The organism is Microbacterium sp. X-17 (assembly GCF_039615055.1).
This window is the reverse complement of record NZ_JBDHNI010000002.1, coordinates 553292-664741: the sequence shown is the minus strand read 5'-3', so window position 1 is coordinate 664741 and position 111450 is coordinate 553292. Positions and strand designations below refer to the sequence as shown.

The window sequence follows — 111450 nt, the reverse complement described above, 5'->3', positions numbered from 1 at the left end:
TCCGGAGGATCGGAAGGCGCTGGGACTCATTCCGGCCATGTCGGCCATGGACAACATCGCGCTGAGCAACTTCCGCCGCGCTGCCTGGTGGGGCTTCCTCTCCGAGAAGTCCGTCGAGCGCGCGACCGCCGAGACGGCGAAGGAGTTCGGGCTGCAGGCCGATCGCCTGCACCATGCCGCGCGACAGCTGTCGGGCGGGAATCAGCAGAAGCTCCTCCTGGCGCGGTGGAAGCACCGCACGCCGCGGGTGCTCCTCGCCGATGAGCCGACGCGCGGCATCGACGTGGGCGCGAAGGCCGAGATCCTCCATTCGCTGGAGGAGATGGCCGACGAGGGGCTGGGCCTCGTGATGGTCTCCTCGGAGCTGGAGGAGGTGGCGCTGGTGGCCGACCGCGTCTTCGTCCTCGCCGAAGGGCTTCCGGCCGGCATCCTCGACCGCTCCGAACAGACCATCACGACGTCCGACATCCTGCACCTGGCCTTCCGCTCTCGGGTCGCAGCCTGAGTCACCCACACCCCGAATCGACGTGGAGCACCTCACATCATGAGTAACAAGACCGAACTCGGCGGGCCCGCGGACACCGTCGCCCCCCTCACCGTCCCGCCCTTGCCCGCGCTGCCCGAGGAGCGGCGCTCGCAGAACCTGTTCGTCCGCTACGGCCTGAGATTCGGGATGATCTGGGTCCTGGTCGTCTTCGCGGTCGTCGCCAGCATCCTCTACACGGGGTTCCTGTCGCCGGAGAACGTCAACAACATGGTCGCGCAGGTGGCTCCCGTCGGGATCATCGCGCTCGGCATGACGTTCGTCATCATCGGCGGAGGTTTCGACCTGTCGGTCGCGGCGATCTTCGCCGCGGCATCCGTGGCCTACGCCAGCCTCTCGAACGTCATGGACCTCGTCCCCGCGTTCATCCTCACGGTGATCCTCGGCGTCGCGTGCGGGGTGCTGAACGGCATCGTCATCACCGTCATCAAGGTCAACCCCTTCATCGCGACCCTCTCCACGGCGTCCCTGTTCTCCGGGGCCACCTACGTGTACTCGCAGAATCTGCCGGTCATCTCCAACAACCCCTCGTTCGGGGGTCTCGGCGGCGACAAATGGGGCGGGATCTGGATCAGCGTGTGGGTGCTCGTCGGCCTCGGGCTGATCGCCGGCGCCGTCTTGTCCCGCACCACGTACGGTCGTTCGGTCTACTCGGTGGGCGGCAACTCGGAGGCCGCGCGGCTCACGGGGATGCGCGTGAAACTGGTCACGATCAGCACGTACATGCTCACGGGAGGCTGCGCGGCCGTCGCCGGGATGATCACGGCCTCGCAGATCGGCGTCGGACAGCCGACACTGGGAGCGAACATCACGCTCGACAGCATCGCGATCGTCATCATCGGCGGCACCTCGCTGCTCGGCGGTGAGGGCGCGATCTGGCGAACCGCGGTCGGACTCGGGATCTGGGCGATGATCAACAACCTGTTCTCCTCGCTCGCGATCAGCACGGGAGCCCGCCTGCTGATGGTCGGCGCCATCGTGCTCGTCGCGGTCGCGCTGGACTCCCTCTCGCGACGGACCAGGGTCTGAGAAAGGAAACGATCACGTGGCCGATTACTCCATCTGGGCGCTCGAGTTCGCGGTGCTGCCGAGCTACCCGGACTCCGCGCTCGTCTACGGCAAGGCCGACGGCGCTCGGGTGCTGCCGTTCTACTACTTCGTCGTCCAGAGCGAGGATCGACTGATCCTCATCGACTCCGGCTTCTCGGACAACGCGTTCTGCACGGACGCCTGCGCGTCCTACGGCGTCGAGAAGTTCATCCCCCCGGCCGAGGCGATGTCGCGCATCGGACTCGATCCCCACGACGTGGACACGATCATCATCAGCCACCATCACTGGGACCACGTGAGCGGGGTGCCCTACTTCCCTCGCGCGGAGGTGTGGATCCAGCGCCGCGACATCGAGAACTGGACGGAGAAGTGGCACGTGTCCGACCGTCTCGGCTGGCTCAAGGGCGGGCTCGATCCGGACACCGGCGACGACCTCGCGCGCGTCGACGCCGAGGGGCGCCTCCGTCCCGTGGACGGGCACGCGCCCGTGGCGCCCGACATCGACGTCCGGCCGGCGTACGACACGCACACGGCCGGCTCGCAGTACGTCGTCCTGCAGGCGAGCGACGGGCCCTGGATCTTCCCGGGGGACGTCGCCTACGTGTACGAGAACATCGGCGGGACCGACGGCAGTCAGCCGATGATCCCCATCGGGCTCGGGCAGGGCAACCAGGAGTGCTGCGTCCGTCTGACCGACGAGATGCTCACCGCGGCGGGCGACGACGTCGGCCGCGTGCTGTGCTCGCACGAGGTCCGCATCTGGGACCGATTCCCCTCGATCGTCGCCGACGACGGGCTCCACATCGCCGAGATCGCCCTGGCTCCGGGGGTCCCGAGCCGCATCGGAAGCAGGTAGAGATGTCCATGCTCGAAGGGAAGGTCGCCTTCATCACGGGTGGCGCGCGCGGCCAGGGACGGGCGCACGCGATCACGTGCGCCCGGGAAGGTGCCGCCGTCGCGATCTTCGACGTACCGGACCCGCTCGACAGCGTCCCGTACGGCATCGGCACGGCGGCGGAGCTCGAGGAGACGGTCCGGCTCGTGGAGGAGGAGGGCGGGCGGATCCTCGCGTTCCGCGGCGACGTCCGATCCCAGGCCGACCTCGACTCCGCCGTGGCCGCGACCGTCGACGCGTTCGGCCGGATCGACATCCTCATCGCCAACGCCGGCATCTGGTACACCGAGAACTTCTGGGAGCTCAGCGAGAGCCAGTGGCAGGAGACGATCGACACCAACCTCGGCGGTGTGTGGCGGTCCGCGAAGGCCGTCGCCCCGACGATGATGGCGCAGCAGTCGGGATCGATGGTGCTCGTGGCGTCGATCAACGGACACGAGAGCGGGCCGACCTACGCGCACTACGCCGCGTCCAAGCACGGAGTGGTGGGCCTCATGAAGTCCCTCGCGGTCGAGCTGGCGCCGCACGGGGTCCGGTGCAACGCGCTCTGTCCGGGCCCGACCCGCACGCCGATGACCGACCATCAGGCGGCCTGGGATCTGTTCGCGGGACACCCGGGCGGCACCGAGGCGGACATGCTGGACGCCGGATACAACTTCCTCGCGCTCAAGGGCGTCAACTGGCTCCGGCCGCAGGCGCAGGCGGATGCCGCGTTGTTCCTGAACTCCGATCTCGCGGCGTCCGTCACCGGCATCAGCCTGCCGGTCGACGCGGGCCACCTCGTCCTGCCGGGCAACAACCCGGCGCCGGTGCGCGGCTCATGATCGTCCTGACGTGCACGTGCGTCCCCCACCCCGGGCGGTTCGAGGAGGCGCGGGATGCCGCGCTCGACGTCACCGCGGCATCCCGCGCCCATGCGGGGCTCATCGGCTACTTCTGGAACCTCGACGACGCGGCACGCGAGCTGCGCCTCGTGGAGGTGCACGAGGACGAGGCGAGCGTGCAGAACCACATCGCCCTCACGGACCTGAGTCGCCTGGCCGCGGCCGGCAGCTTCCGGGACATCCAGGTCTTCGGCGACCCGCCATCCGCGGAGCTCCGGGCGACGCTGGAGGGCTTCGGCGACGTGCGCATCTACCCGGCGGTGGGATCGTGATGTCCGAGACGCGGCTCGGACGCATCGTCCTGGTCGGCACCGATCGCCGGGGTCGCTCGGCCGTCCTGGCCGACGGCGTCTCCGGGGTCTCGATCACGCGGCCGTCGGGCGCTGTCGTGCACGAGATCTGGCGTCAGCAGAGCCTTCCGGTCGTGGCAGCGTCCGTCGCGTCGGATCTCGAAGATGCCGGAGAGATGGCGCCGCTGCCGCCGCGCGAGGGCGTGAGCGTGCGCCTCTTCACGCTTCCGCCCGAGGTCGCACCGTCCGTCCCGGTGCTGAACCGGAGCGCCGCGATGCACGTCGCAACGGTCGTGTCCGGCCGGGCGCTTCTCGTGCTCGAGGCGTCGGAGGTCCTGCTCGAGGCGGGGGACAGCTTCGTGATCCCCGGTTCGCTGCACGCCTGGCGGAACCCGTTCGACGAGACCGCCGTGATGGTCTCGACCGTCCTCGCGCTCAGCTCCCCGCCGGCCACTGGACGGTGACGGGCTCCAGGAACTCGCGGACCCCGGCGTCGCCGTTCTCGCGACCGATGCCGCTCTGCTTCCATCCGCCGAGCGGCGCGTCCCCGCGCACCGGCCCGCCGCCGTTGATCGTGACGTGGCCGGCGTTCAGCCGGGCGGCCAGCGCCAGGGCCTCGTCGCGGTCCCCGAACACGCTCGCGTGCAGGCCGAAGACGGAGTCGTTCGCCACCGCCACGGCCTCGTCGACCGTGTCGTACGTCTGGACGGTGGCGACCGGGCCGAACACCTCTTCCTGATTGATGCGGGCGCTGTTCGGCAGGCCGCCGAGGAGGGTGGGCGCGACCCACCAGCCGGGTCGGTCCGTCGGGATCGCGGCCTGCGCCAGGACCCGAGCGCCGTCTGCCAGGGCGCCGTCGATGTATCCGATCACGCGCTGGCGGTGCTCCGCGCTGATGACCGGGCCGACCATGGTCTCGGGATCCTTTGGGTCTCCGACTGTGACGTCGGCGAAGACGGCGCTGCTGGCCTCGAGGAACTCGTCGTACTGCGACCGGTGCACCAGGATGCGGGTGGGCGCGGCGCACCCCTGGCCCGTGTTGCGCATGTAGCGGAGGTGGACGTTCGCGGCGCAGGCTGCGACGTCGGCCGACGGCAGCAGGATGTTGGCGGACTTGCCGCCGAGTTCGAGCACGACGCCGCGAACCCCGTCCGCGGCCGCCTTCATCACGGCGGTTCCGCCCGGGACCGAGCCGGTGAACGACACTCGCGCGACTTCGGGTGCGGCGAGGAGCAGTTGCGCGACGTCGATCCCGCCGGCGAGGACGCTCACCGCGCGCTGCGGGAATCCCGCCTCGAGCGCATAGTCCGCGAAGTCCAGGATGCTCAGCGGCGCCTGGGGCGAGGGCAGGAGGACGGTGGGGCAGCCGGCGGCGAGCGCTGCGCCCGCCTTCGCGGCGGCGAACATCAGCGGCACGTTGTAGGCGGTGATCCCGGCGACGACGCCCGCGCCGCGGTAGATCACCTTCGCCTCGCTGGGCGGGGGCCCCGGATGCACGCCCAGGTGCTCGGTCCGATCGAGGAGCGCGGCCTCGGCGAAGCCGCGGAGGAGCTCGACGGGGATCGCGATCTGGTTGACCCGCGAGGTGGTCACCGCGGATCCGACCTCCGCGACCACCGTCTCGAGGATGTGGTCCGCGCGATCCTCGATCAGGTCGGCGAGGGCGTAGAGCGCGCGGGAGCGTTCCTCCGGGGAGCCGAGCTCCCCGGAGACGAACGCCTCGTGCGCGGAGCGGACCGCTCGGCCGACCTGTTCGGCGGTGGCGGTGGGCACGCGGGCGATGATCTGCTCGGTGGCGGGGTCGAAGACGTCGATCGGGGGGCCGCCACCGAGCTCCTCACGGCCGTCGATCTGCAGGCCCACCCGGTGTCCACCAACGGTCCGCGATGCGTGCGTCACGCCTCACCCCTTCCGCTTGCCTGAGGCGAGTATTCGTTGAACTCTGCATATTGTCAAGTCCTTGCCAGTTCGGCTCTTGATCATCTGGGAGGGCGACGCTACCGTAGGGGAGGCGCCGACCGGCAAGGGAGCCGGCGGCGGGAGCGGAGGAGCGATGCTCAGGCTCGACGGCAAGGTCGCCTTCGTCACCGGCGCGGGCGGCGGAATCGGCTCGGCGATCTGCCGGCGGTTCCTCGAGGAGGGTGCGCGCGTGGCCGCGGTCGACCTGAACGTCGAGGCCATGGAACAGGCGCTGCGCGACGCCGAGCCGGGTCAGGCGCTCCCGATCGCCGCGGACGCGGGCGACAGCGAGCAGGTCCGGGACGCCATCGCCCGGGCGGCCTGGGAGTTCGGCCTCGTCAACGTCCTGTGCAACGTGGCGGGCGGATCCAGCGCAGCCGACGGGCCCGTGACGGAGGCTCCCGAGGAGGAGTTCTGGCGGGTGATCCGCCTCGATCTGTTCGGTCCGTTCGTGTCCTGCCGGCACGGCATTCCGCGGCTGATCGAGGCCGGCGGCGGTTCGGTCATCAACATGACCTCGATGACGGCGCTCGTCGGCACGACCGGTCGCGACTGCTACACGGCGGCGAAGGGCGGTGTGGCGGCCATCACGCGGTCGATGGCGGTCGAGTTCGCCGGCCAGAAGGTCCGGGTGAACGCCATCGCTCCCGGCATGACTCTCACGCCCCGTGTCGCCGCGCGGCGCGACCAGCCGGAGATCCAGGAGATCCTCGCCCGCCATCTCCTCGGTGCGGCGGATCCGATCGACATCGCGGAGATGGCCGTCTACCTGGCCTCCGACGAGTCGCGGGTCGTCACCGGCCAGGTGATGCGCGTCGACAGCGGCGTGACGATCCACTGAGCCGGCCCGGCCGCCCACGTCACGTTCTTGCGCACGGATACGCGGTCGTCGACGATCGAGTCGTCTGGGCGGTGGCAACTGTTCGTGTGCTCGAGTTGCACCGTGTTCTTGAGCGACTGCTCCATGACGAAGGTCAGGCGGGCCCGAGGAGGTAGTCCGCGATCGCGCGGGCGAGCTCGGTCAGGAAGACCTCGTCGGAGAGGGGCCGGCTCGATTCGAAGTCGGAGCCGTGGGTGATGCGCCGGATCGTCATCGAGTAGATCATCCGGAACGCGAAGTCGGACGCCGTCTCGGGGTCCGGGTGGCGGAAGTCGTCGCGGCAGAGGAGCAGGGCGGTCTCGAAGTGCTCGGCGACCCCCTGCGAGCTGATGCGGCCGCGGGCGAAGATCTCCGGGTCCTCGGCGCCGCGGCGCATGAAGGCGCGGAGGATGCTCGCATTCGCGAGCATCTGCGCCGCGGTCTTCGTGACGATCTCCTCGACGTGCGCACGGGCGCCGCCCGGGGGGACCGAGGTGGGCGCGAGCCACACCTCCTCCTGATCCATCCGCGCGGTCTCCTGCGCATGGATGGCGAGCAGCAGCGCCTCCCGGCTGGGGGCGCGGAGGTAGATCGAGCCGACGGAAACCCCGGCGCGCTTGCTCACGGCCTGGACGGTGAACCCCTGGATGCCCTCTTCCTCGAGGATGTCGCGACCGGCCTGCAGGACCCGCGCGTATGCCTCCCGGCTGCGCTTCTGGCGCGGCTGGCGGATCTCGGTGTCGATCTCGGACATTTGACTCATCGTACGGGCGAGCCCTCGAATCGCTGACGGATTGGTGCTTGACAGCGCAGGAGGGGCCGCTCCACAATCTAAACACGAATCCAGGTTCGTGTTCTAGTTCAATGAGGAACGAGGAAACAGTGACCCCTCCCGTCGCTCCCGCGGTCGCCGCCGATGCGTTCGGTCTCGGGACGTTCGCGGCCTCCGGTCGGACGTTCGTCGGGCTGCTCCGCGACGACCTCGTGTTCGACACCCGCCCCGTCCTCGGGCCGGATGCCACGATCCGCAGCCTCCTCGCCGACTGGGACGCCGCGATCGACGCGCTCGCCGAGGCGTCGCCGTCCCTCACCGACGGCGTCGCACCGGACGCGCTGGAGGTGCTGCCTCCCGTGCAGCCCGTGGGCCAGATCCTCTGCGCGGGTGCGAACTACCGCGTCCACGTCGAGCAGATCGTGCAGAGCACCCTCCGCAACGCGGGCGACCCGCGCAGCGACGAGGAGCTGCGCGCCTACGCTCTGCAGGCCGTCGAGCGGCAGGCGCAGTCGGATCCGTTCATGTTCATCGGGCTCCCGTCCGCGGTGTCCGGGGCCCACGACGACGTCGTCCTCTGGACGCCCGGCGATCAGCACGACTGGGAGCTGGAGCTCGGGGTCGTCCTCAAGGCGGACGCGCATCGGATCTCGCCGGACGAGGCCTTCGACCACATCGCGGGCTACGTCATGAGCAACGACATCACGGTGCGCGACGTCATGGCGCGCACGAACGTGCCGCTCACGGACTTCGTCACGTCGAAGAACCGGCCGACCTACTTCCCGACGGGCCCGGTCATCCTCCCCGCCCGTTTCGTCCCCGACTACCGACGGCTCAAGATCACGCTGAAGGTCAACGGCACCACGATGCAGGACGAGATGGTCGCGGACATCATCCACGGCGTCGAGGCCTGCGTCAGCTACGCCGCCCAGTCCACCCGTCTCTCGGCCGGCGACATGATCCTGACCGGATCTCCGGCGGGCAACGCCGGCAAGCACGGCAATCGCTGGCTCCGGCCGGGGGACGTCATGGAGGCGAGCATCACGGGCCTGGGCACCCAGGTCACGCGCTGCGTCGCGCCGCCCCAGTAAGACTCCGGAACATCGCCGAAGGAGGCATCAGAGAAATGTCAGAGATCCTGCTCTCGCAGCTCGCGCACGTCGAGCTGTTCAGCCCGAAGCCCGAAGAGACCGTCGCGTGGATGAAGGACATCTTCGGTCTCGAGGAGACCACGCGCGAGGGCCAGTCCGTCTACCTCCGGGGCTGGGCGGAGTGGCTGCATTCGAGCCTCATCGTCACGGAGGCGAAGGAGTCCGGCGTCGGCCGCATCGGCTGGCGGACGTACGGCCCGGAGGACCCGGAGACGATCGCCCGGCGGCTGCAGGACACCGAGGAGCACGTCGGCTGGGTCGACGACTGGACCGGCCACGGCCGCACCTACCAGTACCGCTCGGCGTTCGGCCGCCATCTCCACGAGGTGTTCTGGGACGTCGACCTGTACGAGGCGCCCGAGGACAAGAAGGATCACGCGGTCCCCAACCGTCCGCAGAAGATCCCCACCACGGCCGGGGCGGCCGTGCGCTACCTCGACCACGTCACGATGCCGAGCGCGAACATGCGGGGCGACATCGACTTCTACAAGCGGCTCGGCGCGCGCCACACGGCCGCGACCGAGGTCGAGCCGGGATTCTCGGTCTTCTCCACGCTGACCTGCAACGGCATCCGCTCGACCCACGACCTCGCGCTCGTCCCGGACTTCAGCGGCGCGACCGGACGCGCCCACCACATCGCGTTCCGCGTCGACCAGCGCGTCGACGTCGAGCGGGTGGCGGAGATCGCCGTCTCGCACGGCACGCCGATCGAGCTCGGTCCCGGCGTGCACGGCATCGACGAGATCACGTACCTCTATCTCCGCGAGCCCGGCGGATTCCGGATGGAGGTCAACGCCGGCGGATGGGTCAACACCATGCCCGACTGGGAGACGAAGACCTACCAGGCGGCCGACGGCAACCCCGGCCAGTCCCTCTATCGCAACGTGACGATCCCCGAGTCGTTCTACGAGGCCTGGCCGCTGCCGCCGAAGGAAGCCGCCGAGAAGGAGCAGGAGGCGGTCGCCTCCGAGCAGCTCGCCGACTTCTTCCAGCAGAAGCCCGCACGGCTCTAGCCGATCCATCCACCATCACGATCAGGAGAAGACGTGGCGACAGCAGATGCGCCCGTGGACGACGCGCTCCGCGACGTCGCGGTGACCGCCCTGCGGGAGGCGGGCCTGCTCGACGGTGCGCCCGTCCTCGAACCGCTCGCCGGCGGCGTCTCCAACGACGTCGTCGTGGTGCGCGCGGGCGCGACCGCGTTCGTGGTGAAGCGGGCTCTCACGCGCCTGCGGGTCGCGGAGGTGTGGGAGGCGTCGGCCGAGCGTTCGTACACCGAGGCCGCCGCGCTGCGGTGGGCGCACGGCGTCGCGCCGGATGCCGTCCCCCGGGTCGTCGCGGTCGACCGTCGGCACGGCGTCCTCGTCCTCGAGCTCGCCCCCGCCGGCTACGGCGACTGGAAGCGGCAGTTGCTGGCCGGCGATGTGCGGCCGGAGGTCGGCGCCCGGCTGGGTGCCGTCCTCGCCGCGTGGCACGTCGCCTCGGCATCCGATCCCGGTGTCCTCGCGGAGTTCGGCGACCAGGAGGCGTTCCGCCAGCTGCGGCTGGATCCCTTCTACGCGGTCGCCGCGGAGCGCAATCCTGCGGCTGCCCCGGCGATCGCGGCGCTCGTCGATCGGATGACCGGCACGCGCACCTGCCTCGTGCACGGGGACTTCTCCCCCAAGAACGTCCTCGTCGAGCCCGTCGTCGACGGCGGGCTCTGGGTCATCGACTGGGAGGTCGCGCACGCGGGGGATCCGGTCTTCGACGTAGCGTTCCTCCTCCACCACCTGCTCGGCAAGATCGTCGCGCGGCCGGAGCATCGGGACGAGCTGAAGGCCACGGCGGAGCGCTTCGTCCGGACCTACGCCGACCGGACGCGGGAGACCCTGGGCGTCCTCCCCGGGCGGTATCTGCTCGCGCACACCGCGGCGCTCCTGCTGGCACGGGTCGACGGCCGGTCGCCGGTCGACTACTTCACGGCCGACCAGCGCGACTCCGCTCGCGCGCTGGCGCTCGACATGCTGCGCGAAACCCCCGACGGAGTCGACGAACTCTGGAGGATGACGAGTGTCTGACCCGATCGCGTCGATCACGGCCTTCGAGGCGCTGGACTCGCGCGGCCGTCCCACCGTGGGGTGCACGGTCGTGACGCGCGCGGGGGCGCGCGGCCGGGCGATCGTGCCGTCCGGCGCCTCGACCGGGTCGCACGAGGCGCGAGAGCTGCGCGACGGCGGCGAGCGCTACGGCGGGTACGGCGTGCGGCGGGCGGTGGCCAACGTGGAGGGTGAGCTGTTCGACGCGGTGCGCGGAATCGACGTGACGGATCAGGGCGCCGTCGACCGCGCCCTCCGACAGGCCGACGGCACGCCGGACGGCGGCCGGCTCGGCGCCAACGCGATCCTCGCGATCTCCGTCGCGGCCGCCGAGGCGGCCGCGACGACCCGCGGCCTGCCTCTCTATGCGGCCGTCGGCGACGGGCCGCGGACGCTCCCGATGCCGATGATCAACGTCATCTCCGGCGGCGCGCACGCCGCGCGGTCGCTCGACGTGCAGGACTTCCTCGTGGTCCCGGTCGGGGCCTCGACGTTCGCGGAGGCGATCGAGACGGTCTCCCGCGTCCGCGCGGCGACCGGCGAGGTGCTGCGCGACGGCGGCGCGACCTGGGCGCTCGTCGCCGACGAGGGCGGGTACGGTCCGCTGCTGTCCTCGAACCGCGCGGCGCTGGAGGTCCTGATGACCGCGTGCGAGCGCGCCCGCCTCCTCCCCGGCGACGACATCGCGATCGCGATCGACGTTGCGGCGACGCAGTTCCACTCGCCCGCGGAGGATGCCTATCTCTGGGACGCCGAGGACCGGCGCTTCCGCTCCGACGAGCTCGTCGACGAGCTCGTCGCCTGGGCGGCGGACTTCCCGATCGTGTCGATCGAAGATGCGCTCGCGGAGGACGACTGGGACGGCTGGCGGATGGCGACCGAGCGCCTCGGCGGCATCCAGCTGCTCGGCGACGACCTCTTCGTCACGTCGCCCGATCGGCTCCGCCGCGGGATCGCGGAGGGGGTGGCGAACGCCGTGCTGGTGAAGCCCAACCAGATCGGCACGCTGAGCGAGGCCCGGGAGGTGGTCGGGATCGCGCACGCCGCGGGCTACGCGACGGTGCTCTCCGCGCGCTCCGGGGAGACCGAGGACCACTGGCTCGCCGACCTCGCGATCGGCTGGAACACGGGGCAGCTGAAGATCGGATCCACGATGCGCTCCGAGCGCACCGCGAAGTGGAACCGCGTCCTCGAGATCGAGCGCGAGCTCGGCGGCGAGATCGCGCTCGCCCGGCCCGCCTTCGCGGGAGGATCCTGACATGGCGACCATCGTGATCACCGACATCGCCTGGCCGAGCCCCGCGATCGAGACCGGCCTGGCGCGCGGCGCCGGCCACGACATCCTGCTCGCCGAGTCCGACGAGCACCTTCTGTCTCTCGCGCCGCGGGCGGATGCCTTTCTCACGTGCTTCCGCCGGGTCCCGGCCGAGGTGCTCGACGCCGCGGACCGGTGCCTCACCGTCGCGCGGTACGGGGTCGGGGTCGACAACATCGACGTCGCGCGTGCGACCGACCTCGGCATCCTCGTGAGCAACGTGCCCGAGTTCTGCACCGAGGAGGTCGCCGACCACACGCTCGCGCTCGCCCTCGCAGCGCTCCGCAACCTGCTGCCGGCGACCGATGCGACGCGGGCCGGCGGATGGACGCCCGACGCCCCGTTCCCCACGCGACGGCTGCGGGGTCTCGTGTTCGGCGTGCTCGGCTTCGGCGCGACCGGGCGGGCGGTGGCGGAGCGGGCCGCCGCGTTCGGGTTCGAGGTCGTCGTGGAGTCGCGCGCGCTCGCGGCCGATCCCGGCGCCGCGCCCGCGTCGGTCGCCCGCGTCGTGGATCGCGACGAGCTGCTGCGCCTCGCGGACGTCGTGTCGCTCCACGTCCCCCTCAACGCCGACACGCGCCACCTCGTCGGGGCTCGCGAGCTCGGGATGATGAAGGACGGCGCGCTCCTGATCAACGTGGCGCGCGGCGGTCTCGTCGACACCGAGGCCCTCCGCCCCGAGCTCGAGGGCGGCCGGCTCCGCGCCGCGCTCGACGTCACCGAGCCCGAGCCGCTGCCGTCCGACCACTGGCTCCGGTCCGCTCCGGCGGCGATCGTCACGCCCCACGTCGCGTTCGCCTCGGACGGATCGCTCGTCGAGCTCGCCACGAAGGCGACGTCCAACGCGCTCGCGGTCCTCGCCGGGCGACGTCCCCCGACCATCGTGAATCCCGAGGTGCTCGCCTCGGATCTCCTCCGCGCCATCCCGCAGTAGTTCCATCGCTCCGCACTCGACGAAGAGAGCAGGTCACCATGAACACCACACCCACCGAGCCGGTCGCGGTCATCGGGGCCGGTCCCGCCGGCATCGCGACCGCCCTCGCGATGTACGCCGTCGGCATCCCCGTGAGGCTCTACGAGCGCTACCGGGAGCCCCGTGCCGCCGGCAACATCGTGAACCTCTGGCCGCCGGCCCTGCACGCGCTCGAGCAGATCGGCGTCGACGTCGACGACATCGGCGCGTTCTGCGAGTCCGAGTTCCGCAACGCGCACGACAAGGTGCGCGCACACGTGCTGTTCCCGCCGTCGGTCATCGAGAAGTACGGCAACGGGGGCTTCATCGGCCTCACCCGGCCCGACCTCTACGAGCGCATGGTCGACGCCCTCCCGCCCGGTGTCCTCGTCGGGCACAAGGAGGTCGTCGGGCTCGAGGACCAGGGCGATCGGGTCGTCGTCCGCTTCAAGGACGAGACGTCGGTCACGACGCCGCTCGTCGTGGGGGCCGACGGGATCAACTCCGTCGTCCGGGACCTCGTGTGGGGGCTCCCGCCCGTCCGCGAGCACAACCTGCACGTGATCGGCGGCTACACGTTCGACCTGCCCGCCGCCGTCAGCCCGCGCGAGGCGATCATCCGGCACTCCCGCACGGTGCAGGCCAGCCACACCGGGATCCGCAGCAAGGGGCGCGACGGCTCCGAATGGTGGGTGCTCGAGGCGTGGGACGCGAACAAGCCGGCCCCGACCGACCTGAAGTCGCACGCTCTGTCGCTTGCGAAGGAGTTCCCGCCGGAGATGGCGGAGCTGATCGCCAACACGTCCGAGGACCACATCTTCCGCTGGCCGATCCGGGATCGCGGACCCGTACCGACGGTCTGGAGCAAGGGCCGCGTCACGTTCGCCGGCGACGCCGTGCACGCGACCAGCCCGTACGCCGCCTACGGCGCGGGGATGTCGATCGTCGACGGCTACTTCCTCGGGCAGACCCTCAACGGGGTCGACCTCGGCGACCTGACCGCCCTCGGGAAGGCGCTCGCGCACTACGAGGAGCTCCGGGTGGAGCACACCGCCGGTCAGGTGAAGCTCGCGTACATGCTCGGACGCAACTTCCACCACATCCCGGCGCCGATGCGGCCCCTGCGCGACGCGTTCTTCGACCACAGCAAGTTCATGCAGAAGACGGTCGGGGACTCGAACCCGGCCGAGATCAGCGCGCAGCTGGACATCATGGGGCCGAACCTGCACACGCCCGCACCGTCCGCTTCCGCGGCCCGCTAGGTCCCGTCGGGGGCCGTTCCCGCCCGGATCACGCGGGCGGGAACGGCGGTTCGACCTGGAAGACGTTCGTCATCAGCGCCACTTTGACGTACTGCGCGCCCACGAACGCGGCCTCGACGGCCCCGCGCGGACCCAGCTCGTCGTGAAGGCGCCCCCACAGCTCGTCGCTCACGATCCCCCGAGCGCTCAGCGCGTCCGCGAGCTCCCGTAGCGCACCCTCGACGCCGGCCGGCGCCGCCGTCTCGCCGCGCACCGCCGCCAGATCCGACGGCGAGAGGCCCACGGCGTCGGCGAAGAGCTCGACGTGCACCTGCCACTCCGCGACCGCGCCGTAGAGGTGCAGGACGCGGAGGATGAGCAGCTCCCGGAGGCGCGGCGGCAGCTCGGTGGCGTGCAGGGCCCGGGCGGTCGCACTGCGCAGATCGGCCAGCGCCGCCGGGGAGTGCGCGACGATGCCGAAGAGCTCCATCGGGCGACCGTCCGGGAGCCGGTACGCGTCGAGCGCGGGGTCGTCGATCGGCTCGATCCGTCTGCGCGGTGCCGCGGGCATGCTGGCTCCTTCGTCTGCGATGGGGTAATCTACCACCCAGACGGTAGATTACTCGGACGGCAGAGAGGTCGGTTCGTGGACCAGAACGAGATCGCCCAGGCGCTCCTCGACCGCTACGTCGACGACGCGGATCGGCTCGTCGACCGGGGGGTGGCGTCGCCGCACGACATCGATGTCGCGATGCGGCTCGGCGCCGGGTATCCGGCCGGCCCCTTCGAGGCGCGCGGCGCCCCGTCCTCGGCGGTGCCGACAGCACGCAGCGCGGAGTCGCCGTGGCGGGCGGTCACCGTGGTGGGCACGGGGCACATGGCCTCGGGCATCGCCGACGCGGTGGCCCGCTCCGGCAGCGCCGTGACGATTGTCGGTCGCACCGCGGCATCCCTCGACCGCTCGCGCGCCGCGATCGACGCGAACCTCGACCGCTCGGTCCGCCGCGGCCGCCTCGCAGCTTCCGATGCCGCCGCGATCCTCGGCCGCGTCGCGTTCGTGTCGGGCGTCGGGAGTCTCCCTGCGGACTCCGACGTGATCATCGAGGCCGTCGCCGAGGACCTCCCCGTCAAGCAGGACGTGCTCGCGCAGGTCGACCGGCACGCTCGCCCGGGCGCCGTGCTCGCGACGAATACCAGCTCGTATCGGGTCGCGGACGTGATGCAGGGCGTCTCGGCCTCGCGACAGACGCTCGCTCTGCACTTCTTCAACCCGGCGACCGTGATGAAGCTGGTCGAGGTCGTTCCGGGGCCCGGCGGCGAAGACGTTCTGGACCCCGCCGCCGCGTGGGTGGACACGCTCGGCAAGTCGCCCGTGCGGAGCGCCGACACGCGCGGCTTCATCGTCAACCGGCTGCTGATCCCGTACCTCAACGACGCCGCCCGGCTGCACGAGGACGGCGTTCCGATCGAGGACGTGGATGCCGCCATGACGACCGTGGCGGGACTCCCGATGGGGCCGTTCGCGCTGCTCGACCTCATCGGGCTCGACGTGACCGTCGCCGCCCTGAGCTCGATGGCCGAGGCGGAACCGGACGAGGAGCGGCTCGTCCCTGCGGGGATCCTCGTCGACCTCGTCGCCGAAGGGCGTCTCGGCCGCAAGAGCGGCACCGGCTTCTACACCCAGGAGGATCTCCGTGCGCGATGACCTGCGCGACCGCGACCGGCTCTTCATCGGGGGCCGCTGGACCCCGCCGCTCGGCGCGGCGCCCGCGATCGAGGTGACGGATGCCTCGACCGGCGAGCGGCTCGGCCGGGTCCCGGCGGGTGACGCCGGCGACGTGGATCGGGCGGTCGCGGCCGCCGCTGCGGCCGCCGACGACTGGCGGCACACCGATCCTGCCGAGCGCGCATCCGCGCTGGAGGCGGTCCGCGACCAGCTCGCGGCCCGGCTCGACGAGATCGCCGAGCTGATCAGCCTGGAGGTCGGCACCCCGGCGAACATCTCGAAGAAGGTGCAGGTCGGGTTGCCGCTGGCGACGCTGCAGGGCTTCGCGGATGCCGCCCGTTCGTTCGCGTGGGAACGCACGGTCGGCTCCTCCGCCGTCGTGCGCGAGGGCGCCGGCGTCGTCGCGGCGATCACGCCCTGGAACTACCCCCTGCACCAGCTCGTCGGGAAGGTCGGCGGCGCGCTCGCGGCGGGCAGCACGGTCGTCGCGAAGCCGGCGAGCGAGGCCCCGCTCGCCGCGTTCGCCCTGGCGGACGCGATCGAGGCCGCCGGGCTCCCGGCGGGCGTGTTCAACCTCGTCAGCGGCGGCGGCGCCGCGGTGGGGGAGCCTCTGGCGGGCGACCCGCGCGTGGACGTCGTCTCCTTCACCGGCTCGACCGCGGTGGGCGCGCGCATCGCAGCGGTCGCGGCGGCGAACGTCACCCGCACGAGCCTCGAGCTCGGCGGCAAGTCCGCGAGCGTCGTGCTCGACGACGCCGACCTGGAGCGCGCGATCCGATCCAGCGTCGGCAACGCGTTCCTGAACTCCGGACAGACGTGCTCCGCGTGGACGCGGCTCGTCGTGCCACGCGCGCTCCAGGAGCGCGTGATCGAGATCGCCGTCGCGGCGGTCGAGCGGCTCCGGCTCGGTCATCCGCTCGACGAGGCGACACGTCTCGGGCCGCTCGTGTCCGCGGCGCAGCAGCGCTCGGTCCGCGCCCACATCGACCGGGGCCAGGGGATCGCCCGGCTCGTCACCGGCGGTTCGGCGCAGCCCGCCGGACTGGATGCCGGGTTCTACGTCGCGCCGACGATCTTCGCCGACGTCGACAACTCCTCGCCGCTCGGTCAGGAGGAGATCTTCGGGCCGGTCCTGTCGATCATCCCGGCCGACTCGGAGGAGCAGGCGATCGCGATCGCGAACGACAGCCCCTACGGTCTCGCGGGCGGCGTGTGGAGCGCGGACCCGGAGCGCGCGGTCGCCGTCGCGCGACGCATCCGGACCGGTCAGGTCGACATCAACGGCGCGGCCTTCAACCCGGTCGCCCCGTTCGGCGGCGTCAAGCTGTCCGGGTACGGGCGCGAGTTCGGCGAGTTCGGCATCGAGGAGTTCACGGTGACGAAGGCGATCCAGCGATGAGCGCCACTCACCTCGGCGTGATCAGCCGGTACTACGACGGCTGCTCGACCGGCGACGTCGCGCTCATGGGGGAGACGCTGCACCCCGACGTCGTCCACTACTTCCTCGCCCCCAACGTCGGCTCGGCACCGGTCGGCGGAGCCGAGCACCTCGCCCGGTACTGGCGCAAGGTCGCGGGCATGATCCAGGCCACCTGGGTCGTCGACCACATCCTCGACGGGGCCGACGAAGCCGTCATCGAGTGGACGATGTCCTGGATGCCGGCGGGGGCGGACGAGCCCGTCGCGACGCGCGGCGCCGAGTGGTTCGTCTTCCGCGACGGCCTCATCTCGGAGATCCGCTCCTATTACCAGCAGCGTCCGGAGACGACGGAGCTGGAGGGCTTCCCGTACGCGGAGCGCGGCTACTCCACCGCGGGGCGCCTCGCCAGCGCCATCCACCGGCCGGTCTCGAGCGAGGAGGCGCGATGAGCGTCGAGCTGGACGTCGTCGATCGGACGGCCACCATCACGATCAACCGCCCCGAGCGGATGAACGCCCTCGACGAGCCGACGCGAGTGTCCCTCGCGGAGCTCATCCGGTCGTGCGGGAGCGACCCGGAGGTCGGCGCCGTCGTGATCACGGGCGCGGGCCGTGCGTTCTGCGCGGGCCAGGATCTGGCCGCGATCCACGAGCTCGACGACGCGCACGACACGGTCGCGCGGACGTACAACCCGATCGCGGAGGCGATCGCCACCGCATCCGTTCCGGTCATCGCGGCCGTCAACGGCGCCGCGGTCGGTGCGGGGATGGGCATCGCCCTCGCGTGCGACGTCGTCCTCATGTCGGAGAGCGCGTCGCTCGCGTGCGTGTTCGGCACGGTGGGGCTGGTCCCCGACACCGGGACGTCCTGGCAGCTCGTGCGGAGCGTCGGATACCTGCGGGCGTTCGAGCTGGCTGCGAGCGGACGGCGCGTCGGCGCGGACGAGGCGCTCGCGCTGGGGCTCGCGTCGGAGCTCGTCGCGCCGGAGGCGCTCCTGCCCCGGGCGCGCGAGCTCGCCGCCGACCTCGCGCGCGGACCCCGGCTCGCGCAGCAGCTGACCAAGCGACTGCTCCGTCAGGCGCAGGTCTCCTCCCTCGCGGAGACCCTGGCGGAGGAGGCCGTCAGCCAGGGCGCCGCCGCCCTCGACGGGGAGCACCTGCGACGGCGGGCCGCTTTCCTCGCCCGCTGATATCGTGACTGCACATCAGGGGAGAGAACTCGTGAGCACCGCACGCGGACGACGGCCGGTCACGTCACGGATGTCGGGCGACGCGCGCCGCGTGCAGATCCGCGAGGTCGCCGCCGGCCTCTTCGGTCGCGCCGGGTACCGCGACACGTCCATGGACCGGATCGCGGACGAGGTCGGCATCAAGAAGGCGTCGCTGTACTACTACTTCCCCAGCAAGGACCGTCTGCTCATCGAGATGCACGACGAGATGATCGAGCTGATCATCTCGTCGCACGAGGCGCGGATGGCCGCGGGGAACGCCAGCCCGTCCGAGCTGATCGTGGGCATGATGACCGACATCGTCTCCCTCCAGGAGACGCACCCGGGGTCGCTGCGGGTCTTCTTCGAGCACTTCAACGAGATCCCCGAGCCCGAGCGCACCCGCGTGCTGGAGCGCCGGGGCGTGTATGAGGGGTACCTGCGCGAGCAGCTCCAGCGCGGCATCGACGCGGGCGAGTTCAAGCCCCTCGACGTCCGGCTGGCGGTCTTCGCGATCCTCGGCATGGCGAACTGGTCGTACCAGTGGTTCCGGCCGGGTGGCCGGGCCACGGCCGAGCAGGTCGCCCGGGAGTTCTGGACGATGCTGAGCGCCGGGATCGCGGCTACTTGACCGCGATGGGGTTCACCGGGGAGCCCACCGCTCCCGTGAACGGCAGGGGCTGAGCCGCGAGCAGGAACTCGTAGACGCCGTCCGCGGCGCAGTCGGCGGCGAGCCGGTCGAGATCCCACATCTCCCCGAGCAGCATCCCCACGTGCGGCAGGAGCACCTGGTGGAGGGGCTGCATCGCGTTCGGGAACTCGTTCGGTCGCACCTCGACGCCCCACGTGTCGGTCGCGACGGCCGCGATCTCGCGGGCGTGCAGCCACTCCGCCGTCGTGAACGAGAGCCCGGGCGCGGGGCCGCCGGCGTACGTCCCCCAGCCCGTGCCGCGGCGCACGCGGGTGAGCTGGCCGGTGCGCACGAGGAGGATGTCGCCGCGCCCGACCTCGGACGCCATGCCCTGAGCGGTGATCGTCGCGTCGAGGTCCGCCGGAGTGATGGCGTAGCCGTCCGGCAGCTCCCCGTCCGCGAGGGCCCGGCCGACATCCAGCAGCACGCCGCGGCTGACCAACGGCTCCGCCACGTTCTCGATGCCCGTCGCGAGATCACCCTCGCTCGTGACCGTGCGCGCCGCGACGCGATTGTTCCAGCCGATGCCGTGGTCGAACACGTGCCCCAGCCCGTCCCACTGGGTCGAGCACTGCAGCGGCATGAAGACGCAGTCGTCGGCCACCGAGAGCCCGTGCGGCAGCCCCATCGACTCGGCGGTGTCCATGCCCGTGCTCGTCATGGTGTGGACGGGGTTGATCCGCCGCTTCCAGCCGTTCTGCGGGCCGTCATTGTCGAACGGGAGCGACAGCGAGAAGGTCTCGCCGCGCCGCACGAGGGCGGCGGCGGCGATCCGCTTCGCCTCGTCGATGAAGTTGACGGTGCCGCGCGCGTCGTCGGGCCCCCAGCGGTCCCAGTTGCGGACGCGGGCGGATACCGCCGCGATAGCCGCCTCGGCGTCTTCTCCGTACCGGGCCACGGCCGGCGTCGCGGTATCGGTCATCGGATCCCCCTCGCCGCGAGGCGCTCGGTCAGCCGGGATCCGAAGAGGCCGTGCGCGCTCCCGGACGTGACAGCGGCGCGGACGGCGTCGTCGCTGAGCGCCGCCTCGATCCGGTCGATCGGATCGTCGACCCCCATGTCGAACGGATAGTCGGTGCCGATCGTGACGTGGTCCTCGCCCACGCTGTCGACGAGGAACCGGAGCGCCGGCGCCGTGTAGACGAGCGCGTCGAACCACATCCGCCGCAGGTACCAGCTGGGGGGATGCGCGCAGGTCCGTGCGTCCTCGCGTCGATGCCACGCGTGGTCGGCGCGGCCGCTGTAGCTGGGCAGCCAGCCGCCGGCGTGGGCGGCCCAGATCCGCAGGCCGGGGAACCGGTCCAGCACGCCGCCGAAGATCAGACGCGACAGGGCGAGCGAGGTCTCGGTCGGGTTCCCGACGTGGTTGAACATGTACCCGACGTCCAGGCGTGCGGCGAGGCTGCATCCCCAGGGGTGGATCAGCACCGGGACGTCGAGGGCGACCGCCGTCTCCCAGAACTCGGAGAGCGAGGGGTCGTCCAGCTCGACGCCGGGGGCGGCGGTCGTGGAGATCTGCACCCCGACCGCTCCCGCGTCCACGACGGCCGCGCGCAGCTGCTGCACCGCGAGATCCGGGAGGTGGAGCGACACCGTGGCGACGGGGGCGAGGCGATCCGGGGCCTGGTGGCAGAAGTCCACCACGGCCGCGTTCACCTCGCCGATGTAGCGGTCGGCCAGGGGGCGCTCCATCCACGGGCGCGCGATCGGCGTGGCGCTCACGGCCTGCACGTCGACCCGCGCGGCATCCATGGCCGCGAGCCGGTCGGGCAGGGCGGTCAAGCGCCGGCCGAGCGTCGCGAACTGCTCGCGGTTGTAGGCCGCGGAGGCGGGACCCAGCGCCTGGGCGTCGGCCGTGAGCTGGGCGGCGAAGCCGGCCTCGCCCGTGAGGAGCCGATCGGCGTCGGGGGTCCCGACGTGCGCGTGGACATCGATCGTCGTCACCACCGAGACCTCCCTTGGTTTCTCTCGGCGGCCACGTTATCGTTCACTGAGGGGGTTTATCAACCGTCCGTTAGGTAGATTGTGAGGTGAGGTCCCGGTGCGACTCGCAACGATGCGGAACGGCACGCGCGATGGAGCCCTGCACGTGGTCACGCGCGACGGCGCGCGGGCCGCGAGCGCCGAAGGGGTGGCGCCCACCCTGCTCGCCGCGCTCGAGGAGTGGGAGCGGGTGCGGCCCGACCTCGAAGGACTGGCCGCCGACCTCGAGGCGGGACGTCTGGCCGGCGTGCCGTTCGACGAGGCGCGCGCTCTCGCGCCGCTGCCGCGCACCTGGCAGTGGCTCGACGCCTCCGCCTTCCTCAACCATGGCGCACTCCTCTCCCGCTCGCTCGGGATAGACCCGATCCTCTCCCCGGTGCCGCTGATGTATCAGGGGATGTCGCACGAGTTCCTCCCGCCGCACGAGGCCGCGACCCTCTGGAACCCTCGCGGCGACCTCGACTTCGAGGGCGAGTTCGCGGTGATCCTCCGGGACACGCCGGCGGGAATCGACCCCGAGGCCGCCCGCGAGCACATCGCGCTCGTGACGTTCGTGAACGACTGGTCGCAGCGCGCCATCGTGGTCGAGGAGATGGGTCGCCGGTTCGGCTTCATCGAGGGGAAGCCCGCGACCGCGATGGCCCCGATCGCCGCGACCCCGGACGAGCTGGGTGATGCGTGGCAGGACGGCCGGATCACCGCGAGCCTGACGGTCGGGCTGAACGGAGAGCGGTTCGGCGCGGTGCCGGCCGGGGAGATGGACTACGACTTCGGCGAGCTGATCGCCTACGCCGCGCGGACGCGCAACCTGGCGGCCGGGACGGTGATCGGAAGCGGCACGGTCTCGAGCACGCGCTACGCCGAGACCGGCTCCGCGTGCATCGCGGAGCGGCGGGGCATCGAGATCATCCAGACCGGCACGGCGTCGACCCCGTACCTCCGCGACGGCGACCGCGTGACCATGCGCGTGGAGATCGACGGCGACGTCGTCTTCGGGCGCCTCGACCAGGCGGTCGTCGCGCGATGATCGACAAGACCGTTCCCGACGTCGCGGCCGCGGTCGCCGGCATCCCGGATTCCGCGACCATCATGATCGGCGGATTCGGCCGGGCCGGGGAGCCCGTCGACCTGATCGACGCGCTCATCGCGCAGGGCGCCCGGGATCTGACGATCGTCAACAACAACGCGGGCAGCGGCGACTCCGGGCTGGCGGCGCTCCTTGCGCACGGTCGCGTGCGCAAGATGATCTGCTCCTTTCCACGGCAACGTGACTCGTGGGTGTTCGACGGGCTGTACCGCGACGGGAAGGTCGAGCTCGAGCTCGTTCCGCAGGGCAATCTCGCCGAGCGCATCCGCGCGGCCGGCGCCGGGATCGGCGGCTTCTTCACGCCGACGGGCGTCGGGACCGAGCTGGCGGCGGGCAAGGAGCAGCGGGTCATCGACGGCCGCACGTACGTCCTGGAGTATCCGATCCACGCGGACGTCGCCCTCGTGAGCGGGCTGCGCGCCGACCGGTGGGGGAATGTCGTCTACCGCAAGACCTCGCGCAACTTCGGGCCCATCATGGCCGCCGCCGCGACCACCACGGTCGTGCAGGTCGACGAGATCGTGCCGGTGGGCGACCTGGATCCGGAGACGGTCGTGACCCCCGGCATCTACGTGGACCGGGTCGTCGCGGTCGGGGATCGCGCGTGGCTCACGGACGGGGACTTCGTCGGCGGGGTCGACGTCGAGGGCCGGCGTCGCGACGAGGTCACTCCGTAGCCAGCGGCCAGCCGGTATAGCCCTCCGCGAGGAAGGCGCGTCCGGCGTCGGACTCCACGACGGTGCGCAGCTCGCCGAGTTGACGCCGTCGGTCGAAGTCGGAGGCGTCCGGCGCGACGTGGAGCATGCTCGTCATCCACCACGAGAAGTGCTGCGCCTTCCAGATGCGCCGGCGCACGGCATCCGCCCATCCGTCGAGCAGCGTTTCGTCGGCGCGGTGGAGCAGGCCGTCGAGGGCGCGCGCGAGGAGGACGACGTCGGCCACGGCGAGGTTCATGCCCTTCGCGCCGGTGGGCGGGACGGTGTGCGCCGCGTCGCCCACGATCGCGACGCGTCCGCGACGGAGCTCGTGCACGACGAAGGATCGGAAGCGGAGGACGTCGCGGCGGAGGATCGGACCCTCGGCGAGCGTCGTGCCCGGGACGCGCCGCTGCAGCGTGTCCCAGATCTCGCGCTCGCTCGGGGCATCCGGGTCGGTCTCCGGCGCGCACTGGAAGTACATCCGCTGCACGGAGGGGGACCGCTGGCTGACGAGCGCGAACCCGTCCGGCGAGTTCGAATAGATGAGCTCGTCGGTGCTGGGCGGCGCCTCGCAGAGGATGCCGAACCACGCGAACGGGTACTCGCGGAAGGAGCCGGCGTGCGCGCCGGTCACGGCGGTGCGCACGGTGGAGTGCGACCCGTCGGCGCCGACCACGAAGTCGGCGTCGATCTCGAGCACGTCGCCGGTCGCGTCGGTCGCGAGGACACGCGGCGCATCCGAGTCGGCGTCCTCGACCGCGCGGACCTCGACCCCGAAGCGCAGGTCCTGTCCCGCAGCGAGACGCGCGGCGATCAGGTCCGCGAGGACCTCGTGCTGCGGGTACAGCCAGACGCTCCGGCCGACCAGGCCGCGGAAGTCGATGCGATGCCCGGTGCCGTCGAACCGCAGCTCGATGCCGTCGTGGCGGGAGCCCACGGTGTGGACGCGCGACCCCGGCAGGGTGGCCAGGAGCTCGACGGTCCCCTGCTCCAGGATGCCGGCGCGGATGGTCGTCTCGATCTCCTCCCGCGAGCGCCGGTCGAGAACGACCGACGCGATCCCGGAGGCGGCCAGGAGGTGCGACAGGACGAGTCCGGCGGGGCCGGCTCCGACGATCGCGACGCGCGTGCGGATGCGGGTGGTCACGGAGTCTCCTTCGACGGGGTGCGTCACATCGTGCGCGCCGCGGGGAGGGTCCGCCGTCCGGGTTCCCGTTCAACGGGATGGCGCGTCAGCTCCGGTAGCCGATCGCACGCTCGATGTCGCGGGCCGCGCGGTAGAGCTCCTCGAGGGCGAAATCGGTCTGGGCGTCGCGCGGGAGCACGACCGAGAGCGCGGCGACCGTGCGGCCCGTCTCGTCGTGCACGGGCACCGCGAGCCCCGTGGAGACCTCTTCGATGTACCCCGGGGCGATGGCATGGCCGAGCGCGCGCACCTCGGCGAGCTTGCGCCGGACCGCCGCGGGATCGACCGGGGTCATCCGGGTGAGCGCGCGCAGCGGTGCGCCGAGCACGCGATCCTGCAGCTCGGAGCCCGAGAACGCGAGGAGCACCAGCCCGGACGACGAGGCGTGCAGGGGCAGGCGGCCCGCCACGCGGGTGACGTTCGATCCGGCGTGGGCACCGCTCAGGCGCTCCAGGAACAGCGCCTCGTCCTGCTCCAGGATGGCGAGCTGGGTGTGCTCGCGTACCCGCGCCTGCACGCGCTCCATGTACGGCAGCGCCGCCTGCCGCAGGCGCAGGGCGTGCGAGGAGCGGGTGGCCAGCTCCCACAGCCGCATGCCGATCCGGATGCGCCGGTCGTCGTCGCGTTCCAGCAGTCCCGCGTCGACGAGCTGGCTCACGATGCGATGCGTGCTCGACGTCGGCAGACCGCTCCGCCGCCCGATCTCGGCGGCCGTCTGCGCGGTGCGCGTCGGGGTGAAGGTCTCGAGCACGCGCACGAGACGGTCGGTCGCGGAATCACCGGAGGAGGAGTTCGCCACAGGAGGAGGATCGCACGAATCGCCCGCATTCCCATTGATCGGGATCCGGCCGGTGGGCACCGCGTCGGCGGCGTGACGATGGGATCAGTTCTCAGCCCGCGTCGAAGGAGACCCATGGTGGACACGATCCTGGCGTCGCAGGACGAGATCACCGCCGAGATCGTCGCGATCCACGCGGAGGCGGAGCGGCGCCTCGGAGCCGGAGAGCCCGTGCCGCCCACCCTGTACGACTTCCCGCCGTACCGTTCCAGCATCCTCCGGCACCCGACGAAGAACCCGAAGCTCGCCGACCCCGAGACGATCGAGCTCTGGTCGCCGGCGTTCGGGCAGCGGGACGTCGCGCCCCTCGAGTCCGACCTCACGCTGCAGCACGCCGGCGAGCCGCAGGGGCAGCGCATCACCGTGTCCGGCCGGCTCCTCGACACGTGGGGGCGGCCGCTGCCCCGCCAGCTGATAGAGATCTGGCAGGCGAACGCCGCGGGCCGCTACATCCACCAGCGCGACCAGCACCCCGCGCCCCTCGACCCGAACTTCACCGGCGCGGGCCGGGCGATCACCGACGACGGCGGCGGCTATCGGTTCACGACGATCAAGCCCGGTGCCTACCCGTGGAAGAACCACGCGAACGCGTGGCGCCCCGCGCACATCCACTTCTCGGTCTTCGGCCCCTCGTTCACGCAGCGGCTCGTCACGCAGATGTACTTCCCGGACGATGTCCTCTTCCCGCTCGACCCGATCTACAACACGATCCGCCGCCAGAAGGATCGTGACCGCCTGATCAGCCGCTACGACCACGACCTGACGGCTCCTGAGTTCTCGATGGGGTACCGCTTCGACATCGTCGTCGACGGGCCGGATGCCACGTGGTTCGAGCCGGCGGAGGACGCGCGATGACCGTCCCCGCGCGGACGCTCGCGCCCACCCCCGGCCAGACGGTCGGGCCGTTCTTCGCGTTCGGGGTGGAGTACCCGAGGATGCGCGAGATCGCCTTCCCGCACGCGCCCGGGGCGATCCTGCTCGCCGGGACCGTGTACGACGGCGCGGGCGATCCGATCCCCGACGCGCTGCTGGAGATCTGGCAGCGGGACGCCGACGGCGCGGTGCCGCGCGACCGCGGCTCGTTCCCGCGCGACGACCACGCCTTCGCGGGCTTCGGCCGCAGCTGCACCGACGGCGACGGCCGCTACTCCTTCTGGACCCGCAACCCCGGTCGCGCGGACCGCGGAGCGCCCTTCATCGCGCTCGTCGTGTTCGCGCGCGGTCTGCCCGACAAGCTCCACACCCGCATCTACCTCCCCGACGACATCGAGGCGCTCGCCGCCGACCCGTTCCTCGCCTCCCTCCCGTCGGAGGAGCGCGAGAGCCTGATCGCCGCCCGCACTCCGGACGGCGGTCTCCGATTCGACGTCCGGCTCCAGGGCGAGAGGGAGACGGTGTTCCTTGCGTTCTGACCGTGACGAGGGCCTGCTGACACCGGTGGGCGTCGGATTCGACGAGCCGGTCGCGGATGCTGCCGTGCTCGACGCCCTCGTGACCGCCGAGGTCGCGCTCACCCGGTCGTGGGCGGCGGCGGGCGCGGCGAGCGCCGCGACGGCGGATGCCGTCTCGGCGGTGCTCGGCTGGCGCGGGGACGCGGGCTTCTGCACCGGCCACGGCATCGAGCTCGCGGCCCTGGCCGCGCACGCCGTCGCCGACGGGAACCCCGTCGTCCCGCTCGTACCGCGGCTGCGGGCGGCCGTCCCGCCCGAGCACCGTGTGTGGGTGCACCGCGGGGCCACGAGCCAGGACATCCTCGACACGGCGCTCGTGCTGGTCGCCCGGGACGCCGGCGCTCGGCTCGTCGCCGCACTGCAGGAGGCCGAGGCCGCGCTCGCCGACCTGGCGCGGGTCGGTCGCGGCACCGTTGCGGCGGCCCGCACCCTGGGGCAGCACGCCGTTCCGACGACGGTCGGGCTCCGGGCGGCGACGTGGGTCGCCGGCCTCCGACGCGCGCGGGGGCGCCTCGACACCGCGCTCGCGGCCCTGCCCGCCCAGCTCGGCGGCGCGGCGGGCACCCTCGCGTCGTTCGTCGCGATCGCGGATGCCGCTACCGCGGCCGGGCTCCCGCGGCGATACGCCGCCGAGCTCGGGCTCGTGGCACCGGAAGCGCCGTGGCACACGAACCGCTGGCCGATCACCGAGCTCGGCGATGCGCTCGTGCAGGCCGTCGACGCGTGCGGCGTCGTCGCGACCGATGTCGCGACCCTGAGCCGCACCGAGATCGGCGAGCTCGCCGAGGGCGCGCCCGGCGGATCGTCGGCGATGCCGCAGAAGCAGAACCCCGTGGCATCGGTGCTCGTCCGCTCCGCCGCGATCCGCGCACCGCATCTCGGGGCGACGCTGCACGCCGCGGCGGCGCTCGCGGGAGACGAGCGGCCCGATGGCGCGTGGCATGCCGAGTGGCCCGCGCTGCGGGAGCTGCTGCGGCTCGCGCTCGGCGCGACCGGGACGCTCGCGCGCCTCGCGTCCGGGCTCCGCGTCGACGAGGCCGCCGTTGCGCGGAACCTCGCGGCGACCCGGGGGCTGATCGTCGCCGAGCGGCTCGCGATCGAGCTGACCCCGCTTGTCGGCGCGGACGCCGTCGCCGCGCTCCTCGCCCGCGCCGCCGCGGGCGAGTCGCTGCCGGCCGTGCTCGCGGCCGCCGACGGACTCGAGGGCGTCGACGTCGGGGCCCTCCTCGACCCCGCGGGCTACACCGGCCTCGCCGGCGACCTCGTCGACCGGCTCCTCGCGGAGGACGACGCGTGACCGCGCCGGCGCTCGCCCTCACCCCGCCGCTCGGGCCGGCCGGCGCGCCGCTCCTCGTGCTCGGCCCCTCGCTCGGCACCTCGACGATCCTCTGGGAGCGGACCCTGCCCGCTCTCCGGTCGCGGTTCCGCGTCGCGGCCTGGGACCTCCCGGGCCACGGCGCCTCGCCCGGGGCATCCGCTCCCTTCTCCGCCGCGGACCTCGCCGACGCGGTCGCCGCGTCGATCCGAGCGCTCGGAGAGGAGCGCACCCTCTACGCCGGCGTCTCGCTCGGCGGCGCCACCGGCCTCGAGCTCGCGCTGCGGCATCCCGACCTCGTGGCGGCGCTCGTGGTCCTCGCCTCGGGCGCGCGGATCGGCGAACCGTCGGCCTGGCGCGAGCGCGCCGACCTCGTGCGCCGCCAGTCGACGTCCGTGCTCGTCACGCCCTCGGCCGAGCGCTGGTTCGCGCCAGGGTCGATCGCGCGCCTGCCCGATCTCTCCGGGCGCCTCCTCCACGCCCTGCGGGACGCCGACGCCGAGAGCTACGCGCGCTGCTGCGAGGCGCTCGCGGCCTACGACGTGCGCGACCGGCTGGGCGGGATCGAGATCCCCGTCCTCGCCCTCTGGGGAGAGCACGACGGCGTCGCGCCCGAGCCGCGGGCGCGGGAGGTCGCCGTCGGCGTGCGCGACGGCCGCGCCGCGATGATCGCGGGCGTCGCGCACCTGCCCCCGGCCGAGGACGCCCCGGCGACCGCCGCGGCCCTCGCCGGCTTCTTCGACACCGTCTCATCCAGGAGCGCAGCATGACCGCATCCCCTCCTTCCGGCGCCGAGCCCGGACTCAGCGACGGCGAACGCCACGCCCAGGGCATGGTCGTCCGTCGTGAGGTGCTCTCCGACGCCCACGTCGACCGCGCGATCGCGAATACGACGGAGCTCACCGCCGACTTCCAGGACTTCATCACGCGCGTCGCGTGGGGCGACATCTGGTCGCGCCCCGGTCTCGACCGCCGCGGGCGCTCGATCGCCGTGCTCACGGCCCTCATGGCGCTCGGCCACCACGAGGAGCTCGCGATGCACTTCCGCGCCGCCCTGCGCAACGGCCTCACGGTCGGGGAGATCCGCGAGGTCATCCTGCAGGCCGGGCTCTACTGCGGCGTGCCCGCGGCGAACACCGCGTTCCGCATCGCGGCCGAGGTGTTCGAGCAATGAGCGCGCCCACCCGCCTCTCCCGCGACGACGTCGCCGCCCGGATCGCGGCCGACATCCCCGAGGGCGCGGTCGTCAACCTCGGGATCGGCGCACCGACCCTCGTGGCGAACTACCTTCCCCGCGACCTCGAGATCATCCTGCACACCGAGAACGGACTGCTCGGGATGGGGGCCGCCCCGGAGCCCGACCGGATCGACCCCGACCTCATCAACGCGGGGAAGCAGCCGGTCACCGCCCTTCCCGGTGCCGCCTACTTCCATCACGCCGACTCGTTCGCGATGATGCGCGGCGGACACCTCGACGTGTGCGTGCTGGGCGCGTTCCAGGTGTCGCAGACCGGCGACCTCGCGAACTGGTCGACCGGAGCGCCCGGCGCGATCCCCGCGGTCGGCGGGGCGATGGACCTCGCGATCGGCGCGAAGTCCGTCTACGTGATGACGGACCTCCTCACCAAGACCGGGGAGTCGAAGCTCGTCGAGACCTGCACGTATCCGCTCACCGGGGTCGGCTGCGTCACCCGCGTCTACACGGACCATGCCGTGTTCGACGTGACGCCGGACGGGTTCGCGGTCCGCGAGGCGTTCGGGGACAACACGCCGGCATCCCTCTCCGCCCTCATCGGCCTCACGCTCGGGGACGCGACCGGGACGGATGCCTGACGTTGCCGGCCGCGTACGTCTACGACGCCGTCCGCACCCCGTTCGGTCGCGCGGGGGGCGCCCTGTCCGGCGTCCGCTCCGACGACCTGGCGGCGCTCGTCATGCGGGCGACCGTGGAGCGTGCCGGTCTCGACCCGGCCCGGATCGACGACGTCGTCTTCGGCGACGCGAACCAGGCGGGGGAGGACAACCGCAACGTCGCGCGGTTCGGCGCGCTGCTGGCCGGGTTCCCGACCACGGTGACGGGGGTCACGGTGAACCGGCTGTGCGCGTCGGGCGTAGAGGCGGTGGTGCAGGGGTCGCGGGCGATCGAGTGCGGCGATGCCGCGCTCGTGCTCGCCGGGGGTGTCGAGTCGATGAGCCGCGCTCCGTACGTCGTGGAGAAGACCGCCCGGCCCTTCCCCGCGGTGGGCAACCCGACGATGTGGAACACGGCGATCGGCTGGCGGATGGTGAACCGCTCTCTTCCCACCCGCTGGACGATCTCGAACGGCGAGGCCGCCGAGAAGGTCGCGCGCGCACGGGGGATCTCGCGCGTGGAGCAGGATGCGTTCGCCGTGCGCTCTCACCGGCTCGCGGCGGAGGCGTGGGCCTCGGGAGTCTTCGACGCGGAGACGGTCGCGGTGCCCGGGGTGGAGCTCGTCCGGGACGAGGGCATCCGGGCGGACACCTCCGTCGAGGTGCTCGCCGGTCTGGCGCCGCTGTTCGCCGCGGACGGATCCGGCACCGTCACCGCGGGGAACTCCTCGGCGATCAACGACGGCGCCTCGGCGGTGCTGCTCGGCGCGGAGGGGGCGCTCGATGCGGAACCCCTCGCGGCGATCACGGGCCGGGGGGCTTTCGGCGTCGATCCCGACGATTTCCCGATCGCCCCGATCGAGGCGGCCAACCGGGCGCTCGCGCGCGCCGGTTGCACGTGGGCCGACGTCGACGTCGTCGAGCTCAACGAGGCGTTCGCGTCGCAGTCGCTCGCCTGCATCGCGGGCTGGCCCGAGCTCGATCCCGACCGCGTGAACGTCCACGGCGGCGCACTCGCCGTCGGGCATCCGCTCGGTGCGTCCGGCGGACGCATCGTCGGCCACGCCGCCCACGAGCTGCGGCGGCGCGGGCGCGGCATCGCCGTGGCCGCCATCTGCATCGGCGTGGGACAGGGGCTCGCGGTCGTCCTCGAGCGTTAGCTACGCGTCGAGGTCCTTGAGCACGTCGATGGCGCCCATCGCGCAGGGCCATCCGGCGTAGAACGCGAGATGCGTGATCGTCTCCGCGATCTCCTCCCGGGTCAGGCCGTGCGCGAGCCCGCGCCGCATGTGCGACTTCAGCTGCGGGAGGCGGTTCATCGCGATGAGGGATGCCACGGTGATGAGGCTGCGGTCGCGCTTGGACAGCTCCGGCCTCTCCCAGACCTGGCCGTAGAGCACGTCGTCCGTGATCTCCACGAGCTTCGGCGCCAGGTCGCCGATCCGCTGCTGCGCGGGGGACAGGGGTTCCGTCATGATGAGCTCCTCTTCGGTCGTCTGTTCGGTGCGGTCATCGGACGCCGGCGTCGAATCGCCAGTGAGCGGGCTCGACCCCGGCGACGGGCGCGTGGAAGCTCAGGACGGAATCGCCCATGAGGCTCCCGACGAAGACGGTGTGCAGGTCCGGGCCGCCGAAGGCGAGCGACGACATGTTCCGCAGCGTGGAGCCGTGCTCCTCGTAGATCACGCTCCGGAGCACGCCGGTGGTGCGCTGCAACGCGCAGAGCCGCTCCATCTGCTCGGGATCGGACTGCTCGATCAGCAGGTGCTGGGCGCCGTCCGGTGTGACGTGCCAGAGCCGATTCGAGATGATCGCGGTCACCCAGGCGCCGCCCTCGCGGTCCAGCGTGAAGCCGTCGAGCATGTTGGATGCGTCGAACTCGGTGATCGTGACCGGGCTCCCGAGGCTGCCGTCCGGCGCGATCGGATAGCGCAGCAGCCGCCCCGCCGTCGTCTCGTTCGTGTAGAGGTATCGCCCGGCGGCGTCGATCCGCACCTCGTTGGGGTAGTTGATGTCGTCGGCGACGATCCGCGCGCCGTGTCGGTCGACCAGCACGATGTATCCGTCGTGCTGTCCCCGCGGGTAGCTCGCGAGGGTCGTGCGGTCCTGCTGCGTGAGGCAGGAGATCCAGATCCGCTCGTAGGGGTCGAGCAGCACGAAGTTGGCGCACCGCAGCTCCCGCCCGTCGACCTCCTGGAGGAACGGCTCGGCCTGGCCGTCCCGGCGGAGGCGGAAGACGCCGCCGCCGCAGAGCGGCGCGACGAGGAACGAGCCGTCCGGCATGAGCGCGAACCCGTTGGCCGCCAGGGAGGGGCACTCCAGGGTGGCGGCCGAGTAGAGGGTGGTCGAGCCGTCGGCCGAGATCCGGGTCACCCCGCCCCGCTCGTCGCTGACGTACAGCTCGCCCGCCGCCGTCGTGAGGACGCACTCGGGGCGGTGCAGATCGGCACCGTGGTGACCGAACCGGGACTCGTCGAGCGAGAACGCCGCCATCGCGTCGAGCGCGCTGCGCGGGATGACCACGTCTGATCCCTTCTCGTCCGCGCGGCTATCGGGCGCCGTCGTCGTCGCCGGCCTTGTAGACCTCGAAGGTCAGGCGCGGCATCGTCGCGAAGTCGGTCTCCGGGGTCCATCCGTCGAGCAGCGCGACGTTGCGGGCCACCTCCTCCGGCCAGCGCATGCCGACGATGCCCGCGGAGATCCGGGAGTCCGAGAGGACGAACTTGAGGGCGACCTCGTAGAGGTCGTTCGCGGACTGCCAGCCGGGGGCGAGGAAGCTCGCCTCGCGCTGCAGGATCCCGGATGTCATCGTCCGCATCGTGACGACGCCGACGTTCTTCTCGGCGGCCTGGATGAGGAAGTGCCGGGCCGCCGCCTGGTAGATGAAGTTGTAGGCGATCTGGTAGACCTCGATCTCCTCGTGATCGAGGAACGGGATCACCGTCCAGGGCTCCTCGGTCGTGATGCCGATGTGGCCGATCACGCCCCGGCTCTTGAGCTCGACGAGGGCCTGCAGCGGCCCGCCCGTGAGGATGTGGTCGACCTCGGCGGCGGTGTACATCCGGCCGTGGATCTGAAGGATGTCGATGTGATCGGTCTGCAGGCGTTCCAGGCTCTTGCCGACGCTGTCGAGGACCCCCGCGTAGTCGAGCTCGTACCAGACCTTGCTGGCGAGGACCGCGTCGTTCCGCCGCGTCCGCATCACCTCGCCGACGAGGGTCTCGCTGTAGCCTTCGCCGTACGCGGGCGCGGTGTCGATGTAGTTGATCCCGCTGTCCAGCGCCGCGTTCAGGGTGTCGTAGACGACCTGCCGACCGGCGTCCTCCTTCGGGTTCCAGCCGGTCGAGCGTTCGACGTAGGTGAAGGCCGCGCCCCCGATCGCGATCGGGGAGACCTGGAGGCCGGTGCGGCCCAGTTCGCGCTTCTGCATGTCAGTGCCTTTCGGTCGGGCGGACGGTCGAGAGGGGAGCGGTGAGGTCGAAGCAGTCGGGCGCGATCTCGGTGAAGAGCTCCGTCACCCGCGGATCGTGTCCGGCGATGAGCGTGGCCCCGGATGCCTCGAGCTCGCGGAGGACGTCGAAGGCGCGGTAGCTGTCGCCCAGGCCGTCGAAGAGGCGGAACGGCCAGTCGTGGGTCAGCTCGTCGTAGTAGTGGATCGCGTCCGAGGCGAGGACGATCGTGCCGGTCGACGCCACGACCTGGACGATCGCCTGACCGGGCGTGTGGCCGCCGACGCGGATCGCGGTGATGCCGGGGGCGACCTCCTCTCGTCGGTCGAGGAGGCGCACCCGGCCGTCCGCGCGCAGCCGCTCCATGATTCCGCGCTCCTCGGGGAGCACGACCGACTCCATGAGGGGCTTGTGCCCGATCGGGCCGGTCCAGAACTCGTACTCGTCGCGCATGACGCTGACGGTCGCGCGGGGGAAGGCGCCGATGTTCCCGATGTGGTCGTAGTGCATGTGCGAGACGACGACGTGGTCGACGTCCTCCGGGGAGACGCCGACCCGTGCGAGCAGCTCCTCGGGACTCGTCGTCTGCGTCCGGTGCTTCAGGGCGCCGCGCTCGCGGTCGAACCCGCAGTCGACGAGCACCGTGCGCTCCGCGTTGCGCACGAGCCAGAAGTAGTAGTCCATCCGCTGCGGGGCGTCCGGCACCTCGTAGAGGTCGTAGCGGAAGTACTCCGCGCTGCGCTGGGACTCACGGGTCCCGTACCTGAGGGCGAAGACCTCGTAGGCCGCACCGGCGATCTCGGACATCAGTTGATCACCAGCAGTCGTTCCTCGGTCATCTCCCGCACGGCGAACCTCGGACCCTCGCGGCCGATGCCGCTGTCCTTCACGCCGCCGTACGGCATCTGGTCCGAGCGCCAGCGCGAGGTGCCGTTCACGATCACGCCGCCGGTGCGAAGACTCCGGAACGCCGTCTTCGCGAGCTCGAGCGAGTCGGTGAAGATCCCGCACTGCAGGCCGTACGGGCTCTCGCTGATCGACCGGAACAGGGGCGCGGGGTCGTCGTAGGCCTGCACGGTCACGACGGGTCCGAAGATCTCGTCCTTCACGGCATCCATGTCCGACCCGACGTCGACGAGCAGCGTCGCATCGAGCTGCGCGCGTTCGCGGTGGCCGCCGCGGAGGAGCGTCGCGCCCGCGGTGACGGCTCGGCCGACCGTGCCGGCCACCCGCGTGGCCGCCGTCTCGTCGATCAGCGTGCCGACCTCCGTCGTCGGGTCCAGCGGATCCCCGAACCGGATCAGATCGATCTCGGCCTCGAGGGCGGCGAGGAAGTCCCGGTAGACGGAGCGCTGCACGTACACGTTCTGCACGGAGACGCAGCTCTGACCGGCCAGGAGGTAGCCGTTGCGCGCGCACGCCTTCGCCGCCGCGCCGAGATCCGCATCCGAGTGGACGAAGGTCGGCCCCACTCCGCCGAGCTCGAGCGCCGCACGCTTCATGCCCATGCTGCGCTGGATGGCCTTCCCCACGGGGATGGAGCCGGTAAAGCTCACGAAGTCCACGCGGGGATCGGCCACGAGCCCCGCCGACACGGTGTCGCCGAAGAGCGAGCAGATCGCACCGTCCGGCACTCCGGCCGCCACGATCGCTTCGACGAACAGGTGCGCGCTGAGCGACGCCTTCGGTGAGGGCTTGATCACGACCGCGTTCCCGGCCGCGAACGCGGGGCCCACCTTGTGCGCGGCGAGGTTCACCGGCCCGTTGAACGGGGTGATCGCCGCGACGACGCCGACCGGGAAGCGCATGACGAGAGCGATCTTCCCGGCGCCGATCGGGGACGCGTCCATCGGAACGTGCTCGCCCTGGATCCGGACGGCCTCCTCCGCGCACAGAAGGAGCGTGTCGGCCGCCCGCGCGACCTCGGTCCGGCAGTCGCTCACCGCCTTGCCCGTCTCGCGTGCCATCACGCGTCCGATCCGGGCCACGCGTTGATGGACCTCCTCGGCGGCCCGTCGCAGGATCGCGGCGCGCTCGTATCCCGGCAGGGCCGCCATCTCCCGGGCGCCCTGCCGCGCCGCATCGAGGGCGTCGTCGCCGTCGCTCGCCGTCGAGACGGGAACCCAGCCCACGACGTCGCCGCGGTACGGATCCCGGATCTCGACCGTCTCCCCGGGAGCACGCCACTGTCCGGCGATCCGCGACGCCGCGGCGAACGGTGCGTCCGCTTCGCCCGCCGAGGGGAGGATGCTGCTCGGTGTCGTCACCTCAGTCGCGTCCCGCCTTGACCAGGTGGGCGGCGGCGACATCCGGCGTCGTCAGGCACGCCTCGTGGCTCCCCGGCATCGAGACGAACCGGTAGATCCCGAGCCGCTCGGAGAACTGCGGATGCCATCCGCCCGCGCTCGCGGGGTAGACCATGTCCTCCTGGCAGTGGAGGAACGACTTTCCGACCGCGAGATCCGAGGGGTCCCTCGTGAGGGAGACCTTGTCGAACATCGTGTTGAACGGCTGGGTGACGAGCTGCGCGTGGAACCGCTTCGCGGTCTCCTCGTCGGCGTCGTTGATGAGCGCCTCGCGGAAGACCGGGTACAGCATGGGCACGCCGCCGTCCTCCTCGCGGAGCATCGTGAACATCTCCCCGAACACGGCCGGGGTGATGTCGACGAGGCTCTCCCCGTCGTGCGGCACGTAGGCGCTCCAGTAGACGAGCCGCCGGATCGGCCCCGCCGGCAGCCGGTCCGCGGCCGCGGTGATGACCATGCCTCCCCACGAATGGCCGACGAGGACCGCGTCCTCGATCGAGTTCTCGGCGAAGTAGTCCAGCAGCGAGCCGATCGCCTCCTCCAGGGTCGTCTGCTTCGAATCCCCGACGCCGTTGCCCAGGAGCGTCGGCGTGTGAACGGTGTGGCCCATCGCGCGCAGGTGGGCGGCCACCCCCTCGTACAGCTCGCCGTGGTGCCATGCGCCGTGAACGATCACGAAGGTGCTCATCGCCTACCCGACCTCTCCCGTTCGTCGTTGAACGGATCGCCAGTGTCCGCATATACGTTTGAGCGGACGTAGTTCGGGAAACATATCCCCGGGCGCGAAGTGAGGTCAAGGGCTTGGAAAGGCCTCCGAGGTGGGTCATATAATATACTCAGCCGCCGGACGGTGAGGTCCGGTCGAACGACGGGAGAAGCCATCGTGGTCGACGCAATCGCTCGTGGAGTGACCGCCGCAGGTCAGCCGTTCATCGACATGGTCATCCCCCGACGCGAGCCCGGCCCGCGGGACGTCGAGATCGCGATCACCCACTGCGGGCTGTGCCACTCCGACATCGATCGGGCGCGGGAGCTCTGGGGGTCGACGAGGTTCCCGATCGTGCCGGGCCACGAGATCATCGGGACCGTCGTGGCGACCGGATCCGACGTGTCGACGCACGCGGTCGGCGACCGGGTCGCGGTCGGCTGCATGGTCGACTCCTGCGGGGAGTGCATCCGCTGCGTCGAGGGACTCGAGCAGTACTGCCTGCGCGGGAACGTCCAGACCTACAACTGGATCGGTCGTGACGGTCAGGTCACCCAGGGCGGCTACAGCGATCGCGTCGTCGTCGACGAGCACTTCGTGCTGCGCGTGCCGGCATCGTTGTCGTCCGCGGGTGCGGCCCCGCTGCTGTGCGCCGGGGTCACGATGTACTCGCCGCTGCGCCACTGGAACGTCGGCCCGACGACCCGGCTCGGGATCATCGGCCTCGGCGGGCTCGGTCACGTCGGCGTCCAGATCGGCGCGGCCCTCGGGGCCGAGGTGACCGTGCTGGACCTCGATGAGAGCAAACGCGAGGACGCGATCCGGCTCGGCGCCACCGACTTCCGCGTGGCGACGGATCCGGACGCGTTCACGGACCTGGCCGAGTCCCTGGACCTCATCGTCTCGACGGTGCCGGCCAATCTCGACTACGGCGCCTACCTCTCGCTGCTGACCCTCGACGGCACGTTCGTCAACGTGGGCGTGCCGTCGCGGCCCATCGAGGTCGCGGCCTTCGCGCTCATCTCGCACCGGCGCTCGATCGCCGGCACCCGCACGGGGAGCATCCGCGAGACGCAGGAGGTCTTGGACTTCTGCGCGGACCACGGGATCGAGGCCGAGGTCGAGCTGGTCGACGCCACGGCGATCGACGAGAGCTTCGACCGGATGCTCGCGGGCGACGTGCGATACCGCTTCGTCCTGGAGACCGACACCCTGACCGCGCCGCACGGCGGCGCCCGAGCCTGAAGGCGAGTCCATGGCCCACGAGTTCACCCCCGCCGGTCCCGTGGACACCACGCTGGTCCGGGCCGATCTCCACTTCCCGGAGGGTGCCCGCATCGGCCCCGACGGCGCGCTGTATGTCTCGGACGTGTACGCGTACCGCGTCCTCCGGATCGACCTCGCCACGGGGCAGGAGACGACGGTCGCCGAGGTGCCCGGACAGCCCTGCGGACTCGGATGGCTGCCGGACGGGCGCCTCCTCATCGTCTCGATGCGGGATCGCATGCTCCTGCGGCTCGAGCCGGACGGCCGGCTGGTCGTGCACGCCGACCTCGGCGCGGTGACCGCGGGCGCGATCAACGACCTGTTCGTCGATGCGGCCGGGCGTGCCTGGGTCAGCGACTTCGGCTTCGACTACTACGGCCTCATCGAGGCGGATCCCGACGTCGATCCGCTCTTCGGCGAGAACGCGAACCCGCCGTCGGCGCACCTCACGCTCGTGGAGCCGGACGGGACCGTCCGCTCCGCGGCCGGGAATCTCCGCTTCCCGAACGGCGTCGTCGTGCTCGACGCGGGCGTCGTGCTCGTCGCCGAGACGCTGGGCGCACGTCTCACGGCGTTCGACATCGCCCCCGATGGCACCCTGAGCGGACGGCGGGTGTGGGCGGATCTCTCCGACGCGGGGCCAGGCGGAAGCCCCGTCGCACCGGACGGCCTCAGCATCGGCCCCGTCGGCGCGGTCTGGGTGGCGGATCCGGGCAACGGCGGAGCCGTCCTCGTCGCCGAGGGCGGGGCGGTGCGTCGCCGCGTGCAGGCGAGCCAGTCCTGCTTCTCGGTCGCGCAGCTGCCGGACGGCCGCGTGCTCTGCTGCACGGCCGCCACGTCGAAGTCCGACCTCGCCACGGCCCACGCGTGGGGTCGTCTGGAGCTCGGCGCCGCCGACTGAGCGCGCCGGCCGGCGTCAGATCGCGCCGGCCGTGCGGAGGCTCTCGATCTCCGCGTCGTCGAAGCCGAGCTCGTCGCGGAGGATCGCCGCGGTGTCCGCGCCGAGGCGCGGTGCCCGCGTGGGCTCCACCGTCGGCGAGTCCGAGAGGAAGAGCGGGTTGCCGAGCGTGATCCAGTCGCCGGCGTCGTCGTGCATGCGCCGCAGCACTCCGCGCGCCGCGATGTGCTCGTCCTCGAGCACCTCGGAGAGGGTCAGCACGGGCGCGGCGGGGATGCCGGTGCCCTTCAGCGCCTCCAGGACCTGCTCCTTCGTGAGCGTGCTCGTCCAGCGCTCGACGACGCGATCCACGTCCTCGGCGGCGTCGCACCGCCCGTCCATCGTCGCGAAGCGGGGGTCGTCGGCGGCGGGGTCATCCATGATGCGGCGCAGGCGATCCCAGTGCGCCTGCGTCGGGCACAGGACCGTCACCCAGCCGTCCGAGCTCCGGTAGGCGTTGTACGGCACGACCGCCAGTCCGCCGTGGCGGTTGCCGGTGCGCTCGGGCATCGCGCCGCCGCTGTTGATGAGACCGGCGATGTTGGAGGAGAGCGAGGGGAGGATCGCGTCCTGGAGCGCGACTTCCACGTGCTGACCGTGCCCCGTCTGCTCGCGCTGGTACAGGGCCGCGACGATCCCGCCGAACAGGTGGGCCCCGCCGATGAAGTCCACGATCGAGGGACCCGTCCGCGTCGGCGGACCGTCCTCGTAGCCGGTCGTGCTCATCACGGCCGTGCGGGCCTGCACGGTGAGGTCCATCGCCGGCTGCCCGGCATAGGGGCCGAACGAGCCGAAGCCGGTGCCGGACGCCATGATCAGGCGCGGGTTGATCTCGCGCAGGGCCTCGTAGCCGATGCCGAACCGGTCCATCGCGCCGGGCGAGAGGTTCTGGACGACGACGTCCGCCTGCGCCGCGAGGCGCCGGAACACCTCCTGGCCGCCGGGGCTCGACAGATCCAGCTTCATCGCGCGCTTGCCGGAGTTGATCATCGCGAACTGCAGCGAGGATCCGTCCGGTTCCGCGCCCGACAGTCGGCGGTACGGATCGCCCGCGGGGGACTCGATCTTGATGACGTCCGCGCCGAGACGCGCCAGCAGCATCGAGCAGTACGGCGCGAAGTAGAACTGCCCTACGCAGACGACCTTGACTCCGGCGAGAGCAGTCATTGCACCTCCGACCATATATGCGATCACTTGATCGCAAATATGACCGTACGGCCTCAGTTTTGGGCTGTCAACCCCGCGACCATCGCGGCGACGACCGCGGTGACGTCCGGCGCGTCGGCCAGGCCTCGGACGGCCGACAGCAGCCGGTCCGCCGCTCCCTCCGGCATCGGCTGCGCCGCGTAGGCGACGCAGTCGGCGGCCTTCAGCGCGATCTGCTGCTCGGACATGGGGCGCCGCGGGTGGCCGGTGGCGTAGTCCACGCGGGAGGCCACGACCGTGCCGTCGGCGTAGGTGATCTCCACTCGGGCGGGCGTCACGTAGCGGCGCCATTCGCGATCGATCTCGTCGTCGACGTAGGGGTGGACGCGCGCGGCGAGCTCCAGGATGTCGGGGCGTTCGATCCCGTCCGTCGTGAAGAGGTCGAGGGTCAGGGCGCCGTCGATGAGGGCCGCCGCCACGGTGAACGGGATGCTGAACTGCGCCTCCACGATCGTCCGAGGCGTGCGTCGGACCTCCTCCGGCGTGCAGACCATCTGGTAGCCCGGGGCCGTCACGCCGACGCGGATGCCCGTGATCTCCTCGACCGGCCGCGTCGCCGCGGCGCGGAGCTCCAGGGCCGCGTCGATCGCGGAGTGGGTGTCGCGGCAGCACGGGTACGGCTTGTAGCTCAGGTTCTCGAGCTCCCACGTGGTCCCGAGTCCCTCGGTGACCTTCGCGCGGTCCACGCGGTCGTGGAGGTACACGCGGAACAGCCCGTCCTCGCCGTCGAAGACGCGCTGCGCCCCGCGCACGCCGCGCGCGGCGAGCTGTACGGCGACGACCGCCGCCTGCGCCGCCAGCGAGGGCTGCACGCGCTTCATGAGCGACGCGTCGCGGGTCACCTGGTGGTTGCCCGCGGCCGAGCTGTAGACGATCCCGAGCGCGTTGAGCATCTGGTCCGGATCGAGCCCCAGGATCCGGCCGGCGGCCGCCGTCGCGCCGAAGTAGCCGAGCAGGGACGAGTAGATGTAGCCGCTCTCGACGATGTCCACCTCGATCGCGACCCCGAGGCGGCAGAGGGTCTCGAGTCCCGCGGCCACGCCGGCGAGCACGTCGGCTCCGGTCGCGGCGGGGTTCAGCTCGGCCGCGGCGAGGGCCGCCGGGACGACGCTGACGCCGGCGTGCAGGATGGCGGAGTCGTGCGTGTCGTCGTAGTCGCGCGCGTGCGCCATCGTGCCGTTCACCCACGCGACGTGGTGGGCGGGGTAGCGCTCCCCGGACACGAACACGGTCGCCTGCGGGCTGCCCGCCCACTCGCGCACGAGGCCCGCGATGTCGTCGACCGCGAGGGCGGACGAGCCCGCGAGCGCGCACGTCAGCGTGTCTTCGATGTTGTGCTCGACGGCGCGGAGGGCGCTGGTGGGGAGGTCGGACAGCGTGAGGCGGGACGCGAAGTCCGCCACCGTCTGGGCTGTCTCGACGCGGGTCAGGCTGACACGATCGACCATGATCTCGTTCCTCGCTTCGGGATGGTCCGTGCCGGGGGACGACGGACGCGAACGAATAGAGAATATATCCAGGCGCTTCGCCGCGACAGAGGGGCCGCCGCACGCGGTGCCTAGAGCGGCTCGCGCGATTCGCCGCCACGACGCGTTCGCCAGGACTCGACCCGGCGCAGCAGGAGTGCGCTCAGCTCGTCCACCCGGGGGAGCACGTCCCGCGAGGCGCCGACGAGCGTCACGGCGGCGACCGCGCGGCCGACGTGGTCGTGCACGAGCGTGGCGATGCCGGTGCGCCCGCTGACGTCGTTCGTGTTGATCGCGATCCCGCTCGCGCGGATCTCGGGGATCGTGCGCAGCAGCGCCTGGACGTGCGGGCGATCCGACTCCGGCCGCTGCCGCACGAACGTCTCGAGGTCGGACGGCGGCAGCGCGGAGAGCAGCGCCTTCCCGCCGGCCGTCGTCAGCAGCGCGCGGCGGATGTTCGTCCGCGCCTCGAAGCTCGCCATGAGGTCGCTGCCGGCCTCGGCGATGTAGATCAGGTGATCGCCGGCGCGGACGCCGACAAACGCCGTCAGTCCGGTCTCGGCGTAGAGCTCGCCCAGGTCTGCCGCCGTGACGACGCCGGCGCGCACGTGCCCGCTCGCGATCGCGAGGCTGTAGAACGCGGGGCCGAGGTAGAGCCGGTGATCCTCCTCGATCAGCCAGTCCGCCGCGAGCAGGCCCCGGATGAATCCGTAGACGGAGCTTTTCGGTGCTCCGACCGCGCGGGTGATCTCGGCGTGCGTCGATCCCGGCCGGTAGACGACCTGCTCGAGGATGTGCGTGACCCGCGTGATCGTCTGGTGTGCGCCGCGCGGAGTACCGTCGGTCGCCGCTTCCTGCTGCTCGTCGATGATGTCTCCCCCGCGTCGGTCGTTCCGAGCTGTCGTATATCATGCCAGTTCCGCAGGGTTGGGCAGACGAGGAGGTCTGGCATGAGGCTCGAGTTGAGCGATGGCACCACGATCGCGTACGACGATTCCGGGACGGGGGATCGGGCGGTCCTGCTCGCCCACGGGCTGGGCTGCGATCGCTCGACGATGGCGGCCCAGGTGGCCGCGCTCGAGCCGGATTTCCGGGTCATCAACGTCGACCTGCGCGGTCACGGCGAGAGCGACAAGCCGGTGCAGGGCTACCACCCGGACGTCTTCGCCCACGACCTCGCGGAAGTCTCGCGGCTGCTCGATCTCGACAAGCCGGTGCTCGTCGGGCACAGCCTCGGGGGCGTGTCGGGGCTGCGGCTCACCCACCTCTACCCGGGCCTGCTGTCCGGACTGGTCGCGATGGACTCCGCGTGGGCGGTGAGCGACGCGGTCGCCGAGTTCGCCCGCCCGATGCTCGCCGGCTACGAGGCGATGCCCGAGGACGAATACCTCGACGAGCTGCGCGTCTTCCTCCGTTCGGCGTTCTTCCTGCCGAGCGACGAGGGCGGGACGCGCGAGAAGATCGTCGCGAGCATGAGCTCCGCGCCGCGGTACATGTTCCTGTCCTGCTGGTACGAGACGGTCGTGAACACCGACACGGTGGGGCCGTTGCGCGAGCTCGACATCCCCACGCTCTTCATCGCGGCGCAGACCCCGAACGCCGACCTCGACGTGGTGCGGAGGGAGTCGTCGGTCGTGATCGCGCAGACCGTCGGGAGCGGGCATTTCATCCAGCACTACTGCGCCGATCAGACGACGCCGATGGTGAAGCGATTCCTTCAGCTGAACGGGCTCGCGTAGGCGGCCGAGGGCCGGAAGGCCTCTCGGACTCTTGACAGTCCGAAACCCTCACCCTAGAGTCGTGTCTGGAAATCAGATCACTCAGTCGTATATGCGATCAGACAGCGTTGTCGATCCCCGCTCGTCTCCTCGTCCGCCGCTCCTCGTGAGAAGCCGGCGCCGGGGGTGACGACACCGGGTCCCGCGGCAGCCGTCGAGATCGACGACGCAGAGAAGCGAGGGCGAAACGGTGGGTGCTTTCAACGGCAAAGTCGCGCTGGTGACGGGCGCGGCGCGTGGCCAGGGGCGCAGTCATGCCGTGCGGCTGGCCGCCGAGGGCGCCGACGTCGTGCTCCTGGACATCTGCGAGCAGATCGCGTCGGTCCCCTACCCGATGTCGACGCGCGCGGACCTGGACGAGACGGTGGCCCTCGTCACCGCCGCCGGCCGCGAGCCGCTCGCGATCGTCGCCGACACGCGTGACGCGTCGGCGGTCGCGGATGCGATCGCCCAGACGCTCGAGCGCTTCGGCAGGCTCGACATCGTGATCGCCAACGCCGGGATCTGCCCGCTCTCCACGAACGATCACCCGGACGCCTGGGGCGACGTGATCGACGTCAACCTCAGCGGGACCCAGAACACGCTCAAGGCCGTGATCCCCGCGATCCAGTCCGGCGGTCGTGGCGGCTCCGTCACGATCATCGGATCGGGCCTCAGCCTCGCCGCCGGCGGCACGGTGTCGGAGGGGGCGCTCGGATACATCGCCTCCAAGCACGGGCTCATGGGTCTGATGCGGGCCTACGCGAACCAGTACGCGGGGGAGAGCATCCGCGTGAACGCGATCCTCCCGAGCGGCGTCGCCACCCCGATGGTCCTCACGCCGAGCCTGGAGGCCTACCACGAGTCCCTCACGGTCCCCGGCGCCCATCGCAACGCGATGCCCGTCGACCTCATGAGCCCGGAGGACATCTCCGACGCGGTCGAGTGGCTCTCCTCCGACCGCGCCCGATGGGTGACCGGAGCCGCGATCGCGGTCGACGCCGGGTGGTTGAACTCATGAGCGCCACGGGAGCCAACGCGGTCGTCATCACGGACCTGGTCAAGACCTACGGGGCGATCCGGGCGCTGAAGGGCGTCTCGCTCGCCCTTCCCGAGGGCGAGATCCACGCCCTCGTCGGCGAGAACGGCGCCGGCAAGTCGACCGCACTCGGTGTGCTGGCCGGCCGGACGGCGCCGACGAGCGGGCGCGTCGAGGTCTTCGGCGAAGAGCCGCGGTACGGGGACCCGCGCGCGGCCCGCCGCGCCGGCGTCGTCGCGATCTACCAGGAGCTGACGATCGTGCCGGCCCTGACCGCCCCCGCGAACGTCTACCTCCCGGGCCCGCTGAGCCGCGGCGGCTTCCTGCGCGAGTCGGAGATGCGTCGGCGCTACGTCGCGCTCTGCAAGCGGGTCGGGGTCGCGCCCGTTGCCCCGGGCGTCCTCGCGCGGGACCTCTCGGTCGCCGAGCAGCAGATCCTCGAGATTCTGCGGGCGGTCGTGAGCGATGCCCGCGTCATCCTCTTCGACGAGCCGACCGCGTCGCTCGCCGAGGCGGAGCGCTCGGCCCTCTTCACGCTGATGCGCACGCTGCGCACGCAGGGCGTGACGATGGTGCTCGTCAGCCACAACCTCGACGAGGTGCTGAACATCGCGGACACGGTGACCGTATTCCGCGACGGCCGGCTCGCCGCCAACGGCCGCCGCGCGGAGTTCACGAAGGAGTCGCTCGTCACGGCGATGCTGGGCGACCACGGGCTCGAAGAGGTCTCCGAGCGGCTGCTGGGTGCGGATGCCGAGGCTGGCGCCATCCCGCGGCGGGTCTCGCACGCGGACCGTCAGGGTCCGCCGCTGCTTGCGGTCTCAGACGTGACGGTCCCCGGTGCGATCACCGGGGTATCGCTCGAGGTCTACCCGGGCGAGGTCGTGGGCATCGGCGGCCTCGTCGGCTCGGGCCGGACGACGCTGCTGCGCGCCCTGGCCGGGATGGTCCCGAAGGCCAAGGGCCGGATGTGGATCGACGGCAAGGAGGTCCCTTGGCCGCGCAGCGTCCGGCGGGCGCTCCGCTATGGCATCGCGCTCGTGCCCGAGGATCGGAAGACCCAGGGCCTGGTCATGACCATGAGCGTGATGGACAACATCGCGCTGAGCGGCTACCGCTCCACGACCCGCGCCGGATTCGTGACGCCCTCCTCGCTGGAGCGGGCCACGCGCGAGGTCGCGGCGGCGTTCGGGATCTCCCCGACGCGGCTCCGGCACCGCGCCTCGACGCTCTCGGGTGGCAACCAGCAGAAGGTGCTGCTCGCCCGGTGGAAGCACGTGACACCGCGGGTGCTGCTCGCGGACGAGCCGACGCGCGGCATCGACGTCGGCGCGAAGGCGGAGATCCTCACCTCGCTCGAGGCGATGGCGGCGAAGTCGCTCGGCCTCGTCGTCGTCTCCTCGGAGCTGGAGGAGGTCATCGCGGTCTCGGACCGCATCACCGTGCTCTCCGAGGGGCTTCCGATGGGCACCCTCGACAACGCCGACGGATCGGTGACCGCGGAGGGCATCCTGAACCTCGCCTTCCGGGTCTACGAGGAAGGTGCCGAGGCAGCACAACCCGAATACGCAGGAAAGGAAGCGGGACAGTGACCGACACGATCACCCAGGAGGTCGTCGAATCCCGGGGGCTGGCCGGCCGACTCAAAGGCGGCGGCTCGTGGGGCGGCTTCTTCATGCGTAACGGGATGGTGTGGATCCTCATCCTCCTCGTCATCCTCGCCAGCACGCTCTACAGCGGGTTCTTCTCCTTCAACAACATCACGAACCTGATCATGCAGGTCGCCCCGACGGGCATCGTCGCGGTCGGGATGACGTACGCGATCATCTCCGGCCAGTTCGACCTCTCGGCGTCCGCCGTGTTCGCCGGCGCCTCCGTCGTCTACGCGACGCTGTCGAACTCGATGCCGCTGCCGCTCGCCTTCCTCATCACGCTCGTGGTGGGCGTTCTCGCGGGCGTCGTGAACGGCCTGGTGGTCACCAAGCTCAAGGTGAACACGTTCATCGCGACCCTCGCGACGGCGTCCCTGTTCGCGGGCCTCACCTATCTCTATTCGGCGGCACGTCCGATCGTCAGCACGGCCCCGGACTTCCGGGCCCTCGGCGGCGGCAAGACCTTCGGTGTCTGGAACTCGATCTGGGTGCTGGTCATCCTCGTCATCATCCTGGGCGTGGTCCTGGCGCGGACGCCCTACGGCCGCTCGGTCTACGCCGTCGGCGGCAACCTGGAGGCGGCCCGCCTCGCGGGCATGCGCGTCGACCTCGTCCGCATCAGCACGTTCTGCATGACCGGTGGCGCCGCGGCCGTGGCCGGCATGATCGTCGCCTCGCAGACCGGCGTCGGTCAGGCGAACATCGGGGCCACCGTCACACTCGACGCGATCGCGATCGTCATCATCGGCGGCACATCGCTGCTCGGCGGCGAGGGCGCGATGTGGCGGACCGTGATCGGCATCCTCATCTGGGGCACGATCAGCAACGTCTTCGCCTCGCTCGCGCTCGACACCTCGACGCAGCTCCTCATCCAGGGAGCGATCCTCCTGATCGCGGTCGCGGTCGACTCGCTCGCCCGCTCCCGACGGGCCTGACCGACACCCACCAGCACGCGTTCGACACGAGCACACAGACACACGGAACCGGAGAGCAGCAGATGAAGCGCGAGAGCATCATGATCGGCAACGAATGGGTGCCGTCGACGAACGCCGAGACCATCGGGGTGGTCAACCCCGCGACGGAGGAGGAGATCGCGCGCATCCCCGCGGGCGGCTCCGCGGACGTCGATCGTGCGGTCGACGCGGCGCGCGCCGCGTTCGACGGGTGGTCCCAGACGTCCGTCGAGGAGCGCGCGACCCTTCTCCTCCGCCTCGCCGACATCCTCGAGGAGCGCAGCGACGAGCTGACGCGCACGATGGTGGGCGAGATCGGCGAACCGATCACTCTCGCGGCGATCCACCAGACCGCGGCCCCCATCGCACACCTCCGGAATACGGTCGCCGCTCTGCGCGAGGTCGAGTTCGACCAGCGCATCGACGACACGCTCGTGCACCGCGCGCCGGCCGGTGTCGTGGGCGCGATCACGCCGTGGAACGTCCCGCTGCTCATGATCGCCATGAAGGTCGGGGCGGCCACCGCGGCCGGCTGCACGGTCGTGCTCAAGGGCACCGAGATCGCGCCGCTGAGCTCCTTCCTCTTCGCCGAGGCGGCGATCGAGGCGGGCTTCCCGGCGGGCGTCATCAACCTCGTCTCCGGCACCGGTCCGGTGGTCGGCGAGGCGCTCGTCGCGCACGGCGGCATCGACGTCGTGTCGCTGACCGGGTCGGTGCGCGCCGGACGGCGGGTCATGGAAGTCGCGTCGCAGGGCATCAAGCGGGTCTCGCTGGAGCTCGGCGGCAAGTCCGCGAACGTCATCCTCGACGGCGCGGACCTGGATCTCGCCGTCACCACGGGCGTGAAGGATGCGTTCCGCAACTCGGGGCAGGTGTGCGGCGGCCTCACGCGCGTGCTCGTGCCCGCTAGCCGCCTGCGGGAGGCCGAGGACGCGGCCGTCGCCGTCGCCCAGTCGTACGTCATCGGCGATCCTTATGACGCCGGCACGACCCTGGGCCCCGTGGCGACCCACGACCAGCACGTGCGTGTGCGCTCGCTCATCCGGTCCGGGATCAACGAGGGCGCGCGCCTGCTGACGGGCGGCGACGAGGCTCCGGACGGACTCGACCGCGGGTACTACGTGCGCCCGACCGTGTTCACGGGATCCAACGACCTGACGATCGCGCAGGAGGAGATCTTCGGCCCGGTCGTGACGATCATCCCGTTCCGCGACGAGGAGGACGCCGTGCGCATCGCCAACGACTCCAAGTACGGGCTGGCGGGGGCCGTGTGGGCGGGCGACGACGACCACGCCCGGACCGTGGCGAAGCGACTCCGCACGGGCCGCGTCCGCATCAACGGATCCCCGATCAACCCGCGCGCGCCCCACGGCGGGTTCAAGCTGTCCGGCCTCGGGCGGGAGAACGGCGTGTACGGCATCGAGGAGTTCCTCGAGTACCAGTCGATCGGCTGAGCCCGCGTGAGCACCACCGCAACCCAGACGCGCGTCGTCGCCCGGGCAGTCTCGGGACCGGACGCACGGTTCGAGCCGATCGAGATCTCAGAACGAGAGAAGGAGTGCACGATGGATGATGCCGAACTGCGGGCGCGCGGACGGGCGATGCGGCGGGAGCTGCTCGGGCCCGACGCGACCGACGAGCTCGACCGGACGACGTACGACGACGACCCGATCATGCAGAAGTTCGGCGACCTCACGCAGGACTACATCTTCGGCATGCTCTGGGCGCGCCCCGGGCTGGACCTGAAGACGCGCTCGCTCATCACGGTGGCGGCGGACATCGCGACGAACCAGACCGACGCGCTCGCCCTGCACCTGCGGTTCCTCCTCCGCCACGGCTTCACCGAGGACGAGATCGTCGAGGTCATCCTGCACCTCATGGGCTATGTCGGCGTCCCGTCCGCCCGCCGGGCGATGGTCGTCGCAAGCCGGGTCTTCGCCGAGGTGCGGGCCGAGCAGCAGTCCTCGACGCCGTCCGAGGACTGACATGCAGCGGATGGGTCACGTCATCGGGATCAAGCCCGAGCGGCTCTCGGAGTACCGTGAGCTCCACCGGAACGCGTGGCCGGAGGTCCTCGACGGATTGGCGTCGGTCGGCATCCGGAACTACACCATCTACGTGTACGAGCCGGCGATGCTCCTCTTCTCCACGTGGGAGTACGCGGGGGAGAACCTCGCGGCGGACCTCGAACGGCTGCTCCTCCTGCCGCGGATGCAGGAGTGGACCGACCTCTGTGCCCCGATGCAGAACGCGCTCCCCACCCGGAGCGAAGGCGAGTGGTGGCAGCGGCTGCCGGAGATCTTCCACTCGGCCTGAAAACTCTCCCGAGCCATTGCTCAAAAGAGAAATAATATATAGTATTGAAACTGCCCATCGCGCAAAGGAGCGAGATCACATGGTGACCACTGTCGGCTACGTAGGCCTTGGCAACATGGGGGGCCGGCTGGCCCGGAGGCTACAGCGGGAGCACACCCTCACCGTGTACGACCGGTCGGCCGCGACGATCGACGCACTCGTCGAGCTGGGCGCGACGGCGGCCCCGAGCGCGGCTGCGGTCGCAGCGGCATCCGACATCGTCTTCCTCTGTCTGCCGACCTCCGCGCACGTGCGGTCCGCGCTCTTCGACGCCGAGGGCGTCCTCGCCGGCGCCCAGCCCGGCACGTTGATCGTCGACCAGACGACGGGCGACCCGGCCCAGACGCGGGCCATGGCCGCCGAGGTCGCGGAGCGCGGATGCGTCCTCGTCGACGCGCCCGTGAGCGGCGGTCCGATGGGCGCCGACGCAGGCACGATCGCGATCATGGTGGGGGCGCCCGACGAGGTCTTCGCCCGCCTGCAGCCGATCCTCACCGTCATCAGCCCGAACGTGTTCCACGCCGGCGACGTCGGCTGCGGACACGTCATCAAGCTCGCCAACAACCTCCTCTCCGCCGTGCACCGCGCCGTCAGCCTCGAGGCGCTGGCGCTGGCGCAGAAGAATGGCGTCGACGGGGAGCGTGCCCTCGACATCCTGCTCGCCAGCTCGGGTCGCAACTTCTACCTCGAGACGTTCGTGCGCTCGCACGTCCTGAGCGGCAAGCTCACCTCGGGCTTCACGCTCGAACTGCTGCACAAAGACGCCCGCCTCGCCACGCAGCTGGGCGACCACTCCGGCGTGCCGATGTTCTTCGGCGCGCTCGCGAAGGAGTTCTACCAGCTCTGCATCAACGACCAGGGCCCGGGCGCCGAAGTCAACAACGCCGCACTCGTGATGGACCGGCTGGCCGGCACCCATCTCGTGCCCGTGAACGCGGAGGCATGAGCATGCGCACCGTCGAGGTCGAGGTCGACGTCACGGACGCCGTGAGCATCGGCGAGCCGCTCACGATGGCCGCCACGGTCGTGCTTCCGGACGTGATCCCCGAGCAGCCGATCGTGTGCTTCGCGCTCCCCGGTGGAGGCTACAACCGCCGGTACTTCACGTTCGACATGCCAGGATCCTCGGGTTCCGGCCAGGCCGGCTGGCACGCGGCGCGCGGCTGGATCTTCATCGGGATCGACACGCTGAACACGGGGGACAGTACGAAGCCGGCGGAGCCCGGTCGGCTCAGCTACGAGAAGCTCGCGGCATCCAACGACCACGTCGTCCGCGAACTGCTCGGCCGGCTCGCGAACGGCACCCTCGCCGACGGCGTCGACCCGGTCACCGACCCGCGGACGATCGGCTTCGGCCACTCCCTGGGCGGGTCGCTCACCGTGCTGACCCAGGGGCAGCTCCACCCGTTCGACGCGATCGTGGTGCTCGGGTTCTCCGCCCGCCACACCATGATCTGGGCGCCTCCCGGCCTCGCCACGGGACGCCGCGTGTACCTGCCGCGGGGCACGAACGTCGCCGAGCTGACGGCGGACGTGTTCCAGGCCGCGATGCCGGAGATGGCGTTCGACGAGAAGGGCTGGCCGCTGTGCGCGCCCGGCTTCCACCTCGACGACGTCCCCGCCGACATCGTGGCGATGGACATGGCGAACTACCCGACGCGCAACGCCCCGCTGCCCGAGTGGGCGAGCGCCACGATCCCGCCCGCGGCGATGACGATGATGTCGCCGGGATCGATCGCGTCCGAGGCCGCGAGCATCACGACGCCGGTCTTCGTGGGCGTCGGCGAGCTCGACACCATCATGGAGCTCGATCTGGAGCCGGCCGCGTACGAGATGTCCGACGACGTCACGCTCTTCCGCTGCCGCGGCGCCGCGCACATGCACAACTTCGCCACGACCCGCGAGACGATGTGGGCCCGCGTCCACGGCTGGGCGGAATCGGTGGTCCACACGAGCGCTGTCAGCGCGCAACGAGAGGAGGCCCGCGCATGAGCGGGACGCAGTCGGACGTCACGAGCCTCGAGGGCAAGGTCGCCTTCATCACGGGCGGAGCGCGCGCGCAGGGCCGCAGCCACGCGGTCGCGCTGGCCCGCCAGGGCGCGTCGATCGTCGTGACCGACATCGGTCACGACGTCGAGCCGCTCCCGTACTCGCTGGGCACGGCCGAGGAGCTCGCGGAGACCGTCGCGCAGGTGGAGGCCGTGGGCGGGAAGGCGATCAGCGCCCTCGCGGACACCCGCGATCTCGCCTCGCTCGAGGCCGCAGCGACCACCGCCGTCGACACGTTCGGCTCGATCGACATCGTGATCGCGAACGCCGGCATCGCGCCGATGACCGGCACGCAGGACGAGCGACTGTGGCACCTCGCGCTCGACATCAACCTGACCGGCACGTTCAACACCGTGCGGGCCACGATGCCGCGGCTCATCGAGCAGGGGCGCGGCGGATCGATCGTCCTCATCAGCTCGGTGCTCGGCATCCAGGGCACCGCGACCGACCACTGGGGCTCGCTCGGCTACGTCGCCTCCAAGCACGGGGTCGTCGGCCTCATGCAGTCCTACGCGAACCTCCTCGCGCCGCACCGCATCCGGGTGAACTCGGTCCACCCCACCGGCATCGCGACCCCCATGGTCGACAACCCGGGCATGGCCGCCTACCACGCGTCGGTCGGCGGTGCGCCGACCTCCCGCAACGCTCTGCCGGTCGAGGTGATCGACGAGATCGACGTCTCGCACGCGATCTCCTGGCTCGTGTCCGACACCGGGCGGTACGTCACGGGCGTGGCGCTGCCGGTGGATGCCGGCTACCTGAACAGCTGATCACGACACGGACGAGAGGGGTTCGACGATGACGACGACCCAGCCGGGCTACGAGGTCTACGCGCTCCGCTATTACACGCGTCAGGCGCAGCGCGACCACGAGTTCCACCGCGAGGCGATGTACGCCGAGCAGTTCGACGACGACCTGTACATGGACTACTCCTTCTGGCTCGTCCGCAACGAAGAGCGCATCGTGCTCGTCGACTGCGGGTTCGACAAGGCCCGCGCCGCCGCGAAGGGCCGTCACCAGCTGCAGGATCCGGTGGAGCTGCTGGCCGTGCTCGGCGTCGCGCCGGAGGACGTGGACGAGGTCATCGTCACCCACATGCACTACGACCACGTGGGGAATATCGAGCTCTTCCCGAACGCGCAGGTCACGATGGCGCGCGCGGAGTACGAGTACTGGACCGGCCCCTACGGTGCGCGCGAGCTCATGCAGATCATCGTCGACCCGATCGAGACGGCCATCGTGACGCGGCTGAAGGAGGCGGGCCGGCTGACCCTCGTCGAGGACGAGGCGGAGGTCGCGCCCGGCATCCGCGTCGAGCGCGTCGGCGGGCACACGCCCGGCCAGCTGATCGTCGAGATCCAGGGCACGGCGGGGACGATCATCCTCGCGTCCGACGCCGCCCACTACTACGACGAGATCGACCTGGACCGCCCGTACAACCTCTTCGTCGATCTCGGCGAGCTCTACGGCGGATACGACCGCCTGCGCGAGCTCGACCGCCGGGACGGCACGACCGTCGTCGCGGGCCACGACCCCCGCGTCGCGGGGATGTTCCGGGAGACGAGCGACAACGTGTTCGACCTCAACGACCAGCTCCGAGAGCGCTGACGGCGCCCATCGCGAGCCCTCGGGACCCCACCCCGGTCCCTGGAAAGACCGCACGGCACCGTGCGGACGTCCGCAGTACACATCAAACAGGCAGGAAGAAAGAAGATGAGAACTTCGACGAAGAAGAAGCTCACCCTTGCAGTCGCGCTCAGCACTGCGCTGCTGCTCGCCGGCTGCGCCGGGGCGAGCGGCAGCGGATCGAGCGGCGACGGCGGCACGGTCGCGGTCGATGTCGGCACCGGCACCCCGATCAACCTGAACAAGGGTCCGCTGCGGCTGGCGCTCCTCATGAACGACACCTCCAACGAGTGGGAGCAGAACGTCGTCCAGGGAGCTCAGGACGCCGCGAAGTCGTACGGCTGGACGCTCGACGTCCTGAACCCCGGCTTCGACGTGCAGAAGCAGCTCAACCAGATCCAGACGATCGCAACGAGCGGCCGCTATGACGCGGTGCTTGCCATCCCCGTCGACGGTGCGCTCACGTGCACGGCGTTCTCGCAGACGCTGCCGCAGGCCAACATCCTCGTCTCGATCGGCGCCACGCAGCTGTGCGACCGCTCGCAGGCCGAGGGCGACAACCTCTGGCAGCCCGGAACCCTGAACTGGGTCGGCGGCACCGGTGTGACCGCGCAGTACATCCGCTCGTGGCTCGACGTCGCGGTCAAGATGAACCCCGGCCCGCAGAAGGCCGTCATCCTCATGGGCCCGCAGGTGATCACCGTCTCGCAAACGACGAACACGATCCTCGACAAGGAGTTCATCCCGGCGCATCCCGACTTCGTGATCGCCGACCGGCTGTACACCGACTTCACCACGCCGGACACCTACCAGAAGGTGCTCGACTACCTGACGGCGCACCCGGACATCAACGTCGTCCTGTCGACGTACTCGCCCGACATGACCCGCGGCGCGATCGAGGCCATCAACGCCCTGGGCCGCACCGGCATCACGATCGCCGACAGCGGCGGTGCGAAGTACACGTTCGATCAGATCGCGGCGGGGGCGATCCAGTTCACCAGCCCCCTGTTCCCGCGTGAGACCGGTCAGTACATGGTCGACTCGATCAAGGCGGCGCAGGACGGCAAGGCGCCCCAGCGGTTCATCTCCGACATCCCGCCGGCACTCGGATCGCTGACCAACCTGCCGATCTTCACGAAGGACAACATGAGCACCTTCACGCCGGAGTTCTAAGGCGACCGATCCGGACGCCGGGGTCTGCCCGGGGAGCGCATGCTCCCCGGGCAGACCCACCGAATCCCAACGATTGGACATCTCTTGCACGTCATCCCGCACGCCCCCACCAACAAGGGCATTCCCGAGAAGTTCACCGGGGACGTCTGGATCGACGTCCTGACGCGCGGCGAGGGGCAGCTCCCGGTGCGGATGAGCCTCGTCCGGTTCACCCCCGGGGCGCGCATCTCCTGGCACACCCACGTGCACGGACAGCTCCTCTACATCACCGAGGGTCGCGGCTTCGTGCAGAGCCGAGGCGAGGCCCCGATCGAGGTGCGCACCGGCGACCTCGTCTACACGCCGCCCGGCGAATGGCACTGGCACGGCGCCGCGCCCGACACCGCGATGTCCCACTTCGCGATCTTCCTCGGTGGTGACGACGAGCATCCCGACGCCGAGTGGGGCGGGTACGTCACCGACGAGGAGTACGCCGCCTGCACGTCGCTGGAGGCCGCGCGATGAGCCCGGCACCGGTGTCGGAGGCGATCGCCACTCGAGCGGCCGTATTGACGGGATCCCCCGGGGCCTTCGAGATCATGGACGTCCTCCTCGACCCGCCGGGACCCGGCGAGCTCCTCGTGCGGATGGTCGCTGCCGGGCTCTGCCGATCGGACGATCACTTCCAGACCGGCGACTCGATCGCCGGTCGGTACCCCTTCATCTGCGGCCACGAGGGCGCGGGCGTCGTCGAGGCGGTCGGCCCCGGCACGCCGGGCTGGGAGGTCGGGGACCACGTCGTGTTCTCCTTCATCCCCAGCTGCGGCCGCTGCCGCTGGTGCTCGCGCGGGATGACGAACCTCTGCGACCTCGGCCGGTACCTGATGCTGGGCAGTCGCTTCGCCGACGGCGGGGGCTACCGCGTCCACCTCGAGGACGGGACCGACGTCGGCCAGATCTGTGGGCTCGGCACCTTCGCCGAGCGCACGGTCGTCTCGATCGACTCGGCCATCAAGCTGGATCCGGACCTCCCGCTCGAGGAGATGTGCCTCCTCGGCTGTGCGGTCGGCACCGGCTGGGGCTCGGCGGTCAACGCCGCCGAGGTACGCCCCGGCGACGTGACGATCGTGATGGGCGCCGGCGGGATCGGCAGCTTCGCGATCCAGGGCGCCGCCCACGCGGGCGCGCTCACCCTGATCGCGGTCGACCCCGTCGAGTTCAAGCGCGAGACCGCGTTGTCCCTCGGTGCGACGCACGCCTTCGCCTCGATCGGCGAGGCGGCCGACTTCGCGCGCTCACGGACGAACGGCCAGGGGGCGGACAATGCGATCCTCTGCGTCGATGTGCTCCGGGGCGAGCACGTGGCGGCCGCCCTGTCCGCGATCCGGAAGGCGGGCACGGTCGTCGTCACCTCGGTGGCGCCGGCCCACGACGACGGGGGGATCCCGGTCAACCCGCGCGAGTTCTCGCACATGCAGAAGCGGCTGCAGGGCTCGATGTTCGGCATGTGCAACCCGCGCGCCGACATCCCGATGCAGATCGAGATGTACCGCGAGGGGCGGCTCGAGCTGGACTCCCTCGTCACGCGCACGTATCCGCTGGATCAGATCGTCGAGGCGTACGCCGACACGGCGGCCGGCAAGAACATGCGCGCCGTGATCCGCTTTGAATAGATAATATATAATTAGGGTCATCGGGCGGAGCTCAGACCCGAGGAAGGTCGAGAATGGCTACCGAAGCATCTGTGGTGGTCCTCCCCGCGGGAGGTGGGCCCCTCGTCGTCCGCGACATCGTCCTGCCCGCCCCGGACGCCCACCAGGTGGTCGTCGAGGTCAGCGCGACGGGCGTCTGCCACAGCCAGCTCGGTCACATCGCGGCCGCCGATCCGGCGAAGCCGCTGCTGCTCGGCCACGAGGCCTACGGGCGCGTGACGGCCGTCGGGGCCGACGTGACGCACGTCCAGCCCGGCGACGGGGTGTTCGTCACGTGGATCCCGCGGTCGGCGGAGCGCCGGCCGACGCCGACGACGGTCGGGCTCCCGGACGGGGAGAGCGTCACCCTGCGGAACGTCTTCACCTGGGGCACGCACTGCGTCGTGGACGAGCAGTTCGTCGTCAAGGCGCAGCACGACATCCCGCCCGCGGTGGCGTCGATCATCGGCTGCGCCGTCATGACGGGCGGCGGCGCGGTCGTCAACTCGGCGGAGGTGCGCCCGGGTCAGTCCGTCGCGGTGTGGGGTGTCGGCGGGGTCGGCCTGGTCTCGGTCGCGGCCGCTCGCCGGGCCGGCGCCTCGGTCGTGATCGCGATCGACGTGGCCGACGAGAAGCTGGCGCTGGCCGCACGGATGGGCGCCACGCATCTCATCAACGTCCGCGAGGAGGACCCGGTCGCGCGCGTCCGCGAGATCGCGGGGGTCGACGAGACGGAGCGCGGCGTCGACGTCTCGATCGACTGCACCGGCCGCGCGGACAACATCGCCAAGAGCCTGGCGGCGGCGCGGTCGGGTCGGCCCGGCTCGCATCAGGGCGGATCGGTCGTGATCGTCAGCGTGATCCGGGGTCCGATCGAGATCCCCGGGCACGAGTTGCTCAACGGGCAGAAGCGCATCATCGGCTGCCTCGGCGGTTCCGCGGTACCGGATCGCGACTTCGCGCAGTTCGTCGACTGGTACCTCGCCGGCGAGCTCGACCTGGACGCGCTGATCACCGACCGGTACTCGCTCTCGGACGTGAACCGCGCCGTCGAGGATCTGCGCGCCGGCAAGGTCCTCGGCCGTGCCGTCCTCGAACTCTGATCCAAGGAAAGGTGATCGACCATGACCGTGCGATCGGTGGAAGTGACGTCTCCGGTGACGCTGCTCAAAGTCGGAGCGGACTACGAGGAGGGGCAGGGTGAGCGGATCGCTGTCGAGAACCCCGCGACCGGCGAGCAGATCGCCGAGATCTCGGCGGCGTCGGCGGCCCAGGTCGAACGCGCCGTGGCGGCCGGCAAGGATGCCCTGCGCCGCGGGGAGGTCGGGGCGCCCGAGGAGCGTGCGGCCTACCTGCACGCGCTCGCCGACCTGATCACCGAGCGCCGCGACGAGTTCCTGTCGATCGTCGTCGACGAGGTCGGGACCCCGATCTCCACGGCGCGCGATCTGCACATTTCGACGCCCGTCGAGATCCTGCACTGGCTCGCCGACCGCGCGCTCGTCGACCGTACCGAGGACCTCGGCGCGAACGACGGCCCGGGTGCGAGCCGCGCGATCGTGGAGTACCGCCCGATCGGCGTCGCGGCCGGGATCACGGCCTACAACTACCCGGTCCTCTTCAATGCGATGAAGCTCGGGAGTGCGCTCGCGGCCGGGTGCCCCCTCGTCCTGGTCGGGTCGCCCCTGGCTCCGCTGTCGAGCCTCCTGTTCGCGTCGCTGCTCGAGGAGGCGGGGATCCCGTCCCGCGCGGCGAGCGTCCTCGTCGGCGGCGTCGACACCGCGAAGGCCCTGATCGCCTCGCAGGACGTCGCCAAGATCTCCTTCACGGGATCCGTCTCGTCGGGCGAGGCCGTCATGGCGGGCGCTGCGGCGGGCCTGCGCGAGGTCGTGCTGGAGCTCGGCGGGAAGACGGCCGCGATCCTGCTCCCCTCGGCCGACCTCGGTGCGCTCACGACGGCGCTCCACCACCGGTACCTGCGCAACGCCGGTCAGGGCTGCGCCTCGCCCACCCGGCTGCTCGTGCCGAGCGACCGGCTGGAGGAGTTCGCGGAGCTCAGCCGCACCGTGTACGACCGCGTCCCGGTGGGCGACCCCTGGGACGAGAGCACGATCGTCGGACCCGTCATCACGCGCGAGCACCGCGCGCGCGTGCACGGCTACATCGACGGTGCCGTGGCCGACGGCGGAACCGTGGTGGCGAGCGGCCACCTGCCGGACGAGCCGGGTGGATGGTTCGTCCGCCCGACCCTCCTCGGCGGTCTGCCGAACTCCGCCCGGATCAACCAGGAGGAGGTCTTCGGCCCCGTCGCGAGCGTCCTCACGTACGACACGATCGACGACGCGATCGACATCGCGAACGGCACGAAGTACGGGCTGCACGCGAGCGTCTTCGGCGACTTCGAGGAGGCGCGGCGCGTGGCGACCCGGCTCGAGGCGGGCACGGTCACGATCAACGGCGGCGGCCGTGTGCGGCCGGACGCGCCGAATGGTGGCTGGAAGTCCAGTGGCATCGGGCGGGAGCGCGGCGAACTGGGCGTGCGGGAGTACCTCGAGCCCGTGACGGTGCAGTGGCCGGCGTGACGACGACCCCCGGGGGGCCGTTCCGGGCGCGGAATGCCGCGCTACGCTGGCGGGAACCCCGACCGGACGACGACGTGGAGGATGTGAGACATGGCCAATGTGCGGGAGCGTGACTCCGGACAGGTTCAGCACGAGCCCCTCGTCGACTTCATCTCGAGATCGCTCGTGCGCTCGATCAGCAGCGGCGAGATCGCCGCGGGCGAGCGGCTCTCCCCGGCGTTCCTCGCGAAACAGCTCGGCGTCTCGCACATCCCCGTGCGGGAGTCGCTGACCTCGCTCGAGGCATCCGGCTACGTGCGGCGTGTGCCCCGCGTCGGCTTCTTCGTCACCGAGGTCTCCATCCAGCAGGTGGAGGAGACCTACCGGCTCCGTCAAGTGCTGGAGGACGAGGCGATCCGGGTCGCCATGCCGCTGCTGACCGACGAGGACGTCGAGCGGATGCGCGACCTCAACGCGCGGGCCGGGAAGGCGATGGCCACGCGCAGCGGGAGCTTCCTGGATCTCAACCGCGAGTTCCACTTCGTGGCCTTCGAGCGCACCGGGAACGAGACGCTGCTGCGCTTCCTCAATCAGCTGTGGGACGCCTCGCGGCGCTTCCAGAGCACCATGCTGTACGACCCGCTGCCGCCGGAGGTGCTGCACCACCAGCACGAGGGGCTCGTCGAGGCGTTCGAGGCGCGGGACGTGGAGCTTGCCACGGCGCGCATGACGGAACACCGCGACTACACCCTGAACGCGCTGCGCAGCGGGCGGATCTGAAAGGAGCGCGCGTGCGCCACTTCTCCTCTCCGCTGAGGCTCCACGCCGGAGCGGGCGCACTCGACCAGCTCCCGGCCGAGCTCACGCGGCTCCGCGTCGAGCGCGTCCTGATCGTGTGCAGCGGATCGCTCGCGCGGCGGGATCCGGGCATCCTCGCCAGAGTCCGCGAGCTGCTCGATCCGCGGCACGTCGTGCTCTTCGACGGGGTGCAGGAGCACAGCCCGGTCGAGGTCGTCGAGACCGTCCGCGACCTCATTCGCGCCGAGGAGGTGCAGGGCGTCGTGGTTATCGGCGGCGGCTCGGCGATCGTGACGGCGCGCGCGGCGACGATCCTCGCCGCCGAGTCGGGCTCGGTGGCGGAGCTGGCGACGCATCGCGGCGCCGACGGCCGTCTCGTGAGCCCCCGCCTGAGCGCGCCGAAGATCCCGCAGTGGATCGTGCCGTCGACGCCGACCACCGCGTACGCGAAGGCGGGGGCCGGCGTGCACGACGTCGCGACCGGGACCCGGCTCGCGCTGTTCGATCCGAAGGCGCGCGCTACGGGCGTGATCCTCGATCCGACCGTCGCCGCGACCGCGCCGGGGCGCGTCGTGCGCGGCGCGGCCATGAACGCGCTGTCGATGGCGATCGACGGCCTGCAGTCCGGTTCGGACGACCCGCTCGCCGAGGCCTACCTGACGCACGCGCTGCGGATGCTGCGCGACGACCTCCCGGCAGTGCCGGGCGGCGACGAGCTCGTCGACGGCGCGCTCGGGGTCCGGCTCATGATCGCGTCGCTCATGATCGGTGAGGCGAGCGACTACGTCGGCACGGGGCTCGCGCAGCCGCTGTCGCACGCCCTCGGGCGCCGGTCGAGCGTGGGGAACGGCATCGTGGAGGCCCTGCTCGTGCCGCACGTCATGCGCTTCAACGCGGGGGTCACGGATGCGGGGCTCCGCGCCGTCGCGGCCGCCCTGCGGCCGGAGCGGGAGCCCGACCCCGCCGAGGCCGTGGATGCCGTGGAGGAGCTTCTCGCGCGCGCGGGTGCGCCGCGCCGGCTCCGGGAGGTGGGGGTCGACCGCGACGCCCTCGAGGACGTCGCGGCGCACGCGGAGGACGACTGGAGCATCACCCGGGTCCCGCGCCCGGCCACCTCCGACGAGCTGCGCGGGCTCCTGGCGGAAGCCTGGTGAGGTGCCGGCCGTGGGACCGCGCGCTCAGTCGGTGAAGACCGGCGCGCGCTTCTCGATGGCCGCGGCGACGCCCTCGGCGAAGTCCGGGGTGCCGAGCAGCGCGGTCTGAGCCGTCGCCTCGACGTCGAGCGCGGCGGCGACGCGACCGAGGAGGTCGCGCCGCATCGTCGACCGGATCGCCTGGAGAGAGGCGCGGGAGGAACCGGCGAGCTCGTGAGCCCACGCGACCGCCTCGGCCCGAGGGTCGTCGGCGGCGCGATCGACGAGGCCGATCGCCAGCGCCTCGTCCTGGGCGACGTTGCGTCCCGAGTACAGGAGGTCGGTGGCGCATTGGCGGCCGACTGTCTCGGGAAGGGTGACCGAGAGCCCGAACCCGTGGTGGAACCCCAGACGGGCGAAGTTCGCCGTCATCCGGACGTCGGGGCCGGCGACCCGGAAGTCGGCGGCCAGGGCGAGACCCAGGCCGCCGCCCACGACCGCTCCGTGGAGGGCCGCGACGACGGGCGTCCGGGTGGTGAAGATCCGGAACGCCTCGCGATAGACGCGCCGCAGCAGGTGCGGGTCCACGCCGCGCAGGTCCGCGCCGGCGCAGAAGCTGCGACCCGCGGCGCCGAGCACGACGACGCGGACCCGCGGGTCCGCGTCCAGCTCCACGAGCGCGTCGCCGAGCTCGCGCAGGCTGGCCTCGTCGAAGAAGTTGTGCGCTCCGCGGCGAACCTCCACCACCGCGACGAGGCCGTCGGCGGTGACGTCGAGCTCCTCGCTCATCCGGCGATCTCCGCCGCGCGCAGGCGGGAGACGACGGCGTTCTTGTCCACCTTGCCGGAGTGCGTCAGCGGGAACGGCTCGTCCGCCTGGAACCAGCGCGTGGGGACGGAGAAACCGGCGATCGTCGCGCGGAGCGTGCGGGCGACCTCGTCCTGGTCGAAGCCGGGGGCGGGCACCACGATCGCCGCCACCTCCTCGCCGAGGTCCGGGTTCGGCAGCCCGAAGACGAGGGCGTCGTCGACCGTGGGAAGGGCCACCAGTGCCGCCTCCACGGCCGCGGGCGCGATGTTCTCGCCGCCCCGGATGATCATGTCCTTCGAGCGGCCCGTGATCCACAGGTATCCGTCGTCCACGCGCCCGAGGTCGCCGGTGTGGAGCCATCCTTCGGCGTCGATCGGAGACGCGTCGGCGCCGAGGTAGCCCGTCATCTGGGTGGGGCTGCGCAGGAGCACCTCGCCGTCCGTGCCCTCCGCCGACTCCGCGATGCGCAGCTCCACGCACGGCAGCGCCCGACCGGTCGCGCCGGGCCGGTCGACGGTGTCCTTGCCGGACGCGGCGACCGCCTGCCCGCCGTTCTCGGTGAGCCCGTAGCCGGTCGCGATGCGCGGCTCGGTGCCGGGGAAGCCGGTGCGGATGGAGGCCAGCAGATCCGCGTGGATGGGCGCGCCGCCGACCGTGAGCGACCGCAGCGTCGAGAGGTCGTAGCGCCCGATCTCGGGATCGTTCAGGACGCGCGTGACCATGGTGGGCACGGCGCTCCAGCGGCGGATGTGCCACGCCTCGATGAGGCGCATCGCCTCCGCGGGGTCGAACTTCCCGGCCGGCATCACGAGGGTGTCGCCGACGCAGATCGCGCGCAGGAGCGTCTGGATGCCGCCGACGTGGAACATCGGGCCCGTGTGCAGGGCGGCTTCGCCGGCGGACTCGTCCACCTGATGGGGGAGGCGGCGCGTGATGTGGAGGAGCATCTGCAGGCCCGCCAGCAGCGCGCGATGCGAGAGCACGGCTGCCTTCGGCGTACCCGAGGTGCCCGAGGTGAAGATGATGGCCGCGGGGGCGTTCTCGTCCGTCGAGGGATCGCCGGCGGGCATGCCGAGGGCGGCCAGGTCGACGTCCGCGGTCCACGGGAGCACCGGCCATTCCGGCGGGACGCGTGCGGCGAGCCGGTCGTGCGCGACGACGGCACGCGGCTCGACCTTTTTCAGCGCGTCGGCGAGCTCGGCGTCACTCCACCACGAGTTCGCGAGGACGGCCACCGCCCCGACCGACACGATGGCCCAGAAGTTCACGATCCACTCGGGGCTGTTCCAGCCGAGGATGACGACGCGGTCGCCCTCGCCGATCCCCGCGGCCTCGAGCCACACGGCGCGTGAGGCGACGGCCGCACCGAACTCGTCGAACCGGACGACCCGATCGCCCTGGACGATGTGCGGCCGGTCGCCCCACCGTGCCGCGAACGGCACGAGTTCGCTGAGCCGCCGGGGCCGCTCCGCGTACATCTTGTAGTCGATCCCGCCGACGCGGACCGGGACGACCTCGCCGCCCCAGCTCATCCCCGGTCGCCGTTCGGTGCGAGCGGCAGACGGATGACGGCGGAACCGGGCATGACGTTCTGTCCGCGCTGGTTGGTCGCCCACGTCTCGATGCGCACGACGTGGTCGCCGTCGTCGTCGACGAACTTCTCGGTGACCTTCGCGCTGAGCCGGACGACGTCCGACAGGTACACGTGCGCGCGGTACTGGCCGTGCAGCGACTTGACGAAGCCGTCGTCGCCCATCCAGTTCGTCAGTTGGTGGATCTGCCAGCACGTGCGCTGGATGCCCACGTCGTACGCGATCTGCGCGCCCTGGAGGCGCGCGGCGTAGTCGTTGTAGTGCACCGAGTAGACGGGCTCGAGCGCGTGCGTGTTGGGGTCGCGGAAAGCCCACTTCGGGTGCTTCTTGTAGCGCCGCAGGGCCGTGCCGTGCGCGGAGAGGCGCGGGATCGGCGCGGCGCCGGACGCGACGAACGCGATCTCGTCGGTGAGGCCGATCGGGCCCTTGGTCACGGGATCCAGCTCGTCGCCGACCTCGACGTCGTCCCAGTAGCGGGGCACGGCGCCGCGGGGCGACTCCGCGAGGACGTCTTCCTCGATCTGCGCCAGCTCCTCGTCCGTCCACGGGTGCGGCAGCTCGATCTTGCGCGACTCGCGCTTGGCCTGCATCTCGGTGCGCTCGAAGCGCATCCGCGAGCAGATGAACGTCGCGACCAGCTCGCCGTCCTGGTTGCGGTACTCCTGCCGCAGGTAGTCCTTGATCCGGCGACCTGCGAAGTTGCTCGCCTCGATCGGGCCGTCGAACCCGTCGAACACGACGCGCGCGTCGATCCGGTCGCCGACCCGGATGGGGCGGTGGAACTCCATCGTCGTCTCGGCGTGGAAGCCGCCAAGGCCGCGCCAGCCCACCTGCACCGAGCCCAGGCAGGCGAAGATGAAGCTCGGCGGCGCGATGATCCCGCCGAACGCGGTGCCGGCCGCGTACTCCTCGTCGGTCCACAGCGGGTTGTCGTCGCCGATGCCCTCCGCGAAGCGCAGGATCGCGAGCCGGGTCGCGTACTCGTTGTTGACGGAGGACGCGGTGCGCAGCTCCGTCCCGATCAGGGCCCGCATCTCGGCGAGCATCTCGTCGGTGAAGCGGGCGGCGGCGAGGCCCGTGCCGATCTCTGCGTCTGGGGGAGTCACGTGTTGCCTCGCGTTCGTAAATAAGGACAGCTGATCGTAAACGCGATCGTAGGATGGGGACGGACATCTGTCAAGATGCTGAGGAGATACGGAGGCCATGTGATCGAGCCGCTCGACGAGTCCCAGTACCTCGCCCACCGCGCCGGCACGGTCCCCCAGCCCGTCGCGCTGCGTTCGTGGGTCCGTGCCGTGGGCGTGCCGTTCCGGCGGGGGATCCCGCACTCCTTCGCGTATCTGCTGCGCGACGAGGAGTCCGGCGTCCACGTCGTGGATCCCGGCCAGGACACCGCGGAGAACCGCGCGTACCTGTCCGCCGTGGTGGCCGAGAGCGGGACGGATCCGAGGGGGATCCGCTCGATCACTCTCACCCACTTCCACCGGGACCACTCGGGCCTCGCCGCATGGCTCGCGCGCGAGTCCGGCTGCCCGGTCCGTCTGCACTCGGCCGAGATCGCCGAGCTGCGCGCCGAGTCGAGGGGATCCCGCTACACGGACGGCCTCGACGCCCGCATGCGGCGGTGGGGGATGCCGATCTCCCGCGCGTCGCTGATCGAGATCACGGGCGAGACGCCGCCGGCGCTGACCGTGCCCGACGAGCTCGAGCCGGTGGCGGACGGCGAGCTCCTGCCGATCCCCGGGCGCCGGGTGCGCGTGCGGCACACGCCCGGGCACAGCCCCGGCCACGTCGTGCTGGTGCTGGAGGACGAGGGTCTCGTCCTGACCGGGGACACCCTGCTCCCGCACATCAACCCGCCGATCGGCCGCTCCCACGGCGGGGAGGGGAACGCGGTCGGCCGGTTCCTGGAGTCTCTCGAGCTGCTCGCGGCATACGACGCGGACGACGTCGGCCCCGGGCACGGTTACTGCTTCCGCCCGCTCGGCGAGCGCCGGCGCGACGTGGAGGCGCACGTCCGCGCGCGCCTCGCCGAGGTCCGGACGGCACTCGCCTCCGGCCGCGGCACGGATGCCTGGACCGTCGCGCCGCAGCTCACGTGGGGCCCGGGCTGGGCGAACCTCAGCGGCCGGAACCTGCAGTCAGCCCTCGACCAGACCGCCCTCTACGTCGAGCTCGCCCGCTCCGCCCCCGCGTGACCCCATCCGCCCCCGGCATGACCCCATCCGCCCCAGGCATCACCCCATCCGCCCCAGGCATCACCCCACCGCCCCGGCATGAGCGGAGGAGATGGAACCGGGGGAGGACCGATCCTGGCGTCCTGATCCTCCGCTCGTCCCATCTCCTCCCCTCGTCACGGGGGTGGGGTGGGGTGGGGGGGTGGGGGGGCTCGGAGTCGCCGCGGCTAGGCCTGGTTGGCGGTGTAGCGGACGGCGCCGGCGGGCCAGTCGCCGGCGAGCGCGACGCGAGTCCGCTCGGTCTGACCGGCCGCGGCCCGGTGGGGCGAGAGCAGCACGTCGGCGTTCGCGAGGTCGTGGATCACGAGACGGGAGAACCGGCCCCCGGGCAGCTCGACGAGACGGGCGCGGAGCCAGTCCTCGTGGTCGAGGAGCAGCTGCGAGTGCTCCTCGATGAACCACGCGTCGAACTCCTCGGTCGCCTCCGCGGGGACGGGGAACAGCGCGACGAACAGGGTCGCGCCGGGCTCGACCGGTCCCGAGTCGTAGAGGACCGTGCCGCGGGTGCGCCGCACGACCCCACCCTGCGGGACCGGGGTGGATCCCTCCACCACACGGAGGAAGCGCGAGTCCTCGTCGACCAGGCGATACGCCCCGGCCGAGGTCTCGGCGTCATAGACCAGGCACTCGAGGGTGATCTCCGAAGTCGTCGTCGTCATGTCTCGACGATAGAAAACCTCGGCCCCTTCGCCTGTCCAACGTCTTCCGCGCCGCCCGTCCCATTGGCCAACACGAGGTGACGCGGGCTACGGCGCGGCCTGCTCCACGTCGCCGGTGAAGAGGATCATCGGCACGCCCATGCCGCCGGCATCCGCCACGACCTCCGTCATCGCGGGCGACTCCTGCGCCGCGGCGACGGCGTCCGCGTCGTCGAAGTCCAGCTCGGCGACGAGATAGGGGCGGGCGTCGTCGCCCTCGTCTGGGCGCGACCACGAGAACCGCCGGAGGCCGGGCAGCGCCAGGACCAGCTGGATGTGCGTCGGGTAGTGCGCGTCGAAGCCCGCGGGATCGGACGGCTTCTCGTACAGCACGGTGATGCGTCGCATCAGCGGTTCCCTCCCTGGCTTCCGGCGATGGCGTCCAGCATGGCGGGGGAGCCCTGCACCGCGCTCCGCTGCATCTGGTGCAGGATGCTGCGGATGCCGCTGAGCTCCTCGCTCCCGCCGGCGCGGCCGGGGCCGCCGTGGACGAGCTCCGGCAGGGGCGTGCCGTGCCCGGTCGATGCCGCCGCCGCGTCGCGGTCGAGCACGAGGATCCGGCCGTGCCACGGCGCGATCGCGCGCACGACCTGGGCCGCCACGTCCGGATCGTGCGTGACGAGCGATCCGGCGAGGCTGCCGCCACCCCGGGCGACGAGACCCGCGGCCTCGTCGAGGTCTGCGAACGGGATGAGCGTCGTCACGGGCCCGAAGGGCTCGACCTCGTTCGGCTCGCGCGCCGCTCCGTCGGCCTGGAGCAGGATCGGGCCCATGAACGCGCCGCGCTCGGCGTCGCCGTCCACCACGTCCACCGCGGACGGGTCGCCGAACACGACGCGTCCCGACCGCTCGATCGTGCGCACGGCCTCGCGCACGAGATCGCGCTGTTCGAGGCTCACGAGGGCGCCCATCGTGACGTCGTCGCGACGCGGGTCGCCGACCGTGACCTCCGCGAAGCGTGCCGCCACCGCGTCGGCCACCTCGGCGGCGCGCTCCTCGGGCACGAAGATGCGCCGGATCGCCGTGCACTTCTGGCCCGACTTGACGGTCGTCTCGGTGAGGACGCCCTGCACGAACAGGTCGAACTCGGGGCTGCCGGCCTCGACGTCGGGGCCCAGGATCGTCGCGTTGAGCGAGTCGGCCTCGACGCCGAGCGTGACCCCGCGGTGGACGACCGCGGGGTCGGCGCGCAGCGTCGCCGCGGTGGACGCCGATCCGGTGAACGCGACGACGTCGTGGACGCCGAGCCGGTCGAGGAGGCCGGCGGCGCTGCCGCTGACGAGCTGCAGGACGCCGTCGGGCAGCACGCCCGCCTCGACGATGCGGCGGACGGCGCGCTCCGCGACGTACGCGCCCTGGCTCGCGGGCTTCAGGATGCTGGGCAGCCCCGCGAGCAGCGACGTGGAGAACTTCTCCAGGAAGCCCCACAGCGGAAAGTTGAAGGCGTTGATGTGCACGGCCACGCCCGGGCGCGAGGAGTACAGGTGCCGGCCGGAGAACGAGCCGTCCGCGCTCAGCGGCAGCACGGGGCCGTCGAGGTACAGCTGCGCGTCGGGCAGCTCGCTGCGGGCGATCGCGACGTAGGCGTTCGCCGTGTACGTGGCGCCGAAGATGTCGACCGCCGAGTGCGGCCGCGTCGTGCCGGTGTGGAAGGACAGCTCGTAGAGCTCGTCGAGGTTGCTCTCGACGACGCCGACCACCGCCTCGAGCAGGTCGGCCCGTTGGAGGAAGGTCAGGTCCCGGAGGGCGGGGCCCCCGACGGTGCGGGCGCGCTCGACCATCGCGGACAGGTCGAGACCGGCGGACGAGATCCGCGCGACCTCCTCGCCGGTGGCCGCGTCCCGGAGGGGCGCGCCCTCCTCGCCGGATCGAAACCATGAGCCGTTCGCGTAGCTCTCCAAGAGCGTCACCATGGCGCGTCTCCCGTCGTCAGACTGAGCTTGCCGACCGGCGGCAGCGGCTCGCATCGGCTAGGCGGCCTACCGGAGACCGCGACGTTCCGACGAGTGGCCATATCCGCGCGCCGACGTGACTCAAGATAGTGACGAGAAGCCTCGGTGGGGAAGGTCTCCTTGTCGACCGCGGCGAACGATCGGTTGCGATGGAGGAGCCCCGATGACAGACATGCCCGCGACGACGGACTCGTTGGAGCCTGTGCCCAGTTCGGCCTCGATCGGAGGTGAGCCGGAGCCGCATCAGGGCCTCAGCGGCAGGATGGGCACCGCGGGCCTCGTCTTCACGACTCTGGCGTACAACGCGCCGATCGCGATCGTCACGGGATATGTCACGGTCGTCGTGGCCGTCGGCAACGGGATCGGCGCGCCCTGGGCGTACATCATGGTCGCGGTCATCGCGCTCCTCTTCGCCGTCGGGTTCACGACGTTCGCGCGGCACCTGCCGCGGCCGGGCGGCTTCTACGCGATGATCACCGCGGGCCTCGGCAAGCGGCTCGGGCTCGGCGTCGGGTTCCTCGCGACCGCCCAGTACTTCGCGATCGTCGGCGGTGGCACGTCCTTCGTCGGCTTCGCCGTGGAGTCCCTCATCGTCGGATGGGGCGGTCCGGACATCCCGTGGTGGGTGTTCTCCCTCGCGATCCTGGCGATCATCGCGGTGCTCGGATACCTGCGGCTCGACATCTCCACCCGGGTCCTCACGGTGTTCCTCATCGTCGAGATCGTCGTGGTGGTCGTCTACGACCTCGTCGTCCTCGGCCAGGGCGGGGCCAACGGGCTGACCGTCGCGCCGTTCCTCCCGCAGAACGCGCTCTCGGGAAGCGTGGGTCTGGCGCTCCTGTTCGGGATGCTCTCGCTCAGCGGTTTCGAGGCGACCGTCATCTTCCGCGAGGACGTGCGCAACCCCAACCGCACGATCCCCCGCGCGACGTACCTGCAGATCCTCATCATCGGCGTGTTGTACACGATCTCGGCGTACGCCTTCATCGTCGCGGTGGGCACCGACGACGTCGTGGCCGCGGCCCAGGCCAACCCGCTGGGGTCGTTCCTCGACTCCGCCGAGCGCTACCTGGGCGTCATCGGACGGGACCTTTTCAATGTGCTCACGGTCACGAGCCTGTTCGCCGGCATCCTCGCGGGGTACAACACGATCGCCCGCTACCTCTACAACCTCGGATACGACCGCATCCTCCCGAAGTCGCTCGCCGTCGTGCACGAGAAGCAGGGCTCGCCGTACCGCGCCTCGGTGGCGACGGGCATCGTCATCCTCGCGATGGTGGTCCTGCTCGCGTTCTTCGGCGGTGCCGCCGCGTTCATCTACCCGCAGGTGACCGGCGCCGGCGGATACGCCCTCCTCGTCATGCTCATCCTCGTGACGATCGCGGCGATCGCGTACCTGGCGCGGACCCGTCCCCCGGGCGCGAACCTGTGGAAGCGCCTGTTCGCTCCGCTCCTCGCGCTCGTCGGCCTGGGCGTCTCCCTCGTGCTCGCGACGCTCAACATCGATCAGATGATCACGGCGGGTCCGGTGGTCGTGACGATCTGCCTCGTCGCCGTGTACGGCCTCATCGTGGTGGGCATCATCGTCGCGTCCATCTTCAAGCGGACGAAGCCCGACGTGTTCGCCCGGATCGGGCGGCAGTGAGGGTCTTGGCCAAGTAGCCGACTCGCGGGCGAGACGGTGGACAACCTCCAATTGTGAATTCGGCGCGCCCGATTCATGGTGAGAAGACTCAACAGACGTGACGCCCGGCTCCGGCCGTGGCGTGGACATGACAGAAGGGAAGGCAGCTTTGGGCGACGAACAGATCGACAACCTTGAAGCAGCGTTGGAGCAGGCGAAGTTTCTCGCCGATCAGCCCGAGTTCCTCGACCTGTACTCGAAGACGTACAGCCCGGGATACCAGGGATACGGCGAGACGAAGCCCGGCGACAAGGTGCTCATCGCGATCGGCTCGAGCGTGCACCTGGCCGCTCCGCTCGCCATCGCGAAGGTGCTGCGCGAGCGGGGTGCGAAGGTCGACATCGTGATCGCGGATGAGGGCGTGGACCGCCTCATCACGGAGACGGACGAGATCGAGGCGAACATCCGCCGCGAGCCCTGGAAGGGCCACGAGGACACGTACCGGCCGCGCCGCTACCTGGAGATCCCGTGGGTGCGCAAGCTCGTCGAGTGGCGCAATTACGACCTCCACATCCAGGGACGCGCGTTCCCCGGCTCGGCGGACTTCCGCTGGGAGGGCCACGCCTGGCAGATGCTCGAGCACTTCATCGACAAGTCGAACCGCTTCCCGCGCGAGCTGCACGACCTCATCAACAAGAAGGCGTGGGATCCGGTGTGGGCCCGCGGCAAGGGCGCGAAGGTCCGGATCACCGACAAGGAGGGCACGGACTTCTCGTACACCCTCCTCGAGGACTACTGGACGACCGTGGCCCCGACGACGTGGTTCGCGGAGGACCCGTGCATCGGTCACCTGATGTACCACCCGGGCCCCCCGATCAACCCGCTGCAGGACGCGTCGGGTGTCATCAAGGGCACGCTCACGCACTTCTCGAAGCCCTACCCGCAGCTGACCGCGACCCTCGAGAAGGGCAAGATCGTCAGCGTCGAAGGCGGAGGCGGCTACGGCGAGGGCTGGCGCGCACTGCTCGAGGAGACCGAGGACCTGCAGTACGACCAGTTCCCCGGCAAGGGCCTGTTCTGGCTCTGGGAGGTCGCCGTCGGTACGAACCCCTGGGTGCGTCGTCCGTCGAAGATCGACACGATCTCCACGGGTGGCACGGAGTGGGAGCGTTATCGCTCGGGCGTCATCCACCTCGGATTCGGCACGGCCGGTCCCTCGGAGGCGGAGAACAACGCGGGCAAGCTCGGCCACCCCTACGGCCACCTGCACGTCCACCTCATGTGGCCGACCGTGGAGATCACCGCCGCCGACGGCACCGTCGAGGTCCCGATCAAGGACGGCCGCCTGGCCGCCCTCGACGACCCCGAGGTGCGCGAGCTGGCCGCGAAGTTCGGCGACCCCGCCGAGCTCCTCGACAGCGAGTGGGAGCCGCAGATCCCGGGCATCAGCATCCCCGGCGACTACGCCGCGTACGCGCAGAACCCGGCCCCCTGGCACCTGGGAGACCACGCGCAGCGCTGACCCGCCGCACGAACGAAGAGAGCGGCCGCCCGTCGGGCGGCCGCTCTCTTCGTCTCTGCGGTGAGCGGTGGGTCAGGCGGACTCGCCGCGGGCCGCGACCTCGGTCGCGATCTCGTCCAGGCGCGCGACGAGCTGATCGGTCGCGGAGTAGAACAGCGAGTGGTCGCAGTCGAACTCGACGTAGTCGCGGACGCGCGGGAGCAGCGACCGCTGGAACGACGTCCCGAAGGCGTGGTCGTCGGTGGTCACGATGTAGCTCGTGGGCACGTGCTTCCACGCCGCCTTCGTCACGTGCTCCGTGAACGATGCGGCCGGCATCGGACGCATGCGCTCGCCGGCGCGGCGGGCCTGTTCGGGCGTGCAGCGGTGGAAGAAGCCCGCGACGGCCCGTTCCGGATCGAGCGTGAACATCCCGCCGGGCAGGTACACGTCGGCGGGCATCACCTCCGGCGTCACCGCGCGCTCGTCGTCAACGGTCTCGCCGATGTCGGGCACGGGGCCGGCGCAGATCACGAGGTGATCGGCGTCGTCGCCGCCCTGCGTGATCACGGGGCAGCCGTAGCTGTGCCCGACGGCGACGACCCGTTCGCCGCGGGCCTTCGCGGCGGCGATCTCCTGCTCGACGGCCTCGGCGTCGTCGAAGAACGAGGTGAGCGGCAGGTCGGGCGCGCTCACGAGCCAGCCGCGCTCCTCGAGCGGGCCGACGACCTCTTCCCAGCACCAGCCGCCGTGGCAGGAGCCGTGGACGAGGAGGATGCGGACGGGCGCGGTGCGGGGATCGGGCTCTGTGGTCATGGATCGACTCCTTGGATGCAAAAGAGAGGGGTCTCCCGTCTTCGCAGACGGGAGACCCCGGGGGACGTTACTGGGTGATCCAGGCGTCCTGGAAACGGAAGTTGTTCAGCGCCACCGACGATCCGGTGGCGGTGAGACCGCGCACGTTGGGCGCGACCGCGTCGACCTCGTTCGCGTTGCCGACGCCGATCACGCCGCCCTGGTCGAACTGCTGCTTCTGTACCGCCGCCCACATGCTGTTGGCCGTGGTCGGGTCGGTCGCAGACATCGCCTGCAGCATCGCCGGCGCGGAGTCGGGATGCGACGCGCCCCAGTGCGTCTCATCCGCGTACGCCGTCGGGGTGAAGAACGTCAGGTAGTACGCCGTGAGCGACGGGAACGCGAGCGTCTGGTCCTGGCCCATCGGCAGGCTCAGCCATCCGCCGGCGGTGGTGAAGTAGGTCGAAGGATCGACCTGCTTCACGTTCACGTCCAGTCCGACGGCGCGCGCCTGCTCGGCGAACAGCGTGGCCGCCTCGACGAAGCCGGCGATCGCGGGTGCGGTCGTGATCTCGAGCTTGGCGTTCTCGAGGCCCGCGTCCTTGATGAGCTGTCGCGCTTTGTCCGGGTCGTAGCTGCGTGTCGAGGAGCTGTCGTAGTACTGCGTGCCCAGCCCCAGCAGGTCGTTGCTCTCGGTCGCGAAACCGTTGAACACGTTCTGGATCATGGTCTGGCGGTCCACCAGCAGCTTCAGTGCCTCCACGAGCCGCGGGTCGTTGTATGGCGCCTGCTCGAGGTTCACGTAGATGTAGTGCGTGCCGCCCGAGGGGACGTTGAGGATCTTGACCGCCGGATTGTTCAGGTTCGCCGCGGCGAGCGAGAACGAGTAGTTCGGCGCGGCGTCGATCGAGCCGCTGAGCAGGGCGTTGGAGCGGGCGCCCTCGTCGGTGAACGACACAAGCGTCACCTTGTCGAGATACGGCTTGCCCGGCTGCCAGTAGTGGGGGTTGGCCACCAACTCGGTGCGGTCACCGGGGCTGAACGACGACACCTCGAACGGACCGGTGCCCATCGGGTGCGCGCTCAGGTCGTCGAACGACTCACCGTTCTTCGTGATGGAGGCGCCGCTCATCGTCAGCAGCGACGGGAACTCGGCCGTGCCCATCTTCATGGGGATGACGACGGTCAGCGGGTCGGTGGCGTGCACGTTGGGGATGTCGATCGTCGTCGTGGCGTACGCGTACATCGAGTCGCGCTGGTCCGACCAGACGTTCTGGATGGCCCACACGACGTCCGCAGCGGTGAACGGCGACCCGTCCTGCCAGAGGACGCCGCTGCGGAGAGTGATGGTCCACAGCGTGGCGTCGGCGTTCGAGGTGGCCGCCGTCGCGAGAGAAGGGGCGTAGGAGATCGAGAAGTCGGTGGTGCCGGGGTTGTCGATCTTCTGCTCGAACAGGCGGTCGTAGATCGACAGCACGCGAGCGTGGTCGCCGTAGGTGCTCGTGACACCGGGGTTCACCGACTCCGCCGGGCCACCGGAGATGACGCCGACCCGAAGCTCCCCGCCCTTGACCGGGGTGCCGTCGCCGCTGCTGGACAGGAACGGCGGCGGGGTCGGCCCCGTGGTGGTGCTGGAGCCGGCGCTGCAGCCGGCGAGGAGCGCCAGGGCGATTGCCGCCGTAGCGGCGGTCGCCAAGCGCAACGCGCGTCGTCGCGCGGAGGTGCGTGTGGTCATGTCCTCGGACCTTTCATGTGTGCGGATGGGTGGGACACCGGGATGGTCAGGCCGACTCGCGTTCGGCGCTGGCAAGGGTCTGGTTCTTCTGGTCGCTGTCGGCCCACTGCTGCATCGTCGCCTCGATCGACGGCGCCGCCTCCAGCAGGCTCTGCGTGTACGGATGCTGCGGGCGCTCCAGCACCTGTGCCGTGGTGCCGTCCTCCACGACGTGACCGCCGCGCAGCACCATGACCTCGTCGGCGACCGCGGCGACCACGCCGAGGTCGTGCGTGATGAACAGCAGACTGAGGCCGAGGTCGCGGCGCAGGTCGCCGAGCAGCTGCAGGACCGCGGCCTGCACCGACACGTCCAGCGCCGAGGTGACCTCGTCGCACAGGAGCAGCTCCGGGCCCGCGGCGAGACCGCGGGCGATCGCGACGCGCTGACGCTCGCCGCCGGACAGCTCCAGCGGGTAGCGCCCTGCCAGCCGCTGCGGCAGCCGCACGAGGTCCAGGAGGCGCGACACCTCCTGCTTCACCTGCGCGCCGTGCATCCCGCGCAGGAGTCGGAGCGTGCGGCCGATCGACTGCGTCACCGTGTGCCGGGGATTCAGCGCCTCGGCCGGGTTCTGGAACACCATCTGCACGCTGCGCCGCTGCGCGATCGGGCGATGCCGGGCCATGGCGCGCATCGCCGTGCCGTCCAGCAGCACCTCCCCGGTCGCGTCCGTGTGCAGGCCAGCGATCGTGCGGGCGATCGTCGTCTTACCGCTGCCGGACTCGCCGACGAGGGCCACGGACGCGCCGCGCTCGATCCGGAACGTGATGTCGCGGGCCACCGTGATGCGCTCGCCCGCGGAGCGGTGGAACGCCGACAGCTGGCGCACGTCGAGCACGGGGACCGTGTCCGCCGTGACCTCGACGACGCGGTCGGTGAGTCGCAGCGGGACGTGCTCGATCCGCGGCGTCCGCTCCCACTCGAAGCAGCGCGCCTCCTCGCCGACCGGCAGGAGCTCGAGGAGAGGCTTCTCGGCCTCGCACCGGTCGACGCGCTGCGGGCAGCGCGGCGCGAAGCGGCATCCGGTCGGGCGCTCGCCGACGCTCACCGAGACGCCCGGCAGCGGCTGGAGCTTGTGGGGGCTCACGTGGTCCGGGATCGAGGCGAGCAGGCCGCGCGTGTAGGGATGGCGGGGCCGCGACAGCACCCGGTGCGCGGGGCCGTCCTCCACGAGCTCGCCGGCATACATGACGGCGAGGCGGTCGGCGACCTCCGCGGCGACGCCGAGGTCGTGCGTGACGTAGATCATCGCGACCCCCTGCTCGTCGCGGACGCGGCGCAGCTCGGCGAGGATCTTCGCCTGGGTCACGACGTCGAGGCCGGTCGTCGGCTCGTCGAGCACGATCACCGACGGCTCGCACGCGAGCGCGGCGGCGATCGACACGCGCTGTAGCTGTCCGCCGGAGAGCTGGTGCGGGTACCGGCGCTCGAAGGTCTCCGTGGCGGGCAGCCCGACGGCCTGGAGCAGCCGCGTGACGAGGCCGTCGGTGCTCCGGCCGTGCGCACGGGCGACGTCGCGCAGCGAGTCGCCGATCCGCAGGGCGGGGTTCAGCGCGCGCTTGGGGTCCTGCGGGACGTACGAGATGAGCGAGCCGCGGCTCTTGCGCATCGAATCGTCCATGCGCATCGCCCGGCCGGCGATCTCGAGGGTGCCCTCCGCGATCGTGAGGCCGTCTCCGCAGTGGCCGAGGAGCGACAGCGCGACGGTGGTCTTGCCCGAGCCGGACTCGCCGGCCAGAACCATGACCTCCCCGGCGTGCAGCCGGAGATCCACTCCGTCGACGATCGCGGCGCCCTCGCGGTCACGGACGACCAGACCTCGAAGGTCGACGACGGGACGCTGCGTGTTCAAATTCTCGACCTTCCCAGGCTGCGGACGTAGGCATCGCTGAGGAGGTTCACCGAGACGGTGAGCAGCGCCAGCAGGATGGCGGGCACCAGGACGGCCCAGGGGTTCGAGCCGATGTAGTCGCGGTTCTCCGCGACGAGAAGGCCCCAGTTCGACGCCGGCGGCTGCGTGCCGAGGCCGAGGAAGTTCACGCTGGCCGACAGGATCACGGCGCTGGAGAACCGGACACCGAGGTCGGCGAGGACGACGTGCGAGATGTTCGGGAACACCTCGCGGGCCGCCACCCAGGTCCAGCGCTCGCCTCGGGTCCAGGCTGCCTCGATGTAGCTGCGGGTCGCGACTTCCATGGTCGCTGTTCGCACGATCCGCGAGACGCCCGGGAAGAGGACGAGCACCATTCCGAGCACGAGCACCCAGGTCTGGCTCCCGAGGCCGCTGATGAGCACGAGGATCAGCAGCAGCGCGGGGAACGAGATGATGATGTCGATCACGCGCATCGTGGTCGCCCCGACGAAGGGGTGCAGCAGGCCCGAGGCCATGCCGACGAAGACGCCGATGAGGTACGTGAGGACGATCGTGACCGTCACGACCCAGATCACGGACCAGCCGCCGTAGAGCACCCGGCTGAGCACGTCGCGACCCAGGAAGTCGGTTCCCAGCGGGTGGCCCGCGGTGGGGGCGCCGCCGGGGATGCCGACCGGGCGATCGAGCGGGTACGGCGCCAGGAGCGGGCCGAAGATCGCGATCGCCAGGATCACGAGCAGGATCACGCCACCGACGATGCCCTCGCCGGAGCGGAACATCCGCGGCACCGCCCTGCGGCGCGGCCGCGCGGTCGGGGTGGTGGTCGTGGGAGTGATGAGGGCCGTCATCGTGCCGCCGTCCTCAGGGTCGGGACCATCAGCATGACGAGCAGATCGGCCAGGATGTTGATGGCGATGTAGCTGGCCGCGAGGATCAGCGCGATCCCCTGCACCAGTGCGACGTCGCGCAGGGAGATCGCCTTCACGAGCGCCTGCCCGATGCCGGGGTAGGCGAACAGCGCCTCGACCACGATGATGCCGCCGAGCAGGTACTGGATCGACTGGGCGATCGCCTGCAGGCTCGGCGCCATCGCGTTGCGCAGCGCGTAGCGGCGCACGACGCGCGGCTCGCCGATGCCGGACAGCCGCGCCATCGTGACGTAGTCCTGCCGCAGCGACTCGATGACCCCCGCGCGGATCTGGCGGGCGACGAACGCGACGAGCACTCCGAGCAGCGTCAGGATGGGCAGCACCAGCGACACCGGCTGCGCGAGCGGATTGCCGTTGGCTCCGAGCATCGCCAACGGCGGCAGAACGTGCAGCCAAGCGAAGAAGATCGCGATCAGGAACGTGCCGAGCACGAACTCCGGCAAGGAGCCGAGCACCAGCATCGTCTGCGATGCGATGCGGTCGCCGATGCGTCCGGCGCGCAGGCCCATCCACGTCCCGAGCACGAGGCACAGGGGGATGAGGATCAGCATCGTGAGACCGGCGAGGATCGCGCTGTTGCGCAGCAGGTCGCCGATCTGGTCCGACACGTACACCGTGTTGTTCTGGGCGAGTGCCGCGGTGGACACCCCGAGATCGCCGTGGAGCGCGGAGGTGAGCCAGTTCCACCACGCGACCGGCAGCGGTATGTCCAGGCCCAACCGGCTGCGGAGCTCGGCGACCAGCTCGGGCGTGGCGTTGCGGCCGAGGATGATCTGGGCCGCGTCGCCCGGAAGAGCCCGCGTGGCGGCGTAGATGACGAACGACACCACCAGCAGCGTCACCAGGCCCGCGGCGATGCGGGTCACCAGGAAACGGAGGATGGGATGCGAGCGCCATCCGCGGAGTCTCGACGTCGGCGGGCGCTCGACGAGGAAGGCATCCTCGACGGGCGGGACTCCCGGAGGAGAGATCTGGGCGACCACTGCGACCTTTCGTGTCTTCTTACGCCTTGTTTCGCCACTCCGGGTACCCGGCTGAAACACGCGCGTTACACTGGACAATTCGGCAGCGCAGGGTATGCGCTGCCTTGCCCCGAAACGTATCCACGGCCGCTGTCACCCCGGTATGGTCGATTGGCCAACGAGTCCTTCGAAGGCTGGACACCTGTCTCACTGAGCGGACCGGGGGTGCCGTCTGCCCGCCGTCCGTCTGGAGACCGGGGCGCCGGCGCGGGTGCGGCCGAAGATAACGAAACGGTGTCGCGCCCCCGACGCTGGGGGCGCGACGCGGCATCACGCGGGGTACGCCTCGGCGTCGGCGACATCGTCGAGCAGCGCGGGATGCGTGGGCTCCCACCCGGTGAGCTCGCGGGTGAGCGCGCTCGAGGTCGGATTGTGCAGGCTCGCGAACCGTGCGAGGACGCCGAAGTGCTCGGCGGCGGCCTCGGGGCTGAGGCTGATGGTGGGCACGTCCAGGCGTGCGGCGATGGCCGCGGCGATGCGGCCGAAGGCGATGCCCTCCTCGGCGACGGCGTGCAGCACGGCGGGGGCGTGCGGGGTTTCGACCGCGGCCCGGTACACGCGGATCGCATCCGCCCGGTGCACGGCGGGCCACAGGGACTCGCCGTCGCCCACGTAGGCCGAGCGGCCGGAAGCGGCGGCGAGGGCGATCAGGCGCGTCACGAATCCGCGCTCGTCGCCGGGGCCGTGGACGGACGGCGGCAGCCGCACGAGCGTCGCGGCGACGCCGGCGTCCCGCGCGGCGGCGGTCTCGTCCTCGCTGCCGCGCCTCGGCGCCCCGGGATCAGCCGCGTCGGACTCGATCCCGGTGCGGCCGGCCGGCAGCGACGCGGTCGCTCCCGTGGTGGCCAGCCGTCCACCCTCCGGCAGCGCCCCGGCGAGCAGCCGGATCGTGCGCCGGTCGATCGCGACGGCCTCGGCGTAGTCGGGGAGGTCGTGGCGGAACGCCAGGTGCAGGACGGCGTCGGATGCCGCGGCGTGGGCGCGCAGCAGGTCGAGGTCGTCCAGGCCGCCTCGGGCGACGGTCGCACCGGCCGCACGGGCAGCGGCGGCATCGGCATCGGTGTGGGCGAGGCCGGTCACCTCCCAGCCGTGCGCGGCGAGGTCGGCCACCAGTGCGGTGCCGACGTAGCCGCCCGCGCCCGTGACGAAGGCGCGCCTCACTCGGAGGCCTCGGTGGCGGCGTGCGCCACGTAGGTGCCCACTCCCGGCATCCGCGCGAACACACCCGCGTCGACGGGCAGCCCGCGCGCCCGCAGGTGCTCGCTGATCGTGGCGAGGAGCGCCTCGGCGAGCGCGTGCAGCTGCTCCTTCGTCCGCCGGCCCTCGGGGTCCGGCGAGCAGTCGAACACGAGCGCGACGTCGCGCTGGTTCAGCGTCAGCTCCGACGGCGGGCGCACCTCCACCGCCACATCCGTGTCCCGCAGGCCGAGCTGGGCGGCGGCGGTGTGGGCCAGCGGCGCGAGGGCGTCGCGCAGGTCCTCGGCGGAGAGGACGGCGGGGGCGTAGCTGATGTGCAACAGGGGCATCTGAGGGCTCCTCCGGCGGGGGATCGACGCGATTGCGTCGGCTCGACGCTAGCCCGAGGCGGGGGGCGGGTCGTCGTCCAGAAGGCCAGTCATGACGGGCGATCCCGGGCCGTGTGGCGCGGCCCGACGTGCTCCGAGTCGGCCCATCTGGCGCAGGCGGGCCATCCATCTTCGGACATGCGTCCATACGGCCCGGAGAGGGTCGCCCAGTAGCTTGCCAGTACGCGCGGTCCATCCGCGCGCTCTGCTCCGCGCGATCCGGATGCGCGACGACGAAAGGGAGACGTTGAGCACTACGACTCTGCCGACTTACGACATCTTCATCGACGGAGAGTTCGTCTCGCCCGCCGAGGACCGCTACCTCGACAGCATCAACCCGGCCACCGGCAAAGCCTGGTACCAGGTCGCCTCGGCCGGCGCCGCCGACGTGGACCGCGCTGTCCGCGCCGCCCGCGCCGCGCTGGTCTCGCCGGCGTGGGCAGGTCTGACCCCCTCCGCGCGCGGCCGCCTGCTCCGCCGCGTCGCCGACGGGCTCGCCGCCCGCGCCGAGGATCTCGCGATGCTCGAGACCAACGACAACGGCAAGCTCATCCGCGACACCCGCGCGCTGTACGGCAACCTGCCGATCATCTGGGAGTACTTCGCCGGCTGGGCCGACAAGGTCGGCGGCGAGGTCGTCCCGACCGTGGGCACGAACCTCACCTACCTCCGTCGCGAGCCCATCGGCGTCGTCGCCGCGATCGTGCCGTGGAACGCCCCCATCAACCTCGCGAGCCACAAGATCGCCGCCGCGCTCGCGATGGGCAACACCGTCGTCGTGAAGCCCTCGGAGATCACCTCCGCCGGCATCCTCGAGATGATGAAGATCCTCGACGAGGCCGGCGTCCCCCGTGGCGTCGTCAACGTCGTGACCGGCACCGGCGCCGACGTGGGCCAGGCGCTCGTCGCCCACCCGGGTGTCGACCTCATCGCCTTCACGGGCGGCACCTCGACCGGCACCGCGATCGCCAAGAAAGCGGCCGAGCGCCACGTGCCGGTGCTGCTGGAGCTCGGCGGCAAGTCGCCGAACATCGTCTTCGACGACGCCAACACCTCCAACGCCGCCAACGGCATCATCTCGGGCATCTTCGCCGCGGGCGGCCAGGCGTGCACCGCGGGCTCGCGCGTGTACCTGCACAACGCCGTCTACGACGAGGTGCTCGACAAGGTCAAGGAGCGGATGTCCGGCATCCGCCTCGGCGACCCGCTCGCCGCGGAGACCGAGATCGGCCCGGTGGCCTACGAGGCGCACATGAACCGCATCCTCGACTACATCCGGATCGGTCAGGAGGAGGGCGCTGACCTCACCTTCGGCGGCAACCGCGTGTCGGAGGGCGACCTCGCCTCCGGCTTCTACGTCGCCCCGACGATCTTCGAGAACGTCACGAGCGAGATGCGGATCACGCGCGAGGAGATCTTCGGCCCGGTGCTGTCGGTCATCCGCTTCGACACCGAGGAGGAGGTCGTCCGCCAGGCGAACGACTCGGCGTTCGGCCTCGTCGCGGGCGTGTGGACGCAGAACGTGAACCGCGCCCACCGCATCGCCCACCAGCTCGACGCGGGCACCGTCTGGGTGAACACGTACCGTGCGCTCAGCCCGCTGGCGCCGTTCGGCGGCTTCAAGTCGAGCGGTCACGGCAAGGAGGGCGGCGAGTACGGCGTGCTCGAGATGACCCGCCTCAAGACCGTGTGGGTGAACCTGTCGGAGGCGCCGACCGCCGACCCGTTCGTCATCCAGAAGTAACGCGAAGACGAAGGAGGCGGCTGCATGAGCACCGCACAGGACCGGTATCTCGACGCGTACCAGCGGGCATGGAACACCGGTGATCTCGATGCGCTCGACGGCGTCCTGTCGGACGCGTACCGTCGCCGCAGCAACTCGGGCGCCGAGTCCACGCTGGCCGAGCTGAAGGACTCCATCGCGGCGACCCGCGGGGCGTTCCCCGACCTCAGCACGGTCCTGGAGGACGTCGTCCGCGAGGAGGACCGCCTGGTCATCAGCTGGCGGAGCACGGGCACGCACCGGGGCGAGTTCCTCGGCGTGCCGGCCACCGGCCGCCCGGTGGAGGTGTCGGGCATCTCCATCGTGCGCTTCGAGGGCGACCAGGTCGTCGAGGAGCGCGCGTCGTGGAGCCCCGTCGAGCTGCTGCGCGCGGTCGGGTACTCGTCGCTGGGCGCGTCCGCCGCGGCGGATCTCGCGGGCAGCGTCGAGCTCTCCGAGGCGGTCCGCTCCGTGCACCGCAAGTTCGTCACCGGCGTGACCGTGGTCACGACGATCGCCGACGGCGAGCCGAAGGGTCTCGCGCTGAACGCGTTCGTGAGCGTCTCGCTGAACCCGCCGCTGATCCTGGTGTGCGTCGCGACCACGTCGTCGACGCACAGTGCGCTGACGGATGCCGAGCACCTGGCGGTCAACATCCTCGCGAGCGATCAGGTCGCGGTCGCCTCGGCGTTCGCCAAGTCCGGCGGGGACAAGTTCCACGACCTCGGCTGGGCGCCCGGCGTCACCGGAGTGCCCGTGCTGGACGGCGTGGCCGGCGTCTTCGAGGCGCGCATCCACGAGCGCGTCCACGCCTCTACCCACACGATGTTCATCGCCGAGGTGGTGGCGGCCCGCGCCAGCGAGCAGGAGCCCCTCGTGTACAAGGGCGGCGTCATGTTCGACTCCTCCGCCCTCGTGCGGGTGAGCTGACCCCGTCCGTCTGCCCCGACCGCCTCCCGAGGAGCAAACCCCATGACACGTTCGTCCCTTCTCACCCCTGAGCTGTGCGCTGCGGCCTTCGAGCTCGTGCGTCCGGCGATCGAGCAGCACTTCGCCCCCGACGGCCTGTTCGAGTCGTCGTTCGGCGAGCTCGTCGTGCTCGACCCGACGCGCGAGTACGGTCCCGAGTACGCCGGCGGCTCGGAGGACCCCGCGTTCGTCCGCGACGTCGTGCTGTGGAGCCACTCGTTCGGCGAGCGCTCCGAGTGGCCGTTCGAGTACGACGTGGTCGCCCGGGCCAAGGCCTACATGTCCTTCAAGTACCGGCTGCCGTCCCAGACGATCGTCCGTGACCTGCCGTACCTGCTGGAATCGGGCATGACGAAGTTCGGCGGCAGTGCGATCGACGCCTCCGGGCGGCTCGTGATCGCGTGTGGCGGCGCCGAGCAGTCCCACTTCGACACGTATGTCTGCGACCTGCTGCTCGGCGCGATCCGCGCGCTGTCGATCTCCGCCCAGGCGGAGGTCGACGCCCAGGAGGACGAGCTCTGGATGCCGTGACCCTCCCGGGGGATCCGGACGTCGCGAGCGAGAGAACGAGGAGACCATGAAGATCATCCGCAGCGGCGAACGACCCACCGAGGTGGCTCCGCCGACCTGGTTCACCGGCGACGTGAGCTGGGACCCGGTGCACGCCTTCCCGCCGGAGGCGAAGCTCGAGGCTGTCATCGTCCACTTCGCGCCCGGCGCGCGCACGGCGTGGCACACGCACGAGCTCGGGCAGTCGATCTGGGTCACCGAGGGCGAGGGCCTGTGCCAGCGCGACGGTCAGCCGATCCAGGTCATCCGGCCGGGCGACTGCGTCTACTTCGAGCCCGGGGAGCGGCACTGGCACGGTGCTGCGCCGAATCGGCTGATGGTGCACATGGCCATCAAGCCGACCGACGCGGAGGGCGTCTCCTTCGAACTCGACGACCTCGTCACGGACGAGGAGTACCACGGGCCGCGCGCCTGAACCCCGGCCGTACGCCTGTCCAACGCGCGTCGGATACGCACATACCGATGTCCAATGCGCACCCGAGGACCGTCATCTAGCGTCGTGCCAGTCGTCTCGACGACCGTGCGATCCTCGCATCCGGCAACACCCGGTCGAACCGAACACTCACAAAGGAATCCGACCATGGACTTCTCGATCTTCTTCTCCTCGCAGCGCATCCACGAGCCCGAGGCCTACTCGCGCTCCGTCCTCGACGAGAAGCGGGAAGAGGCCGTCCTCGCCGACCGGCTCGGCTACAAGCGCATCTGGGTGCCCGAGCACCACCTGATCCACTTCATGCAGACCCCCAATGCGCTCATGTTCGCCCAGCACGTCGGCCACGACCTCGACATCCGCATCGGCACGATGGCGATCCTGCTCACCACGCGCCACCCCCTCATCTCCGCCGCCGAGATCGCGATGGCGGACAACTCGCTGCACGGCCGCCTGGACGTCGGCGTCGGCCGCGGTGCGTACGAGTACGAGTTCGAGAAGCTCGGCGTGCCGTACACCGAGAACAAGGCGCGCTTTGCCGAGGCGCTCGAGGTGCTCGAGCAGATCTGGGCGGACCCCAACTACCAGACCTCGTACCACGGCACGTACTACGACTTCGACAACGCCGCGGTCTGGCCGCACCCTACGCAGACGCCGAACCCGCCGTTCTGGATGACGGCGATGACCCCGCCCACGATCGAGTGGGCGGCCGCGCGCGGCTACAACGTGTCGAACTGGCCGTTCATCCGCCCGATGTCGGCCGTCGAGGAGACCGCTGCCACGTTCCACCGCGGCCGCGCCACGCGGCCCGACGGCGGTGTCGACCAGCAGCTCACGATCCTCCGCGGCGTGGCGCCGAGCCACGACGAGGCCGCGATCGAGAAGCGCATCGACGAGGCACTGATCAACCACCGCATCAACCAGCGCCTGCACTACTTCACCCAGACGGCCGACCCGCGCGGCTACGTGGCGCCCGAGCCTCTCGAGAAGGAGCCGACGCGCGCCGAGGTGCGGGAGAACCTCATCTTCGGTACGCCGGAGGAGTGCATCCGCAAGGTGCAGGCGTACGCCGACCTGGGCGTCACCGAGCTCATGCTCATGTTCGACTTCGGCCCGACGCACGAAGAGGTCATGGCGGGCATGGAGCTGTTCGCCAAGGAGGTCATGGTCCCCTTCAACCAGAAGGTCGAGGTGCTCGTATGAGCCCCGCGACCACGACGGTCACCGGGGTCCGCGGGGACATCCGCACGATCGACCGGGCGGGCTCGACGGCCCGCGGGGTGAGCATCGCGGACGGTCGCATCGCCGGCCTGGGCGACGTCCCGAAGGGCGGCGTGCTCGATTTCGGCGACCGGGTGGTCCTGCCCGCGTTCGTCGACCCGCACGCTCACACCGAGGTGTCGTCGCTCGCTCTCTCGACGATGGTCGACTGCCGCGTGCCGCGCTGCCGCACCGTTGCCGACGTGCTCGACGCGCTGCGCGACGGCCTCGTCGGATTCCCGACCGGGCAGGGCTACTGGCTCACGGCGCAGGCGAACCTGTTCTTCAACCAGAAGCTCGCCGACGGCCGCTACCCGACCCGGGATGAGCTCGACTCCGTGTCGAAGACGGTCCCGATCGTCATCCACGCGGGCGGTCACACCTCGCTGCTGAACTCGGCGGCCATCGAGGCCTCCGACCTCGGCCGCTTCGCGGGCAACGCGGCGGGCGCGATGGGCGGCGCGATCGTCGAGCTCGGCTCCGACGGGAAGCCGACCGGGCTCGTCAGCGAGATCGACGCGATGCTGCCGATCGTGGCGCCGCCGTTCGACATGGCCGACGTGCTGCAGACCGGCGTGGCGCAGCTCTTCACGCGGTACGGCGTGAGCGTCGTCGGTGACATCGCCGGCTCGATCGAGGGCGTCCAGGCCTACGCCGGGCTCGTCGCCGACGCACGGATCCCGCAGCGCGTGCTGACGTTCCTGTGCGCGCCCGGCACGGTCCCCTTCGACGACGCGTTCCGCGGCGACGCGAACATCGAGCGTCCGTCCGACCGGTTCGGCGTGGCCGGCGTGAAGGTCTTCGCCGACGGCGGCTTCTCCTCGAAGAACGCCGCGACGTGGGTGGCCTACCGCAAGGAGGTCGCGATCCGTCCGGGTTCGCGCGGTCGCATCAACCTCCCGAGCTCCCGCATCGCCTCGCTCGTGCGCCGCGCCGCGGATGCCGGGCTGGAGCTCGCGGTGCACGGCAACGGCGAGCGCGCGCAGGACGCGATCATCCGCGGTGTCCTCGCGTCCGGTGTGACGAACGGGCCGACGGTGCGCATCGAGCACCTCGGCAACCTGCTCACCCGCCCGGAGGCGGTCGACCGCTGGCTGGAGTCCGGCGTCCTCCCGATGCCGCAGCCCGGGTTCCTCTACAACTTCGGCGACTACTTCCCGGTGTATCTGGGCGAGACGGGCGCGCACGGCCGCTTCCCGTTCCGCAGCCTGACCGAACGCGGCCTCGAGCTCAACGGAAGCTCCGACGTGTACACGGGTGCGGAGGAGCGGCAGACCAATCCGTTCTTCGGCATGCAGTGCTCGATCACGCGCACGAGCTTCACCGGCGCGATCATCGAGCCGGAGGAGGCTATCGACCTCGACACGGCGCTGCGGATGCACACGATCAACGCGGCCCGCGCCCTCGGCCTCGAGAGCGAGTACGGCTCGATCGAGAAGGGCAAGCAGGCCGACCTCATCGTGCTCGACCGCGACCCCTGGAAGACCGATCCGGCGGAGCTGTCCGAGGTCCGGGTCGACCACATGATCGTCGGCGGAGAGCTCGTGTACTCGCGCGAAGGGGCGGCGGCACCGCAGAGCGCGTGAGCGCCGATGCCACCGCAGCCGGGGACATACTAGTCACGTGTCGATCCTGCAGGACCTCCTGAGCCATCCCGAGCTGGGCGCGACTCTCGTCGCCGGCAGCGACGCCCCGGCACCGAGCCGGGAGCCGCGGGCGGTGGCGTTGACGGAGCTCCTGGATCCAACGCCGTGGCTGCGCGGGGGAGAGGTCGTCCTCACGACGGGGATGTCGCTCGTCTCCGCGACCGACGAGGAGCAGGCCGAGTTCGTGCGGCGCCTCGTCAGCATCAACTGCTACGCCCTGGGCTACAGCGGCATCGACGGCAACCCGCCCCCGGCGGCCATCATCGCCGAGGCGAACGCGGTGGGCTTGCCGGTCTTCGCGCTCGACTACGACGTGCCCCTGAGCGAGATCACGATGTTCGTGACCTCGAGGGTCATCGACCACCACTATCAGCGCGTCCGCAGCGGGATCGAGGTGCACCGGCGGATCATGCGCGAGGTTGCACGGAACGTGAGCCTCGGCGCGATCCTCAAGGTGGCCGTCGACGCGGTGCCGGGCATCTCGGTGAGCGTCCTGGACTGGTTCGGCCGCGTGATCGCGCGGCGTGGCGAGGCGGAGGTCACCCTCCCCGACGCCGAGCTCAGCCTGTGCCGGGACTCGCCGACGCTTCCGGGCGTGTACCGGGACCTCGTCCTGGACGGGACGGCGACCCGGGTGTGGACGCTCGCGATCGACGGCGAGGCGGAGGGCTTCTTCGCGTGCACGGGGGTGGACGAGCTCGACGAGATCTCCCTGCTCACGCTCGAGCACGCGATCGCGGGGGCCGTGTTCGTGCTCGCCCGCGAGATGTCCGGACGCCGGCAGCGCCGTGCATCCGCTGCGGACTTCATCATGCGGCTCAAGCGCGGCTCCATGAACCAGAAGCGCTTCCTCGAGCGGCTGGGCGAATCGGGCATGGACACGGATGCACCGCTGACCGCGCTGTGCGTGGTCGCGAGCAACGGCGTCCCGGTGTCCGAGCTGTGCCGGCTGGTGGAGGACCACCTCTCCCCGCAGTCGATCATCGGCACGGACGGGGCCGCCGTCATCGCGGTGGTCACCGACTCGCCCGCGGTTGCGAACGACCTCCACGCAGCCCTGGTCGGCGTCGTCGGCCGGGTGCGCGTGGGGGTCAGCTCGGGTCGCCCCGAGGCGTCCGACCTCGCGTCCAGCATCCGCGAGGCGGAGGCGGCTGCGCGCATGAGCGTCCGCAACTCCGGGGTGTTCGGTCTGGAGGACGTGCCGGTCCCGGCGATGTTCGGCTCCGAGCATCCCGAGCTGCGCAACCTCGTCGTCCAGCGCACGCTCGGACCGCTGCTGCAAGCGGACGCGCGCGAGTCCTCGCAGCTGGTCGAGACGCTCCGCGCCTTCATCGAGCACGGCTGTCGGCCGGGTCCCGCGTCGGCGAGCCTCTTCATCCACCGGCACACGCTGGCATACCGGCTGAGCAAGATCGCGAAGCTCACCGGGCGGGATCCGCGGGCGGGGGAGAACCTGCTCGAGTACTCGCTCGCGCTCGCGCTGTACACCGGACCGGGAAGCGAGACCCCCAGCACTGCGGGGCTGCAGACCGGACCGGCGCATGGCCGAACTTCACCGCTTACGTAGGCCCTTTGGCTAGTGTGCGGTCCTCTCCCGCGGCGGGAGGATGAAAAGGATTCCGCGCCTATCGAGCAGGAGATGTCTGTGACATACAAAGATGTGTTCATCGTCGACTCAGTGATCCACGCCCTCGACAATCGGCGGATCGACTCCGCCAGCACCCCGGAGACCGTCAAGTACGTTCAGCCGGTCGTGGAGGGGGACTACTACTACGAGTACGGCATCATGCCGAAGGAGTACCAGCGGGGCGAGTGGTTCCACTCGCTGCCCGACCCCGAGACGGTGATCTCCGCGGTCTTCCCGGAGAGCTACACCGACATCGGCGTGTTCCACGGCGTGCCGATGCCCGGCATCTTCAAGGGCTACTCGCCGATCGAGATCGGCTACGAGGTCAAGAAGCGGTACCCGAACCGCACGCTCCTCTACGGCCCCATCAGCACGTTCGACGGCCCGTCCGCGACGATCGACGAGATCGACCGTCAGCACGAGGAGTACGGCCTGTCGGGCATCAAGTTCTACCCGACCGACTTCATCGACGGCGAGTTCAAGTCGATGTCGCTGGCCGACAAGGACCAGCTGTACCCCGTGCTGCAGCACATCGAGGACATCGGCATCAAGACGGTCGCCGTCCACAAGGCCGCGCCGCTCGGCGTGACCCCCATGGACCCGTACCGCGTCGGCGACGTCGACTACGCAGCACGCGACTTCCCGAACCTGACGTTCGAGGTCGTGCACGGCGGCATGGCGTTCCTCGACGAGTGCGCCTTCCAGATCGCCCGCTACCCCAACGTGTACATCAACATGGAGTCCACGGCGCACTACGCGCTCAGCCAGAAGCGCAAGTTCGCGCAGATCCTGGGCGAGCTGCTGCTCATGGGCGGCGAGGACAAGATGCTCTTCGCCACCGGCTGCACGTTCACGCACGGCCGTCCGGTCATCGAGGCCTTCATGGAGTTCGAGATGCCCGCGGACATGGTCGCCGGCGGGTACCCCGAGGTCACCGACGAGATCAAGCGCAAGATCGTCGGGCAGAACATGCTCGGCATCCACGGCATCGACCTCGAGGAGCGTCGCGCCCTGATCGGCGACGACGACGTCGAGCAGGAGCGCCGTCAGGGTCTGCGTGCCCCGTGGAGCACCATCACGGGCAGCACGCGCGACCGTGAGATCGCGGTCGAGCCCGAGGCTGAGACGATCACGCTCGCGGTGTGATCATGACGGGCTTGGACGAGTCGCGCCGGGCCGAGGTTCTCGACGCGATCAACGAGATCAAGGATCCGTGCAGTGTGGCGGCGTCCGTCGCCACGGGCCTGGCCGACATGGGCCTCGTGAAGAGCGTCGAGATCGCCGAAGACGGCCGCGTCGGCGTTCAGCTCATGACGACCGCCCCGCACTGCATGTACGTGGGGCACTTCACCCTGTACGTGACCGAGCAGGTCGAGCGGCTTCCGTGGGTGACCGGCGTCGACGTGACGTTCGACCACGTCCTCGCGTGGGACGAGTCGCGGATGGCGGAGCACGCGCGCGAGCTCATGCACACGAAACACCGCAAGCGCCTGCCGCTCGTGTTCGACTCGGTGCCGGGCGGTGCCGCAGCAATGGATGTCCCCGGGAAGGACGAATGATGAGAGCAATCCTCCACCACGCGCTGGGCGGGCCGGTCACGATCGGCGAGATCGAGGAGCCGATCCCCGGCCCGCGTGACGTGATAGTCCGGCCCAAGGCGGTGCAGATCGGCACCGACTCGACCCGGACTATGGTGGTCGGATCGCCGCGGGTGAAGCCCGAGGACTGGATCTTCCCGCACGTCTCCGGTCGTCGGGCCGCGGGGATCGTCGAGGCCGTCGGCTCGGAGGTGACCCGCGTCGCCGTCGGCGACCGCGTGATCACGAAGAGCCCCATCACGTGCGGCGTGTGCGAGTGGTGCCAGCGCGGGCAGAGCAACATGTGCCCGCACAACACCCTCTACGCCAACGACCCGGGCTCGCGCGGGGCGCTCGCCGAGCTGACGTCGCTGCCCGAGTCGTCGGTCGTGCGGCTGGACGACGGCATCTCCTTCGTGGAGGCGACGCTCCTCCCCGACGTCGCGCTCATGGTGCACACGTACCAGCGGGCCCAGGTGATCCCGGGCTTCACGACCGTGATCTACGGTGTCGGCCGCGTTGGACTGTGCGCCGTGCTCGCTGCGAAGGCGTTCGGGGCGTCCCGCATCGTCGCGATCGACACGCGCCAGCAGTCGCTCGACATCGCCACGCGGCTGGGAGCGACCGACACGATCCTCGCCGGGGCGGGCGACACCGTCGCGTCCCTGTTCGAGCTGCTCCCCGAGGGGGCCGAGGTCGTCCTCGAGCTCGCCGGTCACCCCAGCGCGATCGGGCAGGCCTTCTCGTCCGCGTCGCACCGTGGCCGGATCATGGTGCTGTCGGGCCTGAAGAGCATCAACCTGGAGGTGCCGGACTGGTTCGCCGCCGTCGTCGAGCGCGAGGTCGACATCCGCGGCATCTACGGCCTGGTGAACGACGACTACCTCAACACGATGCGGATGGTCGGCGCGGGACTCATCGACCTGAGCGCTCAGAAGATCGTGGAGTACGCCTTCGACGACTTCCAGGCCGCCTTCGACGCGGCGGGGTCGCCCGGCGACACCGATCTCCACGTCGTCGTCTCCTGACGACCCAGCGATGCAGGAGGCATCCATGACCGTTCCGCAGTTCTTCGACCCTGCCCCCGGCGGGGGCGGCAGCAACCTCGGCCGCGCCTACTACTACTCGCACGCGGTGCGGGTGGGCAATCTGATCCAGACGGCGGGACAGGGCGGGTACTCGGACCCGGACGGCACGACGTTCCCCGAGGCGCTGGAAGACGAGATCGCCCAGTGCTTCCAGAACATCGAGGCCGTGCTGAACGCGGCCGGCTCCAGCTGGCGGGACGTCATCGGCATCCGCGCGTTCCACGGCGGCCCGGAGGGTTTCACCGCCGAGGCCGACGAGATCGTGGGCACGCTGCTGCGGAAGTGGGTGCCCGATCACCGTCCCACGTGGACGGGGATCGGTGTGCAGCTGGCCGGCCGGATGCGGATCGAGATCGAGGTCGTCGCGGTCGTCCCCGACGAGGCCTGACCGGGGTCAGATCGTCGGCAGCGCCGGGATCGGGTCGCCGCGGTGGTGCTCCTGCAGCGTGACGGTGTAGCTGACACGGTGCTCGATCCGCCACCCGGCGGCGGTCCGGCGGTATCGCACGTCGTAGTAGCCGTGGTACAGCAGGGCGCTCGTCGCGCCCGGCTCATTCTCCATGACGACGGAGATCGACGGCACCCGTCCGACCGCCGTGTCGCCCTCCACGGTGAGGATCGGCAGGCCGAGTGCGTGCAGGGTGCTGCCGGCGTGCTCGATGCACATGCGCTCGAGTTCGGCCTGACCGGTCGCGAGGGGCTCCCCCGGGCTGCGGCGGAAGAAGCCTCCCTGGTAGGAGCCGTCCTCGGTGAACAGGGCGGCCCAGTCGGCGGCCTGACGGGCGTCGAAGAGAGCGGAATAGCGGGCCTCGAGCTGCATCAGCTCGACCACATCGGCGTGGTTCTGGGTGAACTCCATGGTCGTCCAGTCAACGCCGGATCGTGCCCGGCGGCCGTCGACACGAAGCCAAAGGATGCCGTGAGATTTCGTCGTGTGGCCATGTCTGGGCCCGCACGCGCTCGCTAGAGTCGCGGCCATGTCGTGCGGGGCGGAATCATGACCGGCTACGTCGTCGGTTCGTATCAGGCGGTCGACGGACTGGTCCGGCTCGAGGGGGACGCCGTGACGGCGCGCGTCGACATCCCGACGCCGACGTGGGTGCTGGCGCATCCCACGCTCCCCGTCGTGTACGCGGTGTCCGAGGGGGTCGACCAGTCGCTGCACACGGTCTCGACCGCCGGCGGCGAGCTGCGGCGGGTCGCGTCGGCGCCCACCGGCGGCGACGAGGGCTGCCACGTGGCGTTCGATCCGTCCGGCCGCTACCTCGTGGTCTCGTACTACGGCACGGGCACGCTCACGACGCACGCGATCGGCGACGACGGCGTCGCCACGGCGCCGGTGGACACGTGGATGCTGCCCGGTGTGGAGGCCGCGTACCTCACGGGCGACCCGGCGCGCCTCGTGCCGATCGACCGCGCGTGGTACGCGAGCGGGCCGCCCGAGGGCCCGCTCGGTCTCGGGTCGCGCGCGCATCAGGCCGTGGTCGACGGCGACGAGATGCTCGTCGCCGACCTGGGCGCGGACATGGTCCATCGCGTGCGCATCGGCGAGGACGGCGCGATCGCGGTCGCGGCGCCGCCGATCCTGCTGCCGGTGGGCAGCGGGCCGCGACACCTCGTGGTCGTCGGCGACGCCCTGGTCGTCGACTGCGAGGTCAGCGGCGACCTGTGGACGACGCGCCGTTCGGGCGACGGCTGGGCGGCGGACGGCACGAGCGTTCGCGCCGCGGGCGGCGGGGTCGAGACGCATCCCTCGGACCTGTTCGCCGACGGCGACCTCGTGTACGTGGGCAACCGTGGCCCGAGCACGATCGGCGTCTTCCGGGTCACGCCCGAGGGCATCGCGGCGGTCGCGGAGATCCCCTCCGGCGGCGACCGCCCCCGGATGATCACGTCCCTCGACGGGCAGCTGTGGATCGCGAACCAGGGCAGTGGCGAGATCGCCGTGGTCGATCGGGTTGCGCCCGACGACTACCGCCTCGCCCGCAAGATCCCCGGACTCGCCTCGCCGACCTGCATCGTCCGCGCCCGCGACTGACCCGCGCTTCCCTCCCCGCCCGAGCCCTGCCCCGCGCGTCGGCCCCCTGCCCGCCGCCCCCGCTCTCCGCGAGACTGGACGTGCTCTCCGAGACATCGGGCGTAGCCCGCAGTTTGGGAGTGCAGATGCAGTCTCGCGGCGAAGGGCGCGCGGGCGCGGGCGGGGGCGGCGGGGTCAGCGGGGCGGGGGAGGGGTGGGGTGCAGGGTGAGCGCGCGGCGACGGGCGCTCACGCGGGCGCTCATCGCCTCCCGCGCGGCGGGCAGCATCATCGACTCGTCCCAGACGTCGGACTGCGCGACGTGCACCGTCACCTCGGCCACGCCGGCGACGCCGCGGACACGGTCCTCGACCATCTCGCGGAAGTGGCCGACGTAGAGGCACCGGGGAGCCGTGGTCACGATCTCGACCGCGACGGATCCGTGGTCGATCCGCACGTCCTGCACGAGGCCGAGGTCGACCAGGCCCACGGGCAGCGACACCGCCGCGCTGCACGGATCGACGATCGTGTTGATCGCCGCGAGCACAGCGGACTCCACCACGGGCTCCGGTACGGACTCGGCGTCGACCATCAGAACGAGCTCCTCGACTTGATGAGCATCGCCTCTTCGTACACCTCCGGCGCGGAGGGTGCGGGGACGGGCGTGCCGCTCCACGGGGCGGCGAGACCGTGCGCGCGCTTCTCGATCTCGATGTCGTCGTTCTCGGTGAGCCGCTTGCGCTCGGCGATGTCGATGCCGTGCAGTCGTGCGTAGTTCAGGCCGAGGATCTTCTCCTTGATCGTGTCCGTGAACTCCGGGTACCCCTCGTCGACCATCGACGCCGGCATCTCGAAGTCCACGAGCGCCTCGATGATCGGCTGCGGGTGCGCCCACGACGCGCCCGACGAGTACAGCATCCGGTCCTCGGCGCCGGCGAGGAGCAGCTCGCCCATGATGCGCGCGAACTTGCGCGGGTGGTTCATCGCGTACATCGCGGTGACCTCGAGGTTCGCCCACACGTTCTTGAAGCGCGACACCTGCCACACGTGGTCCTCCAGGAACGCGTTCCCCGTGTGCACGACCTCGAACTGGATGTCGGGGAAGTCGCGGGCGGCGTGGTCGACGTCGCCGATCCGGTACGCGTCCGTCGGTGCGATGCCGAGCGGCAGCGACTTGTGCACCGCGATGTGGGTCATCCCGAGGTCGAGGGCGTGCTGCAGGACCGGGTAGACCTCCTGCTCGTCGGCCAGCGACATCGTGCGCGACTTCCCGTCGATCATGTCCCACGGGTAGAACTTGATGCCGTCGACCTTCTCCTGCTCGACGAGCCGGTCGAGCTCGTCGATCGCGGCCTGCACCCCGTAGAACGTGCTCAGCGGGCCATAGACCATCGTCCGCCCGGGGTACTCGTGCTTCATCGCCTGTCCGACCGAGAGCGGCGAGTAGTCGTCGAAGACGCCGTACATCGGGACGGCGTGATAGACCGCCATGTCGGTCGCGCTCTCCCGGTACACGAGCGAGAGGAGACCGTCCTTCGGGAACTTCTGGTAGAACCGCTGCTCGTCGATCACGTAGTCTGCGGGGAGCATGTCGAACTGCGACGCCCGGTCCTGGAAGATCACCTCCGCCGCGAACTTGCTGTGGACGATCTGCTCATAGCTGTTGTCGATCGCGTGGACGACCGCGTCGATCACGAACATGTCCTTGATTGCCATGGCGGAACCTCTTCGTTCGGGCGCTCGGATGCGTCGAGCATGTCCACGCACGACGAATCCGCACAATCACGGTTTGTCCAAACCGGTATGCGGAAGTTGGACACGCGGTGTTGGGTGGGTGCCGGGGTGCGCGGGAGACTCGTGGCATGCGCGTCGTCACCAGCAGCCGGCCCACTCACGTCGGGGGACCCGAGTGGTTCACCGGATACGTCTACTGGGACGACATCGACGCCTTCCCGCCGGGATCCGGCATGGAGATGGTCAACGTGCACTTCGCTCCGGGTTCCCGCTCGACCTGGCACTCGCACCCGAACGGTCAGGTGATCCACGTCACCGAGGGCGTCGGGCTCTGCCAGCGCGAGGGCGGGCCGGTCGTGGAGATCCGCCCCGGGGAGAGCGTGTTCTTCGAGCCCGGCGAGAACCACTGGCACGGCGCGGCCCCGGACCGGATCATGGTGCACCTCGCGTTCCGGACCGCCGACGAGGACGGCCGGATGTACACGCTGGGTCCGCACGTCACCGACGAGGAGTACCTGGCGCCCGCGGTGCGTCCCGACGAGGTCTGACCTCCCCCGCGGGGGCCGACTCGACGTTCGGCCACGTTCCCCCGCACACTTTTCTTCGAGTGGCCATGTGCGGGTCCGATCATCGAGACCAAGCTGGCGGTCAAGCGGTCACAACAGCGCGACCGCGGGAGCCCGGGAGCAACGTCCGCTCACCCGCTCTCCATCCCGACGGGAGCACCAGTGGTTACTGAAGCCGTAAACGAGTCGACCCTGACCGAAGCCGACTGGGAGGCGTTCGCGGCGAAGCTGCGGCCGACCAAGCACTTCCACGGTCTGGGCGCCGGTGTCACGCGTCCCGGCGCGCGCCTGATCCGGAAGGGCGACCCGGACTACGACACGGCCCGGCAGGTGTGGAACGCGATGCACCAGCGCTTCCCGCTGGCCATCGTCGAGGTCGCCGGCGTCTCCGACGTCATCGCCACCGTGAACTTCGCGCGCGAGCACGGACTGCCGATCACCCCCCGCTGCGGCGGCCACAGCATCCCGGGTCTGTCGACGATCGACGACGGCATCATCGTGGACCTGGCGAACCTCCGCGCCGTCCAGATCGACCCGGTGCGCAAGACCGCCCGCGTCGAGGGTGGCGCGCTGCTCGGCGAGCTCGACCACGAGTCCGAGGTGTTCGGCCTCGCCACGGTCGGCGGCCAGATCTCCAACACGGGCGTCGCCGGCCTGACCCTCAACGGCGGATGGGGCTGGCTCGCCCGCCGCTTCGGCTACACGGTCGACAACATGCTCTCCGCGCAGGTCGTCACCGCCGACGGGCGTCTGCTGAATGCCTCGAAGGACGAGAACCCCGACCTGTTCTGGGGCATCCGCGGCGGCGGCGGGAACTTCGGGATCGTGACCCTGTTTGAGTTCCAACTCCATGAGGTCGGCCCGCTCGTCTACGGCGGCCAGATCAGCTGGCCGATCGAGAAGGCCCTCGACTTCCTCAAGTTCTACCGCGAGTGGGGTCCGCGTCAGGTCGAGGAGCTGACCACCGAAGTGATCGCCTGGCACACCGAGACCGAGGACGGAAGCCTGAGCGACGAGGCGGTCATCTCGCTGTCCCTGTGCTTCAGCGGCGCCCCCGACAAGCTCGACGAGGCCCTCGCCGAGGTCCGCGCCTTCTCGCCCGACGACATGATCGTCGAGGCCGAGTGGACGCCGTACTCGGTGTTGCAGACGCAGTACGACGAGTTCCTCCGCCACGGCTTCAACACGTACTACAAGTACGGCGTGCTCGACGACATGAGCGACGAGTTCCTCGAGGCCGCGTTCAACGGCTGGCTGACGAAGCCCTCGAAGCACACGTTCATGACCCTCGGGTACTGGGGCGGGGCGATGGCCCGGCCGGCCGAGGACGTGCCGTTCCCGCGCAACCGCGAGCCGTGGCGCGCGGTCACCGAGATCCGCTGGGAAGAGGACTCTGAGCGCGACGAGAACGTGCAGTGGGCCCACGACTACTGGGACAGCATCGAGGGCTACTTCTCGACGAAGAACCAGTACCTCAACTTCACCGGCGACGTCGGCGAGGAGATGGTGCGCGACGCGTACGGTCGCAGCGTCTACGAGCGTCTCCGTGAGGTGAAGCGGAAGTACGACCCGGAGAACCTGTTCTCCAGCAACCAGAACATCGTCCCCTGACCCCGGGCAGGCGCGAGTATGGCACTGCAGCTGCGACGGTACGAGTTCACGGGCGACAACCTCGAGCGCTGGCTCCCGAAATGGCATTCGGAGGTCGTTCCGTTCCGCGAGAAGTGGGGCTACCGGATCGTCTTCGGCTATGTAGACCGGGAGCGGAACGAGTTCGTCTGGATGGTCGAGTATCCCGGCACTCCGGAGGAGTTCGAGGCGCACGACACCGAGTACCTCGAGTCGCAGGACTGGGCGGACACGCTCGAGCGCTACGTGCCGCTGATCGAGCGGTGGACGACCGGCATCGTCGAGCAGGAGTGGCCCCTCGCCGACGCGACGGGCGGGCTCCGATGACCGATCCGGTGAGCGCGGGATTCGAGCGCGGCTTCCAAGGCGAGGTGCTCCTCGCCGGCGACGACGGTTACGAGACGAGGCGCTGGGCGGTCAATCGGCGGTTCGACCACCGGCCGGCGGTCATCGCGCGCTGTCTCGGCGTCTCCGACGTGGTGCAGGCCGTGCGGGTCGCGCGCGACCGCGGGCTGGAGATCGCGGTGCGCGGCGGGGGACATCACGCCGGCGGCCTCAGCACGACCGATGGACTGCTGATCGACCTCTCCCTCATGCGCGGCACGCGCGTCTCCGAGGCGACCCGCACCCTGTGGCTCCAGGGCGGAGCGCTCATGGGCGATGTGCAGCTGGAGGCCACGCGGGTGGGTCTGGGCGCGGTGATCGGGGTCAGCTCGATGCCGGGGGCCGGCGTCATCCTCGGCGGCGGTCTCGGATACCTCGCGCCCCGCTACGGCTGGGGCTGCGACAACATCCTGGAGGCCGAGCTCGTGACCGCGGACGGCGAGGTCGTGATCGCGAGCGCCGACGAGAACGCCGACCTGTTCCGCGGCGTCAAGGGGGCGGCCGCGAACTTCGGTGTGGTCACGTCGCTGCGGATCGCGACGTATCCGGTCCCGCCCGTGGTGCTGTCGGGCGACATGCTGTGGAACGGCCCCGAGAACGCGGCGCGCGCGATGCGGTGGCTCCGCGACTTCCAGCAGGTCTGCTCGGAGGACCTCGCGTTCTATCCCGGTGTGCAACGCACTCAGGCGAGCGACTGGATCCCGGCGGAGTATGCCGGGCCTGTGGGGCTCACGATGATGCTGTGCCACGGTGGCTCGCCCGAGACGGCCGAGGCCGAGATCGCGGAGATCCGTCGGGCGATTCCGCCGGACGTCGACACGGTCGGGCCCCTCACCTTCCGCGCCGTCCACCTGGCGAAGGACGCCGCGTTCGACGACCGGGCGCCGCTCACCGCGGAGGACGACGAGGTGGTCAGCGAGCTCACCGACGAGGTGATCGACCTGCTCGTGGGCGACGCGGGTCTCGCCGACCCGGACGCCGCCGGCGATCGGACCGCGCAGTTCTACCCCGAGAACCGGGCCATCGCGCAGGTGTCGCCGGAAGACGGCGCGCTCGGGCTGCGCGGCCCGCGGCAGTGGGGCATCCACACGGCGTCGTACTACTCGAGCCCCGACGACACGCGCGTGGAGCAGGGCTGGTCGTCGGGACTGTGCGCCGCGGTGCGACGCACCTCGGTGGGGACTGGCAGCTCGGGCAGCGCCAACTGGGTGAGCGAGTACACCGAGGAGCGGGCCCGCGGCACGTATGCCGGCACGTACGACGTCCTCGCGGACCTCAAGAAGAGGTGGGATCCGCAGAACGTGTTCCACCGCAATGCGAATGTCCTGCCGGCGTGACGCCGGCGTGAGGAGTCGGTGACCCCGCCTCCGTGAGGAGGGCGGGATGACGACCGGAGAACGGGTGCGGACGGCCACGGCCGGGTCGCGGCTGGCGCTCTGCCTGCTGTACGTCATCCCGGGCGTCTGGATGGCGACGTGGGTCACGCGCACCCCGGCGCTGCGCGATCTGCTGCACGCCTCGACGGCCGAGATGGGCCTCGTGATCGGGTGCTTCGCGGTCGGCTCCGGCTGCGGCATCCTCGTCTCCGGGCGGGCGGTGATGCGGTTCGGCGCGCGCCGGGTGATCAGCGTCGGCGCGGCGGGAACCGTGCTATCGATGCCGACGATCGCGCTCGCGGCCGCCACGGGACAGGCGTGGGGGATGGGGCTCGGCCTCTTCTTCCTCGGCGCGGGTCTCGGCGTGAGCGAGGTCGCGATGAACGTCGAGGGTGCGCTGTTCGAGCGCGCGTACGGCCGGCCGTTCCTCCCGCTTCTGCACGGCAGCTTCAGCCTGGGCACCTTCGCCGGGGCCCTCCTCGGGATCGCGGCCACGGCGCTCGGCATCCCGGTGGTGTGGCACATGCTGGTCGTCGTGATCGTCGGGGCACCCGTCCTCCCGTGGGCGCTGTCGCGGCTGCCTCCCGCCACGGGCAAGCAGCCGCGGCCGACGGCGCGGGCGCCGCGCGGGCGGTCGCCGTTCGCGGATCGCCGTCTCCTGCTGATCGCGGGCATCGTCATCGCCGTCGCGCTGGCCGAAGGCGTTGCGACCGACTGGCTCCCCCTGCTGCTCGTCGACGGCCACGGCGTCGACCCCGCCTCGGCGTCCTTCGTCTACGCGACCTTCGCGCTGTCGATGACGATCGGGCGGTTCGCCGGCGGCTCCGTGATCACCCGGCTCGGACGCGCCCCCGTGTTCGCGGTCAGCATCCTGTGCGCGATCGCCGGGATGGCGATCGTGATCTTCGCCTCGAACGTGGTGCTGGTCGGCTGCGGGGTCGTGATGTGGGGGATCGGCGCCTCCCTCGGCTTCCCCCTGACGATCTCGGCGGCCGGCGACACGAGCGACAATCCCGCCGCCGCCGTCGCGGTGGTCTCGACCATCGGGTACCTCGGCTTTCTCACGAGTCCCCCACTGCTGGGCTTCCTGGGCGACTCGTGGGGGCTGCGCGCGGCCATGCTGATCCCCCTAGCGCTGCTCATCGTGGCGCTCGCGCTCAGCCCCGTCCTGCGGGCACGGGAACGCCCCGTGGCCGAGTCCGAATGACTCCGCCACGGGGCGTTCCGTGCGTGCTCGCTCTCAGTCGCCGAAGCCGTGCGCGTCGAGCCACTCGCTCAGCAGGTCGGCGATCTGCAGGCTGTTGCGGTCGGAGAACGCGAAGTGCGTGTTCCCGGTGAGGCCGCGCTCGGTGAGGTTCAGCAGCTCAGCGTCGCCGCCGCGCGCCTGGAGAGTCTCGATGAACTGCGCGGCCCGCTGGTGCTCGGCCTCCGCCTCGAAGTGCCCCTTCGTGTAGTCGCCGAAGACGACCTGCACCGGGATCTGCGTGAGACGGTCGAAGTCGGCGTCCGGCACGAAGTCGGGGTCGACCCAGTTCGCCAGCTCCGGGATGTCGAACGCCAGCTCGGCCGGCGGCATCGACTCCGGGAAGGCGAACGGCGAGGTCTCGTAGGCGACGAGGCCGCGGATCTCCGACGACTTGATCGCCGCACGGTAGCCGTACGCGCCCGCGGTGGAGTGGATCAGGAGGATGCTGGGGCCGATGTCGTCGATCAGGCCCGCGATCGCGTCGCTGAACAGCTCGATGGTCTCCGGCTCGAAGCCGTCGGGGCCCGTGCTCGCGGTCACCTGGCTGAGGTACTGCTTGAGCGCACCCGGGGTCTGCGGGAAGGCCGCGCCCTCGTTGTAGACGGGCTCGCCGCCCGGCGCCCAGGTGCCGAGGCGGAACGACTCGAAGACGTTCTGGTCGGTGAAGAAGAACGCGCCCTCGTCGTCGGCCGACGCGATCGTGGTGCCGACCGATGAGGTGCCCGCGCGACCGCGACGGGGCTGGTCGACGATGAACACCGGGTAGCCGCGGCGCAGGAAGATCGAGTCGTAGCCCTCGCGCCCGTCGGGCGTCGTCTCCCACGTGCGACCGGTCTGACCGTAGCCGTGCCACATCACGATCGCGTGCTTCTTCGCATTCACGGGGATCTGGTAACGGACGTAACCGGTGTCGACGTGGACGGTCGAGCCGTCACTGCGCTCGACGACGGAGCCGGCGAAGGCGAAGCTGCCCTGCTCCTTGATGACGAGGGGTTCCTGAGAGTCGTCGACGGCGGCGGGGCGCGTCCAGTTCTCGGCGAAGAGGGTCACTGCTGGTCTCCTGAGATATCGTGTCGGCCGTCGTGGCGCCCAGGCGGGTGCGCTCGTGCGTGCCGTTGAACCGAATCTAGAGACGTGGGGCTCGTGGCGCTCCTGCTGAGTTCACTCAGTGGTCCCGGCCGCAGCGGGCGCGATGTTGGCGTTGCGACGGAAGAAGTTCGTCGGGTCCCAGACCGCCTTCAGAGCGGCGAGATCGTCGTATGTGCCGGCGTAGGCGCCGCGCGAGCGCTCCGGTGTCATCACGCTCACCCAGTTCACCGTGCCCGGGCTTCCGGTGCCCGCGGACGTGGCCCGCACGGCTCCGACGACGCCGGACGCCCAGCCCTGCTCCGCGTCCGTGTCGTCGAGGTGCGCGTAGTACGAGCCGGTGTGGATGGCCCACTGCGTCGGCACGCGGAGTCCGAGCGCGCTCGATCCGGCGTCGCCGCGCGCGATGGCGCAGGCCTCCGGATAGAGCTGGATGGCGCGCTCCGCGGTGCCGCCCTGGTCCTCGCCGACGGCGGCGAAGTCGGCGAAGAGCACGTCGAGCGCCTCGTTGGTGAGCGACGTGAGCACCTCGTCGTCCTCGGCCTTGAAGTCGCCGCGGTCGGCGATCATGTCCTCCATCGAGCCGTGCACGTCGAGGAACGTCATCTCGCGCACGTCGTCGAGGTCGGGCGGGATGGCGCGACGGATCTCGTCGATCTCGGCGGCCGCGGCCTCGGGAGTGCCGATGTGACACACGATGATGCTGATCCCGGGCTGGTCCACGAGCTCCGGCGCCACGCCACGCGACTCGCGTACCCATTCCATCGTGGCGTAGAACGCGAGGTCCTCCGAGGCGGTCTCGCGGAAGGCGCGCAGCCACTCGATCGCCGCACGTCCGCGCTCCCGCCCGACCCACAGCATCCCGCCGGCGAGCACCTTCGGCGGGATCGGGTGCAGGGCGATCTCCAGCGAGCTGACGACGCCGAAGTTGGCGGCGGCGCCGCGGATGCCGCGGAACAGGTCCGGGTGGCTCTCGGCCGAGACGTGGAGGATCTCGCCGTCCGCGGTGACCAGCTCCGCGCTGACGATGTTGTCGCAGCCCCAGCCGTGCTTCGGCGACAGGTAACCGAGACCGCCCCCGATGATCACGCCGATGCCGGGGGTCGAGTTGACCCCGAGCGCGGCGCCCATGCCCACGCGCGTCGCCTCGGCCTGCACGGCGCCCATGAGCGCGCCGCCCTGCAGACGCAGCGTGGCGCGCTCCGGGTCGGCCTTCACCTCGGCCATGAGCCCGAGGTCGAGCAGGAGCCCCTCGGTCGTGGCGAGGCCACCGGTGTGGTGGCCGCCGCCACGGATCGCGAACTCGAGACCGTTCTCGCGCGCGTACCCGATCGCCAGCGCGATGTCGGAGCTCGTGCGCGGTCGCGCGATCAGCTGCGGCGATCGGTCGAACCGGCGGTTGTAGCCGAATCGCCGCTCCTCGTAGCCGGCGTCGCCGGGGCGGAGGATCTCGCCGGTGAAGCCGGCGAGTGCGTCGGGGATGCTCGCGGTCATGGTGGTGCTCCCGTTCGGGTCAGGCCGTGGGCAGGCTGACCGAGTCCGTCCCGCGCAGGCGCTGGGCCGCCTCGATGTACGCGCGGATCGACGCGTCGATGTCGTACGCGGGCTCGTAGCCGAGCTCGGTGCGGGCGCGCGTGATGTCGGAGATCGTGTAGTAGGTCACGTCGTAGCCGTAGTAGTCCAGCCCCGGACCGATCTCGATGTCGGCGCCGGGGATCGCCCGGCGCACCGCCTCGGCGAACCCGTACAGCGAGGTCCCGACGCCGGTCGCGATGTTGTAGACCGGGCTCGGGACGCTCGGCGCCTCGAGGGCGGCGAGGATGCCGCCCACGACGTCGCCGACGAACATGATGTCGTCGATCTCGTCGCCGCCGCGCTCGATGACGGTCGGCTCGCCGGCCATCGCGTTCTCGAGGATGCGGCTGAGGAGGGCGACCTCACCGTGCCGGGCGAGCTTGCCGGGCGCGAGGATCGTGCCGAACCGCAGCGAGGCGATCTCGAGACCGTGCTCGCGGCGGTAGTTGGCCGCCATGCCCTCGGCGGCGAGCTTGCCCACGTCGTACGCGATCACCGGGTCGCACGTGTGGTCCTCGGAGATCGGCACGTAGGTCGGGTACGTGTGCGGACCGACGGGCACGCGGCCGTACGCCGACTTCGAGCTCGTGAACACGACACGGCGGATGCCGGCGAGCTTCGCGGCCTCGAACACGTTGACGGCGCCGAGGGCGTTGACGTCGAAGCCGAGGCGAAGGTCGGACTGGCAGCGCGGCGGCATGAGGGCCGCGAGGTGGACGATCGCGTCGATCCGCTCGTCGCGGAGGATCTCGACCATGCGGTCCAGATCCATGATGTCGGCGATCACGACCGGGAAGGATCCGGCCAGGTCGGGGAGCAGCGACGTGTCGTCGCGGGTCTCCAGCACGACGGGGACGTGCCCCTTCTCGAGCAGGGCCCGGGTGACCCACGAACCGTTGACGCCGAGGCCGCCGGTGACGAGAACTCTCATGTCTTCTTTACTCTCCGTGTCTCAATGCGCGGCCGGTGCGGCGCGCAGGTGCTGGCGGAACGTCCGACCGTTCACGCCCGGGTCGATGAAGCCCCGGCGCTGCAGGATCGGCATGACGGAGCGGGTGAACGCCTCGAACGTGCCCGGCATCTGGGTGGGGGTCACGATGAACCCGTCGCAGCCGTCGCCGCGGAAGTACTCCTCCAGCTGGTCGGCCACCTCTTCCGGGGTGCCGACGACCTGCGGGGTGAGGTCGCTCGTGGCGTAGCGGAACACGGCCTCGCGCAGTGTGAGCTTCTCGCGTCGGGCGCCCTTCACGAGCACGTCGAGCGCGCCGATCGACAACGCCTCGTCGGGGAGCGCGTCGGCGGGCTCGTCGAGCGGCAGGTCGCTGACGTCGACGCCGAGGTGGTTCTTGACGGTGGCGACCGCGACGTCCCACTCGACCAGGCTGTTGATGTACGCCTGCTTCTCGCGGGCGATCTCGGTCGTCTCGCCGATGATCGGGTCGACCGAGGTGAGGATCGAGAGCTCCTCGGGCGCGCGCCCATAGGCGGCGACGCGCTCCTTCATCTCGGCGTAGAACGCCTGCATGTCCTCCAGGTCGTGCTGCAGCGTGAACACGAGCTCCGCCCAGCGGGCCGCGAAGTCACGGCCGGCCGCGGACGAGCCCGCCTGCATGATGACCGGGTGTCCCTGCGGCGACGGGGGCGTCGAGTAGTAGCCGGATGCCGACACGTACTCGCCCTCGAAGGCGACCGGGCTGAGGGCGGAGGTGTCGATGAAGTGACCGGCCTCCTTGTCGGCCACGACGCGCGCGCCGTTCCAGGAGCTCCAGAACTCCATGCACAGCTCGAGGATCTCGTGTGCGCGCTGGTAGCGGGCCTCGCGGGGCGGAAGGCTCTCCTGGCTCATGACCTTGGCCTCGACGTCGTTCCACGAGGTGACGACGTTCCATGCGAGGCGGCCGCCGCTGATGATGTCGAGCGTCGACAGCGAGCGCGCGATCCCGTACGGCGGGACGAAGGTGGTGGAGACCGTGACCCCGAGCCCGATCCGCGAGGTGGCCTGCGCCATCAGCGCGATCAGCGGCAGCGGGTCGAGCAGGGCGATCTGGCCGCCCTTGTCGGCGATCGCGGTGTTGCCGAACGTGAGCGTGTCCGCGAGGAACAGCCCGTCGAACGAGCCGCGCTCCAGCGTGCGGGCGATCTCCTGCCACCACTGGGGGTCGAGCTGTGCGTTGACCGACTCGGGGTGACGCCACGCAGCGGTGTGGTGCTGCGTGGGGCCGGTCATGAGCATGGCGACGAACCGCATGTACCGGTCCGATGTCATCGGGAGTCCCTTCTGTGGCGCGAGGCGCCGTCGTTGCGTGGAGTGTGACGCAGCGCGCTCAGGCGGCCTGCGGCGGCCAGACCTGATCGATCACTTCGCTGAGGTCGGAGACGATCCCGCCGATGACGGGCTCGATCTGGGCCGACCACTCGGGGTCGGCCAGGTATTCGGCCTCGCGGGCACGCAGCTCATCGGCGGTGCCGGGGTACTCCACAGCCCACACGAACTGCTCGTTCACGTGGTCCGCGTAGGCGAAGACGACCGAGAAGCCGTAGCTCGCCCGCAGCGGCACGGCGCGCGTGGGGAAGTAGGGGAGGAACTCGGCGAGCGTGCCGGGGGCAAACTGGTAGCGACGAAGCTGGATGGCCATGATGTAGAGCCTCTCGTTCCGCGCGCGGTGGCCGATACATACCGAGGGCCAACGCTGCGGGCCGTCGATCGGCCGGATGTCCACCGATCGACGTGCAGTACCCGCGAGCGGCGTCAGCCGGCCGGCTCGATCGCGACGATGCGGGCCGGTGCGGCATCCACTCCGGCGAGCTTGACGGGCAGGCAGATGAGGAACGAGTCCGTCGACAGGGCGCCGAGGTTCACCATGCTCTCGCCGATGACGCAGCCGGCGGACAGCAGCGGCTCGTGCGCCTCGCGCATCTGCGTGTGCGAGGGGCCGGGCGTGTCGAGGCCCAGGAAGGTGATCCCGAGCGACGCGAGGTGCGCTGCCGTCTCGGGCGAGATCTGCGGCCACGGCTCCCAGTATTCCGGGGTGCCGGCCCGCGCGTCCCATCCCGTGCGCAGGATCACACGGCCCGCGGCGCGGATGCGATCGTCGTGCGCGGCGATGTCCTCGTGGGGGATCACGCCGCCGGGCACGTCCGGAGCGACGTCGAGCACCACCACGGGCCCGATCATCGACGGAAGCGACAGCGTCTCGCTCGTGGCCCCGCCCGCGAGGAAGTGGGCGGGCGCGTCGACGTGGGTGCCGAGGTGATTGAAGAGCTTCAGCTCCCACATCTCGAAGCCGTCGTCGTCGATCGTCGTGAGCGGTCGGAACTCGGGGCTGGGCTCGCCCGGGTACACGCCCATCTCGTCGGAGACGGGCATCGACAGGTCGATGATCCTCGCGGTACGCAGCGTCTCGGCGTCGATCACACCAGGACGCTATCCAGAACGTGCCGGTCGGTCGATGGCCAAAGGACGAACGCCTGCCGGCGCCGGGTGGCCGAGCCGCTCAGGAGATCTTGGAGTCCTCGCTGAGGCGGTGCCACGTGCGGTTGTGGTAGACGAGCGGCTGCGCCTCTGCGGCATCCGCCGCCGGGTCGCCGGCCGCCGGCGCCTTGGCCTCCAGGGCCTCGACGGCGACGACGGTCGAGTTGCCGGCCTCCATCTTGTTCACGATGCGACCGCGGATCCACGCGTGGGCCGCGGGGAAGTACGGCTCGCCCGTGGGCAGGCGGGTCCAGATCGAGGTGTCCGCGAAGCGGTCGATGCCGCTGGTCGCGCCGAGCTTGGCGATGTCGAGCTGGCCGGCGCCCAGGAGGTGGACGACGACCGTGTCCGCCTTGCGGATCGTCGGCGTCGACGACGACAGGTCGGAGATCGAGAAGACCAGGAGCGGCGGCTCGGCGCTGACGGAGAAGACCGAGGTCGCGGTGAGGGCGACGGGGCCGTCGCCCGCGTCGGCGGTGATGACCGCGACGCCGGCCGGGTGGTTGCGGAACGCGGCCTTGAACTCGTCTGCGCTCAGGTACTTCGCGGTCGGGTGGGGCAGCAGGGTGCCGGCGTGAACGACGTCGTCCGGCTCCTCGGCAGCGGGGAGGTCATGAACAGGCATGCGTTCGATTGTATCCAATCCGTGGCGTCATGACGTTCGATGACGGATCACGCGCGCGGTGGCCACCGGATCCACCCGGTGCATGACCGACTCCGGCACGATGACGAGCTCCGCCCCCTCGATCTCGGCCGCGAGGCGGGACGCGGCGGCGATCAGGATCGGGAACGTCTGCTCGCCCCGGAGTATGACCACGGGCGAGGTCACGGACAGGAGCGCCGCATCCGGCGTCGAAGCCTCGCGGACGAGCGTCGTGTCGTAGACCGTGGATTGGGCCAGCGGCTCCACGGCCGCGAACTGCTCGCTCGCCCGGAAGCTCGCCACCATCTCGGGCGGGAGCCCGACGCCCTCGAGCTGGAAGGTCGTGACGGCGTCGCCCAGGCGGCCGTCGTCGACGAGCTGCTGCAGCCGGTCGGCCAGGTCGGCGGCCGGCTCGTCGACGCCGAAGCGCAGGGGCGGCTCGGAGAGGAAGAGTGCGCGCATCGGGACCCCGCGCGAGGCCGCGAGGAGGGTCAGCACCGCACCCGAGGAGTGCCCGAGCACGATCGCGTCGCCACCGGCCGCCTCGATCACCGCCGCGAGGTCTTCCACCTCGCGCTCAGGCGTCGAGCCACGCGCGTCTCCGCTGCCGCCGCGGGCACGTCGGTCCCACGTGACGGCCCGGAACCCGACATCCGCGAGGGCGGCCGCGATGCCCGCCGCGTCGGCGCCGACGGAGAGTGCGCCGTTCACGATCACGACGAGCGGGCCCGCGCCCGTCTCCGAGTAGGCGATGCGCGTGCCGTCCGCCGAGGTCACCGTCTCCATGCCCTCACCCCACCACGCCCCGCCGACATCCGCCACCGTGGCTTGAAGGGCGGGGAGCGGAATGTCAACCCCCGCGGGGTGATCGAGGGCGCGGGTTAACGTGTGAGGGTGTCCGTGGTGTGGGCCACCCCCAGGGTTCGCACCACGGGCACCTTCGTGTCCGCGGGCGTCGGCCGCTCACGCGGCGGATGCCGTCATCCGCCCCACGAGGGCGTCGACGTCCTCGTCGGAGAGGTGCAGACCCGCGTCGACGAGGCGCTGCACGAGCACCGACCGCAGCCGCCTCGGCGATGCGCCGTCGAGGTCGGCGTGCGTCTGGATCACGATCCCGTCGATCTCCTCCTGGAGCGTGGACGCGTTCTGCGCGAGCCGCGGCAGATGCCGTGTGATGCTCCCGTAGGGGCGCTCCGGCTCCTTGCTGGCATCCCGGTCCGCGACGCGCTGATTGCGGTGCGCGACGCCCGGGTCCTCGTCCGGGCGGCTCCAGCTGGGTGCCGCGGGAACGAGCTGTGCTTCCTTCTGTCGAGCCTTTGATTCACGCATGGCTCTCGCCTCCGATCCGAGTGTCGGTCCGGGCCTCGCGCGGGGCCACTCCCTTGACAGGCGCCGTCGCGCGATGCGGAATATCGCGGCTACTCCGCGGTTGCGCGTCCGTCAACCCCGATGCGTCGGACGGCCCCGGAGAGCACCCTGTCCGCGGTGAAACGACGTCGCTCGAGGAAGGAGCGCTGATGTCGATCGACGCTCCCGCGTCCCCGCCGCCCATCGAGACGTGGTGGCCGTACGTCACGCTCGGCGCCCGGCACCGCATCATCCGGCGTCCGCTCGACCCGCTCGACCGGCGCGCGCGGGAGGAGATCGAGGCCGTCACCGGTCAGACGGTGGCGGCGGACGCCACGTTGACCGAGGACGATCGGGGATTCCTCTCGATGCTGACCGCGTCGGTGGAGTGACCGGCGTCAGGACTGCGGATCGGCCGGCTCCCCGCCGGCGACCTCTTCCGCGGCGAGGGTGATGCCGCCGGAGGTGTTCGCGGAGTTCGCCAGCTCCTCCATCCACTCCCGGCTGAGGTGCGGCTGCTCCGGCTCGTCGAACACGAAACGGAGCGCGATCGAGGGATGCAGCCAGATCGTGCTGCGGCCGCGCGGCTGATCCTCGGGGTGCGTCCAGGAGAGGGTGAAGCTCTCCCCGCGGCGCAGCTTCGTGGTGATGACCACCTTCAGATGAGCGAGTGCGCGGTCCTCGATATGGATCGGAGTCGCCGACCCGCCGTAGTAGATGGTTCCCACTCGTCCCACCCTACGCATGCGAAACCCGTGCGCGGCCGAGGCGAATCGGCGGGGGTGTCGTGGCACGATGCAAGACAGGGAACGTGGATCACCGAGACACCAGGCGGGAGTTCACCCATGGGGAAATTCATCTACGACGGGACGGTCAAGGTCGATTTCGAAGACCGGACCCTCGCACATCTGCAGGTCGTGATCGGCAACAAGCTGCGACGCAATGAGGCGTTCCACTTCACGTGGAAGGACGACACGAGCATCGGCGACGGACGCACCACGATCTGGGTGCATCCGCGCTGCTCGCTCGTGTACAAGTACTACGGCAGCCGGCGCCCGCAGCTGAATCTGGCGTGGCTCGACGCGCTCGCGCAGGTCGCGAACACGCCGGGCGGCCTCTATGTCGTGCCCGAGCCGACCGAGGGGGGCGCCGACGGGGCCGCCGACGAGCCGTACTGACGCGACGGTCGGAGCGCGCGGAGCGCGGGCAGCGCGAGCGCGAGGACGGCGGCGGGGATCAGGAACGCCCACGCCAGAGTCGGGCCGGAGCCCACGAGCCCGAGCAGCACGGCCCCCGCGACCGCGCCGCCGTAGTTGAAGAGGTTGACGCGGGCCATGACCTCGTCGCTGCGGGCCGGAAGCAGCTCGCCGGCTCGGCTGAACGCGAGCGGCACGAGCGCGCCGGCGGCGAAGCCGCTCAGTGCGAACCCCGCGATCGCAGCCGGGATCGAAGGAAGTACCGCGACCGCGACGAGGCCCAGGATGCCGAGGACGGCCGCGACGAGCGCCGTCCGCGCGCGGCCGAACCGCCGTGCCGCGGGATCGGACACGAGCCGCGCCACGAGCACCGCCACCAGGTACGCCGCGTATCCGAGCGGGGTGGTGCCGGGTGCGGCGTCGAGGCCGTCCGCGAGGTAGACGGTGCTCCACGCCGAGACGGCCGAGTCGACCGCGAACGCGGCGAACACGAGGGCGCCCACGATCCAGATCCCGGCCGCGGGCAGCCGCGGACGATCCGCGGCCCGGTCCTCGACGCGCCGCGCCGCGCGCTCGGACGAGAAGGCGCGAATGCCGACGGCCCCGACGACGAGAGCGACCGCGGCCGCCACGAGGATGGGCGACGTCGGGAGCAGCGTCGTGGTCAGAACGGCAGCCGTGATGACCGTGCCGACGATCGCGGCGGTCGTGTAGCTCGCGTAGAGCTTGCCGAACAGGGGCGCGTCCCGGTGGCGCTCGGCGATCGCGCCCTGCATGTTGTTGGCGGCATCCACGGTCCCGAGGCCGAGCCCGTAGCAGGCGATCGCGACGATGAGGATGCCGAGCGAGTCGGCGAACGCGGCGATCGCGAGGCCCACGACCTGCATCCACAGCCCGGCGACGAGCGCGACGCGGCTGTCGCGCCAGACCGCGATCGCGTCCGCGAGCAGCGACCCCGCCGCAGCCATGACGCACACGCCCAGCAGGAGGAGCGAGACGACCGTGTTGTCGATCCCGACGCGGGCCTTCAGAGTCGGCAGCGTCGTCACGACCGTCGCGTACCCGAGCCCCTGCGCGGCATACGCGGCGCCGACCGCGAAGCGGATGCTGCGCTGCATCCCGCGATCGTAGCGCGGCCCGGTATCGTCGGCGGGGATGGACGTCCACGACCCCCCGCCGCCGCCTCGCTTCCCGCGCTCGGTCTTCGGCACGGGCGCTGAGCCGGACGTGCGCTTCACGCTCGCGAACGAGCGCACATTCCTCGCCTGGAGCCGTACCGCACTCGCCCTCATCGCGGGAGGTGTCGCGCTCGAAGTGCTCGTCATCGGGATGCAGCCGGGGTTCCGGCTCGCGGCATCCCTCCTCCTGATCGCGGCCGGCGCATGCCTCCCTGTCGTCGCGTGGTTCGACTGGATGCACACCGAGCGGGCGCTCCGGCTCGGGCGGCCGCTGCCGCACTCCCCCCTGGGGATCGGGCTCGCGATCGTGATCGCGGTCGTCGGCGTGCTGGTCCTGTGCGCGGTGCTGGTGCAGTGAGCGCGCCCGAGCTGTTCGATCCGGGGCTGCAGCCGGAGCGCACGCAGCTGTCGTGGCGGCGCACCGCGCTGTCGATCGGCATCGGATCGCTCGTGTCGCTGCGCATCTTCCCGGAGGTGCTGGGCAGCGCGTGGGCGATGATCCCGGGCGTGCTCGGTCTGATCTTCGCCGGCTGGCTATGGACCGAGGGGCAGCGCCGCTACCGCGTCTTCGCGCGCAACATCGAGAACGGCCACGAGGTCAGCACCGGCGGGCGGGGACTGCTCGCGATCATGGTGTTCACCCTGGCCTTCGGGGCTCTCGCCCTCGTGCTCGTCGTCGCTCGCCTCTAGCCTTCCGCCGAGACTGCATGCGGGCTCCGAGGCTGCGGGTGCCGCCCGCGGTTTCGGAGCGCCGATGCGGTCTCGCGGAGGGTGGGGGTCAGCCGAGGGGGGAGGCGAGGAGGGGGGCGAAGGCGCTCTCCGCGGCGCCGATCAGCAGGCGGTCCGCGCGAAGCTCCGCCGAGCGGATCTCCAGGTGCTCGGCGGAGGCCGGCATGGTCTGCGCGCGGACCTCCGCGACGAGCTCGCCCAGGTCGCCCGCGACGATCGTGAGGAAGCCACCGAGGACGATCGCCGACGGATTCAGCACGTCGACGGCGTTCGCGAGGGCGGTCGCGAGGATGCGACGCTGGCGCCCCAGCTCGATGTCGACGGCGGGGTCGGATGCCGTGCTGACGAGCTCCCAGAGGGTGGTGTCGTCGGCGGAGGCGCGGCCGAGGGCCTGGAGGAGCCGCGCGCGGCTGACCTCGTCCTCCAGCACGCCGCCGGGCACTCGGCGGTCGGCGTCCGTCCCGATCCCCGGCCGGCTCTGGCCGAACTCGCCCGCGTAGCCGGCCGCGCCATGCACCGCGCGGCCCTGGACGATGAGGCCCCCGCCGATGCCGCTCGCACCGCCGTTGAGGTAGATGACGTCGTCGACCCCGCGGGCGGCGCCGTACAGGTGCTCGGCGAGGGCGCCGAGTGTCGCGTCGTTGCCCACGGTGACCGGGAGACCGGTCGCGTCCTCGACGAGCTCGCGCAGCGGGGCATCCGTCCATTCGAGGTGGGGCGCACGCCGCACGAGTCCGTCGGTGGCGCGCACGAGTCCCGGAACCGCGACCCCGACCGCGACCAGCCGGTCGCCGCGGAGCGTGCCCCGGCGCCACTGCGCGATCCGTTCCGCCGTCAGGCGCGCGGTCTCCTCCGGGGTGACGAGGTGCGCGACCTCGATGCGGGCGCGGGCCACGATGCTCTGGTCGAGGCGGACCGCGGCCAGCTCGACCGCGTCGACCTCGGGGTTCACGGCGATGGCCGCGATGCGCGGGTCGACCGAGACCACGGGCGACGGGCGGCCGACGCGGCGCGACGGGTCCGGCGCCCGCTCCTCGACGAGACCCTGCGCCACCAGCTCGGCGACGAGGTCGGCGATCGTGGAGCGGTTGAGCCCGGTCGCCTCGGTCAGGGCGGCGCGCGACTGCGGGCCCTGGAGGTGGACGCGACGGAGGATGCGCGACAGGTTCTGTCGCCGCACGCCGACCGTCTCGATCATGCCCCCACTGTACGGACCCGGCTCTGGACGAGGCCTTCCCGGCGGGTATACGTTGTGCTTAACAACATTTTGCGAGGGAGCATCATGGTCACGCCTACGCCCGCCGACAGGTTCACGTTCGGCCTCTGGACCGTCGGCTACAACGGCACCGATCCGTTCGGCGGCCCGACGCGTCCCCCGCTCGACGTCGTGCACGTCGTCGAGAAGCTCACCGAGCTCGGTGCGTACGGCCTCACGTTCCACGACGACGACCTCTTCGCGTTCGGATCCACGGAGGCCGAGCGACGGACCCAGATCGACCGGCTGACGCGCGCGCTGGCGGACACCGGGCTGAAGGTCCCGATGATCACGACGAACCTCTTCTCCGCGCCGGTGTTCAAGGACGGCGGGTTCACCTCGAACGACCGCGCCGTGCGCCGGTTCGCGCTGCGGAAGGTGCTCCGGAACCTCGACCTCGCCGCCGAGCTCGGGGCATCCACGTTCGTCATGTGGGGCGGCCGGGAGGGCGCCGAGTACGACAGCGCGAAGGACATCCGGGCGGCGCTGGAGCGCTACCGCGAGGCCGTCGACCTGCTGGGGCAGTACGTGACGGACAAGGGCTACGGCATCCGGTTCGCGATCGAGCCCAAGCCGAACGAGCCGCGCGGCGACATCCTCCTCCCCACCGTGGGGCATGCGCTCGCCTTCATCTCCTCGCTCGAGCGCCCGGAGCTCGTGGGCCTGAACCCCGAGGTCGGGCACGAGCAGATGGCGGGGCTGAACTTCGCGGCCGGCATCGCCCAGGCGCTGTACCACGGCAAGCTCTTCCACATCGACCTCAACGGCCAGCGCGGGATCAAGTACGACCAGGACCTCGTGTTCGGTCACGGCGACCTGCACAACGCGTTCGCGCTGGTGGATCTGCTCGAGAACGGCGGTCCCTCCGGGGGCCCGACGTACGACGGCCCGCGCCACTTCGACTACAAGCCGTCGCGTACCGAGGACGAGACCGGCGTGTGGGACTCGGCCGCGGCCAACATGCGCACCTACCTGCTGCTGAAGGAGCGCGCGGCCGCCTTCCGCGCCGATCCCGACGTGCAGGAGGCGCTCGCCGCTGCCCGCGTGCCAGACCTCTCCACCCCGACGCTGGCCCCGGGGGAGTCGTACGACGACCTCCTCGCGGATCGCACGGCCTTCGAGGACTTCGACCCCTCCCCGTACTTCGGCGGCAAGGGCTTCGGGTTCGTCCG

The 111450-nt window shown here is 71.0% G+C and carries 116 protein-coding genes (2 of these 116 only partly in view); 72 read left to right on the top strand and 44 right to left on the bottom strand.

The window, feature by feature from the left end:
- The 6 genes in view from ABCS02_RS11645 to ABCS02_RS11620 are tightly spaced (at most 39 nt apart) and all read left to right on the top strand, a layout consistent with a single transcriptional unit that may run on beyond the window.
- Positions 1 to 505: the 3' portion of a sugar ABC transporter ATP-binding protein gene (locus ABCS02_RS11645; protein ID WP_345835802.1), read on the top strand. The gene continues 1052 nt to the left of window position 1, outside the view; the window shows 505 of its 1557 coding nt (coding positions 1053–1557); its start codon lies off the left edge, out of view; its stop codon occupies positions 503 to 505.
- Positions 506 to 544: 39 nt separating this feature from the next.
- A complete protein-coding gene (locus ABCS02_RS11640) occupies positions 545 to 1573 on the top strand; it encodes an ABC transporter permease (protein WP_345835801.1) in 1029 nt (342 codons plus the stop codon).
- A gap of 16 nt (positions 1574 to 1589) precedes the next feature.
- Positions 1590 to 2450, top strand: a complete 861-nt coding sequence (locus tag ABCS02_RS11635) for an MBL fold metallo-hydrolase (protein WP_345835800.1) — start codon at positions 1590 to 1592, stop codon at positions 2448 to 2450.
- 2 nt (positions 2451 to 2452) lie between these two features.
- On the top strand, positions 2453 to 3313 hold the full coding sequence (locus ABCS02_RS11630) for a mycofactocin-coupled SDR family oxidoreductase (protein ID WP_345835799.1): 861 nt from the start codon (positions 2453 to 2455) through the stop codon (positions 3311 to 3313).
- On the top strand, positions 3310 to 3645 hold the full coding sequence (locus tag ABCS02_RS11625; protein ID WP_345835798.1) for an antibiotic biosynthesis monooxygenase: 336 nt from the start codon (positions 3310 to 3312) through the stop codon (positions 3643 to 3645). Before ABCS02_RS11630 ends, ABCS02_RS11625 begins: the two co-directional genes overlap by 4 nt.
- Complete coding sequence (locus ABCS02_RS11620; protein ID WP_345835797.1) at positions 3645 to 4127, top strand: cupin domain-containing protein; 483 nt, start codon at positions 3645 to 3647, stop codon at positions 4125 to 4127. The genes ABCS02_RS11625 and ABCS02_RS11620 overlap by 1 nt, the downstream gene beginning before the upstream one ends.
- On the opposite strand, the gene ABCS02_RS11615 is transcribed toward ABCS02_RS11620, so the two are convergent.
- On the bottom strand, positions 4099 to 5562 hold the full coding sequence (locus ABCS02_RS11615) for an aldehyde dehydrogenase family protein (protein WP_345835796.1): 1464 nt from the start codon (positions 5560 to 5562) through the stop codon (positions 4099 to 4101). The two genes, ABCS02_RS11620 and ABCS02_RS11615, sit on opposite strands and share 29 nt — an antisense overlap.
- Positions 5563 to 5716: 154 nt before the next feature.
- Here ABCS02_RS11615 and ABCS02_RS11610 point away from each other — a divergent pair, with 154 nt between their 5' ends.
- On the top strand, positions 5717 to 6463 hold the full coding sequence (locus ABCS02_RS11610) for an SDR family oxidoreductase (RefSeq protein WP_345835795.1): 747 nt from the start codon (positions 5717 to 5719) through the stop codon (positions 6461 to 6463).
- A 133-nt stretch (positions 6464 to 6596) separates the two neighbouring features.
- On the opposite strand, the gene ABCS02_RS11605 is transcribed toward ABCS02_RS11610, so the two are convergent.
- Positions 6597 to 7235, bottom strand: a complete 639-nt coding sequence (locus ABCS02_RS11605; protein ID WP_345835794.1) for a TetR/AcrR family transcriptional regulator — start codon at positions 7233 to 7235, stop codon at positions 6597 to 6599.
- 128 nt (positions 7236 to 7363) lie between these two features.
- On the opposite strand from ABCS02_RS11605, the gene ABCS02_RS11600 reads away from it, so the two are divergent.
- Genes ABCS02_RS11600 through ABCS02_RS11575 form a run of 6 tightly spaced genes read left to right on the top strand, consistent with a single transcriptional unit; the run spans position 7364 to position 14011 of the window.
- Positions 7364 to 8344 carry a fumarylacetoacetate hydrolase family protein gene (locus tag ABCS02_RS11600; RefSeq protein ID WP_345835793.1) on the top strand — a complete coding sequence of 327 codons (981 nt, stop codon included), beginning with the start codon at positions 7364 to 7366 and terminating at the stop codon, positions 8342 to 8344.
- Positions 8345 to 8379: 35 nt separating this feature from the next.
- Entirely contained in the window at positions 8380 to 9417 is a 1038-nt protein-coding gene (locus ABCS02_RS11595; protein WP_345835792.1) for a VOC family protein, read from the top strand.
- A 33-nt stretch (positions 9418 to 9450) separates the two neighbouring features.
- Positions 9451 to 10464: an aminoglycoside phosphotransferase family protein gene (locus ABCS02_RS11590; protein ID WP_345835791.1), complete on the top strand. Its 1014-nt coding sequence runs from the start codon at positions 9451 to 9453 to the stop codon at positions 10462 to 10464.
- Entirely contained in the window at positions 10457 to 11740 is a 1284-nt protein-coding gene (gene eno / locus ABCS02_RS11585) for a phosphopyruvate hydratase (protein ID WP_345835790.1), read from the top strand. Before ABCS02_RS11590 ends, eno begins: the two co-directional genes overlap by 8 nt.
- A gap of 1 nt (position 11741) precedes the next feature.
- Complete coding sequence (locus ABCS02_RS11580) at positions 11742 to 12731, top strand: C-terminal binding protein (RefSeq protein ID WP_345835789.1); 990 nt, start codon at positions 11742 to 11744, stop codon at positions 12729 to 12731.
- A gap of 38 nt (positions 12732 to 12769) precedes the next feature.
- Positions 12770 to 14011 (top strand): NAD(P)/FAD-dependent oxidoreductase, encoded by a 1242-nt coding sequence (locus tag ABCS02_RS11575; RefSeq protein WP_345835788.1) that lies wholly within the window; start codon positions 12770 to 12772, stop codon positions 14009 to 14011.
- 28 nt (positions 14012 to 14039) lie between these two features.
- On the opposite strand, the gene ABCS02_RS11570 is transcribed toward ABCS02_RS11575, so the two are convergent.
- Positions 14040 to 14561 carry a carboxymuconolactone decarboxylase family protein gene (locus tag ABCS02_RS11570; protein ID WP_345835787.1) on the bottom strand — a complete coding sequence of 174 codons (522 nt, stop codon included), beginning with the start codon at positions 14559 to 14561 and terminating at the stop codon, positions 14040 to 14042.
- Between the two features lie 75 nt (positions 14562 to 14636).
- Here ABCS02_RS11570 and ABCS02_RS11565 point away from each other — a divergent pair, with 75 nt between their 5' ends.
- The 5 genes from ABCS02_RS11565 to ABCS02_RS11545 are packed head-to-tail and all read left to right on the top strand — an operon-like array spanning position 14637 to position 18974.
- Positions 14637 to 15695 carry a 3-hydroxyacyl-CoA dehydrogenase NAD-binding domain-containing protein gene (locus ABCS02_RS11565; RefSeq protein WP_345835786.1) on the top strand — a complete coding sequence of 353 codons (1059 nt, stop codon included), beginning with the start codon at positions 14637 to 14639 and terminating at the stop codon, positions 15693 to 15695.
- A complete protein-coding gene (locus tag ABCS02_RS11560; protein WP_345835785.1) occupies positions 15685 to 17115 on the top strand; it encodes an aldehyde dehydrogenase family protein in 1431 nt (476 codons plus the stop codon). The genes ABCS02_RS11565 and ABCS02_RS11560 overlap by 11 nt, the downstream gene beginning before the upstream one ends.
- Complete coding sequence (locus tag ABCS02_RS11555; RefSeq protein ID WP_345835784.1) at positions 17112 to 17585, top strand: nuclear transport factor 2 family protein; 474 nt, start codon at positions 17112 to 17114, stop codon at positions 17583 to 17585. The genes ABCS02_RS11560 and ABCS02_RS11555 overlap by 4 nt, the downstream gene beginning before the upstream one ends.
- On the top strand, positions 17582 to 18325 hold the full coding sequence (locus tag ABCS02_RS11550) for an enoyl-CoA hydratase/isomerase family protein (RefSeq protein WP_345835783.1): 744 nt from the start codon (positions 17582 to 17584) through the stop codon (positions 18323 to 18325). The genes ABCS02_RS11555 and ABCS02_RS11550 overlap by 4 nt, the downstream gene beginning before the upstream one ends.
- A 31-nt stretch (positions 18326 to 18356) precedes the next feature.
- Complete coding sequence (locus ABCS02_RS11545) at positions 18357 to 18974, top strand: TetR/AcrR family transcriptional regulator (protein ID WP_345835782.1); 618 nt, start codon at positions 18357 to 18359, stop codon at positions 18972 to 18974.
- Here ABCS02_RS11545 and ABCS02_RS11540 read toward each other — a convergent pair.
- Both ABCS02_RS11540 and ABCS02_RS11535 read right to left on the bottom strand, forming a co-directional pair.
- The gene (locus tag ABCS02_RS11540; protein ID WP_345835781.1) at positions 18967 to 19956 is read right to left on the bottom strand and encodes a cyclase family protein; all 990 of its coding nucleotides are present in this window, start codon (positions 19954 to 19956) and stop codon (positions 18967 to 18969) included. The genes ABCS02_RS11545 and ABCS02_RS11540 overlap by 8 nt on opposite strands.
- Complete coding sequence (locus ABCS02_RS11535) at positions 19953 to 20978, bottom strand: amidohydrolase family protein (RefSeq protein WP_345835780.1); 1026 nt, start codon at positions 20976 to 20978, stop codon at positions 19953 to 19955. The genes ABCS02_RS11540 and ABCS02_RS11535 overlap by 4 nt, the downstream gene beginning before the upstream one ends.
- A gap of 97 nt (positions 20979 to 21075) precedes the next feature.
- On the opposite strand from ABCS02_RS11535, the gene ABCS02_RS11530 reads away from it, so the two are divergent.
- Together ABCS02_RS11530 and ABCS02_RS11525 are read left to right on the top strand one after the other, a co-directional pair.
- Positions 21076 to 22044, top strand: coding sequence for a fumarylacetoacetate hydrolase family protein (locus ABCS02_RS11530; protein ID WP_345835779.1), 969 nt, complete (start codon positions 21076 to 21078; stop codon positions 22042 to 22044).
- On the top strand, positions 22041 to 22781 hold the full coding sequence (locus tag ABCS02_RS11525) for a 3-oxoacid CoA-transferase subunit A (protein WP_345835778.1): 741 nt from the start codon (positions 22041 to 22043) through the stop codon (positions 22779 to 22781). Before ABCS02_RS11530 ends, ABCS02_RS11525 begins: the two co-directional genes overlap by 4 nt.
- On the opposite strand, the gene ABCS02_RS11520 is transcribed toward ABCS02_RS11525, so the two are convergent.
- Together ABCS02_RS11520 and ABCS02_RS11515 are read right to left on the bottom strand one after the other, a co-directional pair.
- Positions 22771 to 23949, bottom strand: coding sequence for a 4-hydroxybenzoate 3-monooxygenase (locus tag ABCS02_RS11520; RefSeq protein ID WP_345835777.1), 1179 nt, complete (start codon positions 23947 to 23949; stop codon positions 22771 to 22773). The genes ABCS02_RS11525 and ABCS02_RS11520 overlap by 11 nt on opposite strands.
- 85 nt (positions 23950 to 24034) lie before the next feature.
- Positions 24035 to 24787 (bottom strand): IclR family transcriptional regulator, encoded by a 753-nt coding sequence (locus ABCS02_RS11515; RefSeq protein ID WP_345835776.1) that lies wholly within the window; start codon positions 24785 to 24787, stop codon positions 24035 to 24037.
- A gap of 114 nt (positions 24788 to 24901) precedes the next feature.
- On the opposite strand from ABCS02_RS11515, the gene pcaH reads away from it, so the two are divergent.
- The 7 genes from pcaH to ABCS02_RS11480 are packed head-to-tail and all read left to right on the top strand — an operon-like array spanning position 24902 to position 30603.
- Positions 24902 to 25681 carry a protocatechuate 3,4-dioxygenase subunit beta gene (gene pcaH, locus ABCS02_RS11510; RefSeq protein ID WP_345835775.1) on the top strand — a complete coding sequence of 260 codons (780 nt, stop codon included), beginning with the start codon at positions 24902 to 24904 and terminating at the stop codon, positions 25679 to 25681.
- Entirely contained in the window at positions 25678 to 26238 is a 561-nt protein-coding gene (gene pcaG, locus ABCS02_RS11505; protein ID WP_345835774.1) for a protocatechuate 3,4-dioxygenase subunit alpha, read from the top strand. The genes pcaH and pcaG overlap by 4 nt, the downstream gene beginning before the upstream one ends.
- Complete coding sequence (locus ABCS02_RS11500; RefSeq protein ID WP_345835773.1) at positions 26228 to 27574, top strand: lyase family protein; 1347 nt, start codon at positions 26228 to 26230, stop codon at positions 27572 to 27574. Before pcaG ends, ABCS02_RS11500 begins: the two co-directional genes overlap by 11 nt.
- The gene (locus tag ABCS02_RS11495; RefSeq protein WP_345835772.1) at positions 27571 to 28362 is read left to right on the top strand and encodes an alpha/beta fold hydrolase; all 792 of its coding nucleotides are present in this window, start codon (positions 27571 to 27573) and stop codon (positions 28360 to 28362) included. The genes ABCS02_RS11500 and ABCS02_RS11495 overlap by 4 nt, the downstream gene beginning before the upstream one ends.
- Complete coding sequence (pcaC, locus tag ABCS02_RS11490) at positions 28359 to 28766, top strand: 4-carboxymuconolactone decarboxylase (protein ID WP_345835771.1); 408 nt, start codon at positions 28359 to 28361, stop codon at positions 28764 to 28766. Before ABCS02_RS11495 ends, pcaC begins: the two co-directional genes overlap by 4 nt.
- Positions 28763 to 29425, top strand: coding sequence for a 3-oxoacid CoA-transferase subunit B (locus ABCS02_RS11485; RefSeq protein WP_345835770.1), 663 nt, complete (start codon positions 28763 to 28765; stop codon positions 29423 to 29425). Before pcaC ends, ABCS02_RS11485 begins: the two co-directional genes overlap by 4 nt.
- 2 nt (positions 29426 to 29427) lie before the next feature.
- Positions 29428 to 30603 carry a thiolase family protein gene (locus ABCS02_RS11480; RefSeq protein ID WP_345835769.1) on the top strand — a complete coding sequence of 392 codons (1176 nt, stop codon included), beginning with the start codon at positions 29428 to 29430 and terminating at the stop codon, positions 30601 to 30603.
- Here ABCS02_RS11480 and ABCS02_RS11475 read toward each other — a convergent pair whose 3' ends face one another.
- Genes ABCS02_RS11475 through ABCS02_RS11450 form a run of 6 tightly spaced genes read right to left on the bottom strand, consistent with a single transcriptional unit; the run spans position 30604 to position 35886 of the window.
- A complete protein-coding gene (locus ABCS02_RS11475; RefSeq protein WP_345835768.1) occupies positions 30604 to 30918 on the bottom strand; it encodes a carboxymuconolactone decarboxylase family protein in 315 nt (104 codons plus the stop codon).
- A gap of 34 nt (positions 30919 to 30952) precedes the next feature.
- The gene (locus ABCS02_RS11470) at positions 30953 to 31966 is read right to left on the bottom strand and encodes an SMP-30/gluconolactonase/LRE family protein (RefSeq protein ID WP_345835767.1); all 1014 of its coding nucleotides are present in this window, start codon (positions 31964 to 31966) and stop codon (positions 30953 to 30955) included.
- Between the two features lie 25 nt (positions 31967 to 31991).
- Entirely contained in the window at positions 31992 to 32873 is an 882-nt protein-coding gene (locus tag ABCS02_RS11465) for an aldo/keto reductase (protein ID WP_345835766.1), read from the bottom strand.
- 1 nt (position 32874) lies between these two features.
- Positions 32875 to 33699: an N-acyl homoserine lactonase family protein gene (locus tag ABCS02_RS11460; RefSeq protein ID WP_345835765.1), complete on the bottom strand. Its 825-nt coding sequence runs from the start codon at positions 33697 to 33699 to the stop codon at positions 32875 to 32877.
- Positions 33699 to 35159 carry an aldehyde dehydrogenase family protein gene (locus tag ABCS02_RS11455; protein ID WP_345835764.1) on the bottom strand — a complete coding sequence of 487 codons (1461 nt, stop codon included), beginning with the start codon at positions 35157 to 35159 and terminating at the stop codon, positions 33699 to 33701. The genes ABCS02_RS11460 and ABCS02_RS11455 overlap by 1 nt, the downstream gene beginning before the upstream one ends.
- A 1-nt stretch (position 35160) precedes the next feature.
- Positions 35161 to 35886: an alpha/beta fold hydrolase gene (locus ABCS02_RS11450; protein WP_345835763.1), complete on the bottom strand. Its 726-nt coding sequence runs from the start codon at positions 35884 to 35886 to the stop codon at positions 35161 to 35163.
- 249 nt (positions 35887 to 36135) lie between these two features.
- On the opposite strand from ABCS02_RS11450, the gene ABCS02_RS11445 reads away from it, so the two are divergent.
- The gene (locus ABCS02_RS11445) at positions 36136 to 37149 is read left to right on the top strand and encodes an NAD(P)-dependent alcohol dehydrogenase (protein ID WP_345836332.1); all 1014 of its coding nucleotides are present in this window, start codon (positions 36136 to 36138) and stop codon (positions 37147 to 37149) included.
- Positions 37150 to 37159: 10 nt separating this feature from the next.
- The gene (locus ABCS02_RS11440) at positions 37160 to 38071 is read left to right on the top strand and encodes an SMP-30/gluconolactonase/LRE family protein (protein ID WP_345835762.1); all 912 of its coding nucleotides are present in this window, start codon (positions 37160 to 37162) and stop codon (positions 38069 to 38071) included.
- A 15-nt stretch (positions 38072 to 38086) separates the two neighbouring features.
- On the opposite strand, the gene ABCS02_RS11435 is transcribed toward ABCS02_RS11440, so the two are convergent.
- The 3 genes from ABCS02_RS11435 to ABCS02_RS11425 all read right to left on the bottom strand — a co-directional run bounded on the left by ABCS02_RS11435 (position 38087) and on the right by ABCS02_RS11425 (position 41387).
- Complete coding sequence (locus ABCS02_RS11435) at positions 38087 to 39274, bottom strand: CoA transferase (protein WP_345835761.1); 1188 nt, start codon at positions 39272 to 39274, stop codon at positions 38087 to 38089.
- 53 nt (positions 39275 to 39327) lie between these two features.
- Positions 39328 to 40761: an MmgE/PrpD family protein gene (locus ABCS02_RS11430; protein WP_345835760.1), complete on the bottom strand. Its 1434-nt coding sequence runs from the start codon at positions 40759 to 40761 to the stop codon at positions 39328 to 39330.
- Positions 40762 to 40871: 110 nt separating this feature from the next.
- Positions 40872 to 41387 (bottom strand): IclR family transcriptional regulator C-terminal domain-containing protein, encoded by a 516-nt coding sequence (locus tag ABCS02_RS11425; protein WP_345835759.1) that lies wholly within the window; start codon positions 41385 to 41387, stop codon positions 40872 to 40874.
- A 342-nt stretch (positions 41388 to 41729) separates the two neighbouring features.
- Here ABCS02_RS11425 and ABCS02_RS11420 point away from each other — a divergent pair, with 342 nt between their 5' ends.
- The 18 genes from ABCS02_RS11420 to ABCS02_RS11335 all read left to right on the top strand — a co-directional run bounded on the left by ABCS02_RS11420 (position 41730) and on the right by ABCS02_RS11335 (position 59566).
- Complete coding sequence (locus ABCS02_RS11420; RefSeq protein ID WP_345835758.1) at positions 41730 to 42518, top strand: alpha/beta hydrolase; 789 nt, start codon at positions 41730 to 41732, stop codon at positions 42516 to 42518.
- Between the two features lie 229 nt (positions 42519 to 42747).
- Entirely contained in the window at positions 42748 to 43557 is an 810-nt protein-coding gene (locus ABCS02_RS11415; protein ID WP_345835757.1) for a mycofactocin-coupled SDR family oxidoreductase, read from the top strand.
- Positions 43554 to 45167, top strand: coding sequence for a sugar ABC transporter ATP-binding protein (locus ABCS02_RS11410; protein WP_345835756.1), 1614 nt, complete (start codon positions 43554 to 43556; stop codon positions 45165 to 45167). Before ABCS02_RS11415 ends, ABCS02_RS11410 begins: the two co-directional genes overlap by 4 nt.
- Positions 45164 to 46162, top strand: coding sequence for an ABC transporter permease (locus ABCS02_RS11405; RefSeq protein ID WP_345835755.1), 999 nt, complete (start codon positions 45164 to 45166; stop codon positions 46160 to 46162). Before ABCS02_RS11410 ends, ABCS02_RS11405 begins: the two co-directional genes overlap by 4 nt.
- A 62-nt stretch (positions 46163 to 46224) precedes the next feature.
- Entirely contained in the window at positions 46225 to 47634 is a 1410-nt protein-coding gene (locus tag ABCS02_RS11400) for an aldehyde dehydrogenase family protein (RefSeq protein WP_345835754.1), read from the top strand.
- A gap of 111 nt (positions 47635 to 47745) precedes the next feature.
- Positions 47746 to 48165, top strand: a complete 420-nt coding sequence (locus tag ABCS02_RS11395) for a carboxymuconolactone decarboxylase family protein (RefSeq protein WP_345835753.1) — start codon at positions 47746 to 47748, stop codon at positions 48163 to 48165.
- Between the two features lies 1 nt (position 48166).
- Positions 48167 to 48496, top strand: a complete 330-nt coding sequence (locus tag ABCS02_RS11390) for an L-rhamnose mutarotase (RefSeq protein ID WP_345835752.1) — start codon at positions 48167 to 48169, stop codon at positions 48494 to 48496.
- A complete protein-coding gene (locus ABCS02_RS11385) occupies positions 48414 to 49481 on the top strand; it encodes an NAD(P)-dependent oxidoreductase (protein WP_345835751.1) in 1068 nt (355 codons plus the stop codon). Before ABCS02_RS11390 ends, ABCS02_RS11385 begins: the two co-directional genes overlap by 83 nt.
- The gene (locus ABCS02_RS11380; protein ID WP_345835750.1) at positions 49478 to 50527 is read left to right on the top strand and encodes an alpha/beta hydrolase; all 1050 of its coding nucleotides are present in this window, start codon (positions 49478 to 49480) and stop codon (positions 50525 to 50527) included. Before ABCS02_RS11385 ends, ABCS02_RS11380 begins: the two co-directional genes overlap by 4 nt.
- A complete protein-coding gene (locus ABCS02_RS11375; RefSeq protein ID WP_345835749.1) occupies positions 50524 to 51354 on the top strand; it encodes a mycofactocin-coupled SDR family oxidoreductase in 831 nt (276 codons plus the stop codon). The genes ABCS02_RS11380 and ABCS02_RS11375 overlap by 4 nt, the downstream gene beginning before the upstream one ends.
- 28 nt (positions 51355 to 51382) lie before the next feature.
- Positions 51383 to 52192, top strand: a complete 810-nt coding sequence (locus ABCS02_RS11370; protein ID WP_345835748.1) for an N-acyl homoserine lactonase family protein — start codon at positions 51383 to 51385, stop codon at positions 52190 to 52192.
- A 105-nt stretch (positions 52193 to 52297) separates the two neighbouring features.
- Positions 52298 to 53383: a sugar ABC transporter substrate-binding protein gene (locus tag ABCS02_RS11365; RefSeq protein WP_345835747.1), complete on the top strand. Its 1086-nt coding sequence runs from the start codon at positions 52298 to 52300 to the stop codon at positions 53381 to 53383.
- Between the two features lie 84 nt (positions 53384 to 53467).
- Complete coding sequence (locus ABCS02_RS11360) at positions 53468 to 53887, top strand: cupin domain-containing protein (RefSeq protein WP_345835746.1); 420 nt, start codon at positions 53468 to 53470, stop codon at positions 53885 to 53887.
- Positions 53884 to 55035, top strand: coding sequence for an NDMA-dependent alcohol dehydrogenase (locus ABCS02_RS11355; protein ID WP_345835745.1), 1152 nt, complete (start codon positions 53884 to 53886; stop codon positions 55033 to 55035). The genes ABCS02_RS11360 and ABCS02_RS11355 overlap by 4 nt, the downstream gene beginning before the upstream one ends.
- A gap of 53 nt (positions 55036 to 55088) precedes the next feature.
- On the top strand, positions 55089 to 56156 hold the full coding sequence (locus ABCS02_RS11350; RefSeq protein WP_345835744.1) for a zinc-binding dehydrogenase: 1068 nt from the start codon (positions 55089 to 55091) through the stop codon (positions 56154 to 56156).
- Between the two features lie 21 nt (positions 56157 to 56177).
- The gene (locus ABCS02_RS11345; protein WP_345835743.1) at positions 56178 to 57635 is read left to right on the top strand and encodes an aldehyde dehydrogenase family protein; all 1458 of its coding nucleotides are present in this window, start codon (positions 56178 to 56180) and stop codon (positions 57633 to 57635) included.
- A 90-nt stretch (positions 57636 to 57725) separates the two neighbouring features.
- Positions 57726 to 58394 (top strand): GntR family transcriptional regulator, encoded by a 669-nt coding sequence (locus tag ABCS02_RS11340; RefSeq protein WP_345835742.1) that lies wholly within the window; start codon positions 57726 to 57728, stop codon positions 58392 to 58394.
- A gap of 11 nt (positions 58395 to 58405) precedes the next feature.
- Positions 58406 to 59566, top strand: coding sequence for an iron-containing alcohol dehydrogenase family protein (locus ABCS02_RS11335; RefSeq protein ID WP_345835741.1), 1161 nt, complete (start codon positions 58406 to 58408; stop codon positions 59564 to 59566).
- Between the two features lie 24 nt (positions 59567 to 59590).
- On the opposite strand, the gene ABCS02_RS11330 is transcribed toward ABCS02_RS11335, so the two are convergent.
- From ABCS02_RS11330 to ABCS02_RS11320, 3 genes are read right to left on the bottom strand one after another with little or no spacing between them, the layout of a single operon-like run.
- Positions 59591 to 60334 carry an enoyl-CoA hydratase/isomerase family protein gene (locus ABCS02_RS11330; protein ID WP_345835740.1) on the bottom strand — a complete coding sequence of 248 codons (744 nt, stop codon included), beginning with the start codon at positions 60332 to 60334 and terminating at the stop codon, positions 59591 to 59593.
- Positions 60331 to 61887 carry a class I adenylate-forming enzyme family protein gene (locus ABCS02_RS11325; RefSeq protein ID WP_345835739.1) on the bottom strand — a complete coding sequence of 519 codons (1557 nt, stop codon included), beginning with the start codon at positions 61885 to 61887 and terminating at the stop codon, positions 60331 to 60333. Before ABCS02_RS11325 ends, ABCS02_RS11330 begins: the two co-directional genes overlap by 4 nt.
- On the bottom strand, positions 61884 to 63053 hold the full coding sequence (locus ABCS02_RS11320) for a MaoC family dehydratase N-terminal domain-containing protein (protein WP_345835738.1): 1170 nt from the start codon (positions 63051 to 63053) through the stop codon (positions 61884 to 61886). Before ABCS02_RS11320 ends, ABCS02_RS11325 begins: the two co-directional genes overlap by 4 nt.
- Before the next feature lie 99 nt (positions 63054 to 63152).
- Here ABCS02_RS11320 and ABCS02_RS11315 point away from each other — a divergent pair, with 99 nt between their 5' ends.
- Entirely contained in the window at positions 63153 to 64145 is a 993-nt protein-coding gene (locus ABCS02_RS11315; RefSeq protein WP_345835737.1) for an MBL fold metallo-hydrolase, read from the top strand.
- A 206-nt stretch (positions 64146 to 64351) separates the two neighbouring features.
- Here the strand turns inward: ABCS02_RS11315 and ABCS02_RS11310 are convergent, their stop codons facing one another.
- From ABCS02_RS11310 to paaZ, 3 genes are all read right to left on the bottom strand, one after another.
- A complete protein-coding gene (locus ABCS02_RS11310; protein WP_345835736.1) occupies positions 64352 to 64843 on the bottom strand; it encodes a hypothetical protein in 492 nt (163 codons plus the stop codon).
- Positions 64844 to 64930: 87 nt separating this feature from the next.
- Positions 64931 to 65230 carry an EthD family reductase gene (locus tag ABCS02_RS11305; RefSeq protein WP_345835735.1) on the bottom strand — a complete coding sequence of 100 codons (300 nt, stop codon included), beginning with the start codon at positions 65228 to 65230 and terminating at the stop codon, positions 64931 to 64933.
- A complete protein-coding gene (gene paaZ, locus ABCS02_RS11300) occupies positions 65230 to 66795 on the bottom strand; it encodes a phenylacetic acid degradation bifunctional protein PaaZ (protein ID WP_345835734.1) in 1566 nt (521 codons plus the stop codon). Before paaZ ends, ABCS02_RS11305 begins: the two co-directional genes overlap by 1 nt.
- Positions 66796 to 66997: 202 nt before the next feature.
- Here paaZ and ABCS02_RS11295 point away from each other — a divergent pair, with 202 nt between their 5' ends.
- Positions 66998 to 68479: an APC family permease gene (locus tag ABCS02_RS11295; RefSeq protein WP_345835733.1), complete on the top strand. Its 1482-nt coding sequence runs from the start codon at positions 66998 to 67000 to the stop codon at positions 68477 to 68479.
- A gap of 127 nt (positions 68480 to 68606) precedes the next feature.
- Positions 68607 to 69980 (top strand): hypothetical protein, encoded by a 1374-nt coding sequence (locus tag ABCS02_RS11290; RefSeq protein WP_345835732.1) that lies wholly within the window; start codon positions 68607 to 68609, stop codon positions 69978 to 69980.
- Between the two features lie 72 nt (positions 69981 to 70052).
- Here the strand turns inward: ABCS02_RS11290 and ABCS02_RS11285 are convergent, their stop codons facing one another.
- From ABCS02_RS11285 to ABCS02_RS11255, 7 genes are all read right to left on the bottom strand, one after another.
- Positions 70053 to 70775, bottom strand: a complete 723-nt coding sequence (locus ABCS02_RS11285; protein WP_345835731.1) for an alpha/beta fold hydrolase — start codon at positions 70773 to 70775, stop codon at positions 70053 to 70055.
- 67 nt (positions 70776 to 70842) lie between these two features.
- The gene (locus tag ABCS02_RS11280; protein WP_345835730.1) at positions 70843 to 72489 is read right to left on the bottom strand and encodes an ABC transporter substrate-binding protein; all 1647 of its coding nucleotides are present in this window, start codon (positions 72487 to 72489) and stop codon (positions 70843 to 70845) included.
- Positions 72490 to 72535: 46 nt separating this feature from the next.
- Positions 72536 to 74380: an ABC transporter ATP-binding protein gene (locus ABCS02_RS11275; protein ID WP_345835729.1), complete on the bottom strand. Its 1845-nt coding sequence runs from the start codon at positions 74378 to 74380 to the stop codon at positions 72536 to 72538.
- On the bottom strand, positions 74377 to 75249 hold the full coding sequence (locus ABCS02_RS11270; RefSeq protein WP_345835728.1) for an ABC transporter permease: 873 nt from the start codon (positions 75247 to 75249) through the stop codon (positions 74377 to 74379). Before ABCS02_RS11270 ends, ABCS02_RS11275 begins: the two co-directional genes overlap by 4 nt.
- Positions 75246 to 76196, bottom strand: a complete 951-nt coding sequence (locus ABCS02_RS11265) for an ABC transporter permease (RefSeq protein ID WP_345835727.1) — start codon at positions 76194 to 76196, stop codon at positions 75246 to 75248. The genes ABCS02_RS11270 and ABCS02_RS11265 overlap by 4 nt, the downstream gene beginning before the upstream one ends.
- A 426-nt stretch (positions 76197 to 76622) precedes the next feature.
- Positions 76623 to 77513, bottom strand: coding sequence for an NAD-dependent epimerase/dehydratase family protein (locus ABCS02_RS11260; RefSeq protein WP_345835726.1), 891 nt, complete (start codon positions 77511 to 77513; stop codon positions 76623 to 76625).
- Positions 77510 to 77878 (bottom strand): hypothetical protein, encoded by a 369-nt coding sequence (locus ABCS02_RS11255; protein ID WP_345835725.1) that lies wholly within the window; start codon positions 77876 to 77878, stop codon positions 77510 to 77512. Before ABCS02_RS11255 ends, ABCS02_RS11260 begins: the two co-directional genes overlap by 4 nt.
- Before the next feature lie 286 nt (positions 77879 to 78164).
- Here ABCS02_RS11255 and ABCS02_RS11250 point away from each other — a divergent pair, with 286 nt between their 5' ends.
- The 11 genes from ABCS02_RS11250 to ABCS02_RS11200 all read left to right on the top strand — a co-directional run bounded on the left by ABCS02_RS11250 (position 78165) and on the right by ABCS02_RS11200 (position 89234).
- Positions 78165 to 79661, top strand: a complete 1497-nt coding sequence (locus ABCS02_RS11250; RefSeq protein WP_345835724.1) for an aldehyde dehydrogenase — start codon at positions 78165 to 78167, stop codon at positions 79659 to 79661.
- A gap of 24 nt (positions 79662 to 79685) precedes the next feature.
- Positions 79686 to 80609 carry a flavin reductase gene (locus ABCS02_RS11245; protein ID WP_345835723.1) on the top strand — a complete coding sequence of 308 codons (924 nt, stop codon included), beginning with the start codon at positions 79686 to 79688 and terminating at the stop codon, positions 80607 to 80609.
- Between the two features lie 42 nt (positions 80610 to 80651).
- The gene (locus tag ABCS02_RS11240; RefSeq protein WP_345835722.1) at positions 80652 to 81179 is read left to right on the top strand and encodes a hypothetical protein; all 528 of its coding nucleotides are present in this window, start codon (positions 80652 to 80654) and stop codon (positions 81177 to 81179) included.
- A gap of 46 nt (positions 81180 to 81225) precedes the next feature.
- On the top strand, positions 81226 to 81633 hold the full coding sequence (locus tag ABCS02_RS11235; RefSeq protein WP_345835721.1) for a cupin domain-containing protein: 408 nt from the start codon (positions 81226 to 81228) through the stop codon (positions 81631 to 81633).
- A 165-nt stretch (positions 81634 to 81798) separates the two neighbouring features.
- Positions 81799 to 82851 carry an LLM class flavin-dependent oxidoreductase gene (locus ABCS02_RS11230; RefSeq protein WP_345835720.1) on the top strand — a complete coding sequence of 351 codons (1053 nt, stop codon included), beginning with the start codon at positions 81799 to 81801 and terminating at the stop codon, positions 82849 to 82851.
- Complete coding sequence (locus ABCS02_RS11225) at positions 82848 to 84494, top strand: amidohydrolase family protein (protein WP_345835719.1); 1647 nt, start codon at positions 82848 to 82850, stop codon at positions 84492 to 84494. The genes ABCS02_RS11230 and ABCS02_RS11225 overlap by 4 nt, the downstream gene beginning before the upstream one ends.
- A 37-nt stretch (positions 84495 to 84531) precedes the next feature.
- Entirely contained in the window at positions 84532 to 86121 is a 1590-nt protein-coding gene (locus ABCS02_RS11220) for a PucR family transcriptional regulator ligand-binding domain-containing protein (protein ID WP_345835718.1), read from the top strand.
- Between the two features lie 78 nt (positions 86122 to 86199).
- Complete coding sequence (locus ABCS02_RS11215; RefSeq protein ID WP_345835717.1) at positions 86200 to 87327, top strand: amidohydrolase family protein; 1128 nt, start codon at positions 86200 to 86202, stop codon at positions 87325 to 87327.
- 2 nt (positions 87328 to 87329) lie between these two features.
- Positions 87330 to 87740, top strand: a complete 411-nt coding sequence (locus ABCS02_RS11210) for an iron-sulfur cluster assembly protein (RefSeq protein WP_345835716.1) — start codon at positions 87330 to 87332, stop codon at positions 87738 to 87740.
- Positions 87740 to 88786 (top strand): zinc-binding dehydrogenase, encoded by a 1047-nt coding sequence (locus tag ABCS02_RS11205; protein ID WP_345835715.1) that lies wholly within the window; start codon positions 87740 to 87742, stop codon positions 88784 to 88786. The genes ABCS02_RS11210 and ABCS02_RS11205 overlap by 1 nt, the downstream gene beginning before the upstream one ends.
- A 25-nt stretch (positions 88787 to 88811) precedes the next feature.
- Positions 88812 to 89234 carry a Rid family hydrolase gene (locus tag ABCS02_RS11200; RefSeq protein ID WP_345835714.1) on the top strand — a complete coding sequence of 141 codons (423 nt, stop codon included), beginning with the start codon at positions 88812 to 88814 and terminating at the stop codon, positions 89232 to 89234.
- 6 nt (positions 89235 to 89240) lie between these two features.
- Here the strand turns inward: ABCS02_RS11200 and ABCS02_RS11195 are convergent, their stop codons facing one another.
- Entirely contained in the window at positions 89241 to 89705 is a 465-nt protein-coding gene (locus ABCS02_RS11195) for a nuclear transport factor 2 family protein (RefSeq protein ID WP_345835713.1), read from the bottom strand.
- A gap of 138 nt (positions 89706 to 89843) precedes the next feature.
- Here ABCS02_RS11195 and ABCS02_RS11190 point away from each other — a divergent pair, with 138 nt between their 5' ends.
- Positions 89844 to 90884 (top strand): beta-propeller fold lactonase family protein, encoded by a 1041-nt coding sequence (locus ABCS02_RS11190; protein ID WP_345835712.1) that lies wholly within the window; start codon positions 89844 to 89846, stop codon positions 90882 to 90884.
- Positions 90885 to 91058: 174 nt separating this feature from the next.
- Here ABCS02_RS11190 and ABCS02_RS11185 read toward each other — a convergent pair whose 3' ends face one another.
- Positions 91059 to 91454, bottom strand: coding sequence for an iron-sulfur cluster assembly protein (locus ABCS02_RS11185; protein ID WP_345835711.1), 396 nt, complete (start codon positions 91452 to 91454; stop codon positions 91059 to 91061).
- Positions 91454 to 92578, bottom strand: a complete 1125-nt coding sequence (locus tag ABCS02_RS11180; RefSeq protein WP_345835710.1) for an amidohydrolase family protein — start codon at positions 92576 to 92578, stop codon at positions 91454 to 91456. The genes ABCS02_RS11185 and ABCS02_RS11180 overlap by 1 nt, the downstream gene beginning before the upstream one ends.
- Before the next feature lie 146 nt (positions 92579 to 92724).
- On the opposite strand from ABCS02_RS11180, the gene ABCS02_RS11175 reads away from it, so the two are divergent.
- From ABCS02_RS11175 to ABCS02_RS11155, 5 genes are all read left to right on the top strand, one after another.
- Positions 92725 to 93144 carry a cupin domain-containing protein gene (locus ABCS02_RS11175; RefSeq protein WP_345835709.1) on the top strand — a complete coding sequence of 140 codons (420 nt, stop codon included), beginning with the start codon at positions 92725 to 92727 and terminating at the stop codon, positions 93142 to 93144.
- Between the two features lie 180 nt (positions 93145 to 93324).
- On the top strand, positions 93325 to 94773 hold the full coding sequence (locus ABCS02_RS11170) for an FAD-binding oxidoreductase (RefSeq protein WP_345835708.1): 1449 nt from the start codon (positions 93325 to 93327) through the stop codon (positions 94771 to 94773).
- Positions 94774 to 94791: 18 nt separating this feature from the next.
- A complete protein-coding gene (locus ABCS02_RS11165) occupies positions 94792 to 95118 on the top strand; it encodes a hypothetical protein (RefSeq protein WP_345835707.1) in 327 nt (108 codons plus the stop codon).
- Positions 95115 to 96512 carry an FAD-binding oxidoreductase gene (locus ABCS02_RS11160; RefSeq protein WP_345835706.1) on the top strand — a complete coding sequence of 466 codons (1398 nt, stop codon included), beginning with the start codon at positions 95115 to 95117 and terminating at the stop codon, positions 96510 to 96512. Before ABCS02_RS11165 ends, ABCS02_RS11160 begins: the two co-directional genes overlap by 4 nt.
- Positions 96513 to 96558: 46 nt before the next feature.
- Positions 96559 to 97758, top strand: coding sequence for an MFS transporter (locus ABCS02_RS11155; RefSeq protein WP_345835705.1), 1200 nt, complete (start codon positions 96559 to 96561; stop codon positions 97756 to 97758).
- A 33-nt stretch (positions 97759 to 97791) separates the two neighbouring features.
- Here the strand turns inward: ABCS02_RS11155 and ABCS02_RS11150 are convergent, their stop codons facing one another.
- From ABCS02_RS11150 to ABCS02_RS11110, 9 genes are all read right to left on the bottom strand, one after another.
- Entirely contained in the window at positions 97792 to 98847 is a 1056-nt protein-coding gene (locus ABCS02_RS11150) for an alpha/beta fold hydrolase (RefSeq protein WP_345835704.1), read from the bottom strand.
- A 111-nt stretch (positions 98848 to 98958) separates the two neighbouring features.
- Positions 98959 to 100377 (bottom strand): FAD-binding oxidoreductase, encoded by a 1419-nt coding sequence (locus ABCS02_RS11145; protein WP_345835703.1) that lies wholly within the window; start codon positions 100375 to 100377, stop codon positions 98959 to 98961.
- Positions 100378 to 100396: 19 nt separating this feature from the next.
- A complete protein-coding gene (locus ABCS02_RS11140) occupies positions 100397 to 101389 on the bottom strand; it encodes an NAD-dependent epimerase/dehydratase family protein (RefSeq protein WP_345835702.1) in 993 nt (330 codons plus the stop codon).
- Between the two features lie 21 nt (positions 101390 to 101410).
- On the bottom strand, positions 101411 to 102724 hold the full coding sequence (locus tag ABCS02_RS11135; protein WP_345835701.1) for an NtaA/DmoA family FMN-dependent monooxygenase: 1314 nt from the start codon (positions 102722 to 102724) through the stop codon (positions 101411 to 101413).
- 58 nt (positions 102725 to 102782) lie between these two features.
- Positions 102783 to 103094, bottom strand: a complete 312-nt coding sequence (locus ABCS02_RS11130; RefSeq protein ID WP_345835700.1) for an NIPSNAP family protein — start codon at positions 103092 to 103094, stop codon at positions 102783 to 102785.
- A 113-nt stretch (positions 103095 to 103207) separates the two neighbouring features.
- A complete protein-coding gene (locus ABCS02_RS11125; protein ID WP_345835699.1) occupies positions 103208 to 103873 on the bottom strand; it encodes a cyclase family protein in 666 nt (221 codons plus the stop codon).
- A gap of 79 nt (positions 103874 to 103952) precedes the next feature.
- A complete protein-coding gene (locus tag ABCS02_RS11120; RefSeq protein ID WP_345835698.1) occupies positions 103953 to 104555 on the bottom strand; it encodes a flavin reductase family protein in 603 nt (200 codons plus the stop codon).
- 27 nt (positions 104556 to 104582) lie between these two features.
- Entirely contained in the window at positions 104583 to 105359 is a 777-nt protein-coding gene (locus tag ABCS02_RS11115; RefSeq protein WP_345835697.1) for an alpha/beta hydrolase, read from the bottom strand.
- A gap of 177 nt (positions 105360 to 105536) precedes the next feature.
- Positions 105537 to 105902, bottom strand: coding sequence for a hypothetical protein (locus ABCS02_RS11110; protein WP_345835696.1), 366 nt, complete (start codon positions 105900 to 105902; stop codon positions 105537 to 105539).
- A gap of 188 nt (positions 105903 to 106090) precedes the next feature.
- Here ABCS02_RS11110 and ABCS02_RS11105 point away from each other — a divergent pair, with 188 nt between their 5' ends.
- Positions 106091 to 106312, top strand: a complete 222-nt coding sequence (locus ABCS02_RS11105) for a hypothetical protein (RefSeq protein ID WP_345835695.1) — start codon at positions 106091 to 106093, stop codon at positions 106310 to 106312.
- 6 nt (positions 106313 to 106318) lie between these two features.
- On the opposite strand, the gene ABCS02_RS11100 is transcribed toward ABCS02_RS11105, so the two are convergent.
- A complete protein-coding gene (locus ABCS02_RS11100; RefSeq protein ID WP_345835694.1) occupies positions 106319 to 106648 on the bottom strand; it encodes a hypothetical protein in 330 nt (109 codons plus the stop codon).
- Between the two features lie 117 nt (positions 106649 to 106765).
- On the opposite strand from ABCS02_RS11100, the gene ABCS02_RS11095 reads away from it, so the two are divergent.
- Positions 106766 to 107098, top strand: coding sequence for an ATP-dependent DNA ligase (locus ABCS02_RS11095; protein ID WP_345835693.1), 333 nt, complete (start codon positions 106766 to 106768; stop codon positions 107096 to 107098).
- On the opposite strand, the gene ABCS02_RS11090 is transcribed toward ABCS02_RS11095, so the two are convergent.
- Positions 107038 to 108234 (bottom strand): MFS transporter, encoded by a 1197-nt coding sequence (locus ABCS02_RS11090; protein ID WP_345835692.1) that lies wholly within the window; start codon positions 108232 to 108234, stop codon positions 107038 to 107040. The genes ABCS02_RS11095 and ABCS02_RS11090 overlap by 61 nt on opposite strands.
- Before the next feature lie 37 nt (positions 108235 to 108271).
- Here ABCS02_RS11090 and ABCS02_RS11085 point away from each other — a divergent pair, with 37 nt between their 5' ends.
- Both ABCS02_RS11085 and ABCS02_RS11080 read left to right on the top strand, forming a co-directional pair.
- Positions 108272 to 108652 carry a DUF202 domain-containing protein gene (locus ABCS02_RS11085; protein ID WP_345835691.1) on the top strand — a complete coding sequence of 127 codons (381 nt, stop codon included), beginning with the start codon at positions 108272 to 108274 and terminating at the stop codon, positions 108650 to 108652.
- The gene (locus ABCS02_RS11080; RefSeq protein WP_345835690.1) at positions 108649 to 108984 is read left to right on the top strand and encodes a DUF202 domain-containing protein; all 336 of its coding nucleotides are present in this window, start codon (positions 108649 to 108651) and stop codon (positions 108982 to 108984) included. The genes ABCS02_RS11085 and ABCS02_RS11080 overlap by 4 nt, the downstream gene beginning before the upstream one ends.
- An 88-nt stretch (positions 108985 to 109072) precedes the next feature.
- Here ABCS02_RS11080 and ABCS02_RS11075 read toward each other — a convergent pair whose 3' ends face one another.
- Complete coding sequence (locus ABCS02_RS11075) at positions 109073 to 110221, bottom strand: ROK family transcriptional regulator (protein WP_345835689.1); 1149 nt, start codon at positions 110219 to 110221, stop codon at positions 109073 to 109075.
- A gap of 84 nt (positions 110222 to 110305) precedes the next feature.
- On the opposite strand from ABCS02_RS11075, the gene xylA reads away from it, so the two are divergent.
- On the top strand, positions 110306 to 111450 hold the 5' portion of the coding sequence (gene xylA / locus ABCS02_RS11070; RefSeq protein WP_345835688.1) for a xylose isomerase. It continues 46 nt past the right edge of the window; the window shows 1145 of its 1191 coding nt (coding positions 1–1145); it begins with the start codon at positions 110306 to 110308; its stop codon lies beyond the right edge, outside the window.

What these genes read in the sequence shown, in the direction of transcription:
- ABCS02_RS11640 (WP_345835801.1), top strand. Translation starts at nt 545, where the DNA reads ATGAGTAACAAGACCGAACTCGGCGGGCCCGCGGACACCGTCGCCCCC.
- ABCS02_RS11630 (WP_345835799.1), top strand. Translation starts at nt 2,453, where the DNA reads ATGTCCATGCTCGAAGGGAAGGTCGCCTTCATCACGGGTGGCGCGCGC.
- ABCS02_RS11625 (WP_345835798.1), top strand. Translation starts at nt 3,310, where the DNA reads ATGATCGTCCTGACGTGCACGTGCGTCCCCCACCCCGGGCGGTTCGAG.
- ABCS02_RS11620 (WP_345835797.1), top strand. Translation starts at nt 3,645, where the DNA reads ATGTCCGAGACGCGGCTCGGACGCATCGTCCTGGTCGGCACCGATCGC.
- ABCS02_RS11610 (WP_345835795.1), top strand. Translation starts at nt 5,717, where the DNA reads ATGCTCAGGCTCGACGGCAAGGTCGCCTTCGTCACCGGCGCGGGCGGC.
- ABCS02_RS11605 (WP_345835794.1), bottom strand. Translation starts at nt 7,235, where the DNA reads ATGTCCGAGATCGACACCGAGATCCGCCAGCCGCGCCAGAAGCGCAGC.
- ABCS02_RS11595 (WP_345835792.1), top strand. Translation starts at nt 8,380, where the DNA reads ATGTCAGAGATCCTGCTCTCGCAGCTCGCGCACGTCGAGCTGTTCAGC.
- ABCS02_RS11580 (WP_345835789.1), top strand. Translation starts at nt 11,742, where the DNA reads ATGGCGACCATCGTGATCACCGACATCGCCTGGCCGAGCCCCGCGATC.
- ABCS02_RS11575 (WP_345835788.1), top strand. Translation starts at nt 12,770, where the DNA reads ATGAACACCACACCCACCGAGCCGGTCGCGGTCATCGGGGCCGGTCCC.
- ABCS02_RS11570 (WP_345835787.1), bottom strand. Translation starts at nt 14,561, where the DNA reads ATGCCCGCGGCACCGCGCAGACGGATCGAGCCGATCGACGACCCCGCG.
- ABCS02_RS11555 (WP_345835784.1), top strand. Translation starts at nt 17,112, where the DNA reads ATGAGCGCCACTCACCTCGGCGTGATCAGCCGGTACTACGACGGCTGC.
- ABCS02_RS11550 (WP_345835783.1), top strand. Translation starts at nt 17,582, where the DNA reads ATGAGCGTCGAGCTGGACGTCGTCGATCGGACGGCCACCATCACGATC.
- ABCS02_RS11540 (WP_345835781.1), bottom strand. Translation starts at nt 19,956, where the DNA reads ATGACCGATACCGCGACGCCGGCCGTGGCCCGGTACGGAGAAGACGCC.
- ABCS02_RS11525 (WP_345835778.1), top strand. Translation starts at nt 22,041, where the DNA reads ATGATCGACAAGACCGTTCCCGACGTCGCGGCCGCGGTCGCCGGCATC.
- pcaH (WP_345835775.1), top strand. Translation starts at nt 24,902, where the DNA reads ATGGTGGACACGATCCTGGCGTCGCAGGACGAGATCACCGCCGAGATC.
- pcaG (WP_345835774.1), top strand. Translation starts at nt 25,678, where the DNA reads ATGACCGTCCCCGCGCGGACGCTCGCGCCCACCCCCGGCCAGACGGTC.
- pcaC (WP_345835771.1), top strand. Translation starts at nt 28,359, where the DNA reads ATGACCGCATCCCCTCCTTCCGGCGCCGAGCCCGGACTCAGCGACGGC.
- ABCS02_RS11485 (WP_345835770.1), top strand. Translation starts at nt 28,763, where the DNA reads ATGAGCGCGCCCACCCGCCTCTCCCGCGACGACGTCGCCGCCCGGATC.
- ABCS02_RS11475 (WP_345835768.1), bottom strand. Translation starts at nt 30,918, where the DNA reads ATGACGGAACCCCTGTCCCCCGCGCAGCAGCGGATCGGCGACCTGGCG.
- ABCS02_RS11465 (WP_345835766.1), bottom strand. Translation starts at nt 32,873, where the DNA reads ATGCAGAAGCGCGAACTGGGCCGCACCGGCCTCCAGGTCTCCCCGATC.
- ABCS02_RS11460 (WP_345835765.1), bottom strand. Translation starts at nt 33,699, where the DNA reads ATGTCCGAGATCGCCGGTGCGGCCTACGAGGTCTTCGCCCTCAGGTAC.
- ABCS02_RS11450 (WP_345835763.1), bottom strand. Translation starts at nt 35,886, where the DNA reads ATGAGCACCTTCGTGATCGTTCACGGCGCATGGCACCACGGCGAGCTG.
- ABCS02_RS11445 (WP_345836332.1), top strand. Translation starts at nt 36,136, where the DNA reads ATGGTCATCCCCCGACGCGAGCCCGGCCCGCGGGACGTCGAGATCGCG.
- ABCS02_RS11440 (WP_345835762.1), top strand. Translation starts at nt 37,160, where the DNA reads ATGGCCCACGAGTTCACCCCCGCCGGTCCCGTGGACACCACGCTGGTC.
- ABCS02_RS11435 (WP_345835761.1), bottom strand. Translation starts at nt 39,274, where the DNA reads ATGACTGCTCTCGCCGGAGTCAAGGTCGTCTGCGTAGGGCAGTTCTAC.
- ABCS02_RS11430 (WP_345835760.1), bottom strand. Translation starts at nt 40,761, where the DNA reads ATGGTCGATCGTGTCAGCCTGACCCGCGTCGAGACAGCCCAGACGGTG.
- ABCS02_RS11420 (WP_345835758.1), top strand. Translation starts at nt 41,730, where the DNA reads ATGAGGCTCGAGTTGAGCGATGGCACCACGATCGCGTACGACGATTCC.
- ABCS02_RS11410 (WP_345835756.1), top strand. Translation starts at nt 43,554, where the DNA reads ATGAGCGCCACGGGAGCCAACGCGGTCGTCATCACGGACCTGGTCAAG.
- ABCS02_RS11400 (WP_345835754.1), top strand. Translation starts at nt 46,225, where the DNA reads ATGAAGCGCGAGAGCATCATGATCGGCAACGAATGGGTGCCGTCGACG.
- ABCS02_RS11395 (WP_345835753.1), top strand. Translation starts at nt 47,746, where the DNA reads ATGGATGATGCCGAACTGCGGGCGCGCGGACGGGCGATGCGGCGGGAG.
- ABCS02_RS11390 (WP_345835752.1), top strand. Translation starts at nt 48,167, where the DNA reads ATGCAGCGGATGGGTCACGTCATCGGGATCAAGCCCGAGCGGCTCTCG.
- ABCS02_RS11380 (WP_345835750.1), top strand. Translation starts at nt 49,478, where the DNA reads ATGAGCATGCGCACCGTCGAGGTCGAGGTCGACGTCACGGACGCCGTG.
- ABCS02_RS11375 (WP_345835749.1), top strand. Translation starts at nt 50,524, where the DNA reads ATGAGCGGGACGCAGTCGGACGTCACGAGCCTCGAGGGCAAGGTCGCC.
- ABCS02_RS11370 (WP_345835748.1), top strand. Translation starts at nt 51,383, where the DNA reads ATGACGACGACCCAGCCGGGCTACGAGGTCTACGCGCTCCGCTATTAC.
- ABCS02_RS11365 (WP_345835747.1), top strand. Translation starts at nt 52,298, where the DNA reads ATGAGAACTTCGACGAAGAAGAAGCTCACCCTTGCAGTCGCGCTCAGC.
- ABCS02_RS11355 (WP_345835745.1), top strand. Translation starts at nt 53,884, where the DNA reads ATGAGCCCGGCACCGGTGTCGGAGGCGATCGCCACTCGAGCGGCCGTA.
- ABCS02_RS11350 (WP_345835744.1), top strand. Translation starts at nt 55,089, where the DNA reads ATGGCTACCGAAGCATCTGTGGTGGTCCTCCCCGCGGGAGGTGGGCCC.
- ABCS02_RS11345 (WP_345835743.1), top strand. Translation starts at nt 56,178, where the DNA reads ATGACCGTGCGATCGGTGGAAGTGACGTCTCCGGTGACGCTGCTCAAA.
- ABCS02_RS11340 (WP_345835742.1), top strand. Translation starts at nt 57,726, where the DNA reads ATGGCCAATGTGCGGGAGCGTGACTCCGGACAGGTTCAGCACGAGCCC.
- ABCS02_RS11330 (WP_345835740.1), bottom strand. Translation starts at nt 60,334, where the DNA reads ATGAGCGAGGAGCTCGACGTCACCGCCGACGGCCTCGTCGCGGTGGTG.
- ABCS02_RS11325 (WP_345835739.1), bottom strand. Translation starts at nt 61,887, where the DNA reads ATGAGCTGGGGCGGCGAGGTCGTCCCGGTCCGCGTCGGCGGGATCGAC.
- ABCS02_RS11310 (WP_345835736.1), bottom strand. Translation starts at nt 64,843, where the DNA reads ATGACGACGACGACTTCGGAGATCACCCTCGAGTGCCTGGTCTATGAC.
- ABCS02_RS11305 (WP_345835735.1), bottom strand. Translation starts at nt 65,230, where the DNA reads ATGCGACGCATCACCGTGCTGTACGAGAAGCCGTCCGATCCCGCGGGC.
- paaZ (WP_345835734.1), bottom strand. Translation starts at nt 66,795, where the DNA reads ATGGTGACGCTCTTGGAGAGCTACGCGAACGGCTCATGGTTTCGATCC.
- ABCS02_RS11295 (WP_345835733.1), top strand. Translation starts at nt 66,998, where the DNA reads ATGACAGACATGCCCGCGACGACGGACTCGTTGGAGCCTGTGCCCAGT.
- ABCS02_RS11290 (WP_345835732.1), top strand. Translation starts at nt 68,607, where the DNA reads ATGACAGAAGGGAAGGCAGCTTTGGGCGACGAACAGATCGACAACCTT.
- ABCS02_RS11285 (WP_345835731.1), bottom strand. Translation starts at nt 70,775, where the DNA reads ATGACCACAGAGCCCGATCCCCGCACCGCGCCCGTCCGCATCCTCCTC.
- ABCS02_RS11280 (WP_345835730.1), bottom strand. Translation starts at nt 72,489, where the DNA reads ATGACCACACGCACCTCCGCGCGACGACGCGCGTTGCGCTTGGCGACC.
- ABCS02_RS11270 (WP_345835728.1), bottom strand. Translation starts at nt 75,249, where the DNA reads ATGACGGCCCTCATCACTCCCACGACCACCACCCCGACCGCGCGGCCG.
- ABCS02_RS11255 (WP_345835725.1), bottom strand. Translation starts at nt 77,878, where the DNA reads ATGCCCCTGTTGCACATCAGCTACGCCCCCGCCGTCCTCTCCGCCGAG.
- ABCS02_RS11245 (WP_345835723.1), top strand. Translation starts at nt 79,686, where the DNA reads ATGAGCACCGCACAGGACCGGTATCTCGACGCGTACCAGCGGGCATGG.
- ABCS02_RS11240 (WP_345835722.1), top strand. Translation starts at nt 80,652, where the DNA reads ATGACACGTTCGTCCCTTCTCACCCCTGAGCTGTGCGCTGCGGCCTTC.
- ABCS02_RS11235 (WP_345835721.1), top strand. Translation starts at nt 81,226, where the DNA reads ATGAAGATCATCCGCAGCGGCGAACGACCCACCGAGGTGGCTCCGCCG.
- ABCS02_RS11230 (WP_345835720.1), top strand. Translation starts at nt 81,799, where the DNA reads ATGGACTTCTCGATCTTCTTCTCCTCGCAGCGCATCCACGAGCCCGAG.
- ABCS02_RS11225 (WP_345835719.1), top strand. Translation starts at nt 82,848, where the DNA reads ATGAGCCCCGCGACCACGACGGTCACCGGGGTCCGCGGGGACATCCGC.
- ABCS02_RS11210 (WP_345835716.1), top strand. Translation starts at nt 87,330, where the DNA reads ATGACGGGCTTGGACGAGTCGCGCCGGGCCGAGGTTCTCGACGCGATC.
- ABCS02_RS11205 (WP_345835715.1), top strand. Translation starts at nt 87,740, where the DNA reads ATGAGAGCAATCCTCCACCACGCGCTGGGCGGGCCGGTCACGATCGGC.
- ABCS02_RS11200 (WP_345835714.1), top strand. Translation starts at nt 88,812, where the DNA reads ATGACCGTTCCGCAGTTCTTCGACCCTGCCCCCGGCGGGGGCGGCAGC.
- ABCS02_RS11195 (WP_345835713.1), bottom strand. Translation starts at nt 89,705, where the DNA reads ATGGAGTTCACCCAGAACCACGCCGATGTGGTCGAGCTGATGCAGCTC.
- ABCS02_RS11190 (WP_345835712.1), top strand. Translation starts at nt 89,844, where the DNA reads ATGACCGGCTACGTCGTCGGTTCGTATCAGGCGGTCGACGGACTGGTC.
- ABCS02_RS11185 (WP_345835711.1), bottom strand. Translation starts at nt 91,454, where the DNA reads ATGGTCGACGCCGAGTCCGTACCGGAGCCCGTGGTGGAGTCCGCTGTG.
- ABCS02_RS11180 (WP_345835710.1), bottom strand. Translation starts at nt 92,578, where the DNA reads ATGGCAATCAAGGACATGTTCGTGATCGACGCGGTCGTCCACGCGATC.
- ABCS02_RS11175 (WP_345835709.1), top strand. Translation starts at nt 92,725, where the DNA reads ATGCGCGTCGTCACCAGCAGCCGGCCCACTCACGTCGGGGGACCCGAG.
- ABCS02_RS11165 (WP_345835707.1), top strand. Translation starts at nt 94,792, where the DNA reads ATGGCACTGCAGCTGCGACGGTACGAGTTCACGGGCGACAACCTCGAG.
- ABCS02_RS11160 (WP_345835706.1), top strand. Translation starts at nt 95,115, where the DNA reads ATGACCGATCCGGTGAGCGCGGGATTCGAGCGCGGCTTCCAAGGCGAG.
- ABCS02_RS11155 (WP_345835705.1), top strand. Translation starts at nt 96,559, where the DNA reads ATGACGACCGGAGAACGGGTGCGGACGGCCACGGCCGGGTCGCGGCTG.
- ABCS02_RS11145 (WP_345835703.1), bottom strand. Translation starts at nt 100,377, where the DNA reads ATGACCGCGAGCATCCCCGACGCACTCGCCGGCTTCACCGGCGAGATC.
- ABCS02_RS11140 (WP_345835702.1), bottom strand. Translation starts at nt 101,389, where the DNA reads ATGAGAGTTCTCGTCACCGGCGGCCTCGGCGTCAACGGTTCGTGGGTC.
- ABCS02_RS11135 (WP_345835701.1), bottom strand. Translation starts at nt 102,724, where the DNA reads ATGACATCGGACCGGTACATGCGGTTCGTCGCCATGCTCATGACCGGC.
- ABCS02_RS11130 (WP_345835700.1), bottom strand. Translation starts at nt 103,094, where the DNA reads ATGGCCATCCAGCTTCGTCGCTACCAGTTTGCCCCCGGCACGCTCGCC.
- ABCS02_RS11120 (WP_345835698.1), bottom strand. Translation starts at nt 104,555, where the DNA reads ATGCCTGTTCATGACCTCCCCGCTGCCGAGGAGCCGGACGACGTCGTT.
- ABCS02_RS11115 (WP_345835697.1), bottom strand. Translation starts at nt 105,359, where the DNA reads ATGGAGACGGTGACCTCGGCGGACGGCACGCGCATCGCCTACTCGGAG.
- ABCS02_RS11110 (WP_345835696.1), bottom strand. Translation starts at nt 105,902, where the DNA reads ATGCGTGAATCAAAGGCTCGACAGAAGGAAGCACAGCTCGTTCCCGCG.
- ABCS02_RS11105 (WP_345835695.1), top strand. Translation starts at nt 106,091, where the DNA reads ATGTCGATCGACGCTCCCGCGTCCCCGCCGCCCATCGAGACGTGGTGG.
- ABCS02_RS11095 (WP_345835693.1), top strand. Translation starts at nt 106,766, where the DNA reads ATGGGGAAATTCATCTACGACGGGACGGTCAAGGTCGATTTCGAAGAC.
- ABCS02_RS11090 (WP_345835692.1), bottom strand. Translation starts at nt 108,234, where the DNA reads ATGCAGCGCAGCATCCGCTTCGCGGTCGGCGCCGCGTATGCCGCGCAG.
- ABCS02_RS11085 (WP_345835691.1), top strand. Translation starts at nt 108,272, where the DNA reads ATGGACGTCCACGACCCCCCGCCGCCGCCTCGCTTCCCGCGCTCGGTC.
- ABCS02_RS11075 (WP_345835689.1), bottom strand. Translation starts at nt 110,221, where the DNA reads ATGATCGAGACGGTCGGCGTGCGGCGACAGAACCTGTCGCGCATCCTC.